Genomic DNA, 115,343 nt, shown 5'->3' with positions numbered 1-115,343 from the left:
GGCGTAGTTTTGCTGTGCATCTGCACCCAGATCGTCAGCGACCACAACACAGCCCGCAGTAGCTGCACAGGCGGCGAGGACGTCTGCACTGCCGTCATTAAACGCCGCATCCAGGTCCGGGCATTCACCTTCAGCATACACATTATTATTGTCGGCATCATTCCACACAAAGTAGACATGACTACTGACATCATCAGTGTCATCATTATCGTATGGGTTATTTAAAGCTGTTGCTAACGTTCTGTCAGAATAAGCCACATCGTCTTCATCCAGCCCGATCCAGGGTGTATAGGTGCGGGATGGGTCGTAGGCCATAACGTTATAGCCTGCGCACAGCTCATAATCATCGATATTGTTGTCAGGTGAGAAGTCGAGATTACCACTGTTCCGAGTTGTTGGGTGATCCACCAGTGCTCCGGCGGACTTTAAAATTTCCCAGTCCATACTGCCGGAGTCGTCCATCACAAACAGAATGTTTGGCTGCACATTCGTGCCGATAAACAGAGGATCCTGCGACAGGGTACCGGGAGCAGCCATTACTGCAACCGGTTGCAAAACCATGGCAACACTGGCTGCAAGTGCTGTTATTTTCTTTGCTTTTTTCATCATGTCATACCTCACAGCAGGTTTATCCATTGCTGTCTGTAATTCGAATTGTCTGATACGTAGTTTGAAGAATGGAGTAGGCATTGGGGTCTACTCCCCAACCAATGGCCGTAATGCGGAACCTGTAGCGAAAATTAACAGGTCGGTTTTGCTGTGATGCCACACGGATTTGGCGTGAATTGCCACTTTCGTTATCACCCAGGGCTGATTCTTCTGACCAGCCGACATACTCGATAACGTAGCGCGGGTCCTGGGAGGTCACATCGTCGGTCAAACCCGGAACGGCAATGCCGCTACCTGTGTTCCACAACGAAACATCTGAAAAGTCCCAAATCGCAGCGGGGTTATCTCTTTGTGTTCCTTCAAGCACCAGCATAAAAAAGTTTCTGCCACGGTTTCCGTCCTGGGAAAAAGTTTGCAGTGCAGGCCGGGATGTAATGGTATCTGCGATATAAGATTCAGCCGCTCGCAAGGCGTGTTCTGCGGCGTTTTCTGCCAATTGCTGTTGCTGTAAATTAAATGCCATTCGTTGTTGTATGGTGGAATTGGAGACTGAGGTAACGCCAATAACCGACATCACCAGCAGCACAACCAGGCAAACAATCAGAGCAGCACCGCCTTGTTTGGTTGGTAAATTCATATCCAGCTCCCGCCTTTAAAGAACACCGTTGCGCAGTGCAACAACATGGGTGACATTTTTGCGAACCAATCCATCACCACCCCCGGCCACACCATCCTGGCGGCTAAACGCCCGGTCGACGGAGTTGATGGTCAAGTTTATCTCGACACTGACCACTTCCTGCCAATCAACCCCTACGCCCGGATCCCGGTATTGCACAGAGTTATCGCTGCGTTCACCAAAACGTACCTGCAGATTCTCTACTCCCTGTAGCAACTCTTGACCGTTGGAGAACAACGCACAGGACTCCGGGTTGGCGTTGCTGCATTCGGTAGTCGCCCCGGCACTGGTCTCAATACTGTAGGCAACACTGGCTCCAGTGGCCGGAAACAGCATTGCCAGACTGTTGCTATTAAATATGTTTTCGTTTTCGATATTGCTGATCCTGCGGCTATCAGGGATGTTGATATTTGAAACATCATTAATCGTGGTAATGGCGTGTTGCAAAACATTGCTACTTTCCGGGTCATTGGTAACCATAAAAACACTGATCCTGGCACAATCGCTAACAATCACCACATCGCCACGTTCTATACCAGAATCTGACAGTTCATCGGCATCTACCGTGACCGAGCTATCATTCGAATTATTTACCCTTACACCTGAGCCTGTGATTGCAGAACGTAAAACCAATACATCACTGCCATTTAATCCATCATTATTGGTACCAAACACAGGCCCATCTTCAAAGTCATACAACCGGCCTGTATTTGTTGAGGTGTCTATAAAATTCTCCAGATTAGGCCGATCGCCACTACCTTGAGGAACAAATTGCGCACACCCCATATACCCCGCCCTTGCTGCCGTCCGGCTAATATGGTCCAGCACATAGCGAATCCCTTCCTGGGTGCGGGCGACACCCTCATTGGCCAGGGAGGTGCGGTGGGAATCTGCGTACAGCCTCACCACGCCAGCCAAAATAATAGCCACCATGCCCACAGAAACCATCAACTCAACCAGTGACAAGCCTTTTGCTGTTTGTGGTGAAAAACGCTGTAAACGGTTCATGGACGCACCTCCATGCGATAACAGGCAAAACCCTGGGGTGGGTCAATAGCGCCACAATCTTCGCGACTGACGTTGATACTGTCGGCACGATCATTACCGTCACCGTCGTTATCTGTGCGCACTTGCCAGATAACAGATACCGTATAAGTTTGCGTGGCGTTATCCCAGGCAATGGCACCCTGCCCTGACGGAATTTGGGTTTCCAGTTCCCGCTCCCATTGAGACTGGTCAAAAACCAATAGAGCAGGGGAGCCACAGGCAGAACTGGCGCAATCGGTACCACCACTGTAGGCAGGTGACGTTGGATTACCTCCGGTATCCGTACCGTCGTAACGACCGCTGCTGGTGCCTGTAGCAGCAACAGGGGCATCGTTAATTCGAATCCGGTCCGCCATGCTTTGCGCCAAAAACGCCGCCTGGGTAGCGAACATACCCCGCTGATTGGCCTTGCTGCCTTCCGCCTGCATACCCAACACCCCCAGCAAGCCGATAGCGAGTACAATCAGGGCAATCAGCGCCTCTATCATGGTGGCGCCGCGACATTGCTGCAGGGTTAACGATCTTTGTTGCATTACGAAGCTCCACCTCTGGTTACGGTCACCCAACCGACGTTATTTACCTGCAAGCGACGAGCGTGCCTGGCGGCACTGGAACCCGTGGGGTCATTGATCTGGAAGGTAACTGACGCATCGGTATCCCCTGTTGAGGAGAAGGTAATAGTGGCACCACCGCTAATGGTGGAAATGGTGGAATTGTCTGACAAGCCATTCCAAACCCGCAGTACGCTGCCGTCGGAATCCTGGCGCACAATCCAGCCCTGATTCCAGTTGCCGGTACAGGCCACCCCATTGGAACTGGCACAAATACTCACATCCTGATTTTTCGACACCGCCTCGCTGCGGGCGTATTGAATGGCTTGTTTCAACGCACTGGTGTGGGCGGTCAGGCGGTTGCTATTGAGGAAGTTGTTCATGGCCGGGACGCCAACGCCCACCAGAATGGCGAGAATCAGCACCGTAATCATCAGCTCAATCAGCGTAAAGCCGGTTTGCCGGGGCGGGTTTTGGGGTAAATTTTTCATGCCGCTACTTTAGTGGATTGACTGTAGAGGCACCCGCACCAACTGACTATTGGTGGCAGTTGCCAGACCGGTAACTCTTGACGATTTGGCAAACAGGATGAGCGGTTGATAAACAGCGACAAGCCATTCAGCAGAAAGTATGAGTTAGGGGCAAATTTAGGCGATTTTGAAGGAAAGCTACGGGCTGCGAGTAGATCCAGCAAGATTGTCATCCTGAGCGCAGCGAAGGATCTCTCTGTTAGCCGCGAACTGTGAGATCCTTCGCTGCGCTCAGGATGAAAGGCCGTATTTACGCTCGGAGCTCTTTGGGGACGGAGAAACGAATATTCTCTGGCTCGCCATTGAGTTCTTCGGGGGCGCTGGCACCCAGTTCGCGCAGGCGGGCGATCACCGCTTCCACCAGCAGCTCTGGCGCACTGGCTCCGGCGGTAATGCCGATACCGGTTTTACCTTGCAGCCAGCCGGGTTGTATATCCTGCTCGCAATCGATCAAGTAGGCGGCGCTGCCACAGCGCTCTGCCAATTCACGCAAACGATTGGAATTGGAGCTGTTTGGCGAGCCCACCACCAGCACCAGGTCGCACTCCAGGGCCAGCTGTTTGACGGCATCCTGGCGGTTTTGGGTGGCGTAGCAAATATCGTCTTTGCGGGGGCCATGAATTTTGGGGAATCTGGCGCGCAGGGCGTCGATCACCTTTGCGGTGTCGTCCATGGACAAGGTGGTCTGGGTGACGTAGGCGAGCATATCCGGGTTGCGCACTTCCAGTGCGGCCACATCTGCCTCATCTTCCACCAGGTAAATATCGCCACCGGCAGAGCGGTCGTACTGGCCAATGGTGCCCTCCACTTCCGGGTGACCGGCGTGGCCAATAAGCACGCATTCACAGCCATCGCGACTGTACTTCATCACCTCCATATGCACTTTGGTGACCAGTGGGCAGGTGGCGTCAAACACTTTCAGGCTGCGACGATCCGCCTCGGTGCGCACCGCTTTGGAGACACCATGGGCGCTGAAAATAACAATCACATCGTCCGGCACCTCATGGAGTTCGTCCACAAACACCACACCGCGTTCGCGCAGGTTATCCACCACGTATTTGTTGTGCACCACTTCGTGACGCACATAGATAGGGGCACCAAATTTGTCCAGGGCGCGCTCGACGATATCAATAGCGCGGTCAACGCCAGCACAAAAACCACGGGGATTGGCTAATTTAATGGCAGCAGTCATGGTGCAGTTACCGACAGAATATGAACATCAAACAGAATGGTACGCCCGGCCAGTGGGTGATTGAAATCCACGGTTACGGTTTTTTCGTCAAAACCCGTGACCACACCGGGCACCTCCACTTTATTGGCGTCCAGAAAGGTCATCACCAGGCCGGTTTCCAGCTGGGTGTCCGCAGCGAAACTGGCGCGACCCACCTGTTGAATATTGTTGGGATTGGGCTGGCCGAAGCCATTTTCCGGCGCCACAGTAAATTGTCTTTTTTCGGCGGCTTTAAGGCCAAACAAGGATTGCTCAAACCCCGGCAACAAACTGCCATCACCCACCGTAAAGGTGGCGGGTTCTGCGTCGAAGTTGGAGTCAACCAGCTGGCCATCGTCCAAACTCAGGGAAAAGTGCAGGGTGACTGTTGTCCCTTCGCCAATGCACTCAGTCATCGGCAGATTCCTTGGTACTTTTGCCAAACAAAGTTTCCCACACCAGCAATACCGCGCCGATGGATATGGCGGAATCGGCGATATTAAATGTGGGGAAGTGGCGGCCCTGCCAGTGAAAATCGAGAAAATCCACCACCTGGCCCAGCACAACCCTGTCGTAAAGGTTGCCCACTGCGCCCCCCAGCACCAGGCCCAGAGCGATGGCCAGCAAACGCTCGGCTCGCTTGAGCTTGCTGATCCAGATAACCAGCGCTACCGATACCGCCGCTGACAAACCGGCAAAAAACCAGCGCTGCCAACCCTCTGCATCGGCGAGAAAGCTGAATGCCGCACCGGGGTTATAGGCCAGGGTGAGATTGAAAAAGAAGGTCACTTCCACCGGGCGATAGAGTTGCAAGTCGGCAACAGCCCAGTGCTTGGTGAGCTGATCGAGAATAACCACCGCCAATGCCAGCAGGTACCAGGGGCGTGCTTGTTTGAAGTTCATTTAACTTCTCTGATTACACGGTGGATTACGCTGCGCTAATCCACCCTACGGTGTGTTGCAAATGGACGTAGGGTGGATTAGCGCAGCGTAATCCACCACCAGAGTCAGGCAAGAGTCAGGCAAATGCTCTGGCCTCACCCTCACCAAAGGCATTTTCCACACAGCGCCCACAAATGGTGGGGTGTTCGCTGTGGCTGCCCACGTCTTCGCGGAAGTGCCAGCAGCGTTCGCATTTTGCGTGGCCGGAGCGGGCCAGCACCACGCCCAAACCGGGCAATTCGCTGGCCGCGATTTCACCGGCTTTTTCCAATGGCTCGACGGTTACCCCGGAGGTAATCAACACAAAACGCAGTTCGTCACCCAGCATTTCCAAAGTGGCCTGCAATCGCGGCTCCGCGTACAAAGTCACCTCGGCTTCCAGGCCGGCTTTGATCACACCGTTATTGCGGCTGGCTTCAATGGCTTTGTTGACGGCTTCTTTTACTGCAATTAACTGCTGCCATTGTTCTGCACTCAGGCGCGCATCTGCCACTTGCGGCAGTTCGTACCACTCTGCCAGCAATACGGATTCATCTCGTTCGCCGGGTAAAAAGCCCCAGATTTCGTCAGCGGTAAAACTCAGAATCGGCGCCACCCAGCGGGTAAAGGCTTCGGCAATATGAAACAGCGCGGTCTGTGCCGAACGCCGCGCCAGGCTGTCGCTTTTGCCGGTGTAAATGCGATCTTTGATGATATCCAGATACACACCGCCCATTTCGTTGACGCAGAAGTTGTGCACTTTCTGGTAAATCAGGTGGAAGTTGTAACTGTCGTAGGCGGCCTTTAGTTCTTCCTGCAATTGCGCAGTCACACTGACCGCCCACTGGTCCAACGCCAGCATATCTTGCGCTTTTACCACATGCTCGGCGGGATCAAAACCGTCGAGATTGGAGAGAAAATAACGGGCAGTGTTGCGAATACGGCGGTAGGAGTCGGAGGTGCGCTTGAGGATTTCGTCGGACACATTCATCTCGGTACTGAAATCCGTGGCCGCCACCCACAGGCGCAGCACATCCGCACCCAGCTCGTTCATCACCTTTTGCGGGGCTACCGTATTGCCCAGAGATTTAGACATTTTGCGGCCGTCCGCATCTACGGTAAAACCGTGGGTCAGTACGGTTTTGTAAGGCGCTACGCCATTCATGGCGATGGAGGTTTTTAAGGATGACTGAAACCAGCCGCGATGTTGGTCAGAGCCTTCCAGATACAAGTCTGCCGGGAATCTCAGGTTGCCCCTGCGGTTAATAACCGCGTTGTGTGTAACACCGGAATCGAACCACACATCCAGGGTATCGGTCACTTTCTGGTAGTTGTCCGCATCGGCACCCAGCAACTCGCTGGCATCCAGGTCGTACCAGGCATCCATACCGTCTTTTTCCACCCGCAGGGCCACTTCTTCAATCAGGCGTGAAGTATCCGGGTGCAAGTCGCCGGTTTCCTTGTGGGCAAAAACGGCGATAGGCACACCCCAGGTGCGCTGGCGGGAAATACACCAGTCCGGGCTGCCATCCAGCATGGAATCGATGCGGGCCTTGCCCCAACCGGGCAGCCACTGAACCTCGTCCGCCGCTTGTTGGCACTGTTCCAACAAGCCTTTTTTATCCATGCTGACAAACCACTGGGGCGTAGCGCGGAAAATCAACGGGGTTTTGGTGCGCCAGCAATGGGGGTAACTGTGCACCAGTTTGCTCTGGGCCAGCAGGCGGCCATTTTCTGCCAGCAAATCCACCACTTTCTGATCAACTTTGTAAACGTGCTCACCGGCAAACAATTCTACTTTGTCGCGAAACAGACCGCTGTCGTCGATGTTGTTGACGGTTTCGATGCCGTATTTTTTCGCCACCACAAAGTCTTCCGCACCGTGGTCCGGGGCGGTGTGTACCGCACCGGTACCGGCATCGGTGGTAACGTGATCGCCGAGAATGACCGGAAGCTGACGCTCATAGAACGGGTGTTGCAGCAATTGGTTCTCCAGGGCTGCACCCTTGCAGCGACCAACAACGGTATGAGCTTCTACGCCCCAGCGAGCCAATACGGATTCCACCAGCGCTTCTGCCAGTAACAGGCGCTGCAGTGTGCCGTTGCGCTCAACCTGCACCAATACGTAGTCGAGTTCGGCGTGCAGAGATACCGCCAGGCTGGAAGGCAATGTCCAGGGGGTGGTGGTCCAGATTACCGCAGCGATTTCGCCTTCACCTTCTGCATTCAGCGCTTTGGCAAACCCCGCCTGATTCACCGCCGGGTAAGCCACATCGATGGAGAACGAGGTCTTGTCCTGATACTCCACCTCTGCTTCCGCCAGGGCAGAGCCACCCACCACACTCCAGTACACCGGCTTGTAGCCTTTGGTGAGGTGGCCATTGGCGATAATCTTGCCCAGGGAGCGAATAATATCCGCCTCGAACGGGTAATCCATGGTCAGGTAGGGGTTGTCCCACTCACCCAGTACGCCGAGGCGGATAAAGTCTTTTTTCTGCCCTTCTACCTGGCGCTGGGCGTATTTGCGGCATTCCTCCCGGAACGCCTTGTGCGGCAGCTTGACCCCGGCCTTGCCTTTTTTGGTTTCCACCTTGTGCTCGATGGGCAGGCCGTGGCAATCCCAGCCGGGGATATAGGGCGCGTCAAAGCCGCTCAGGGTGCGCGACTTGACCACAATGTCCTTGAGAATTTTGTTCACCGCGTGACCGATATGAATATCGCCATTGGCGTAGGGGGGGCCATCGTGAAGGATAAACGGGTCGCGACCGGCGCGGGCTGCGCGGATTTTTTCGTAAATGCCTTTGTGCTGCCACGCCTTCAGCATACCCGGCTCACGCTGGGCCAGGTTTGCCTTCATGGGGAAAGCAGTTTTTGGCAGGTTTAATGTGCTTTTGTAGTCGGTCATAAATCTGAATATATTGTGTTTGTAGGGCGGATTAGGCGCAGCCGTAATCCACCGGATTTTTCATTTATGGTGGATTACGCTGCGCTAATCCACCCTACTTCGAAAATATTCCCTTGCCTGTTCAATATCGTTTGCGATGGCTCCCTGCAATTCCGGCAGCGAGGCAAATTTCATTTCTTCGCGAATTTTGTGGCGGAAGGTTACGATCATTCGCTGGCCGTAAATGTCACCGTTCCAGTTAAACAGGTGCACTTCCAGTATCGGCTTGACGCTTTCTTCCACCGTGGGGCGCACCCCCACATTGGCCACACCGTGCAATTGCAACCCGGCAACCGATACTTCAACGGCAAACACACCACTCAACGGTGCCCGATAGCGGTGCAAGTGCATATTGGCCGTTGGCACCCCCAGTTGGCGGCCCAGCTGCTGGCCGCGAACCACCCGACCGCTGATGCGGTATGGCTTGCCCAACAACGCTGCCACTTCGTCAAAGTTGGCCGCATCCAGTTCCCGACGCACCCGGGTACTGCTGATGCGTTCATTGTTGCGACTGACCGTGCGGGTATCCTGGACCGCAAAGCCCTGTTCACTGCCCACCTGTTGCAACAGGGCAAAATCCCCATCGCGGTCGCAACCAAAGCGAAAATCGTCGCCAATAATCAGGCTGCGTACCTTTAACCCCTGCCACAAAACCTGTTGAACAAATTCCCTGGCCGTGAGGCTGCGGAAGCGAGCGTTAAATTGCAGGCAGCACACCCGGTCAATTCCCTGAGCAAACAGACCGGTGACTTTCTCCCGCAAACGCATCAAGCGCGCCGGCACCTGCTCGCCACCAAACTCACCACCAAAGAACTCCCTCGGCTGGGGCTCAAAAATTACCACCACCGAAGGCAAACCCAGTCGCTTTGATTCTTCCCGCAATTGTTGAAGAATCGCCTGATGCCCCACATGAATACCGTCGAACGAGCCAATAGTCACCACACTGCCATCATCTTTAATTGGCAGGTTGTGAATACCGCGAATAAATTGCTGCGAATGACTAGACACAGGTGGCCTGTCTGACCGTCAAAACCGGCGAGTATAGCAGGCAGAGGACAGGGGACAGAAGACGGAGGACAGAAAAAATCGGCGTTTCAGCCACTTTGCACCTTCAGCTGTTTAAGGCGAACACCACCGGCAAATAAAGCCCCGAGGTAAACAGCCAAACCAGCACCGCAGACAATCAACACATGGTATGCCCGTTGCCACCACAGCCAATCCTGCCAACCGGTAAACCACTGGTTAAAGCCGTACAGGGTAAGCGCCATTACCGCTGTTGCCAGCAACAGCGTAACGGCAAAACGCCCTCGTCCCGGATGGGGTTTGTAAACACCCTGCTTGCGCAGCCCGCGATACAACAAACCGGCATTGAGAATGGCTGACAACGTAGTGGCCAAAGCCAGCCCCACATGGCCTTTGCCACCCTCACCCCAGTAAAATTCCAGGGGGATGGCCAGTGCCAGGTTGAACACCATATTGGTGACCATGGCAATAATGCCAATGCGTACCGGGGTTTTCATGTCTTGCCGTGAGAAGTAACCGGTGGCAAGCACTTTGGTGAGCATGAAAGCCACCAGCCCAAGGGCATAGGCGCGCAGGCTTAACACCGCCATGGCAATATCCCGGGCGTCGAACTTGTCGGATTTGAACAAGGTGGTAATCAGCGGCTCCGCCAGCATAAACAGCGCCACCATAGCGGGAACCGCTATATACAGCACACTGCGCATGGCCCAACCCAGGGTGGCATCAAATTTTTCGCCACTGCCAGCGGTATGCTGCCGCGACAGGCTGGGCAAAATCACCGTGGCAATGGCCACCCCAAACACTCCCAGGGGCAACTCATACAGGCGGTCTGAGTAATACAGCCAGCCCACCGCCCCATCTTGCATAAAGGCCGCCAGCACCTGATCCAGCAGCAGGTTTATCTGGCTGATGGAAACCCCAAAAATAGCCGGGGCCATCAATAGCAGGATTTTCTTGACCCCCGGGTGACGCCAGTCCCACTGTGGTGTCGGCAGCAAATGCAGCCGCATCAGAAACGGCATCTGGAACAGCATTTGCAGCGCCCCCGCCACAAACACCCCCCAGGCCAATGCCAGCTCCGGCACGTCAAAATAAGCCACCCCGATAAAGGCCGCAGCAATCATGCATACATTCAACAGCACCGGCGCAAACGCGGGCACGGCAAAGCGGTCATAGCTGTTGAGAATTCCCCCCAGCATCCCCGCCATGGAGATAAAAAACAGGTAGGGAAAGGTAATGCGCAGCAGTTCGCCCACCAATTCTGCTTTATCGCCATCACCGCTGTACGTAAACCCGTAGGCCAACAGCGACCCCAGCTGCGGCGCAAACACCACCACCAGGATTGTCAGCACCAACACCACTGAACCCAGCGACGCCGCCACCCGGTTCACCAGCTCTTTTACCGCCGCCACACCGCCCTTTTCATGGTATTCGTTCAGCACCGGCACAAACGCCTGGGCAAACGCCCCTTCCGCAAACAGGCGGCGCAGAAAATTGGGAATTTTAAACGCCAGAAAAAAGGAATCTGCACTGCCCCCGGCACCAATAGTCTGGGCAAATACAATATCCCGCACCAACCCCAACACCCGCGACATCATGGTCATGGAGCCGGTAATCAGGCTGGAGCCGAGCAAACTGCGGCGTCTGGTAGTGATTTGTTGTTTTTGTTGTGCAGAATCCATGGAGGGATTGTACGTTGGAGGCGAATATCTACAAGGCGTTTTAACTTGAGTGGCGAGCTGGCATGGGGATTACTTTCTGAAACACGCCGTACTTTCGTTTTCAAAGTAAGCATCCCTGTAGGCTTCTGTGCGACGTCCCTGTCGCACAGAGTTTCAGAAAGCAATCCCCACACCAGCTCTTCATATCTGAATACAGTGCTCCGAAGCTGATGGGCAGAGTGTGGGGGGAATATCCACGACCGTATGCGGCACGGATGCCGTATCCGAGCTTACAGGGACGTATTCACAGCGTGTCGTGGATGTTGCCCCCGCAATCTGCCCCACCACCCAAACCCAAGAAAAGGGCAACAAAACAGAGTTGCACACAACCCGAAAAATCTGTATATTGCCGCGTCCTTGAAACCTGACCCGAATTTTTTAGAGGAGCACACTCAGTGGCTAACTCTCCACAAGCACGCAAGCGCGCACGCCAAAACGACAAGCGTCGCACTCACAATGCAGGCCTGCGCTCCATGGTGCGCACCTACATCAAAAAAGTTTATGCAGCTATTGACGCTGGTGACGCCGCAGCCGCTCAAGAAGCCTACACTGCCGCCGTGCCGGTTATTGACCGCATCGCCGACAAAGGCATCATCCACAAAAACAAGGCCGCTCGTCACAAGAGCCGCCTGAATGCCCAGGTGAAGGCGCTGGCAACTGCCTGAATCTGAGCTTCGCTGAACACAAAAAAAGCGCCTGATCTTGCGATCAGGCGCTTTTTTTGTGTTGACTGGAAGTCGGACGCGAGGTTGACTCACACCATCCATGGTGCCCGGTCCTTCAGACCGCCTTTGGCGCCCAAATTGGCCTTCCTGCCAATTTGTCTTCGCTACGCTCAGGGTGACAGCAGAAACTACCCAATCCGCCGGATATTGGCTCCCAGCTGCTGCATCTTCTCCTCGATGCACTCGTAACCGCGGTCAATGTGGTAAATACGATCCACCAAGGTGGCACCATCCGCCACCAGACCGGCAATCACCAGACTGGCAGAGGCACGCAGGTCAGACGCCATCACCGGCGCGCCTTTCAAACGCTCCACGCCAGTGACCATGGCGGTGTGCCCTTCCAGGGAAATTTTGGCGCCCATACGATTCAATTCGTGGGTTTGAATCAGGCGGTTTTCAAAGATAGTTTCCGTCACCATACCCACCCCTTCGGCCACTGCGTTCATGGCGGTGAACTGGGCCTGCATATCGGTGGGGAAGCCGGGGTATGGCGCGGTTTTCAGGCTTACCGCTTTGGGGCGCTTGCCGTGCATATCCAGCTTGATCCAGTCTTCGCCAGAAGTAACGTCCGCCCCCGCCTCCTCCAGCTTCAGCAATACCGCGTCCAGTGTTGAAGGGTCGGTATCTTTGACGGTGACCGAGCCGCCAGTAGCGGCTGCCGCCACCAGATAAGTGCCGGTTTCAATGCGGTCGGGCATCACGCGAAAGTAGCCGCCGGGCATTTTTTCAACGCCGTTAATGGTAATGGTATCCGTGCCTGCGCCCTGCACATCACCACCCCAGGCGTTGATGCAATTGGCCAGGTCAGTGACTTCCGGCTCGCGGGCGGCGTTTTCTATAATTGTAGTACCGTCCGCCAGGGCCGCAGCCATCATCAGGTTTTCAGTGCCACCCACGGTGACCGTATCCATAAGGATGTGAGCCCCCTTAAGGCGGCCATCGCTGCTGGCCTTGATATAGCCGTCTTCGATTTCCACCTTCGCGCCCATCTGTTCCAGGCCGCGCAGGTGAAGGTCTACCGGACGGCTGCCGATGGCACAACCACCGGGAAAAGACACATTGGCCACCCCGTGACGAGCCAGCATGGGCCCCAGCACCAGAATAGAGGCGCGCATGGTTTTTACCAGTTCATAGGGCGCTGTACGGCTGTGCAGGGAACCGCAGTCAATTTCCAGTTCCAGTTTTTCGTCCACCACCACATTCCCCCCCATACAGCCGAGCAGCTCCACCATGGTGGTGATGTCGTGCAAATGGGGAATATTGCCGATGGTAACGGGGCTTTCGGTCAACAGTGAGGCGGCCAGAATGGGCAGCGCGGAGTTTTTTGCACCGGATATGCGAATGCTGCCTTTCAGCGCCTCGCCACCGGTAATCTGTAGCTTATCCATGGAATGTAAACCTGGGGATGGTTAGGGGGTGTTCTTAGTCCACCGCTTCCGCTTTGGTGAGAGTGGTCATATTAACCGCGTGAACCGTACCATCGGCAATCAGGTCTGCCAGCAAACCGTACACCAATTGCTGACGCTTCAGCGGCCGCAGGCCGTCAAATATATCACCCACAGCGGTAACATTGATATTGCTGCCTTCCCCTTGCACCTGGATTTCACAACCTTCCAGACCGGCCGAGAGCAACTGTTTTATTTGTTCAACGTTCATGTTTTAACTATACCTTGGTAGACCAGTTATCGATGACCTTATCCACATCACCGTCGTGCTTCTGCGCCGCCTGAGTGAACTGGTTGCGGAAGGTTTTACCCAGATTCACACCACCGATCACCACATTGACAATTTTCCACTGGCCCTGCTTGTTGCGGCCCATGCTGTACGCCACCGGATACACTTTATCCTTGCCGTGAATTTCCTGTTTGACGGTCACGCGCTTCTTGCCAGCGCCGCCCGCCGGGGGCAATACCACGATTTTCTCATTGCTGTATGCCAGCAAACCACGGCCATAGGTTTCCACCAGGCCGCGACGGAACACCTGGGCAAAACGGGCGCGCTGCTCGTCGCTGGCGGTTTTGCGATAGCGGCCCATCACATTTCTGGCAATCCACTTGAAGTCGATCACACCGTCGAGGCGATCTTCCAGATAGGTAAAGAATGGCTCGGGGTTCTCGTCCGCCGTATCGCGATACTGCTCCATGCCGGTCAACAGGTCGTCGGTCATGGACTCGATCAAAGAATGGGGCTCGCTGGCCAGCGCAACACCGCTGATCAGCAGGGACAAAACAACCGCTTTCAGTTTAAATACAGACATAACTTATCACTTCCTCAATGGTACAAATCAGCTCTTTGACAGCAAACAAGCCGGTTTTACGCGGCTATTAACCCGGCTGTGCCGCGTTATTAAACGCAACCTGTAAGGTTGCCGGTTTAATAACGGCACTCCAGCACAAAGGCTGACCAAACAACAGCTTATCGCCGACTAACCCGATGCAAAAAAGGCTGACTTAAAAGTGCGCGCACTATACCATTGCAGCCCCTTTTCGCGTAGAGCCTGTTCACACTTATGTCCGAGCTAATTTCATCCACCCCCGCCTGGGTAGCGATTCTATTGGGGCTGGTTGGCCTGGTGTGGGGAGCAGACCGCTTTGTGGCCGGCAGTGCCGCCACCGCCCGCAACATGGGCATGTCACCGCTGGTTATTGGCTTGACCATTGTTTCTATCGGCACCTCGGCACCGGAGATTATCGTCGCCATCAACGCCGCCCTGTCCGGCAGCGGCGAACTGGCGGTGGGCAACGCACTGGGTTCCAACCTCGCCAATATTGGCCTGGTTCTGGGCGTTACCGCCCTGGTAGCCCCACTGCCCACGCAACCGCATCTGATCAAACAGGAAGGGCCAGCGTTGCTGCTGGTCACTCTGGTGGCGGGCATTCTGTTGATGAACAATTACCTGTCGCGGCTGGATGGCATAGTGCTGTTGGGGCTGCTGGTGCCACTGTTGTGGTTCACCCTGAGCAAAAAGCGGGGCGAACTGTCACCGGCTGAAGTAGCGGAGGAACTGGAAGACATTCCCACCCTGAACATGGCTCCGGCCCTGGGTTGGCTATTGCTGGGACTGGCAACACTTTTGCTGGGGTCGGAACTTTTGGTCAACGGCGCCACCCGCACCGCTCAGGCACTGGGGGTAAGTGAGCTGGTGATCGGCCTCACGGTGGTGGCGGTAGGCACCAGTCTGCCAGAACTGGCCACCTCCGTTGTCAGTGCCCTGCGCGGCCACCACGATATTGCCCTGGGCAATATTTTTGGCTCCAACCTGTTCAACCTGCTGGCGGTCATGTCCATGCCGGGCTTGATCGCGCCCCTGGCACTGCAACCGGAGGTGTTCAACCGGGATTTTGCAGCCATGGCGCTGCTCACTGGCCTGCTGTTGGTGGGGGTTATCTGGTCCCTGCGCAAACGCGGCCCAAACCAGGCCAAGCGCAGCGGCCGCCTTGGTCGGCGATTTGGAGCCCTGCTGGTGATACTCTACGGAGCGTACTACACGCTGCTGTAAAGGCGTTATACTAGGGGGCGCTCTCAATTAGTGAGTTATTGCTGTTGTGCCTGAAATGGCGCCAGACAAGGCATGAGGAGAGTAGTTTGGTTACTCCAAATAAACGACGAATAACACAGTATGGCGCCATTTCAGGCGCAACCCGAAGGGCTGGACCCATTTTGTCCCTCAGCGGTGTTGCCATTCGCTCATGTAGAGTGACTACACAGCGCTCATGGCGCCTTGCTGAGAGCCAAAATGGGCTCCAGCAGCAACAGCTCACTAATTGAGAGCGCCCCCTAACCACATTTCACTACCCGCGAAACCTCCATGACTTCAGCATTTATCGACAGCGGCCGCCGTACCATTCATATTGAAGGCGATTCTGTACGCCAGTTGGAAAGCCGCATCGGTGACGAATTCCAGCAAGCCTGTGAGCTAATGATGGCCGTGAAAGGCCGGGTAATTGTTACCGGCATGGGCAAATCCGGCCATATCGGTGGCAAGATCGCCGCGACCCTGGCCAGCACCGGCACCCCATCCTTTTTTGTTCACCCCGGCGAAGCCAGCCACGGCGATCTGGGCATGATTACCGAGCACGACGCGGTACTGGCTATTTCCAACTCCGGCTCCACCGCCGAAGTCATCACCCTGCTGCCACTGATCAAACGTCTTGGCGTACCGCTGATCAGCATGACCGGCAAACCGGCTTCGCCACTGGCGGAAGCCGCCCATGTGCACCTGGACATCAGTGTAGAGAGCGAGGCCTGCCCGCTGGGGCTGGCACCCACTTCCAGCACCACCGTTACCCTGGTGATGGGCGATGCCCTGGCGGTATCCCTGCTGGAAGCCCGTGGTTTTACCGCCGAAGACTTCGCCTTTTCCCACCCCGGCGGCGCCCTGGGTCGCAAGTTGCTGCTGAAGGTGGAAGACGTCATGCACAAGGGCGATGAAGTACCCCGGGTAAGCCGCGACAGCTCGGTGCGCGATGCCCTGGTGGAAATGACCGGCAAAGGCTTTGGCATGACCACCGTAGTGGATGAACAGCAACACTTATTGGGTGTATTTACCGACGGCGACCTGCGCCGCGCAGTGGATCAGCGCACCGACATCAACACCGCCACCGTGGGCGATGTGATGACACTGAATTGCAAAACCATCTCCTGCAATATGCTAGCCGCTGAAGCGCTGGGCATTATGGAAGATTACAAAATCACCGCTCTGGTGGTGGAAAATGACGACAAGCAACCCTGTGGCGTACTGCACATGCACGATGTACTGCGTGCCGGGGTGGTTTAGCAGAGGGCAGTCGACAGATGACAGATGACAGAAAAGTCACCGAAGCGGCGAAAAAAATTCGGTTATTGCTGCTGGATGTGGATGGTGTACTGACCGATGGCAAGCTGTATTACAGCGAGAGTGGCAACGAAGCCAAGGCGTTTAACATTCAGGACGGCCAGGGCATCAAGCTGTTGCAGCGCAACGGCATTGAAGTGGGCATCATCACCGGCCGCAGCTCCAAACTACTGGCCCGCCGCGCTGCTGAGCTAGGCATAGAAAGAGTGGTGCAGGGCCGCGAAGACAAACTCACCGCCCTCAACGAACTGCTGGAAACCTGCGACTATAAACTGGAAGAAATTGCCCACGTAGGCGACGATCTGCCGGATGTAGCGGTGATCCGCCGGGTGGGATTGGGGGTTGCCGTGGCCAACGCCAACCACTTTGTCGCCGAGCATGCCCTGTGGCAAACCCGCACTCCCGGTGGCGCAGGCGCCATCCGTGAAGTGGCGGAATTGATTCTCAGCGCCCAGGGCAAACTGCAGGCAACTCTTGAGGACTATCTATAGTGCTGCGCCCGCTGCTGATATTCGCCGTTATTGCCGCCCTGGGATGGAATTTTCGCCAGTTCTGGATCTCGCCCCCGGAGAGTTTTTTCAAGCCGACTCCAACCACTGCCGACGTTCCCAAAGCCAATGTCTACATGCTGGACACCGACACCCGTCAATTCAGCGAACAGGGCGAACTCACCTACCGGCTCACGTCAAAGCGCAGCGAACACTTTACCGAGGCCCAGCGCTTTGTGCTGGAAATGCCCAACATCACCTCCTACCAGAGCGATTCCCCACCCTGGAATATATCGGCGGAAAACGGCCTGGTAGAGAAAAACGGTGAGAGCATTCAGCTCACCAATAACGTGGTAGGCCAACATTTCCAGGAACAGCGTGTGATTACCCTGAACACCCCGCAGCTGCTTTTTCTGCCCGAGAAACAAGTCGCGGAAAGCGACAAAGACGTTACAATAACCCTGCCCGGTGCCCAGACATCCGGTGTGGGCTTCAAGGCCAACCTGAAAACCGGCGAATATCAACTACACTCTCGCGTAAAAGGACAGCTGGATGCCACTGCTCCACCCGACACCGACAAGTAAATTTCTGCGCAATTGCCTGCTCTTTTTGGCCATTATTGCTCCATTAGGGCAAACCGCTCTGGCGCTGCCGGAAGATCGCCTGCAACCACTGCAAATCAAGTCTGAACGCAACTCCGGTGACACCAACGGCAATCTGGTGTACAGCGGCGATGTGCAGATTACCCAGGGTTCTCTGCAACTGAAGGCCGACAAAGTGGTGGCGCAAATCAATCAGCAAACCATCAACTGCACCGGCAAACCCGCCTCGTTTCGCCTCACCACCGAAGACTACGGTCTGGTCACCGGCCAGGCGCAAGAACTGTATTTCGACCGCAGCAGCGGCAAGCTGAAACTGTCCAAAGACGCCGTCATTACCAAACAGGACGGTTCCTTTACCCAGGGCGACACCATCACCTACAACATTGATACCGAAACCTGGACGGTAGAAGGGGGCACCACCGTACTGCCACCGGCAGTGCCCAGCGAAGCCAAAGAGGAACGCCCCTGATGGCGACCCTTGAAGCTCGCCACCTGGCCAAATCCTACAAGCGCCGCGCCGTCGTCAAAGACGTATCCATGACCGTGAGCAGCGGCCAGATTGTCGGCCTGCTGGGGCCCAACGGGGCGGGCAAAACCACCTGCTTTTACATGATTGTCGGCCTGGTTCCCCTGGGCGGCGGCGAAATACGGATCGATAGCGAAAACGTCACCCACCTGCCCATGCACGGCCGCGCCCGCAAGGGTTTGGGCTACCTGCCTCAGGAAGCGTCCATTTTTCGTCGCCTCAGTGTGCAGAACAATATCATGGGCATTCTGGAAACCCGCCGTGACCTCAACCGCAAACAGCGCCAGGCGAAACTCGAAGAACTGCTGCAGGAATTCCATATCAGCCACATTCGCGACAGCCTGGGAATGAGTCTGTCCGGTGGTGAACGCCGCCGGGTGGAGATTGCCCGGGCACTGGCTACCGAGCCGCAATTTATTCTGCTGGACGAACCCTTTGCCGGGGTAGACCCGATCTCGGTCAACGACATCAAACAGATTATTCGCCACCTGCGCGACAAGGGCATCGGCGTACTGATTACCGACCACAACGTGCGCGAAACCCTGGATATCTGCCACCACGCCTACATCGTTGGCGAAGGCCACGTTATCGCCGAGGGCAGCGCGGATGATGTACTCAAAAACCAACAGGTGCGTGATACTTATCTGGGTGAGAACTTTGAGTTATAAAAAAATGGCGACTGCAACCAATAACACTCTATGAAGCCAAGCCTGCAATTAAAAATTGGTCAGCACCTGACCATGACGCCACAACTGCAACAAGCCATCCGCTTGCTGCAGCTGTCGTCGTTGGACTTGCAACAGGAAATTCAGCAAGCCCTGTACGACAACCCGCTGCTGGAACTGGCGGAAGAAGAAGATCGTAAAAAGCCCGACGAAAGCACCCCCGCCGACAACAGCGAGCCGCAAAGCAGTGCAGACTCCACATCCGAGCCAGCGGATGCAGAAATTAATGGCCCCAACGACGACTGGGACAACAAAATTCCCGATGAACTACCCGTCGACGCCAGTTGGGACGACCTGTACGAAACCGCCTCCATTGCCAGCCCGACAAAGCAGTCCAGCAGCGTTGGTGAAAGCCGTGACTTTGACACCTTTCAGGCCGTAACGGATTCCCTGCAAGACCACCTGCTGTGGCAGCTCAACCTCACCCCCATGTCCGACAGCGACCAGGTAATCGCCTCCGCCATTATCGACGCCATTGGCGACGACGGTTTTCTGAGCCTGCCTGTCGAGGATATTTGGCAAAGTTTGCTTGATGAAAGTCCGGCAGACCCCGACCAGCCGCAAGAAGAACAACTGGAACTGGATGAAGTGATGGCGGTGCTGCGCCGCATCCAGACCTTCGACCCGGTGGGCGTTGCCGCCACCAGCTTGAGCGACTGTCTGCTGATTCAACTGCGCCAGCTGCCGGAAGAAACACCCTTTCTGGCAGAAGCCAAAACCCTGGCAGAATCCCACCTGGAACAACTGGCCAGCCGCGACAGCAAGCAAATACAAAAACTCACCGGCATGACCCCGGAAACCATCGCCGCCGCAACCACTTTGATACAGGCATTATCGCCTCGCCCCGGCGACCTGGTGCGCAGCGGTGATGTGCAGTACACCGCGCCAGACGTCAAAGTGGACAAAAAAGACGACCGCTGGCAAGTCACCCTCAACAACGACATCGCGCCGGCCCTGCGCATTAACCAAAGCTACGCGCAACTGATTCGCCGCGCCGACAGCAGCGAGCAAAACCGTTTTCTGCGTGACAACTTGCAAGAAGCGCGAGTATTCCTGCGCAGCCTGCAAAGCCGCAACGACACCCTGCTGCGAGTAGCCGCCTGTATTGTAGAAATGCAACAGGCCTTTCTCGACCAGGGGCCAGAGGCCATGAAACCCATGGTACTGGCCGATGTCGCCGAGCGACTGGAACTGCACGAATCCACAATCTCACGGGTGACCACGCAAAAATTTATCGACACCCCGCGAGGCATGTACGAACTGAAGTATTTTTTCTCCAGCCATGTCAGCACCGCTGGCGGCGGCCAGTGTTCGTCCACCGCCATACGCGCCATGCTGAAAAAACTGATCGATGAAGAAAACCCCGCCAAGCCTCTGAGCGACAACAAACTGGCGGCCATCCTCGACGAACAGGGCATACAGGTGGCTCGCCGCACCGTGGCCAAATACCGGGAAAGCCTGAACATCCCCTCGTCCAGCGAACGCAAAAAATACCGCATCAAATAATGCCAATTCCCACAACCAAGTAGAGGAGCGCACCATGCAATTGAACATCAGCGGGCACCATGTGGAAGTTACCGAACCCCTGCGCAACTACGTCATCAGCAAACTCGACCGCCTGCAGCGGCACAACGACAAAATCACCAGCACCAACGTCATTCTCTCCGTGGAAAAACTGGTGCAAAAAGCGGAAGCCACCGTACACGTCAGCGGCGGCGAATTTTTTGCCGACAGTGAACACGACGACCTCTACGCCGCCATCGACACCCTGATCGACAAACTCGACCGGCAACTGATCAAACACAAGGAAAAACAACGCGGACGATAACTCTGCCGTTGTACTGTCATAATCGTTATGCAAATTTCTGAGATACTCACCCCGGAACACACCAACTGTTGCGCCCCCGGCAGCAGTAAAAAACGGGTTCTGGAATACCTGGCCAACTTTTTGGCACAGCTCAACCCGGCAGCCGACAGCGCGGCACTGTACGAACAACTGCTGGCCCGCGAGCGCCTTGGCAGCACCGGCATTGGCGAAGGCGTGGCCATCCCCCACTGCCGTATTGAGGGCATTGATAAAGCAGTTGGCGTAATGCTGCGGTTACAAAAAAGCGTCGATTTCGACGCCATAGACGGCCAGCCGGTGGATTTGGTATTCGCCCTGATTGTGCCCAAAGACGATGGCGACAACCAGGCCAACGACGAACACCTCAACACCCTGGCGAGCATCGCTGAATTGATGCAAAACCCGCAGCGGCGGGAGCAGCTGCGCGAGGCAACGGATAATCGGACGCTGTATAACAGCGCCATACGATCATGCTAACCGTCATTGCGAGGAGCCGCAGGCAGCGCGGCAATCTCGGCCAGCAAGGTAGTGACTTGATGGAGATTGCCGCGGTCGCTGCGCTCCCTCGCAATGACTGCAAAGACTTAGGGAAAGATTAATGAGACTGGTAGTGATCAGCGGACGCTCCGGCTCCGGTAAAAGTACCGCGCTGCACGTGCTGGAAGACGTGGGATTTACCTGCATCGACAACTTGCCCGCGGAATTGCTGCCGCCGCTGTTTCAACAATACCAGGCATCGGGAAATCACAGCGACCACAAAATCGCCGTGGGCATAGACGCCCGCAATCTGCTGGGCGACTTTACCCAACTGCCACAGATTCTGGAACAACTGAAAAACAGCGGCGTCAGCCACGAAGTGATTTTTCTCGACGCCCGCACCCCGATATTGCTGCAGCGCTTTAGCGAAACCCGCCGCAAGCACCCGCTCAGCTCCGACAACCTGGCACTGAAAGAAGCCATCAAACTGGAACGCAAACTGCTGGAACCGGTAGCGTCCATCGCCACTCGCTCCGTCGATACCAGTGCCATGACCCTGCACCAGCTGCGTGACCTGATCAAAAAGCAGGTGGTGCCCGACAGCCAGGGCGATATGGCCATCCTGTTCCAGTCGTTTGGCTTCAAACGCGGCGTCCCGGCGGATGTGGATTTTGTGTTTGACGTGCGCTGCCTGCCAAACCCCTACTGGAAGCCGGAACTGAGAGCACTTACCGGCAACGACAGCGACGTGATCGAATTTCTTGAGCGGCAAGTGGACGTGGCTCATATGCTGGCAGACATCATCGGCTACCTGGAACGCTGGCTGCCCAAATTCCAGGCCAACAACCGCAGCTATCTGACCATTGCCATCGGCTGTACCGGCGGCCAGCATCGCTCCGTTTACCTGGCCAACAAACTGTGCGAATACTTTTCCGGCAAGCTCACCAACGTGGTTCAGACTCACCACCGGGAGCAGTCGTGATCACCGCAGAGCTGACTATCATCAACAAACTCGGCCTGCACGCCCGCGCCGCCACCAAACTGGCACAAACCGCCGGCCGCTTTGCCAGCACCGTGCGCTGCGGCCACAGCGGCAAAATGGTGGATTGCAAAAGCGTGATGGCAGTGATGTTGCTGGCAGCCTCCAAAGGCACAACGCTGAGCTTTGAAATCGACGGCAGCGATGAGCAGGAAGCGACGGATACCATCGCTGAGTTAATAGGGGATTATTTTGGGGAGGGGCAGTGACAGCTTCGGGCGGCGAGCTTCTGGCTACGGGCAGACCGAGGACAGCTGTTATTCTGAGCAAGATACCACCGTCATCCTGCTCGCAGCCAGCAGCCCGTAGCTAGTAACTAACTCTTTGAGCTTCAATCACCAAGTGACATTATCCGGATCAAGACAAATCATCTCATTGCTGTGTTTGTCATTGATGACTTCCATATCCCTATCATTAATTTCAAAATCCCATATATCGGCGTTCTCTCTGATGCGCGTTGGGTTAGAGGATTTTGGAACCACCATCAGTCCCTGCTGGATATCCCAGCGCAAAATCAATTGCGCCACCGTTTTTTTGTAGTGTTCTGCCATGGCAAGTAACTCAGGGTCTACCAATAATTTGCCATGGGTCAGTGGTGTATGGGCTTGCGGTTGAATATCGTTTTTATGGCAATAGGCAATTAATTCCTTGCGATGCAGAAAGGGATGATTTTCAAATTGATTCACCATGGGCAAACAATCAAAGCGTTCAGCCAGTGCATCAAGATGATGCGGCATAAAATTGCACACGCCAATGGCTTTTGCTCTGCCACTTTCATAGATGGTGAGCATATCCTCCCAGGCTTGCAGATAATGACCTTCAATGGCCCAGTGCATTAAATACAGGTCGACATAATCCGCTTGTAAATTTTCCAGGCTTTTTTCAAAAGCCCGCAGGCTATCGTCTGTGCGTTGCATGCTGTTAGGAAGTTTGGTGGTAATGAATACGTCTTCTCGCAACACTCCACACTGCGACAGTGAGTTAGTCAAAAAGGATTCATTGCCATAATCAAAGGCGGTATCGAAATTGCGATACCCCGCGCTAACTGCTGCCTCGACAGCATTATCCATTGCTGCCTGGTCTTCGATGCGAAAAACGCCCAACCCCATTTTTGGCATGCAAATGCCATTAGCCAATGACACTGTTTCCATAGCAAACACCGTTATTACATCTATGAATTCAAAATTTCCCGTAGGGCGGATTAGCGAGGCGTAATCCGCCATTACAATGCTACCCAATAATTCCCTTGGTCAACAACACATTGCCATACAACCGGGACTCCCCGGTGCTGACAATGGCATAGGCGCTTTTTACCCGCTCGTAAAAGGCAAACCGCTCCAAAGTGGCCGCTTGCACCGGGTTGCTTTCCCGGTTGGCGACGATGCTGCGAAACTCGCTGACAATCTCGGGCACAGCATCCGGGTCGCCCACCACCTGCATGGTGTGCACCGGGTAGTCCACAAAGGTGTCCAGGGGCAGTACCGCAAGTACCGCATCCAACACATCGGTGGCGCTGCAACCGTCCAGCCGCACCAGGCGGTTAGCGTTGCTGTCGGCGGGGTAGTTGGCGTCGACAATGGCAATCTCATCGCCGTGGCCCATGGCGCGCAACAGTTTGAGCAATTCCGGGCCCAGCAGTGGGGGGATGTTTTTCAGCATGGTTTTTCTCGGTTATCGTATTCTGTCTTATTGCGTGTAGGGTGCTTTCTGTAGGTGGGGTGTGCGTAGCATAATCCACCATGTCAGTGGCAATAGAGTTTTGGTGGATTACGCTACGCTAATCCACCCTACGTTCAACTCCTTCGCGATGACCATATAAGGCACCATATTGAATTTTGAAATTGAGGGAAGCAATGAACAACAAGCGCTGGACACCCTCTCTGAACTGATTAATGATTACTTTGGCGAGGGGCAGTAACCGCTTAGAGCAACCCGAGTTGACTTTGTCGTTCTGAGCAATGCACCACCGTCATCCTGAGCAATGCACCACCGTCATCCTGAGCGCAGCGAAGGATCTTGTATTTCCCCTCTCCCACCAAGGGCACCCTCCATGTCACACACCCTGATCCTGATCTCCCACGGCAGCCCCAGAGCCCAGGCAAACAAGGAATTTCTCGCCCTGGTAGAACAAGTTGCAGACAAGGTACAAGGGCAATACAACCAGGTGAAAGGCGCGTTTCTCGGTTCTACCACGCCGGACATAGCCGCCGCCATAGAAAGCGCGATTGCCGAAGACTCTACCGCCATCACCGTACTGCCTTACTTCCTCAACTCCGGTGTTCACGTAGCCAAAGATATTCCGGCAATTATTGAGCAACAACAGCAAAACAACCCCCACTGCACCATCACCCTGCTGCCCTGCTTTGGGCTCGATCCGGACATCGCCGAACTGATTGCCAGGCAGGTTGGTGATCTGTAATACTCTAGTGGGACTTTTCCAGCCATTCACCTTATTTCAAAATAACTGAGTATATCCACACTCTTGTGGACAACACCGATAACATCTATCTCAGATTCATTAATCAGGTAAAAACGAGATGGGAACCTTGGGGAAAACAATAATAGCCATCGCATATATCCTCTCGGTGTTTACCCATTTTAGGACACTGCGCCAACCATTCAAAACGAGCGTACAGGTGGGCAATGTACAAATCCGCCTGCTGCTCACCCCAGGTTGAAGTGCTGTAGCGCCAAATATCGCGTAAGTCCGCTTTCGCTTGAGGAGTAAGGTTAAATTGCCTGATCACGAAATTCATCCTTGAATTCAGCCAACATCCCTTCCAGGGATTGGTCCACATACTCCCCGGCATCCGCCTGCCGAGCACCTTCAAGCAAATGCGCACGCAACGCTTCCAGCTTGGTTTTTCGCTCTTCCAGATTGCGCAGAGCATCTCGCACAACTTCACTGGCGCTACCGTAGCGGCCGCTGGATACCTCGCTTTTAATAAAGGTTTCCCAGTGAGGACCAAGGCTTAAGCTTGTATTGGCCATTTCAAATACCCACTATTCATAATTATTAGAATTGAATATACGCCTAAGGGTTCTGAGATGCAAAGTCTATCAACTGGCAAGGATATCCGGCGACCAAACAAAGATTGACTCATACTTGCTCGTAGACAGACGCTCGTAGCCCGCAGCCATATAAATCAGTAAACTACCCGCCATCTACTCAGGCCAACCAACGGGGGAATGCGCGATGCCATCGGTTACCAACACCGCCAATCACCTCGAACAGCTGGAGCTGATCAGCGAAGCTCTGGATTCCGGCACCCTGCACCACACCCGCCATATGCTGAACTCCCTGTCAGCGCCGGAAATTGCCGACCTGATCGAATCCTCCCCCCCGAAAGAGCGCCATGTACTCTGGGAATTGGTGGATAAAGAATCCGAAGGCGACGTGTTGCAGGAACTGGACGAGGATGTCCAAAAACTGTTCCTGAAAGATATGGACAGCGAAGAACTGGCCAGCCTTGCCGAAGGCATGGACGTGGACGACCTGGCGGACATTCTGCAACAGCTGCCGGACCGCATTACCGCGGAAGTGCTGCAGGCCATGAGCACCCAGGACCGCCAGCGGGTAGAGAGCGTGCTCACCTACGAAGAAGACACCGCCGGCGGCATGATGGACACCGACACCATCACCGTCAGGCCCGACCTCACCATCGACGTAGTGCTGCGCTTCCTGCGCCGCCACGACGAACTGCCCGACGGCACCGATAACCTGTTCGTGGTGAACCGCAAAGACGTATTTCTCGGTATCCTGCCACTGCGCAAAGTGCTTACCGCCTCCGACAGCATTACCGTGCGGGAACTGATGGATACCGAAGTGGAAGCCATCCCCGCCAACCTGGAAGACACCGAAGTGGCGCACCTGTTCGAACGCCACGACTGGCTATCCGCACCGGTGGTGGACGACAACAGCAAACTGCTGGGCCGTATTACCATCGACGATGTGGTGGACGTGATTATTGAGGAGGCAGATCACTCCCTGCTGGGCCTGGCGGGTCTCAGCGATGAAGAAGACACCTTTGGCTCGGTGCGCCGCACCGCACCGCGCCGCGCCCTGTGGCTGGGTATCAACCTGATTACCGCCATTATTGCCTCGTTGGTGATCAAACAGTTCTCCGATTCCATCGAAACCATCGTCGCCCTGGCGGTGCTGATGCCCATTGTCGCCAGCATGGGCGGCGTGGCCGGCAGCCAAACCCTGACCGTAGTGATTCGCGGCATGGCCCAGGGCCAGATTGGGCGCAGTAACCTGGGCTGGCTGCTCAACAAGGAATTCGGCGTTGGCCTGCTCAACGGCCTGCTGTGGGCAGGGGTAATGGGGCTGGCAGCGGGATATTATTTCGACACTGAAAATATCGGCTGGGTGATCGCCGCCGCCATGGTCATCAACCTGATTACCGCCGCCGTGTTTGGCGCGCTACTGCCCATATTCCTGCGCGCCATCAATATCGATCCGGCCCTGGCGGGCAGCGTAGTGCTGACCACCATTACCGATGTGGTGGGGTTTTTGGCCTTCCTGGGGCTGGCAACCATATACCTGTTACCATAGTTTACGATTTGTCTTGCAGGGTGGATTAGCGCAGCGTAATCCACCAACTCACCAAAGCAAATGGTGGATTACGCTGCGCTAATCCACCCTACTATACTTAAGCACCATGATTGATTTTCCCGACGACTACGGCAAAGACCCGGAAGAAGCAGAAGAAGTGATTCTGGTCAGTAAAACTGAACTGAAGCGGGACATGCAAGAGCTGCAACAACTGGGGGAAACCCTGGTTGAACTGCCGGAAAAACAACTGGAAAAAATCACCCTGCCAGACAATCTCGACGACGCGATCCAACTGGCGCGGCGCTTAAAACACCGGGAAGGCCGCCGCCGTCAGTTGCAATTTATCGGCAAACTGATGCGCGATATCGACGTCACAGAAATCCGTCAGCAACTTGAACAGTTCGACCAACAAAGCCGCGCCTTCCGCCAACAGTTTCACCAACTGGAACAATGGCGCGACCGCCTGGTGGCCGAGGGCGACAGCGCTCTTAACGAGTGGATGGCAGAGCACCCGGAAACCGACCGGCAACAAATCAGGCAACTGATTCGCCAGGCGCAAAAAGAACAGTCCCAGAACAAAGCGCCAACGGCGAGTCGGAAATTATTTAAAGTGTTGCGGGAAAGCAGTGAATAACCGTTTCTTGTCATCCTGAGCACCGCGAAGGATCTCGACGTTAATGCAAGATAGAGATTCTTCGCTTCGCTCAGAATGACACCAAGACATACTCAGAGCGATACAACTCCCACCGCCAGACGCTCCAGCGCCTCCTCCAACCTGTCCATCTGCGCCGTGTAGGTAAAACGCACATACCTGTTGGCATTGTGAACACCAAAGTCGGTGCCCGGTGTAAACGCCACGCCTTGCTCCTTGAGCATGCGCCAGCAAAACGCCTCGCCATCGTCGGTAAAGTTATCCACATTGGCATAAACATAAAATGCCCCTGCGGGAAGATGGTTAATGCCGAAGCCAATTTCCCGCAGGCCCTTGACCAGAAAATCCCGGCGGCGCTGAAATTCTTCACGGCGCTGTTCAAGGATTCCCTCGGTTTCTGGTTGCAGTGCAGCCAGGGCCGCGTATTGGGATATGGCCGGACTGGAGATATAAAAATTCTGCGCCAGTGTATTGATTTTATCTTGCGCTGCTTCCGGCACTACTGCCCAGCCCAGACGCCAGCCAGTCATGCCGAAGTATTTGGAAAAGCTGTTGATCACAAAAGCATCGTTGGTCATTTCCAAAACCGAAGCAACATCCACATCTCCGTAGGTCAAGCCGTGGTAAATCTCGTCCACCACCAAAGCCGCCTGTTTTTCCACGGTTAATTGATGCAGTGCAGCCAGGTTATCGCGGGTGATGATTTCCCCGGTGGGGTTATTCGGTGACGCCACCATGACCCCGCGAGTATTGGCTTGCCAGTATTCGCGAGCCAACTCTGCGGTCAGCTGAAAATGGTTACTCGCATCCACTGGTACCGACTGCGGCTCGGCATCCAGGCGGCGCACGAAGTTGGGATTACAGGGGTAACCGGGGTCGGAAAGCAGTAAGCCATCACCAGGGTTTAACAACAGCTCGCATACCATACCCAGCGCGGCACTGCTGCCGGTGGTAATGATCACCCGTTCAGGCGCTACGGCCACTCCATAACGGCGTTGGTATAACTCCGCCACCGCCTCGCGCAATTGGGGAATACCACAGGCCGCGGTGTACTTGGTATGCCCCGCTGCCATGGCCTGCTGAGCTGCTTCAAGCACCGGCTGCGGTGTAGCAAACGCCGGCTCCCCCACTTCCATACGCACAATGTCCCGCCCCTGAGCTTGCAGCTCCATGGCGGCGGCGAGAATGTCCATGGCTTTAAAGGAAGTAATGCCGCGGCAGCGGTTGGCGAATTGCATAAGGTAAGCCTGATTGCGGGATACAAGCCACGAGACTGCCACGTCACTGAGCGACTCGCAATGACATCACTTGCCAATCAATTGAGCCATATCTGACACAGCGTCCGACTTCTGACATCCGACATCCAGCCACAAAAAACGGGGCCGCAGCCCCGTTTTTTGTCACGCACTGGAGAAAGTTACTCCCCCTGCGGCGCGTCCTCAGCCGGTGCTTCCGCACCTTCCTGCTGAATGTCTTTCATGGTCAGCTTGATGCGGCCGCGGGCGTCCACGTCCAGTACCTTGACAGGAACGGTTTGACCTTCCTGCAGGTAGTCGGTGACTTTCTCAACTCGCTCTTGGGCGATTTGAGAAATGTGCACCAGGCCGTCGGTGCCAGGCATGATGGTGACGAAGGCGCCGAAGTCGACAATGCGGGCCACGGTGCCCTGGTAGATTTTGCCGATTTCCGCTTCGGCGGTGATTTCTTCAATCTTGAAGACTGCCAGGTCCAGGGACTCTTTGTCGGCGGCGTAGATGCGGATGCTGCCGTCGTCTTCGATGTCGATGGAAGCGCCGGTTTCTTCGGTGAGGGCACGAATAGTTGCGCCGCCTTTACCGATGACATCGCGAATCTTGTCCGGGTCGATCTTCAGGGTGGAGAAGCGCGGGGCGCTTTCCGCCACCGCTTCACGGCCGCTGTCGATCACTTTGTTCATCTCGCCGAGGATGTGCAGACGGGCGTGCAGGGCCTGCTCCAGGGCGATTTCCATGATTTCTTCGTTGATGCCTTCGATCTTGATGTCCATTTGCAGGGCGGTAATGCCTTTGGCGGTACCGGCCACTTTAAAGTCCATGTCACCCAAGTGGTCTTCGTCGCCGAGAATATCGGTGAGTACCGCAAATCCGCTCTGCTCTTTCACCAGGCCCATAGCAATACCGGCAACCGGTGCTTTCAGAGGCACGCCAGCGTCCATCAACGCCAGTGAAGCGCCACATACGGAGGCCATGGAGCTGGAGCCGTTGGATTCGGTAATCTCCGATACCACGCGAATGGTGTAGGGAAATTCTTCAACGTTCGGCAGTACCGCAGCAATACCGCGGCGCGCCAGGCGGCCGTGGCCCACTTCACGACGGCCGGTAAAGCCGATGCGACCACACTCGCCCACGGAATAGGGAGGGAAGTTGTAGTGCAGCATGAACGGGTCTTTGCGCTCCCCTTCCAGGGCGTCGATGATCTGCGCATCACGTACCGCCCCCAGGGTAGCGGTGGCAATGGCTTGAGTTTCACCACGGGTGAACAAAGCCGTGCCGTGCACGTTGGGCAGCAGGCCCACTTCCACGTTGATGCCGCGAACGGTTTTGCTGTCGCGGCCATCGATGCGGGGTTCACCGGCAATAATGCGGCCACGAACGATTTCTTTTTCCAGTTTCTTGAAGTAGTCACCCACAGTGTCAGCGGCAACGCCACCTTCTTCGTCGCTTGACAGGGCTTCAACAGCCGCATCGCGCAATTCGTTTACGCGGGTAACGCGCTCTTGCTTGTCGATAATGGTGTAAGCGGCAGCCAGATCTGCGCCCACTTTCTGGTTGAGGGCGGTTTTCAGGTCGGCGTTAACTTCCGCCGCCTGCCAGTCCCAGCGGGGTTTGCCCACTTCGGCAACCAGTTGCTCGATTACCTGAATCACTGCCTGCATTTCCTGGTGAGCGAACAGTACCGCGCCCAGCATCAGGTCTTCCGGCAGTTCTTTGGCTTCGGATTCCACCATCAGCACCGCTTCTTTGGTGCCGGCAACCACCATGTCCAGCACCGAGCCTTGCAGCTCGCTGTAGGTGGGGTTCAGCAGGTAGCCGTCTTGTTGGCTAAAGCCAACCCGGGCGGCACCGATGGGGCCGCTAAAGGGCACACCGGAAATAGCCAGCGCCGCAGACGCACCGATCATGGCGGGAATGTCCGGGTCGATGTTTTTGTTGGCGGAGATTACCGTACAAACCACCTGCACTTCGTTTTTGAAGCCATCGGGAAACAGCGGGCGGATGGGGCGGTCGATCAGGCGGGAGGTCAGAGTTTCTTTTTCAGAAGGGCGACCTTCGCGCTTGAAGAAACCACCGGGGATTTTACCGGCGGCGTAGGCTTTTTCCTGGTAGTTCACGGTCAGCGGGAAAAAGTCCTGGCCGGGCTTGGCTTGCTTGGCGCCAACAACGGTACAAAGTACCGCAGTGTCGTCCATGGAGCAGATTACCGCTCCGCTGGCCTGGCGCGCAACGCGGCCAGTTTCCAGGGTGATGGTGTGGTTTCCGTATTGGAATTTTTTAATGGTAGGAGTCATTACATTTTCCTGTATTTTTTGATCCCGCAGCTGCGGTGTTTTTGCTGCTCGGGTTACCTATGACAACTCCCCCTATTCGTCATTGCGAGCGAAGCGAAGCAATCTCGTGACAGCCAGGAGATTGCCGCGTCGCCTTCGGCTCCTCGCAATGACGGAGGGTGAAAGCAGCCATAGGTAACTCGATCAGCACACTTATTCAGTTTGGGATCGGTTTGGTTTTTATAAAACAACTGCGGCCCCCGAAAGGGAGCCGCAGGTGCCAGTCTTAGCGACGCAAACCGAGCTTTTTGATCAGCGCAGCGTAGCGTTCGACATCTTTGCCCTTTACGTAATCCAGCAACTTGCGACGCTGGTTTACCATGCGAATCAAACCACGACGGGAGTGGTGGTCTTTTTTGTGATCGCCAAAGTGACCTTGCAGCTTGTTGATGTTGGCGGTCAGCAGGGCAACCTGAACCTCGGGGGAACCGGTATCACCTTCGCCTTTGCCGTGTTCAGCAACAATAGCTGCTTTTTCTTGTGCACTTAGTGCCATGATATTTTCCTCTTTAATATGCGGTTAATTGGGGTTCGACGTTTGATGTTGGACGTTCGACGAATCTGGCTCAGTGCCATGCGTCTAACGTCGAACCTCTAACGTCCAACCGTGGATTCAGGCAGTCCGCGCATATTTACAGACTGCCTAATGTTTGACGCTTGATGCGGGACGTTCGACGATTCTGGGCCGGAGCCGCTCGTCCAACGTCTAACATCTAACGTCCAACAACTAAACGGCGCGGGGCCACCATGCCGTCATCAAGAACTTCGCCAACCCCCAAAAAGGGGCCGTCTTCCACAAAGAGGCGCACTATATCGCCTTCTTCTGCGTCGCGATAGGCCTGCGGGCAGATTACCGGCTGGCCTTTTTTCAAATAAAACGCCACATCCTCTGGCAAATCAAAACCGGGCAGATCATCTACCGCTGCCTCGGTGGGCTTGAGCAGGTAATCCATATCCTCGCCGCGCTTGCCTTCTCGCAGGCGCTCCAACTCGTCCAGGGAGGTGGCATCGTCTTCAAAAAACGGCCCCGCCTGGGTGCGGTGCAACATGGATACGTGAGCACCCACACCCAGCGCCTCGCCCAAATCTTCCGCCAGGGTACGGATGTAAGTGCCTTTCGTGCAGTGCACAAAGACATCCGCTTCGGCGATTTCGCCGGCTCGACCTTCCCTTGAACGAAAGTCGAGCAGGTCGTACTGAAAAATAGTACAAGGCCGCGCTTCGCGCTCTACGGTAATGCCCTGCCTGGCCAATTTATACAGCGGCTCGCCATTGTGCTTGAGCGCCGAATACATGGACGGCACTTGCATGATGTCGCCACGAAACGGCTCGATGGCTTTTTCCACCATCTTTTTAGTCAGCCTGGCAGCGCTTTGTTGCGCCACGATATCACCATCGCTGTCGCCGGTTTCCGTCTGGATGCCAAAACGGAATGTGGCGCGATAGCCTTTGTCCGAATCCAGCAAAAAGTGGGAAAACTTGGTGGCCTCTCCCAGGCAAATGGGCAATACACCGGTAGCCAGTGGATCGAGACTGCCGGTATGCCCGGCTTTGTCGGCGAACATCAGATATTTGACCCGCTGCAGGGCATCGTTGGAACTCATGCCCGAGGGCTTGTTCAACAGGAATACACCGCTTACCGGTCGGCCGCGCTGACGTCTACGTCTGCCCAACTGGTCAGTCTCCGTCGCTGTCCGTGGCCTGACGCCTTTTGGCGTCATCAAACACGGTTTTTTCAATCAACGCTTCCAGGTTCTGGCCGTAACGCACGCTCTTGTCGTAGACAAAGCGCAGCTTGGGCGTGGCGCGCAACTCCATACTGCGGGCCACCTGATTGCGCAAAAAGCCGGCAGCACCGTTAAGCACTTCCGCCGCTTTGCGGGAATCCGCTTCGGTTTCATGGCCCACAAAGGTGACAAACACTTTGGCGTGGGACAGGTCGCGGCTGACTTCCGCGCCGGTAACATTGACCATGCCCACCCGGGGATCGCGAATTGCGTCGCGAATCAACACCGCCAGCTCGCGCTGCAGGGCGTCAGAAATGCGTTGAGTGCGGCTGTAGTCAGTCATCTAAAAGCTCGTTTGACGTTCGATGTTGGACGTTCGACGACAAACCAGCTAGTGCGATTCGTCCAACATCGAACGTCCAACGGATTACAGCGATCTCGCCACCTGAACGATATCGAACACTTCGATCTGGTCACCCACTTTGACGTCGTTGTAGTCTTTAACGCCGATGCCACATTCCATACCGTTGCGCACGTCTTGCACATCGTCTTTAAAGCGGCGCAGGGATTCCAGCTCGCCTTCGTAAATCACTACGTTGTCCCGCAATACGCGAATGGGCTTGCTGCGGTACAAAGTGCCTTCCACCACCATGCAACCGGCAATGGCGCCCAGTTTGGGAGAGCGGAATACATCGCGCACTTCGGCGATACCGACAATTTCTTCTTTCTCCTCCGGCGCCAGCATGCCGCTGAGGGCCTGCTTCACTTCGTCCAGCAATTGATAAATGATGCTGTAGTAGCGCAGGTCGATGTTTTCTGCTTCCGCCAGGCGGCGGGCAGAGGCATCGGCGCGCACGTTAAAGCCCATCACTACGGCGCCAGACGTCAGCGCCAGGTTCATGTCGGATTCGGTGATACCACCGACACCGGAAGACACCACTTCCACCGCCACTTCGTCGTTGGCGAAATCTGCCAGCGAGGAGATGATGGCTTCCAGGGAGCCGCGCACGTCGGTTTTCAAAACCACCGGCAGCACTTTCTTCTCGTTGCCTTCAAAGGTGGCGAACATGCTTTCCAGCTTGGCCGCCTGCTGGCGGGCCTGGCGTTCTTCGCGGGCTTTTTGCTGGCGGTGCTCGGCCACATCCCGGGCCTTGCGCTCGTCGGCAACCACCACAAATTCTTCACCGGCATCCGGGGCCACATCCAAGCCGAGAATCTCTACCGGAATGGACGGGCCAGCGTTTTGAATGGGCTTGCCGTTTTCGTCCACCATGGCGCGCACTTTACCGGCGCTCTCGCCAGCCAGTACGTAGTCGCCTTTGTTCAGGGTACCGGCCTGAATGAGCGCCGTGGCCACCACACCGCGGCCTTTATCCAGGCGCGCTTCCACAATCACCCCTTTGGCGGGGCCGTCTACCGGGGCGGTGAGTTCCATCAGCTCCGACTGCAGCAGCACCGCTTCCAACAGTTCGTCGATGCCCTGACCGGTGTGGGCGGATACGTGGATAAACTGCGTATCGCCACCCCAGTCTTCCGGGATTACATCTTTGGCGGACAGTTCGTTGGTCACGCGATCCGGGTCGGCACCTTCTTTGTCCATTTTGTTAATGGCCACCACCAGTGGCACCCCGGCAGCGCGGGCGTGCTGAATGGCTTCTTCCGTTTGCGGCATCACGCCATCGTCGGCAGCCACCACCAGAATCACCACATCGGTAGACTGTGCGCCGCGGGCGCGCATGGCGGTAAAGGCGGCGTGGCCCGGCGTATCCAGGAAGGTCACCATGCCTTTGGGCGTATTTACGTGGTAGGCGCCGATGTGCTGGGTAATGCCACCGGCTTCACCGGAGGCCACGCGGCTTTCGCGAATGTAGTCCAGCAGCGAGGTTTTACCGTGGTCCACGTGGCCCATAACGGTAACGACCGGGGCACGGGATTCTTCCGCCGCCGCTTCGCTCATGCCAGCCAGTACCGCGGCCAGTTCGTCTTCCACCGCGTTGGCGGAAACCGCAATCGGGGTGTGGCCCAGTTCTTCCACTACCAGAGTGGCGGTGTCGCGGTCGATGCTCTGGTTAATGGTGGCCATGGTGCCCATTTTCATCAGTTCTTTGATCACCACACCGGCTTTAACGGCCATCTTCTGGGCCAGCTCGCCCACTTGAATCTCATCCGGCAGTTCCACTTCGTGAACAATTTTTTCCGTGGGGCGTTTGAACTTGTGCTTGTTGTCGCCCTTGAGCTTGATGGGTTTGCTGGCGGCGGCTTTGCGGCTGGTTTTCAGGCGCGGGGTTTTCACAATGCCTTTTACTTCGTCCAGGTCATCGGCCAGCGCCACCGGGTTTTTGTTTTTGTCCACTTTGGGAGCCAGACGGGATTTCTTCTTGGCCGGTTTTTTCTCTTCTTCAGCCGGTGCCGGGGCAGCGGGTTCAGAGAATTGCTTTTTGGTTTTTGCGGCTTCGGCTTTTTCCAGTTCAGCGGCTTTCAACTGCGCTTCTTCTTCCGCCTTGCGCTGCTCTTCTTCCGCTTTCAGGCGCGCCTGTTCCTCGGCTTCCTGCTGAGCCTGGCGGCGGGCTTCCAGTGCGGCTACGCGCTTGGCTTCCGCGTCATCCAGTACGCTGGGGGCCGGTTCCAGTTCGCGGGCTTTTTCTTCCGCTTCCGCCTGGGCTGCGATTTCTTCGTCACTGCGTTTCACGTAAGTGCGCTTTTTACGCACCTCAACTGCCACGGCTTTTTTGCCCGCGCCCGCTTTCAGGGTGCTGACAGTTTTGCGCTTGAGCGTGATTTTTTTCGGCTCGCGGGTGCTCTCCCCGTGCAGACCTTTCAGGTACGCCAGCAGGGTTTGCTTTTCTTCGTCAGCCACCACATCGCTTTCTGCGGTCTGTTTCAGGCCCGCTTCCTGCATTTGCTTGAGCAGACGATCCGCGCTAACGCCAACCACTTTAGCGAGTTCGCTTACAGTCACCTCTGCCATTTGTATTCCTCAGTATTTAGTCGTTGCCCGCTATCGGGCTAGTTGCCCTGTATCGGGCCCAATTCTGCGTATTGCTGCCGCTTTATTCGTCTTCCGCTTCGGCAAACCATGGCGCGCGGGCGGTCATAATCAGGTCGGAGGCCTGTACCGGGTCAATGCCTTCAATTTCCAGCAGTTCGTCGATGGCCTGTTCCGCCAGGTCTTCCATGGTGACGATGCCGTTGGCCGCCAGTTTGCGTGCCAGTTCGTCGGTCATGCCGTCCATGGTGCGCAGGTCTTCCGCGGGTTCGACACCGGCGATTTGCTCTTCGCTGGCCAGCGCCAGGGTCAACAGCGCATTTTTGGCGCGGGCGCGCAGTTCTTCGGCAATGTCTTCGTCGAAGCCTTCAATCTGGGCCATTTCTTCCAGAGGCACGTAAGCCACTTCTTCCAGGCTGGTAAAGCCTTCGTCAACCAGAACAGCGGCAACGTCTTCGTCCACGTCCAACTGTTCCATAAAGGTTTCCATAAAGTTGGAGGATTCCTGTTGTTGTTTTTCCTCCGCCTCATCCAGAGACATGACGTTGATCTTCCAGCCGGTCAGCTCGGAAGCAAGGCGCACGTTCTGACCGCCTTTACCGATGGACTGGGCCAGGTTTTCCTCGTCCACCGCCACGTCCATGGAGCGGGCGTCTTCGTCGACGATAATGGACTCTACTTCCGCCGGGGCCATGGCGTTGATCACCAACTGAGCCGGATTGTCGTCCCACAACACGATGTCCACGCGCTCGCCGTCCAGTTCATTGGAGACCGCCTGCACCCGTGCACCGCGCATGCCCACGCAAGCACCCACCGGATCGATGCGACCATCGTTGGTTTTTACCGCGATCTTGGCGCGTGAGCCGGGGTCGCGGGCGGCACCGCGAATTTCGATCACTTCTTCGGAAATTTCTGGCACTTCAATGCGGAACAGTTCGATCAGCATGTCGTTGCAAGCGCGGCTGAGCAGCAATTGCGGGCCGCGATTCTCTTCGCGAATGGCGATCAACAGGGTACGCACCCGGTCGTTGACGCGGAAAATTTCCCGGCCTACCAGTTCCTCGCGAGGCAACAAACCTTCGGCGTTGTTACCAAGGTCAACAACAATGTGGTCGCGGGTTACTTTCTTTACCGTACCGGCCAGCAGCTCACCAACCCGGTTGCGAAATTCATCCACAATCAACGCGCGCTCGGCATCGCGCACTTTTTGCACGATTACCTGTTTGGCGATTTGCGCGGCGATGCGGCCAAAACCGATGTTTTCCACCTGTTCTTCGTAAACGTCGCCCACTTTCAAAGTCGTGTCTTTTTCAGCAGCTTCTTCGGTGGTGAACTGGGTGCCCAGTTCTGCCATTTCGTCGTCTGGCATCACCTCCCAGGAACGAAATGTTTCGTAGTCGCCGGTTTCGCGGTCGATCACCACACGGATGGTGGCGTCTTCGTCGTAACGCTTTTTAGTGGCGGTGGCCAAGGCTTGCTCCATGGCCTCAAAAATAATATCGCGGGAAACGCCCTTTTCATTGGACACCGCTTCCGCAACCATCAAAATTTCTTTACTCATTTCCGTGCCTCACAAACACTCCGCTTGGTTAAAAACGGGGAATAATATTTGCCTTTTCAACACCGTCGAATGGAAACAGATATTCGTGATTATCCACTTCCACCACTATTTCGTCGCCTTCAATGCCTTTTAACAAGCCCTTGAAATTGCGACGGCCTTCATAGGGAAAGCGCAGTTTGATACTGACGCTTTCACCAATAAATTGTTCACACTGAGCCAGGGTGTACAGCGGACGATCCGCACCCGGCGACGACACCTCCAGGGTATATTCACCGCTGATGGGGTCTTCCACATCCAGCAGGCTGCTCACCTGCCGGCTCACCCGCTCGCAATCATCCACACCGACACCATCGGCCTTGTCGATAAAAATGCGCAACAGCATATGTTTGCCCTGGGGCAGTAAATCCAACCCCCACAGCTGACAACCCAGGGCATCCACCACCGGATCAAAAAGCTGTTTCAGCTGATCACTTTTGGCATTCATCAAAAATCGCAACGTCCAAAGCCAAAAAAAGGGCCAACGGCCCTTACTGCAACATCCTGTAAAACCCATCCCTTTAGCTACGAAAAAGCCCCATAAATGGGGCTTCAACGTTTGCGTTAATGTATAAACACTAACGCTGAATAGTTGGTAGCGGGGGCCAGATTTGAACTGACGACCTTCGGGTTATGAGCCCGACGAGCTACCAGGCTGCTCCACCCCGCACCGGACTTGAGAAACGTACTTGAAACCAACCACGCCCTGCTCAAGAGGCTGCGAATTATAGGGAGCAGCCATTACTCGGTCAAGCACTTTAGCAGGGATTTTTTAGTGATAAATGGAAATATTATGACTGCGGCAAAAACGAAAAAACCGCCCATTATAGAGCGGTTTCAAAATGGTGCCCAAGGCCGGACTTGAACCGGCACGGCTTGCGCCACTACCCCCTCAAGATAGCGTGTCTACCAATTCCACCACTTGGGCATAAACTGTCATTACTTGCTGGACTCTTCTTCCACTTGCGGAATGTCGTCTTCCGCTGCTTCAACAGATTGGTCCACAACAGGGATGTCTGTTTCCACCGGTTGTTCATCTTCCACCACCAGGCCGGGGGTGGGTTGGTCATCAACCTGCAGGTTATTTTTGGCAACCACAGCCAAAGTCAGGCTGGTGACAAAAAATACTGTAGCCAGAATAGCGGTCATTTTGCTGAAGAAATTCCAGCTGCCGGAGCTGCCAAAAATGGTTTGCGAAGCACCGGCACCAAATGAAGCGCCAGCTTCTGCACCCTTGCCCTGCTGCAGCAGGATCAGGCCAATAATGGCCAGGGCCACCAGTACGTGAAAAACAAGTATCAGATTTTCAGTCATGTCTTTATGCCTGTTGGCAAATCTTTAAAAATTCATTTGCATCCAGTGATGCGCCACCCACCAGTGCACCGTCGATGTCTGGCTGGGCAAATATTTCTGTGGCATTGCTGGACTTGACACTACCACCGTACAAAATTCGTGTATCAGCGCCCGCTTCACCCAATTGCTGACGGATAGCCCCGTGCACTTGCTGAGCCTGTTCGGGGGTGGCGGTAACACCGGTTCCTATGGCCCATACCGGTTCGTAGGCAACCACCGCTGCAGCCACTTTATCGGCACCGGCGCGATCCATCACCGCCTGCAATTGTTCACCGACAATTTCCAGGGTTTTTCCCTGCTCTCGCTGCTCCAGCGTCTCGCCCACACAAAGAATAGGCGTCAGGCCAGCGGCCTCGGCAGCAACAAATTTTTCCGCCACAATGCTATTGGTTTCCCCGTACAGCGCTCGGCGCTCAGAGTGGCCGATAATGACGTACTGGCAGCCAATACCCTTGAGCATATCGGCGGCAATTTCGCCGGTATAGGCACCCTGGTTGTGCTCGCTGACAGTCTGGCCACCTACTGCAACCGCTGAGTCAGCTGTCATTTGCAGTACGGACGGAATAAACACCGTCGGTGGGCACACCAGTACCTCTACATCCCCCACACTCCCGACATCGGCAACAATGCCTGCACAGAGCGCTTCAACGGATTGAACACTGCCGTGCATTTTCCAGTTACCAGCCACCAGTGATTTACGCATGGCGTCGTTCTCAAGTTGCTCGGGATAAAGTCGGGGGTGCCGAAAAGGGCGCAAATCTTAGCGGAGTTGCCCCGGTGCCGCAAGCGCTTTACAGCACTTTAATGTTGACCTCAATCCGTGACTGTTCAATCGTCTTCCGGGCAGAGTGTTTTTTCCACCACGGCAGCCACTTGATCCGCCAGACGATCCACCTGCTGCTTGTCTTCCCCTTCCACCATCACGCGGATTAACGGCTCGGTTCCAGAAGGTCGCAGCAGCACCCGGCCACTATCCGCCAGGTCAGCCTCCGCCTGCGCCACCGCCTCGCTGATCACCGGGTAATCCGCCAGGTCAACTTTCTCGTCGATGCGTACGTTCACCATAGTCTGTGGATACTTGCTCATACCCTGTTTGAGCTGATGCAGATTGTCGCCACTGTCGCGCAGGGCATGCAGCACCAGCAGCGCAGAGACAATGCCATCCCCGGTGGTGGTGACATCGGAACAAACGATATGGCCGGAGTTCTCACCGCCCAGTGTCCAGCCGTTCTGCTTCATGGCCTCGATAACGTAGCGGTCGCCCACCTGGGTGCGCTGGAATGGCACGTCCAATTGCTGAAAGGCTTTTTCCAAACCGAAGTTGCTCATCAAGGTGCCGGCAACACCGCTGCAACCGTGTCCATTTTTTTGACGGTGGTTGGCGATGATGTAGAGAATTTCGTCCCCATCCACCAGCTCGCCGCGGTGATCCACAAACACCAGGCGATCGCCGTCACCATCAAAAGCAACACCCAGGTCAGCCCCCTGATCCACAACAGCTTTTTGCAATTCTACCGGTTTGGTGGAACCACAATTGAGGTTGATGTTGACGCCATTGGGCGTCACTGCCCGTTCGATGACTTCAGCACCCAGTTCTTTAAACACATTGGGGGCAATATGGTAGGTGGCGCCGTTGGCGCAATCCACCACCATGCGCAGACCAGTGAGCACAAAATCTCTCGGCAAGACACCCTTGCAAAATTCGATGTAGCGACCAGCGGCATCAGAAATACGCTCAGCCCGGCCCAGCTCGCTGGACTGTTCGGTCACCATGGGTTGATCCAGGTAGCGTTCGATTTCCAACTCAACTTCGTCGGGCAGTTTGCAACCGTCGGCAGCAAAGAACTTGATGCCATTATCCTGGAAAGGGTTGTGGGATGCGCTGATCACAATACCCGCCTGGGCGTGAAAAGTGCGAGTCAGGTAGGCAATGGCGGGGGTTGGCATGGGGCCCAACAACCCCGCATCCACGCCGGCGGCAATCAGGCCCGCTTGCAGGGCAGATTCAAACATGTAGCCAGACACCCGGGTGTCTTTGCCGATCAATATCAGCTTGCGGCCCTCGGCCTGGGCACCAAACACCTTGCCTACAGCCCAGCCCAGGTGCATGACAAAATCCGCTGTTATCGGCCCCTCACCAACCGTACCGCGTATGCCGTCGGTACCAAAATATTTGCGTTTTGCACCCATCAGGGGAACCTCTATTATTCGCTGTTATTTTCTATCGCTGCCCACATTCGCAATGCGTCAGCGGTTTGTTTGACATCGTGAACCCGCAATATCGCAGCACCGCGCTGTGCCGCCAGCAGCGCCAGTGTAACGCTGCCCAGCAAACGTTCGTTTACATTCCGTTCTACACCCTGGTCGCTGAGTATAGTGCCTATCATTCGCTTGCGAGACACCCCCACCAGAACGGGCAAACCGCGGGCAGCCAGTGAAGGCAGCGCGCGAAACAACGCCAGGTTGTGTGCCAGTGTTTTGCCGAAGCCAAAACCCGGGTCCAGCACAATCTTGTTTTGCTCGATCCCCGCTGCCAGGCAATCGGCCACTCTCTGGTCGAGAAAATCCATCACCTCCTGCACCACATCCCCATACTGTGGGTCCGCCTGCATGGAGCCGGGATCACCTTGCATATGCATCAGGCACACGGGCAGCCCGGTAGCCGCCGCCGCTTGCAAGGCACCTTGCCGTTGCAGTGCGCGCACATCGTTTATCAACCCCGCACCGGCTGCCGCCGCTGCTGTTATCACTGGCGGGCTACTGGTATCTACCGACAGCACCACGTCGAGCCGCTGCGCAAGTGCTTCAACCACCGGAATCACTCGGTCCAGCTCCTCATCAACAGACACCGGAGCCGCTCCGGGCCGGGTGGATTCACCGCCAATATCGAGAATACCGGCGCCATCCGCCACCATTTGCTCTGCGGTGCGGAGGACGCGATCCAGATTAACGTGCTGATGATGATAAAGCTGGCCGCCATCGGAAAATGAATCCGGGGTCACATTGAGGATGCCCATAATTTGGGGCGGGTGAGATGTTAATCGCAGCTCTGCCATAATTACTTGCCCCTGACCCTACCCCTGGAAACAAAATCGTCATTGCGAGACAAATAGACTTCGGCTTCCCTGCCGATTTGTCTCGCAATGACGTGAAGTATTTAGGCAAACAGCTTACTTGACCGGATCAGCAGATCCATCATCCAGCGGCTTATCTGCATCGTCATCCAACTTGACTTCAGAGGCGGCTTTTCCACCGGCAGACGAACCACCATCCAGGTCGTTGTCCTGCCAACCACTGGGTTGACGCACTGGCTTGCGGGCCATCAAGTCATCCACTTGCTCCGCATCGATGGTCTCGTATTCCATCAATGCATCTTTCATGGCATGCAGAATGTCCATATTGTCTTTGAGCAGTTTTTCCGCCTGGGAGTAGCAGCGATCAATAAGCTGACGCACTTCTTTATCAATTTCCCGAGAGGTTTCCTCGGAGTAATTGGAATTGCCGCCACCGGGCATTTGAGCATCTTCTTCACCGTAGAGCAGCGGCCCCATGGCATCTGACAAGCCCCAGCGGGCAACCATATTGCGAGCCATTTGGGTGGCGCGCTCGATATCGTTGGAGGCTCCGGTGGTGACACCATCAGCTCCCAGTGTCAGCTCTTCGGCAATACGCCCACCAAACAAGCTGCACAGCTGGCCTTCCAACTGGCGTTTGCTCAGGCTGTACTTGTCTTCTTCTGGCAGGAACTGGGTAACACCAAGAGCCCTGCCGCGAGGAATAATAGTGACTTTATGCACCGGATCGTGATCCGGCATCAGGCGGCCAACAATGGCGTGGCCCGCTTCGTGATAGGCGGTGTTTTCCTTTTCTTTTTCATTCATCACCATAGAGCGGCGTTCGGCACCCATCATGATTTTGTCGCGGGCCTTTTCAAATTCTTCCATGGACACCAGGCGCCTGTCCGCTCGCGCGGCAAACAGGGCGGCCTCGTTCACCAGGTTAGCCAGGTCAGCACCAGAGAAGCCCGGGGTACCGCGGGCAACCACTCGCAGGTCTACGTTGTCGTCCACCGGCACTTTGCGCACATGCACTTGCAGGATTTTCTCGCGGCCACGGATATCCGGCAGGCTGACATACACCTGGCGGTCGAAACGGCCCGGACGCAACAGGGCCTTATCCAACACATCGGCGCGGTTGGTGGCAGCGATCACAATAACGCCTTCGTTGCCTTCAAAACCGTCCATTTCCACCAGTAACTGGTTGAGGGTCTGTTCGCGCTCGTCGTTGCCGCCGCCCCAGCCACCGCCACGGTGACGGCCTACGGCGTCGATTTCATCAATAAAGATAATGCAGGGAGATTGCTTTTTGGCCTGCTCGAACATGTCGCGCACGCGGGATGCGCCCACGCCCACGAACATCTCCACAAAGTCGGAACCGGAAATGGAGAAGAACGGCACTTTGGCCTCGCCAGCAATGGCTTTGGCCAACAGGGTTTTACCGGTACCGGGAGGGCCCACCATCAATACACCACGGGGAATACGGCCTCCCAGTCGTTGGAAGCGGCTTGGGTCGCGCAGGAATTCCACCAGTTCGTGAACGTCCTCTTTGGCTTCGTCCACGCCGGCCACATCAGAGAAATTGGTTTTGATCTGGTCTTCAGACAGCAGTTTGGCCTTGCTCTTGCCGAACGACATGGGGCCGCCCTTGCCGCCGCCAGCACCGCCCTGCATCTGGCGCATAAAGAACATAAAGATAAACAGAATCAGCAAAATGGGGAACGATGCCACCAGCAACTGCGACCAGATGCTCTGCTTTTCGGGTTCTTCGGCACGCACCTTCACATTGTTGTTGTAAAGGTCATCCATGAGCTTCATGTCCAGCACATCCGGGCGCACCACCTTGAAGGCAGTGCCACTGCCGTTGCGACCATCGATAATCTGCCCGCGAATGGTCACTTCGCTCACCTGGCCGCCACGCACCTGGTCGATAAATTCGGAATAATCCAGCTCAGAGACATTACTGGTGGGCGCCAGATTGTTAAATACCGACAGCAGGATAACGGCTATTACCAGCCACAAAATGAGATTTTTTGCCATATCGTTCAACGAACCGACCTCTTTTCCAATTCTTAATCGATGCCTAAAGGGTGCCTATTAACACGGCAGTAAAACATATGAAGTGTTAATAGTTCGGCACATGGATGTGCCAACGCCGACAAAGTCGGCGCGAGGTTAATAAGTACCAGTATAGCCCTGTGCCACAATATATACCTCCCGGGAGCGCGCCCTGGAAGCATCGGGCTTGCGGGTAACCACCCGCTTGTAACGCTGGCGCACGTCCTGCAACCAACTGTCAAAACCTTCGCCCTGGAATACCTTGGCAACAAAGGCGCCACCGGGCTTCAATACCCGGTCTGCCATATCCAGGGCCAACTCCACCAGGTACATGGCCCGCGGCTGATCCACCGCCTTCATACCACTCATATTGGGGGCCATATCGGAGATTACAAGGTCTACGGGCAAATCGTCGACAACCGCCATAATCCGCTCGAAAACTTCGTCTTCGGTGAAATCACCCTGAACGAATTGAACACCCGCCAAACTGTCCATGGGCAATATATCCGAGGCGATTACTGTGCCGCTGTCAGCCACCAATTCCGCAGCCACCTGGGACCAGCCCCCGGGGGCTGCACCCAAATCCACCACCGTCATACCGGGGCTAATCAGTCGGTCTTTGTCACACAATTCCAACAGTTTGTAGCTGGCCCTGGAGCGATAACCATCCGCCCGGGAACGCTGTACATACACATCAGATTCATGCTCGCGCAACCAGCCCGCGCTACTTTTGGAACGGGCTTTACTGGTTTTCGCTGACGCTGACGCAGAACCGGGCTTGTGGGACATAAAACGCAAAAAGGAGTTGAACGGGTTTTCGGAAGCGTTTTCCGTTAGAATGCGCGCCGCACTATACAGGGTCGCACCCTCTTACGCTAATAACGGGGCCACAGTTATGCCACTGTCCAACGACGACAAAAAACACCTGCGCCGCCTGGGGCACAATCTCAATCCGGTAGTCACCGTTGCCGGCAACGGCGTCAGCGAAGGTGTATTAGCGGAAATCGAGCGGGCACTGAGCGACCACGAATTGATCAAAGTGAAATTTGCCATCGGCGACCGCGATGCAAAAAAGCAGGCGATGGATGAGGTGTGCAGCAAAACCGGTGCGGAGTTGGCGCAAACTATCGGCCATATCGGGCTCTTGTATCGCAAGGCGGAAAAACCCAATCCGAAGTTGTCGAATTTGTTGCGTTGATTTAATTGCCTCCATCGCACCCAATGGCACAATCCATTCAATGTCATCCTGAGCGCAGCGAAGAATCTCACCACTAACAGATTCTTCGCTGCGCTCAGAATGACAAAAGTCAGCATCAGGGCTTATTCAAATCCCAGTCGTATTCGTACTTCACCTTGCCTTTGTGGTTGCGCATTTTCTCGCCCAGCTCCGCCGGGGCGTACTGGCTCAGTGCGGCAATCACTTGTTTTTCCGAATCGCCAAAGTCCACCCCGTACCATTCGAAGATTTGCGACAGCACCAGGCGGCCTTTGTTATCGAAGTGTGCTCCGCGCTTATGGGACAGATATTCTTTCGCCCCCAACGCCAACAGCTGTTCCGAGTTTTCGGCGGTAAAAGCGGCGGCTTGTAAGTTGGGGCAGCCGATGCTGGCGCAGTTCACGGCAAAGTGCAGGCGCGGGTCGTTCCAGATAGGGCGCAGAATGCGGTGTTCGATGTCGTTGAGGGTCAGCTCCTCACCAGCCACTTCCGCCAGTGAGTCATCCCAGGGCCCCCAGGTAAACAGGCCACCGCCAACTTTCAGTATGGACTTGACCGGGTAGGCCTCCAGCATGCGCTGAATGGTGAGGGCGTTGTAAAAGTTGATCCAGTACGCTTGTTGTTCTGCCCGGCTGTATTTTCTTGGGTCCAGCTCTTGAAGGTAGTCGAGATAATCCGCCAACAGCTCTTCGCCTTCCTCATTCACCGCACCATAGTCAAAACGGTTAACGCCAGATGGGTGGTCGGCCCGCAAATACTTGTCCAACACCTGTTGCCACAGGCTGTGGTCAATCACCTCTGTACTGGATTCGTCGGAACTGTTCCAGATACCCCAAAGTTCTGCCTTGGGTGCGGCATTGGCCAGCATGGACAGACTCAACAAAAAAGCCATGGAAACGGTTTTTATCAACTTCACTGCATTTTCTCCAGGTTGTGTCAGTGTGATACAGGGCGAGCGTGCAGACTGCTTCTGCGCTGTCGCCACCATAATGAAAAGATGGTGTGCAATATGCCCCGGGCAGCTCCCACTACGCCCTTCAGGGTGCCACTGATTTTTGATTTACCCAGTCGCTTGAGGGTAGTGACTGGCACTTCGGCAACATCAAATCCATGTATCAGCGCTTTGACCTGCATTTCTACCGTCCAGCCAAACGCCATATCTTCCATATTTAGACGCTGTAGCGCCGGGTAGTGAATGGCCCGGAACGGACCGAGGTCAGTGACCGGTGCACCCCAAAACAAGCGAATCAGCACACTGGCCAGCCAATTGCCAAAACGCTGGGGCGTGGTAAGGGCACCTTTTTCACAGCGTCCCAACACTCTGGAACCAATCACCAGCTCGCTGCATTCAAGCTGCTCCAACAGCAAGGCAAGTTCGCTGGCGCGAACGGAGTGGTCTCCATCCACAAACACCACAATATCTGGCCTGTCCAATGCTTTGATGGCCGCCTGACAAGCCACTCCATAGCCGGGACGAGGTTCGTACACCACCCGCGCACCGGCATCGCAGGCAATATCAGCTGTGTTGTCGGTAGAAGCGTTATCGCATACCACGATATCATCCACCAGAGCTTCGCCCTGGTCATTTTTCAGCTGTCGCAACCCGGCCACCACTGCGCCAATGGCTTCTGACTCGTTGTAGGCAGGTATCACAACAGCAACTGTTTTTTGTTCAAACATAATGTACGTCACCCATTAAGTACCTGCGGTTTGACCGTAGTCTTGGCATTTAGTTTTGCGGAACTTTTTTACTCAACATCCATCATGGTCAGGTTATGAAAACCGTACTCGCATCGAAACAATTCCCCCTTCACCTGGCAGGCGCGTTGACCGCTCTGGCTTACAGTTACCTGTCGCTGTCATCACAAACCGAGGGCAGTGTGGCACTGTGGCAATTGTGGGTGGTCAGCGGATGTTGTGCGGCGATCTGTTTTTGGGTGTGGCGGCACTACAGCAGCGAAAAACAGCTGTGCATCAAAGCAGTGATCGCCTGGGCGTTACTGTTTCGGTTAATTGGTGTTACCAGTTTCCCGGTGATGGAAGACGACTTTTATCGCTTCTTGTGGGATGGGCGCATGCTCGTCGAAACAGGCACCCCATACACCCAGGCGCCCTCTGAATTTTTTGGTTCGAATGAGCTGTCTGACACCGACGAGGATCTACTGGACGGCATCAACCACCCGAACATCAAAACCATTTACGGCCCACTCAACCACTACATCTTCGCTCTCAGCCACACCATAGCCCCGGGTGAAATATGGCCACTGCAAGCCATCATTGCACTGTTGGACATGGCGTTAATATTGTTGCTGCTGAAACTGGCGCCCGTGCGCTCAGTGCTGCTATATGCCTGGTGTCCACTGGCGATCAAAGAATTTGCTTTTACCGCCCACCCGGACATTATCGCCATTGTGCCGTTGCTGGCCGCATTGATCACCACCCAAAGGCAGCAGTGGCAACGCACAGCCATTTGCCTGGCACTGGCCGTTGCAGGAAAGCTATTTGCATTAATTCTGGTGCCGCTGTTGTTGCGATTTCAGTGGCGAAGCTGGCTGGTGTTTGGCGCGACCCTGGCAGCTCTGTGGCTGCCCATCAGCGGCGGAGTATTGCCACAGGGCCTAAGCGCCATGGCCGCAGATTGGCAGTTCAACGCACCAATCTATCAACTGCTGGGCCCAACGGTGGGGCCGGGATTATTGAAAATAATTTTGCTGAGCATCTTCTGCCTGCTGTGGGCAATATACGCCTGGCAACACCTGAAAAAACCTGTCTATACATTGCCACGGGGCGACTGGCTGTTTGGCCTGTTACTGCTGTTTAGCCCGGTTTTAAACCCCTGGTATGCATTGTGGGTTTTACCCTTTGCGGTTATCTGGCCAAGTCGCTGGGCCTGGGCTGCCTCTGTTGCTGTATTGCTGGCCTATGCATCGGGAATCAATATGCCCGGCTCCGAGCTGGGCCTGTACCAACAACCGGGCTGGGTAGTGGCCATTGAATTTGGAGTTATTGCCGTTGCCTTGTTTTGGGATTTGACACGGCTGCCCCATAAAAAAGTCACCAATACACGTTAAACCCGCTACCAATTTGACGTCGAGATTAGTGCCGGACATGAACCTCGAGTGGCGTGCCGTGACACGCAGCAAGTACGTCCGTGTAAGCTCGAGGCCAGCACCCCTGCTGGCCACGGTCACGGCACACCACTCCAGATTCACGTCTTCAGATTTTTGGGGACAGCGATGGGGACTATCAGAAAGGTAAAAAAAGGGGTGGATGACAATCCGTCAACCACCCCATTGCTGAGAAGACGCTGTTAATACTTCAGTTTCAGCTTGTAGCGCTTGTTAAAGTAGTGCACCAGTGCCGCCAGATCATTGCGGCCGTACACATCAACGATTTTCTGTTCTGGCACATTGCAATTGTGCAGAGTGTTGGCGAAATCCAGTGCTTTGCCCTGCTTATAGGGTTTCAGCAATTTCTTTTTCACCTTCACAGCCTCGCCGGTTGCACTGTCGTTCATGCACACACGCACATCACCGTAGCTTTTTTCACGGCCCTTAAACAACGCTTTACCGCGCTCGTAAGCCGCATCTACCGGCCTTGGCTGGGAGCGCTGCGGAAATGAACTGCCACCACCGCCATAGCCGCCGGAACCGGAGGCTTCAACCAATTGCAAGGGGGCCACACCCATCACCAGCGCTAACAAGGCAACTTTGCTTTTAAAAAAATTCACTCTCCACTCCTCGTCTTGCAGACAAATTACTGGTCAATACTCAAATCAAAATCTGTGCAACACCAAACAGGCCTTGCGCAGTTATTGAGCCAGCAAGCGCAGTAAAGTTCCTTTGGCAACCAATATTTTGAGGTGCGAATGGCATCTGGGGATTGTTTTTTGCACCAAGGCTGTGCACAGCCGCTCCTTAATCCAAAGCGAAACCTTCATAACACAATGAAAAACAAGTATTTATTTTTTTGGCATGAGATTTGTATTTGGCTACTACGCAATACGTCGGGTAACGAAGCCCGCATATACAGCCCGTATATGCGGGCTTGATGTTTTATACCCAACTTGAGTGATCAAACCATGACTCCCAATACACTGTTAAAGCTAACCACCATCGCTGTTACTTTATCCGCCCTGCCAGCAGCAAATGCCGAGCAAGCCAACAGCGTGGCTGAACTATTCACCCAGGGAGAATTCGATCTCAACTTCCGCTACCGATACGAATATGTAGACCAGCAGGGGATTGAAAATACCGCCAAAGCCTCAACCCTGAAGTCCCGGCTCAGCTACAAAAGCGCCACATACAACAACTTTCGTCTTGTAGGTGAAGTCGACAATGTATCCGCCATAGGCGCAGAGCAATATCGCACCCCCACCAACGGCAATACCCAATTCCCGATAGTCGCCGACCCCACCGGCACTGACCTCAACCAATTGTATGTAGAACACAAAAGCGACCTGGCAACTACTGTGATTGGCAGGCAACGTATTTTGATTGGCAGCCAGCGTTTTGTGGGGGGAGTGGGCTGGCGCCAGAATGAACAAACCTACGATGCGCTGACAGTCAAAGCCGTCGAAGCAGGGCCAGTTTCGCTGCAATACAGCTACATAAACGCGGTTAACCGAATCTTTGGGCCGGACAACAGCGCGGTTCAACCCAGGCGCTGGAACTCAAATTCACACCTGATCGGCGCCACAGTCAAGCCTATCGGCAACCACCAGTTTCAGGCTTTCGCCTATCTGCTGGATTTTGACAATTCTCCCGCCAACTCAAGCAACACCTTCGGCATCGACTACAAAACCAGCCTTGGCAAATTCACCATTGGCGCCACTCTCGCCCGGCAAAGTAACGCTGGCGATAACCCGGTGGATTACTCCGCCAATTACTTCAGCGGGCAGCTCAGCTATCCACTCAGCAACACCACTGTATCCCTTGGCTACGAGCGCCTTGGCAGCGACGACGGCAACGCCGCCTTCAGAACTCCCCTGGCAACGCTGCACAAGTTTCAGGGCTGGAGTGACAAATTTCTGGGCACACCGGCGGGAGGCATCGAAGACGTTTACCTGCAGGCGAGCACCAAACTGGGAAGCCTGAAAGTACTGGCGGCCTACCACCGCTTTGATTCCGAGGAGCAAAATACCGATCTGGGTTCAGAGCTTAATCTGGTGGCCACATACGCGATTAATGACAGCCTGTCTGCGCAATTGAAGTACGCATCTTACGATGCGGATACTTTTGCAACCGACACCGACAAAGTCTGGCTGACGCTCACTGCGACCTACTGATCCATGAATACATCAGCACCGGAAAAGCCAATACGTGTCGTTGTTGTCAGCGATGCGTATTGCGGCAAGCGCCAAAAAAAGACCCGTCAAAAAGCCTTTGATATTGCCGAACTGCTGCCCAACCCCAATGGACTGATGCATCAGCTACAGCAACATCGGCCAGACCTGCTGCTTATAGACATCGAACAACCGGATCCATCAATACTGGAGCACCTGACCGCCATTCAGCGATATGCACCAACGCCGGTTATTGTCTGCTGCCCGGAGGAAAATTCGGCTTTTATACGCAAGGCAACCCAGGCCGGAGTGTGTGCTTATGTTCCCGAGCGATTCAGTGACGACCGCCCTGAATCTGCCATCGTTCACGCCGCCATCGCGCGCTTTGAATCCCGCCAGGCATTGCACCGGGAACTTGAAAAAACCCTGTCAAAACTGGAAAAGATATCTCCTATCGAGCAAGCCAAGCGCCTGTTGATGGCCCACAAAAACATCACCGAGCAGCAAGCTCACGAGCAAATAAGAACCCTGTCGATGAAAACCAATGCAACCATGCCAGACGTAGCCACCGCCATTATCAAGCGCCTTGGCAGAGAGCGGTAGACAGACCGATTAATGCACTATTTTGGTGCCAACTCACCCATGCAGCTTTAAAACAAACGCACCATCTTAATGCAGTCTTCACTTCCTCATTACACCGCTCAATAACCTATTGGTTAAAAAACCGTTTCAAACTGACACAAAAAACGAAAATAGTCATTTAACATCAATAACTTAATCTCAAAAAATATAAAGAAGCCATCAATTGGCACGCTACCTGCAACAACCCGAATAGAGACATTATTACCACTGCTACCCGACCCTGGGCGATGAAGCCTGCCAGAGAGTCCCCCTCTCTCTGGCAGGCTTTTTTTTGCAGTCACGAAATTTCAATTGCAGGAGAAGCACCATGTTGAGCAAACAGATTCGGACAAAGCTGGCACCCCGCCGACTGATACGCTCCGCCCGCCGCTGCGCTGCAGTATTGACGTGCGGCATCAGCATACTCGCCGCCAGCGTTTGCCATGGCGAACTGGGAGAACCCGAAAAAGACGAACTCAAGTTTGGCTTTATCAAATTGACCGATATGGCACCGCTGGCTATCGCTTACGAAAAAGGCTACTTCGAAGACGAGGGATTATTCGTCACCATCGAAGCCCAAGCGAACTGGAAGGTGCTACTGGACGGCGTGATCGACGGCAAACTCGACGGCGCCCACATGTTGGCCGGTCAGCCCTTGGCCGCCACCATTGGCTACGGTACCAAAGCTCACATCATTACCCCGTTCAGTATGGATTTAAACGGCAACGGCATTACCGTTTCCAAAGACATTTGGAAACAAATGAAAGCCAACCTTCCCATGGAAAATGGCAAACCTGTTCACCCCATTAAAGCCGACTACTTGAAGCCGGTTGTCGACAAACTCAATGCCGAAGGCAAGCCCTTTAAAATGGGTATGGTATTCCCGGTATCCACCCACAACTACGAACTGCGATACTGGTTGGCCGCAGGCGATATTCATCCGGGCTTCTATGAACCCCAAAACGGCGACACCAGCGGTACGGTTGATGCGCAAGCATTGCTGTCTGTTACACCGCCACCACAAATGCCAGCCACACTGGAAGCCGGCACCATCTCTGGTTACTGCGTGGGCGAGCCCTGGAACCAGCAAGCGGTATTTAAAGACATTGGTGTACCGGTCATTACCGATTACGAAATCTGGAAAAACAACCCGGAAAAAGTTTTCGGAATCACCAAAGAATTTGCCGAAAAATACCCCAACACCAGTGTTCGAGTTGTGAAAGCACTCATTCGTGCAGCGCAATGGCTGGACGCCAACAACAACGCCAATCGCCCGGAAGCGGTGGAAATTTTGTCCCGCAGTGAATACGTGGGTGCAGACTACGAAGTCATCGCCAACAGCATGACAGGCACCTTCGAATACGAAAAAGGCGACAAGCGCGAAGTGCCCGACTTCAACGTCTTCTTCCGCTACAACGCCACCTACCCCTACTACTCCGATGCCATTTGGTATCTCACGCAAATGCGTCGCTGGGGACAAATTTCCGAAGCGGTGCCCGACAGTTTCTACTTCGACACCGCGAAAACCGTATACCGCCCAGACATTTACCAACAGGCGGCCGAAGAGCTAATTGCCGAAGGCTATGTTGAAGCGAAAGACTTCCCGGATTTTGCCAGCGAAACTGGCTTCCGCGCGCCGCAAAAACACTTTATTGACAACATCGTCTACGACGGTCGCGAGCCCAATGCGTACATCGACAAATTTCCCATTGGTTTGAAAAACAAGTAATCGATATTTGAACCCGTCATCCTGAGTGAAGCGAAGGATCTCAATCTCGAGATTTTTCGCTTCGCTCAGAATGACAGTAACGCAATACAAACAGGAAACAGCATGAGTGACGTAGCCACAAAAACGGCTCTTGGCGAATTTATAGCGAGTGTGGAAAACCTGGCCAGCATGTTCAAAAGAAATGTCAAATTCAGCGCCAGCAGTGTGGCGAAGAACGTGCTGCTTCCGGTTTTAGGCATTATCGTTTTTCTATTTTTTTGGCACGTTGGCGCAGGTTCCATAAAAACGTCACTGGGCCAATTTCCCGGCCCGGTGCAGGTGTGGGAACAGACTCAAAATCTGATCGCCGAACACAACCGAGAACGGGACAAAGAAGCGGCGTTTTACCAGCGCCAGGAAAAACGCAACGCCAAAAAGTTGGCCAAAAATCCAGACGCAAAAATCAAAGTACGCAACTACCCCGGCAAAGCCACCTTTATCGACCAGATTTTTACCAGCTTATACACCGTGGGTTTTGGCTTTTTAATCGCCTCTATTGTCGCCATTCCCCTGGGTATTGCCTGCGGGTTGAACGACACTCTATACCGGGCGTTTAACCCCATCATCCAAACTTTTAAACCGGTTTCGCCATTGGCATGGTTGCCCCTTGTCACCATGGTGGTTTCTGCCCTGTACACCAGCCAGGACCCATGGTTTGAAAAAGCCTTTTTGACATCGGCGTTTACCGTTTCACTGTGCTGCTTGTGGCCCACCGTGATCAACACCATCGTCGGCGTTACCGCCATTGACCGCGACCTGGTAGATGTGAGCCGCGTACTGCGCCTCTCCACCTTCATGCGCATTAAAACCATCGTTATTCCCTCTGCTATCCCGATGATTTTTACCGGTCTGCGCTTGTCGCTGGCGACCGGCTGGATGGTATTGATCGCCGCCGAAATGTTGGCGCAAAACCCCGGCCTTGGGAAATTCATTTGGGACGAGTTCCAAAACGGTTCTTCCAACTCTCTGGGACGCATCATGGTCGCTGTATTGGTTATCGGCATTATTGGCTTCTTCCTGGACCGCCTGATGTTACAAGTACAGAAGAAAGTGTCTTGGGACAAACAAGCCGTACTGCGTTAATTCACACCAACCTGTAAGCACAAACAATGAGATTAAAACAATGAGCAATCGTTATTTGGAAATCAGTCAGGTTGGCATTGAATTCCCAACCGATAGCAAGCCCTTTCGTGCACTGCAAAACGTCAATCTTGCCATTAATAAAGGCGAGTTTATTTCCTTGATCGGACACTCTGGCTGCGGCAAATCCACCGTACTGAATATTGTTGCCGGTCTCTATCAAGCCACCGAAGGCGGCATTATTTTGCAGGGCAAAGAAGTGGACGAACCAGGCCCGGATCGTGCCGTAGTCTTCCAAAACCACGCTCTTTTGCCCTGGCTAAGCGTGTATCAAAACGTCGAGCTTGCGGTGAAATGCGTATTCAAAAAAACCAAATCAAAAATAGAGATTCGCCAATGGGTTGAACACAACCTGCGCCTGGTGCATATGGACCACGCCATGCACAAGCTGCCCGGCGAAATATCCGGGGGTATGAAGCAGCGGGTGGGCATTGCCCGCTGCCTGGCCATGGAACCCAAAGTCTTGCTGATGGACGAGCCTTTCGGAGCGCTGGATGCCCTCACCCGCGCCCACTTGCAAGATTCGCTGATGGAAATTCAACAGCGTTTGGGCAACACCGTGATCATGATTACCCACGACGTAGACGAAGCAGTATTACTGTCTGACCGCATTGTCATGATGACCAACGGCCCCGCTGCCACCATTGGCCAGGTGTTGGATATTAAGCTGGAACGCCCGCGCAACCGGGTAACTCTGGCGGACGACTCTCAATTCAACCACTACCGCCAGGAAGTGCTCAGCTTCTTGTACGAAAAACAGCGCAACCCGGCGCAAACCAGTGAAAAACCGGCGCAGGAAACACCATCTCCCAGCCTGGTAAAAAGCGCAGACACGACCAACAGCAAACAACAACAGCCCGCTTCTGCGTCCAACGCCGCTTGAAGCCAACCAGGAAAACAGACATGAAAAAGATCGTAGTTATCGGCAATGGCATGGTTGGCCACCACTATGTAGAACAACTGTTGCAATCTGACCTTGAACTCAAAGTTACCGTCATCGGCGGCGAACCACGCCCTGCATACGACCGGGTTCACCTGTCCGAGTACTTTTCTGGTCGCACTGCGGAAGACCTGGCTCTGACTTCCCGCGACTATTACAAACAGAACGGTATTGACGGACACTTTGGCGACCCGGTAACTGCCATTGACCGCGACACCAAAATCGTCACCACCAAAGGCGGCCAAACCTTTGCCTACGATACCTTGGTGCTGGCCACAGGCTCTTACCCTTTTGTACCGCCAATTCCCGGTTCTGATGATAAACACTGCTGTGTGTACCGTACGATCGACGACCTGGGCTATATCCATGCCCAGGCCAAAGAATCCAAAGTCGGAGTTGTTGTGGGTGGCGGCTTGTTGGGACTGGAAGCGGCAAATGCATTGAAGAATCTGGGTTTGGAAACCCACGTTGTGGAATTTGCCCCGCACCTGATGGGGGTGCAGCTAGACCCCGGTGGCAGCACCATGTTGCGCCGCAAAGTTGAAGCCCTGGACGTACAGGTACATACCAGTAAAGCCACCGAAAACATCGTTGCAAATAACAGTGGTGCAGACACACACCTGACCATGAAATTTGCCAATGGCAGTGAATTACACACCGATATGATTCTGTTCTCTGCCGGTATACGCCCCAGCGACCAACTGGCTCGGGACGCCGGCCTGGAAGTGGGCGAGCGCGGCGGCATTATCATCGACAGCAACTGCCGCACCAGTGATAAACACATTTACGCCATTGGTGAATGTGCTTTGTTCGATAATAAAATTTTTGGCCTGGTGGCTCCCGGCTACCGCATGGCGGAATCTGCCGCCAGCCAACTGCAAGCTGTAAGCACTCCGTTTACCGGTGCCGATATGAGCACCAAACTGAAATTGCTGGGAGTAGACGTTGGCGCCATTGGCGATGGCCACGGCAAACAACAGGGTGCGATTTCCTACACCTTCAGCGACGAGCGCAGCGAAGTCTACAAACGCATTAACGTCAGCGAAGACGGCAAGACATTGCTCGGTGCTGTACTGGTTGGCGATTGCAGTGACTACGACACCCTATTGCAGTATTACCTGAACGGCATTGAACTGCCCGCCGAACCGGAAGCGCTAATACTGCCGAACACCGAGGGAGGCGCACCGGCACTGGGTGCCGCAGCCTTGCCCGCCAGCGCTACTATTTGCTCCTGCCTGAATGTGAGCAAAGGCGACATCATTAACGCCATCGACGGTGGCTGCGCCTCTCTGGGCGATGTAAAAGCCGAGACTGGAGCCAGTTCTGGCTGCGGTGGTTGTGCGGCGCTATTGAAAGACGTTGTCGATCACGAAATGGCCGCCCGTGGCATGGAAATCAGCACCGCCGTTTGTGAGCACTTCAATTACACCCGCCAGGAACTGTTTCATTTGATTAAAGTGGGCAGCATTAAAACCTTCGACGAACTACTGGAAAAACACGGCACCGGAAAAGGTTGCGATATTTGCAAGCCTCTGGCCGGTTCCATTTTGGCGTCATTGTGGAACGACTACATCCTGCAAGACGACCACGTGCCACTGCAAGACACCAACGATACCTTCCTTGCCAATATGCAAAAAAACGGTACCTATTCTGTAGTGCCACGTATTGCGGGTGGGGAAATTACCCCCGATAAATTAATCGTGCTTGGTCAGGTAGGCAAAAAATACAACCTGTACACCAAGATCACCGGCGGGCAGAGAGTGGATTTATTCGGCGCACGATTAAGCGATTTGCCGGACATATGGAAAGAGCTGATTGACGCCGGTTTTGAAACCGGCCACGCCTACGGCAAAGCCCTGCGCACAGTAAAATCCTGCGTGGGCAGCACATGGTGCCGCTACGGAGTGCAAGACTCCGTAGCCATGGCGCTGTACGTGGAGAACCGCTACAAGGGTTTGCGTTCACCGCACAAACTCAAATCCGCCGTTTCCGGCTGTACCCGCGAATGCGCCGAAGCGCAGTCCAAAGACTTCGGCATTATCGCCACCGAAAAAGGCTGGAACCTCTACGTTGGCGGCAACGGCGGCATGCGACCCCGCCACGCGGATCTGTTCGCTACCGACATCGACGACCAAACTCTCATCAAATACATCGACCGCTACCTGATGTTTTACGTGCGCACCGCCGACCGTTTACAACGCACTTCCGTGTGGCTGGACAATCTGGAAGGCGGCCTGGATTACCTGAAGCAAGTGGTAATCGAAGATTCTCTGGGCATCGCAGAAGAACTGGAAGCGCAAATGGAAAATATTGTTGGCAGCTACCAGTGCGAATGGAAAACCACCATTGAAAATCCGGAAAAACTCAAACGCTTTCGCGAGTTCATCAACAGCGAAGCAGAGGACGAAAGCATTGTATTCGTCGAAGAACGCGGCCAACCCCGCCCCGCCACCGAAGCGGAAATTCTGGAAATGCAAAAAGAAACCGCGTAACCCATTAATTGTCATCCTGAGCGCAGCGAAGGATCTCACAAGCCCGGCACTACGAGATCTTTCACTGCGCTCAGGATGACAAAAAACAAGGAAACCCCATGAACAACATCGTCAACATCACCCCAAACGAAGTCTGTGCTACCGCCGACCTGGTACCCAACTCCGGTGTGTGTGTTCGCCATAACAACGAACAAGTCGCGATTTTCTTTTTGCCCAAAGAAACCCCGCAAGTATTCGCCATCGGCAACTGGGACCCAATTGGTAAAGCCAACGTCATATCGCGCGGCATTGTCGGTGACATCGATGGCCGTTTGGTGGTTGCTTCACCGTTGTACAAACAACACTTCGATCTCACCACTGGCGAATGCCTGGAAGACACTGAACAAAAAGTACCCACCTATCACGTAAGCATTGAAAACGAGAAGGTTGTATTACGTTGAGCGCTGCTAACGCACAAACCGTTTGCACCACCTGCCCCTACTGCGGGGTGGGTTGCGGCATTTCTGCCCGCATAAATAACAGTGACAGCAAAAAAATTATTGCGGTAGAGGGCGACAAAAAACACCCCGCCAACGGCGGGCGTTTGTGTGTGAAAGGCAGCACCGTACACAACACCATGGGCGACCATGGCCGCTTGTTACATCCGGTTGTGGACGGTGAACAAACCGACTGGGACACCGCCATAAACACCGTAGCCCGTCGCTTACAAAGTGTGCGCGATCAATACGGCTCCGGTGCCATTGCATTTTACCTATCTGGCCAATTGCTCACCGAAGACTATTACGTGGCCAACAAATTGGCCAAAGGCTTTATCGGCACACCTCATGTGGACACCAATTCACGGCTGTGTATGTCATCCGCTGTGGCCGCACACAACCGCGCCTTTGGTGCCGATGCGGTACCCGCCAATTATCAGGACCTGGAACAAGCGGATTTACTGGTACTCACTGGCGCCAACACTGCCTGGACACACCCGGTTTTGTATCAACGCATTCAAGCCGCCAAAGCCAGGCGTCCCACCATGAAGGTAGTGGTTATCGACCCTCGGCGTACAGCCACCTGCGATATTGCCGATTTGCACATTGCCGCCGCACCCGGTTCCGACACTTTGTTGTTTAATGGCCTGCTGAATTTTTTGGCCAAAGAAAATGCCACGGATACAGCCTATATTGCCAACCACACCAATGGCTTTGAAGCAGCGTTGGAAAAATCCAAAAAATACAGTTTGAAATTCGTTGCCAAAAAAACCGGCGTCCCTATTGAGGCGTTGCGCCAGTTTTACCAGTGGTTTTCCGACACCCCAAAAACCGTGACTTTTTATTCCCAGGGCATCAACCAGTCTGCCAAGGGCACCGATGCCTGCAACGCCATTATTAACTGCCACCTGGCCACCGGTCGGGTGGGCAAACCCGGTGCCAGCCCGTTTTCCATAACCGGCCAACCCAACGCCATGGGTGGCCGCGAAGTGGGTGGCCTTGCCAATATGCTGGCGGCCCATATGGATTACAGCCCCAAACATTGCGATTTGGTCAGCGAATTCTGGAACGCTCCCAACCTGCCCCGACAGCCGGGACTAAAGGCTGTCGACCTTTACGACAAGGTAGCCAGCGGAGACATTCGTGCCATCTGGATTATGGGCACCAACCCGGTTGTGAGCATGCCCAACGCCAATGCAGTGCAAAAAGCATTGCAAGCCTGCGATACGGTTATTGTGTCTGACTGTATTGCCGAAACCGACACCACAGCCACTGCAAATATTTTGTTGCCAGCAATGGGCTGGGGTGAAAAATCCGGCACCGTTACCAATTCCGAACGCTGTATTTCTCGACAACGCGGCTTGCTACAACCCGCGGGAGACGCCAAGGCCGACTGGTGGATCATGGCACAAGTGGGTAAAGCCATGGGCTATCACGGTTTTGAATTCCAAACCCCGCGCGATGTATTTGTGGAACACGCACGACTCAGCGCCTATAAAAACACTTCTGGCAAAAACACGGTTCACCGTGTCTTTAATATTTCCGGTCTGAGCGACCTCAGTGAACAAGACTACCAACACCTGCCCCCTATTCGCTGGCCCATTACCGAAGACGCCCCCTACGGCAGCAAACATTTATTTGGCGATGGCCAATTTGCCACCGCCAATGGCAAAGCCAACTTTATTGCAGTGGATGCCGCACAACCCCACCGGCCACTGAACAAACAATTTCCGCTGGCCTTAAACAGTGGCCGTATTCGCGACCAGTGGCACACCATGACCCGCACTGGCCGCGCACCAAAACTGCTCAATCACATGCAAGCACCGTTTGTTGCCGTACACCCAAACACCGCCAAACAACACCAACTGCAAGACCAGGCTTTGGCGCGCATTACCAGCGCCCACGGCACCGTGGAATTACAGGTGCAACTGGACAACGACATTGCTGAAGGCCAACTGTTCGTACCCATTCACTGGAACGATCAATTCGCCAGTCGCGCCCGTATCGACAGCCTGGTAGCACCGATTACCGATACGATTTCCGGCCAACCGGAATTCAAATACACCCCCGTCGCCATCAAACCGGTTGCCACTTCCTGTTGGGCCAACGTCGTCTCCCGCCAGCCGTTGCAATTTGACAGTTTCGATTATTGGCACCGCACCCCGGTCACCGATGGCTTAGGCCACAGCTACGTTGCCAGCGGCAGTGCCATTGATTGGCAAGGCTGGATCGAGCAGGCCAACAAAGAATTCAATGGCGAACAGCAGCTTATGCAAATGGAAAACCCCGCCAGCGAGCAACGGCGCTTGTCTTGCTGGGTCAATGGCCAGTTGCAGTGGGCGCTGTTTAGTCACGAAGACGCAAGCGCATTACCCAATACCGAATGGCTACACTCGCTCATGCTTGGCAGCACCGTAGCAACACCCGGTGCTTTATTAAGTGGCCACTTTGACTCCTCTACCGGCAAAACCGTTTGCGCTTGTTTCAGCGTCTGCGAAAACAAAATTATTCACAGCATTCAAAACGGTGCAGTCAGTCGCCAGGAATTGGGCACACAACTCAAATGTGGCACTAACTGCGGTTCGTGCATTCCCGAACTTAATCAACTTATCCGTCAACACAAAGTGACGCAACATACAGGCTCTGTCAGTCTGAAGGTGAATTAAAATGGCACTTTCATTAGTTAAAAAAACCGGACAAGTTTCGCTGGTCGGTGCAGGCCCCGGCGACCCGGATTTAATCACCGTAAAAGCACTGCGTTTACTGCAACAGGCCGATGCTATTGTCTATGACCGCCTCGCCAACCCCGCGTTACTGGAATACGCTCCTGCCCATTGCAAAATGATTAATGTAGGCAAGAAAAAACACCGCCACACCCTGCCCCAGGACGACATCAACCAGGTTCTGGTAACTCTGGCGCAGCAGGGCAAGCAAGTGGTGCGTTTGAAAGGCGGCGACCCCTTTGTATTTGGTCGCGGTGGTGAAGAACTGGACGAACTGCACAAACACAACATACGCTGCCAGGTGGTGCCTGGCGTAACCGCCGCCACCGGCTGCGCTGCCGCATTGCAAATACCCCTCACCCACCGCGACCACGCCCATGCGCTAACCTTTATTACCGCACACCGTAAAAACGACCAACTGGAACTGAACTGGGATTTGGTGATGCACAACGATGGCACCGTGGTGTTTTATATGGGCCTTTCCAACCTGAGCAATATTTGCAGCGAATTATTAGAGCGCGGCTGCACCCCCAGCAAACCCATTGCCGTTATTGCCAACGGCACCACCAAAAATCAACAGCTTGTGATCGGCAACCTGAGCAATATCGCTGCAAAACTCACTGAAAACCCACTGCCGTCTCCGGCGCTGATTGTTTTGGGGGATGTGGTAAATGCCAATCAATATGCGGCGATACAGGCGCAGATGGTGGAACAGAAACAGAATGTGTTACAGGCGATGCGGTAGGCACTCTCAACGTGAATCTGGAATAATAGCCTGTGCTTGATCCAGATGACCGCAGGCTTTATTGTTTTGCTCTTTCCGCTACCAGGAAACAACTTTTAAAAGGAGCTTTACAATGACCAAATTAGTCCTCGCTATTGTTCTGCTGATTATCGGCATCGCAATCCTCAAATCCAAATCTGGCCCGATCAAACAGAAAACAAACATTTTAGGCTACATCAGCGTTGCGGCAGCGGCGGTGTTCTTTTTGATGTCTGTCATCATTACCGTGCCTGCCGGTCACGTAAAAGTGGCAACCCTGTTCGGCAAGGTTCAGGACAACACCTACCGGGAAGGTCTTCATCTCGTCAATCCGTTACTGGCGTTTACAGCATTTGACCTGCGCCAGAAAACCCACAAGGAAACCGCCGGCATTCCTGCAGAAGACAAGTTGATCACCAAAATGGATGTGTCGGTGCAATACCGCACTGTGGGAGAGATGGCGCCGGATATTCTGCGCAACACTGGCACCACACAGGCGTTGATTCAGGTGCATATGATTCCCAAGCTGCGTTCTATCTTGCGGGAACAAGGCAAAGGGGTAGCCGTATCTCAGGATTTCTTCCGGGAATCCGTACAACGTCAGCTGCAGGAAACACTGCAAATTGGTCTGGCGGAATTTCTCGCCCCCAAGGGCATTCAGGTGGAGACCATCTTAATTCGCGATGTGCAGCTGCCAGATGTGATCCGCACCGCCATTACGGAAACCAAGAAGCGCGAGCAGGAAGTATTGAAGCAGCAAGCAGAACTGGAGCGCTTTGCCACTGAACAAGACCAGAAGGTAAAACAGGCCGAATCTGAATTGCGCGCTGCCCGGCTGGAAGCACAACGCATTAAAGAACTGGCGGATGCAGAGGCCTATAAAATTGATGTGATCAATAAAACACTGGCCAAATCGCCGAACTACATTGAGCTGAAGAAGGTGGAACAGTGGAATGGCGTGTTGCCGGTGTATACCGGTGGCGACAATATTCCGATGATTGATTTGCGTAAATAAGCTGCGGATATCTATACGTCATTGCGAGCGCAGTGAAGCAATCTCCAGATAGTCTCTGCCAGTTTGATGGAGATTGCTTCGCTACGCTCGCAATGACCGAGGGTATTAGAACAGCCGTCTGAAATTACACTCGGTATGACGGAGGCGACAAAAGTGCCTATAGATGCGCCACGCTATCAATCTCGTATTCCACTTCGCCGGAGGGCGTATTTACCACCACCACTTCGCCCACTTCTTTGCCAATCAAAGCGCGGGCAATGGGTGACTGGTAAGAGATTTTGCCCTCTTTTACCGTGGCTTCGTCGTCGCCGACGATTTGGTATTTGACAGTTTCATCGGTATCGCAGTTGATGATTTCCACCGTGGCGCCAAAGATGACTTTGTCGCTTTCCGGGATGGTGGTGACGTCAATCACCTGAGCGTGGGACAGCTTGCCTTCAATTTCCTGAATGCGCCCTTCCGCAAAACCCTGCTGCTCCCGGGCCGCGTGGTATTCGGCGTTTTCTTTCAGGTCACCGTGCTCGCGGGCTTCGGCAATGGCCTCGACAATGCGCGGGCGCTCGACTTTTTTCAGGTGTTCAAGCTCGGCGCGCAATTTTGCTTCACCGGCAGCAGTCATGGGAATCTTGTTCATCTGTTTTCTGTCCTCTGTCACCGGTCCTGTGAATGCAAATCCTGCAGGCGACGCACGTTAATGCCACCTTCGTATTGCAAAGCCATCACCACAGCACGGCCACCGGCCAAAGTGGTGGTGTAGTACACACCGTGTTGCTCTGCGCTGGCGCGAATGGCGGCGGAATCCGCAATGGCCTGACGGCCTTCGGTGGTGTTGATAATCAGGTCGATGTCGTCCGACTTCAGGCGGTCGACAATGTGTGGCCTGCCCTCTTGCACTTTGTTTACCTGCTCTACCGCAAGCCCGGCATCGCGAATCACCGCTGCAGTGCCCTCGGTGGCAACAACGGTAAAGCCCAGATCAATCAGGTCTTTTGCCACTGCAACAATGCCCGCTTTGTCCGGGTTGCGCACACTCAGGAAGGCATTGCCGCTGGTGGGGATAGGGTCGTTGGCACCCAGTTGGGCCTTGCCGTAGGCCTCCGCAAAGGTTTCACCCACACCCATGACCTCGCCGGTGGATTTCATTTCCGGCCCGAGAATCGGGTCGATACCGGGGAATTTGTTGAAGGGGAATACCGCTTCTTTCACATTGAACTGTTGCGGCACGACTTCGCTGGTGAACTGCTGGCTTTCCAGGCTTTGATCCACCATGCAACGGGCGGCGACTTTCGCCAGCGATGTGCCAATGCACTTGGACACGAACGGCACCGTGCGCGAAGCACGAGGGTTGACTTCAATCACGTAAATTTCGCCATCCTGCCAGGCCAGTTGAACGTTCATCAACCCTTTCACGTCCAGCTCGCGAGCCATGGCTTTTACCATGTCGCGCATGTTCGCCTGCACATCTTCCGGCAGGCTGTAGGGGGGCAGTGAACAGGCGGAGTCACCGGAGTGAATACCCGCCTGTTCGATGTGCTCCATAATGGCGCCAATCACTACTCTGTTACCGTCGCACACCGCATCGATATCCACTTCGATGGCGGACGACAAGAAGTGGTCCAGCAGCACCGGGGCTTCGTTGGACACTTTAACCGCCTCTTTCATATAGCGGTTAAGCTCCTCCTCCTTGTAAACAATTTCCATGGCGCGACCGCCCAGTACGTAGGAGGGACGCACCACCAGCGGGTAACCGATTTCTGCCGCTTTTTGTATGGCTTCTTCTTCGGAGCGAACAATGGCGTTGGGGGGCTGACGCAGGCCCAGCTTGTTGATCATTTGCTGGAAGCGTTCGCGATCTTCGGCGCGGTCGATCGCATCCGGGGTGGTGCCAACAATGGGCACCCCTTCCGCTTCCAGGGCGCGGGCCAGTTTCAGCGGCGTCTGGCCACCAAACTGCACAATTACACCCTTGGGCTTTTCAACGCGAACAATTTCCAGCACGTCTTCCAGGGTCACCGGTTCAAAATAAAGCCGGTCGGAGGTGTCGTAGTCGGTGGAAACCGTTTCCGGATTGCAGTTCACCATAATGGTTTCGTAGCCGTCTTCGCGCATGGCCAGTGCCGCATGTACGCAGCAGTAATCGAATTCGATACCCTGGCCAATGCGGTTGGGACCGCCTCCCAAAACCATGATTTTGTCTTTGTCCGACGGCTCGGATTCGCACTCCTCCTCGTAGGTGGAGTACATGTACGCGGTGGAGGAGGCAAATTCCGCCGCACAGGTATCCACCCGCTTGTACACCGGGAACAGTTCCAGCGCTTCCCGGTGGCGGCGCACATCACTTTCACCAACCGCCAGAATATCCGCCAAACGCCCGTCAGAAAAACCTTTGCGCTTGAGGCGAAACAGTTCATCCCGTTGAATGTCTATCAGAGTGCGGCCCGCCAGGGCCAGTTCTTCGTGGATCAAATCCTGAATCTGCACCAGGTACCAGCGGTCGATGGCAGAAATGTCAAACACTTCATCCACCGTCAAACCGGCGCGGAAAGCATCGCCCACGTACCAAATGCGTTGCGAACCCGGTTCCAGCAGTTCCTGGCGAATGGTGCTTATGGCCTGGTCGTCGCTTAAATCCACAATGGGGTCAAAACCGGCCTTGCCTTCTTCCAGGCCGCGCAGGGCTTTCTGCACTGATTCCTGGAAAGTGCGGCCAATGGCCATTACCTCACCCACGGATTTCATCTGGGTGGTGAGTTTGGCGTTGGCTTTGGTGAACTTCTCGAAGGTAAAGCGGGGAACCTTGGTCACCACGTAGTCAATGGACGGCTCGAAGGATGCCGGGGTAGCGCCGCCGGTAATTTCGTTTTGCAGTTCGTCCAGGGTGTAGCCCACCGCCAGCTTTGCCGCCACTTTGGCAATGGGGAAACCAGTGGCTTTGGAGGCCAACGCCGAGGAGCGGGACACCCGGGGGTTCATTTCAATAATCACCATGCGGCCGGTGTCCGGGTGAATACCGAACTGCACGTTGGAGCCACCGGTTTCCACACCAATTTCACGCAACACCGCACAGGAGGCGTCGCGCATAATCTGGTATTCCTTGTCCGTCAGGGTCTGGGCCGGAGCTACGGTAATGGAGTCGCCGGTGTGCACCCCCATGGCGTCGAAATTTTCGATAGAGCAGATAATGATGCAGTTGTCGTTCTTATCGCGAACCACCTCCATCTCGTACTCTTTCCAGCCCAACAGGGATTCGTCAATCAACAGCTCGTTGGTGGGCGACAGGTCGAGGCCGCGAGTACAGATTTCAATGAGCTCCTGGCGGTTGTAGGCAATACCGCCGCCGGAGCCACCCATGGTGAAAGACGGGCGGATAATCAATGGGTAGCCAAACTGCTTCTGAATCTCCAGGGCTTCTTCTACCGAGTGAGCAATACCGGAACGGGGTGTTTCCAGGCCGATGGACTTCATAGCCACATCAAAGCGGGAGCGATCCTCGGCTTTGTCAATGGCGTCTTCTTTGGCGCCAATCAGTTCTACGCCGTATTGGTCCAGCACGCCATGTTTCGACAGGTCCAGGGCACAGTTCAGTGCCGTCTGACCGCCCATGGTGGGCAGCACCGCATCCGGGCGCTCGGTTTCAATAATTTTTGCCACGGTCTGCCATTCAATAGGCTCGATGTATGTGGCATCGGCCATGGCCGGGTCGGTCATAATAGTGGCCGGGTTGGAGTTCACCAGAATCACCCGGTAGCCTTCTTCCCGCAGAGCCTTGCAAGCCTGGGCACCGGAGTAGTCGAACTCACAGGCCTGGCCAATAACAATGGGGCCAGCACCGAGGATGAGAATGGATTGTATGTCGGTTCTTTTCGGCATAGTCGGTAAATATCCGCTTAAACGTACTAAATTAACTTTGTTTGGTCGCACGTCTGACGTCGCACGTCGCACGCTAAAACCAGTTCAGTTTCGTCATTCCCGCACAGGCAGGAATCCAATTGTCTACTTCGTAGCACCATAGATCCCCGCCTTCGCGGGGATGGCGCATTTCTTTCTGACGACGTGCTTGCTTTCCTTGATTAAAGAGTAGCGTGCGACGTCAGACGTGCGACGTGCAACCCAAACAACTCAACACGGGCCGCGATATAACAGGTTACTCCGCTTCAGCGCGAGCCACCATTAGTTCAAAAAAGTGATCAAACAACGGCGCTGCATCGTGGGGCCCTGGGCTGGCTTCCGGGTGGCCCTGGAAGCTGAACGCCGGTTTGTCGGTGCGGTGAATGCCCTGCAGTGAGCCATCGAACAGCGACTTGTGGGTGGCGCGCAGGTTGGCGGGCAGGCTGGCCTCGTCCACCGCAAAACCGTGGTTCTGACTGGTGATCAATACGGTATTGTCGTCCAGGTTCTGCACCGGATGGTTGGCACCGTGATGGCCAAACTTCATCTTTACGGTTTGCGCGCCGGAGGCCAGGGCCAGCAATTGATGGCCCAGGCAAATGCCAAACACCGGAATCTCGGTTTGCAGAATTTCCTGAATGGCGGCAATGGCGTAATCGCAGGGCTCCGGGTCACCGGGGCCGTTGGAAAGGAAAATGCCATCCGGGTTCATGGCCAGCACCTCGGCCGCCGGCGTTTGCGCAGGCACTACGGTCAACTCGGCACCGCGATCCACCAGCATACGCAAAATATTGCGCTTTACACCGAAGTCGTAGGCAACCACCTTAAAGGGCTTGTCGACCGTTTTTTCTGCGTGCCCAGCTCCCAGCTCCCAGCTGCCTTGCTGCCAGGAATAACGTTCGGTGGTGCACACCTCTTTGGCCAAGTCCATTCCTTTGAGGCCGGCAAAGGCTTGCGCCGCCGCCAGCGCCTGGTCTTCATCAATGCTGTCGCCCGCCATCAGGCAGCCGTTTTGAGCGCCCTTCTCTCGAAGCAGGCGGGTCAGTTTGCGGGTGTCGATATCGGCGATGCCAAGAATATTGCGTTCGCGAAGGTAATCATCCAACGCCTGTTCACTGCGAAAGTTGCTCACCAAAAGCGGCAAATCGCGAATCACCAGGCCTGCGGCCCAGATTTGGCTGGATTCTTCATCCTCCGGGTTCACACCCACATTGCCGATATGGGGGTAAGTAAGGGTGACGATTTGCTTGGCGTAGGACGGGTCGGTAAGAATTTCCTGGTAACCGGTAAGAGCGGTATTAAACACCACCTCACCACTGGAAATACCATCGGCACCAATGGCGGTACCACGGAAAACAGTGCCATCTTGCAGCACCAGAATGGCGGGCTTGCGGGGTTTTTGCAGAGTTTGTTCAGGAGCGGTCACTCGGTATCCTCTGTGCATTTTCAGGCGATAAATGTAAACAGAGTTCGCCGACCAAATAAGGGTAAATCCTTGATTTCAGGCTGTAAAAAAGCGAGATGCCGCTATTTGCTTCATCTCGCTTTTACTTGTCTGTACCCGAAGGATAAACCGCCCTCTGGCCGGTGGAAATCTAACAGGGCATTTTAGGCAAGTGGCCGGGAGTTGTCCATTCAAATCTCAGTGAATAACCAAATTCTTCAGGGTCAGTTGTTGTTCCTCATCCGCCATGCGTTCGTCCTCGTCCACATCGATGTGCGTGGGATACCCCTTGTCAGGGTCAAACTCAAGGTCGAGTCGGGCAAAGGGTCGCTGCTGGCCTTTTTGGATATAGGCAAACCACTGGTCGATGGTATTGACGGATTTTAAAACCTCGGCCAATACCGCCGTACCATCGTCGGTATAAACAGCACTTTTTACTGCGCCACTGCGAACGCTGACCCGCATGGGGCGGGTGTATTCCGGGGTGCAAAAACAACTGCGTTGCACATCGAAATCGTAATTGCTGGCATTGAGCGCCTGCCAGGTAATTTGCGGCGTTGGCTGCTGCGCGGTATCAACCGCACCACAGCCAGTAACAGCCAGAGCAAGGATAACGGGGAGCAGATGCTTCACCCTTGCAACCTTCTTCTGAATACCGCGAGCACCCCCATAAATATCAGCAGCCAACCAGTGGAACCGCCACCACCACTATCGGGTTCCGGAGCAGGCGCCGGAGGTGGTGGCACCGGGGTGGTAACAGTTGCCAGGTTACTGGCCGCGGAATCTCCCGAGCCGTTGATGGCAAACACCCGATAGCCGTATTCGGTATCCGAGGCGGTGTTGGTATCGGTAAAACTGGTGACACCGGCATTGACGGTGGTCAGGGTGGAAAAGCTGCCACTGCCAATGCGACGTTCGATGCGGAAGTTATCTTCGTTGTCGCTGTTGTCGGTCCAGCTCAGGGACACATCATTACCGCTGCCCTGAGTGGCGGACAAATCACCGGGGGCCGCCGGAGCGGGATCTGTTGGCGTGATGTCCACTGTATTGCTGGCCGCCGAGTCGCCCGCACTGTTTACCGCAAACACTCTGTAGCTGTAACTGGTGCCGGCAGCACTGGTGTTATCGGTATAGCGGGTGGCGTTGGCAGCCACGGTAGCCAGGGTCGCGAAGTCGCCATTATCAACGCGGCGCTCGATACGGAAGTTGTCTTCGTCGCTGCTGTTATCGGTCCAGCTCAGGGTGACATCGGTGGTGCCACTGTCCTGGCTGGCCGACAGGCGACTGGGCGCATCCGGCTCAACCGGCACCACCGGCGGGGGTGTGGCCAGGGTAATGGTGGCCTCGTTACTGGCCGCCGAATCACCACCGCTGTTGCGGGCAATCACCCGGTAAGTGTAGGTGGTGCCAGCACTGGTGGTGTTGTCGGTAAAGCGGGTGGCATTGGCCGGCTGGTCGCTAAAGGTGGCAAAGTTGCCATTGCCCACACGCCGCTCAATACGGAAGCTGGTTTCGTTATCGCTGTTATCCGTCCAGGTCAAGTTGACGCTATTGTTATTGCCTTCACTGGCGGACAGATTGCTGGGCACTGCGGGTACTGATGGTGATACCACAATGGTCACTGTGTCGCTGGCCACCGCATCGCCATTGCCATTGAGGGCAACAACCCGGTACCCGTAATTGACGCCCACCTGGGTGGTGGTGTCGGTAAAGCTGGTGGCGTTGGCCGCCACCGTGGTGAGCACGTTAAAGTTACCACCATTTTCCCGGCGTTCAATGCGGAAGTTATCTTCGTTGTCGCTGTTGTCGTTCCAGGTCAGCTCCACATCGCTGACGTTGGCCTGGGATGCCACCAGATTGCTGGCTCCCGCCGGAACCGACAGGGACGAATCCGTTGCCAGGTTGCTGACCACTTCGTCGTTACTGCTGTTGATATCGACAATTTCGTCGTCGTTGGAAACCGCCACACGCTGAGTAAAGGAGGCGCTGGCAACGGTGGCCTGGACGTTGGTAATCAGCGTCATGGAGTCCGGCGGGGTATTCAGTACACAGTTGTAACTGAGACCATCTCCGGCCACCGTACAGGCCTGGCCATTGAGGGTGACGGTATTAAAGCGACCCTGAGAGTTGGGTACGGAGCCGGTAACGGTAATTTGCGACACATCCCGGGAGGCATCTGCGGAGGTCACCGTATACTGTAAAGCAGCATCGGCACCGGAAGTCGCAAAGGTGGGGTTGCCGGCATCGGCAACAATGGCAATATCAGCGGGGAAGTTAAAGCAGCTCAACGGGTCGTTGCGGCGGCGGCTTCTGGGCTCCTGAAAAATATCGGAGAGACGATCCTGAATCGTGTCCTTTGAGCAGGAAGAAAATTCAGTGATATTAAAGCCCACCGACGGCGCCATCACAAAACTGCTGCCATCACAGGAATTGCTGCCTTGACCATCGTGGCCGGCACCAAAATTGTGGCCCAGTTCATGGGCCACCACCAAGGCCGTTGACGCCAGGTTCGGACCTCTAAAACCCAACAAACGGGAGGTGCCCGTACCGCTGCCAAAGCTGCTGCAAACCACATCAACAAAGGCAACACCGGCGGTACTGCCGGCAAAATCCTTGCCGGTCACTACATGAGTCAAAGCATTGCGGTTTTGCAGAAAGGTAAACCGGTTGTTATCCCGTTTGAGGCTGCTGATATGGTTGAGAAAGTCCGATGCGTTCAGTGGGTCAGAGTTGATCACATCGGAATCAAACACAGAGTTATCCGCCAGCTCCAGGGTCAAGGTGTCGAAAATAATGCCAAAGTCGTTGCGGTAAAAACCCTCTACCATGCTGATAAGCGCTTCCGCCTGGCCGCGGGCATTGGCGCCAAATTCGTCCCGGAAAGCCTCGTCAAAAATAAACTCGATTTCCGCCAGCAGACAAATCTGACCACCGGAGCCGTCGTCCACGGTGGTGGCGCACAGCTCGTTGAACTGCACTTCCTGGGGAATCTGCAGCGCCGAGTGCACGTTGGGATTGACCAGAGCCGGGCTGCTCTCGGGTTCGTTTTGGTGGTTGTGACCGGGGTGCCCACAGGCAACCGGCGGCAAATCAGCGGCGGGGGTGGCACTCATCACCCGGCTGTGGGCTATTTGCTCGCTTTTGCTCTGCTCCGTCGGGTCTGGCGCAGGCACATCCACCAGATACACCTGGCCAGACAGTGAAATCACGCCCTGCCAGGAGCCATCAATACTGGACAGCCGTACCCAGCTATCCCGATGGCCCACAAGGTGACCACTGTAATGATGGGCAGTGACCTTTCCTGACAGCTGCTGCTCAAAGGTCTTGTTTTCCAGCAGATGCATGGCGTACACATGCCCGTGCAGTGAAATAACACTGGGGGGCTTGATATCATCGGCACCAAAGGCTGCTGCCTGCATAAAAACCATCGTCAGCAACCCGTAAAATATTGTTCGCAACATCGTAACTACCTGCCCGCCTTTGAGTTATTGTGTGATATGACCACGATAAGGACTACTCTGCTCAAACTACCAATTGATTCTAAGATGTTGATTTGACTGGAAACGAAAAACAGTTCACGTTTTATCTGCCCACCAGATTCCATAACACGAGAAAAACCATGAAAACTGCCAACAGTCACTACGTTATACCCCTGCTGTGCTGTGCTTTATTTGTGGTGGCGCAACTGCTGCCCGTTCAATACCAACAGTTACTTCCCCTGAATCGGATGGCGGTTGGGCAGGGGGAGTGGTGGCGGCTGATAAGCGGCCACTTTGTTCATATCAACTGGACACACCTGGTGTTTAACGCCCTGGTGGTGATTCTGTTCCAGGGGCTTTACCGGGGCTTTTTCGGGTGGAGACAGTGGCTGGTTGTGTTGCCACTGCTGTGCGCAGGTGTGGGGGCAAGCCTTTTGTGGCTGACACCGTTGAAGTGGTATATGGGCTTTTCCGGCGTACTCACCGGCTTGCTGGTGGCCGCCGCCATTATGCAGTTTCGTCAAATGCCGCTGATTAATGGCGTGGTGCTGGCGGCCATTGGCATTAAAGTGTTTATGGAACAGCTGTCCGGCAAGGCGGTAATTATCTCCACCATCAGCCACGTGCCCACGGCAGTGGATGCGCACCTGTATGGAGCGATTTGCGGGTTGGTGCTGGGAGTGATTGGGGTCGTACTGCGGCGGTAAAACACCGCCATGCCGAGTGCGTTTCCAGATGCCTCAAACCTGAATCCGTAACTTCAGAGCGGCGTACAGCACAAGCTCTTGATTCCACAGCGGTTTGACTTTCTTGGTTAAGAAAATACCCACTTAACCGACGGGTGAAGCTAAGATTTTTCAATTCCACTGTGAAACCAATATCTTACGCTCTGCATCCACTCTGAAGTCACGGATTCAGGTCAAAGTCTTGTCATCGCGAGCGCAGCGCGGCGATCCCCATCCGACAACCACCACTCTCAACCAATTCTTCCACCACCCTTTTTGCTAATCACCACCACCGATGGCCTGGGCGGATTGGCCTGATCAAAATCCGGCCAGCGGGTAGCCGGGTTGCTGTAGTCACTGCCGGGAACATCGCCAGGGTGTTGCACGGAAACAAAAAACGTTTCCCCATCCGGAGTAAAACAGGGACCGCACAGCTCTGCCCCAATGGGGCAGCCAAAGAAGTGCCGTGTTAGTGCGCGGTTTTCCCCGGTGGTTTCACAGGCCCAGACGCCATCGTGTATGGGGGCGTCCAACCCTTCCGGAGTTTTGTTCTTTGGAAAACCATCTGTGCTGATCCACATGCGGCCTTGAGGGTCAAAGGCGACATTATCCGGGTTGGCAAACCAGCCGTCTTTAGTCACGTCTTTGTGGTAGCGACCACGCTTGCCGCCGTCCGGGTGGTTGGGGTCGCCCGCCAGCAAAAACATGTCCCATTGGAAGTGGTCGGCCAGGTGATCGCGACTACCGTCTATACCCGGCGGCAGAATCTCTACAATTTGGCCCCAGCGATTGTCAGCCCTCGGATTTGTCGGGTCCGTGGTTTCGGGAGTACGCTCGTTATTGTTGGTCAACATCACATAGGTACGCCCGGTCACTGGATTGGTTTCGATATCTTCAGGCCGATCCATTGCTGTTGCACCCAACAGGCGAGCGACCAGTCTTGTTTCTATCAAGGCCTCCTCAGGGTTTTGCAAATTGGTAAATGTCGGGGTCGCCCAACCTGTTTCTTTCAATTCCACTTTTAACCACTCTCCAACACCCGTTGGATGAAATTTGGCTACATAAAGGTCACCTTCCGCCAGCAGTTCCATATTGGCTGTTCGGTTGTTTTTGTCGTACTTGTCCTTGGACACAAACTTGTAGATAAACTGGTTTTTGCCATCGTCACCGGAGTAAGCAACTACCTGCTTGCCATGCTCGGCAACGATGGTGGCGCCTTCGTGGGCAAAGCGGCCCAGGGCTGTGCGTTTTTTGGGAGTTGACTGCGGGTCGTAGGGATCCAGCTCCACCATCCAGCCAAAGCGGTTGAACTCTCTGGGTTCTTTTTCGATATGGAAGCGATCGTGGTAGTCCGCCCAGCGGTAGAACGCCCGTTTGCCTTTGAGCTCTGGAGGTTGGTTGGCCTGTTCTTGCTCGGTTAAATCCGGGTCTTTGTCCCGATATTGGTAGTAGCCAGCGTTAAACAGGCCGTAGTTGCGGCGTTCCCCCGGTGCTTTTTTGTCGGCCTCGATCTGGTCGCCGTCAAAATACACCTGAAAGTTTTCCTCGGCGATCAGGATGGTTCCCCAGGGGGTTACCCCTCCAGCGCAATTGCCCAGCGTGCCATACACTTTGCGGCCGGTTGGGTCGGTGCTGGTTTGCAAACGGCGATGTCCGGCTACGGGGCCAGTAATCTCTATTTCTGTATGGGCGCTAAGGCGGCGATTGTATTTACTGTCTTTCACCACCTGCCATTGACCATCCACTTTTTTGATTTCGATCACCGAATGGCCGTGGGCGGCCATCTCGATATCTACCTGTTCGCGGCTGGATTCCAGCAGATAACCCACGTCTTTTACGCCGGGGAACATTAAGCGGGATGTGGTGAATTCGTGATTGACGCACAACAGGCCGTGGTCGGAATTGTTGGAGCCCAGTGGCAGCGACTGAAAGCCGATAAAGTCGTTGTTGTAGCCAAACTGTACTTTCTGGGATTCCGCATCTTTGATCCCGCCGCTGAAATTATCCGGGGCATCCTCAAACAAAGGGTCGCCCCAGCGAATCAACACATCGGCGTTGTAGCCAGGAGCCACGTGGTGGGTAGTGTCATAACCGTGGGGGAGTTCATCAAAGGTCAGCGCGGGAGAGGTTTTTTCAGTGTGATCGATAGAACACCCTGCCAGGCCAGCAACACTGGTTGCACCGGCGACAAAGGCCGTTGTTCCAGCCATGCCTTTTAAGGCGCTGCGGCGGGACAGCCGGCGATTCAATACGTCGTTAAACGTGTCTGTTTTTGGTTGTTTTTTCATGGGCTGGACCTTATAGATACTGCACAAAAAAATCGGCCACCCAAACAGGCGACCGATTTTTTAGGCTGTTTCAACGTTAGAAACTTGCTCTTAAACCAACAGCGACTCGACGTTCAAAGAACTGATTGCCGTTGTCAATTTCAACCGCGTCAGGGCCGAAACGGAAAGTACCGGTACGGTTTTCTTCAGTCAGGTTAAGCACATCAAAGGTTACCTGCAGCGTATCATTGATGTCATAACGGGCCGCAAAATCGATCTGCTTGTACGGGTCCATAAATGCTGCCCCGCCATTGGCGATTTCATTTACGTACTCACTGCGTCGAGTATAGGCAATCCGGGCACTGAGAGAGCCGTACTCATAATACAAAACGCCGTTGATGGTTTCATCGGAGAATCCTGGCAGGGGAGCGTTAAAGCCCGAACCGGTCAGGTTATCTGCCTGCGAGCTGAGTGTGGTGTAATTGAACACCGTACCAAAGCCGGGGATAGGCACAAAATTATCGAAAGGCAAGTCAAGGACAAATTCCAGACCTTGTACTCTCGCTCCCTCGCCGTTTCTGGGCCGGGTGACGTCGAAAATCCCATCCCCCTCACCAGCAACCCCTGCTGCCCCCACCAGCTCAGGAATAAATTCTTCCTCGGTAACTGACTGGATAAAAGACTGAACGTTATACACAAAGCCCGTTACTGCAACCAAACCACCGTCAAAATACCATTCAACTCCAGCGTCAAAGCGATCGGCACGGAACGGATCAAGGTCAGGGTTACCGCCACTTGCTGATACGCCATCTCGACCCACTTGCAGGCTGGAAGGCAAAAGAGCAATGGTCGGCCGGTTCAGCACCCGGGCGAAGGAGGCCCGCGCAATCAGCTCTTCAGAAATATCCAGCCGGGCGTTAATAGCCGGCAGCCAATCTTTGTAACTGCGTTCACGGGTTATCTGCAAGCCACCTTCTTCTGATGTGGAGGACTGATTGGTATCGACATACCTCAACCCAAAGTCGGCACGGAATGGCAGGCCGCCTACTTCTACATCAATATCCGCTTTAACGAACAATCCCAGAACTTCTTCCCCAACGTCATAAGAGTTTGACGTCAACAGAGTCGGGAAAGCACCGGGGTTCGGATTGACCCGTTCAAATTCTTCATTGACACGATCGAAATCCAGTACGAAGTGGTCTCTTGAGAAAAACCCATCGGGCAAGCTCTCACCTTCAAGGAAAACACCACCGGGAACACTTTCAGAAAGTGTCACAATCACATCGTCAATACTGGTATCAATACCCGCTGCCTCAAAATCGGCCAGGTTGAACTGGTCCTGAAAGCGCCGAAATTCCAGTTCTTTGTCCTCGAACGAAGCACCGAATTTAAATCCACCGTTTTCAAACCGGTGCTCAAAGTCAAACTTGACAGTAAACAGACTGTCGTCCGATTGACTGGATTGATTGCGCTGGCGCTGAAAAACAAAATCGGTGGGATCAGTGAAGTCAATAACGTCATTGGTTACCGGATCGCGAGCGATAAAAAATGGCAGGTTATCGTTTTCCAGGCTGACAAAAACATTGGCAACTCTGGCCGCAAACGGACTGCCATTGATTGGCGTGGTAACACCAGAATTACTGTAACCGGCCAATCCCGAAAAGACCCAACTGTCGTTTAAATTCCACTCCACATTGGTAGTCAAGTGTTGAAAATCAATATCGCGATCAAGACGGGTATCATCCGTCCAGACAACGGTATTGTTAAAGGTACCAGACACCAACGCTCCATCGCTGATCACCGGATCCACCACATCTTGAGCATCATCCGATAAAAAGTTACCACGTAGCCAGGCACCTATACTGTGGCGCTGGAAATCACGATCCAGCTCCGCATACAGATAGTTGGTATCAATCTTCAGATCTTCCGAGGGATGAAACTGAACAACTGCACCAAAACCCGTACGTTCATTTTGCTGGGAAAATATCAGGTTTCTCGGTAGTTGAGGCACAAGCACATTGGCCCTTGGGTCATCTTCAGAAATACTTGGGAATCGTGACAACAGGTTGCCACGGGAATTATTGACCTCATCGGTTCTGGAGGTGCGCTCACTGTAAGAACCGGCCAGCAGAATACCCAGTTTTCCATCAAAGAACTGATCGCTCAACAAAACGGAGGCATTGAGATCAGTTTCTTCGGAACGGCTGTTGTCAATGCCCTTAATGGTTGTAGTGACGGTTTTCTCTCTGAGCTCCAGCGGCTTGGCCGTCTCCAGAGCAACCGTACCTGCCAGCCCACCCTCAATCAGATCGGAAGAGTAAGTCTTGTAAACTTTTGCGGCCTGAAATAAGTCCGCCGAAAACAACTGAACATCCAGACCACGGGCACCAGTGCCACCGCCGCCAACACCAGTCACAATACCCGTAGACGTTGTGGACATACCATTAACAATGGTTTTGGTAAAGTCTGGCCCTAGCCCACGAACAGAATAGGCCGCGCCTTCCTGCTCGTTATTTCTTTCCAAGGTAATACCAGGCAGCCTTTGCAAGGCTTCGCCCAGATTGCTGTCGGGGAATTTACCAATGTCTGTCGCAACAATTGCGTCGACAATACCCGAAGCGTTTCGTTTGATATTGCGTGATGCCTGTAAACTTCCCCGAAATCCTTTTACAACCACTTCTTCGCTAATGTCATTTTCGCTTTTACTTTCACTCTCGTCTTCAGCCATAACACTATTGCTGGCAACAATGGCAGCGATGGATGCTGATAGAGCCAACCGCCGACAGTATTTTGTTTTGCTACCCAAACATGAGTACATTTTGTTCATGTTCCTCTCCGATTAATGGTAAGTCTTGTTTTCTGTTGCAAAGAATCAGTATCGATAGGCCAGTCGGTCATTAACCTTGAGCATATAGATACTCCCCCCTTCCGATGGCGCATATCGCTAACTTACGGAAAGTCATTTGATGCTACTGCCGCAGCAAACAGAGTTCTAATAGCAATCAGGCATGACTCAATCGAAAATTTGCAAACATGAAATATCTGTGTAACCAGGAATAGATACAGCATTGCTCACAGGGCGAGCAGAAACAGAAACTATTTTTGCATATGAGTTTTTTTGAATTTTATCAACAAGATAGAAGCCAAAGCTCCACCCAGAACAGGCATACCCAGTATCACCGAAATCACCGTGTAGTCGTATCTCAGGTTGATAAGATTTATTAAAGGAGATGCATCCGGCTGCAACAAGTAGCCAAATATAATAGCGCCGATACCGATGGACATTTTATTGACTGCGGTAAATACCCCGAAGACAGTTCCTTCATATTTTTGTGAGCCTTCGGACACATCCATTCCGGAAAGAACGATAGGCACATTCGTCCAAATCATCATAAATAATCCGCAAATGCACACGCCCGCCACAGGCGCCAAAAAGAATATCAATCTCGGATGAGCAAAGATGGCAATCATGGCGCCTAAAAATACACTCGCAATCAGAACGTTTATGTTTAAAGACAGCTTTTCCACACTGTATTTCTTCGCAATTCGAACCCACAAAAATGCTGAAATAGCGGCTGCTACAGCGTAAGACATCTGCAAGGATCCTGCCTTTTGTTCGTCACCAAGCACATACTTGGCGTAATAGGGCAGCCCCTTGACAAAAGCTGTGACAAAAACATGGCCCACAATTGTCCACGCAAAAACCACAAGAAGTGGCCTGTAATTGCAAATTGTTACTATGAGATTTTTTACCCCTCCCTTACTGATACTCTCACGAGTCGTTGTATAGCAACTTCGCACAGCTCGGAAACAGACAAAGATCGAAAAACAGCAAATAAAAAATGCAATAGCACCAAATAACAGAAATCGGGATTCTTCCACATTGAATATATCTTCAAATACTACCAGCGCTATGAGCACAGAAGCAGATACGCCGCCCAAAGAGCCAAAAAATGTTCGATATCCCGCAATATTAACCCGCACATTTTCACTACTGGAAAGGCTATAGAACATCGCATTATGCGGAACATCAATTGCCGAAAATATAACACGCAAGAAAATGCAATTGATCATTATTATAAATGTCAGATGGTCGTCATAAAGATATGGCGAGAGAAAGACATGCGCAAACAGAAGCCCGGTTATCGGCGCTCCAACAAGCATTAATTCTGAATAAATATTAAAGCGGACCTTTAAATAATCGGTCAAGATTCCCATTACCGGGTCTGCAATGCCACTGGCTATTAAAGAAACCAGTATGATTACCCCCGCCTGTAAAGGTGAAATTTCGGCGTATTCTGTCAGAAAGAAAAAGAGCAGCAAATCCATAGACTGCCAGATAAGGCTTTTTCCAAGGCAGCCTGAGCCATATCCAACCTGGCGAGCACTACTAAGCTCTTGTTGTTTACTCAAAGTTTTGACATTTTAAACGGTGGAGTTCGGTCAGAAAGGTGTGAATCTGCGTATCGAAAAAGAACATCAATCAATCTCACTGTACGGTCTTCTTTCCTGCATGCCAGATGCACTGGCAGAACATCCTTGCACTCTTTCACCAGTGAAACATGCTCCATATTTTTTTCAGTAATTCCATTGTAGCCAATAATGCCTACACCAAGACCAATTCGGACGAACTGACCGATCATTTCCAGGGAATTTACTTCCTGAGCGATATTAAATTCAACACCACACTCCATGGCTGAAATATCGAATTGCTGCCTGGTCTGACCGCCTTTGGTGCCGATAATAATATCTTCATCAACCAAATCAAATATCGAAATTTCGTCTTTACCAGCCAGAGGGTGCTCATCGTGAAACAAGGCGAGAATAGGATAGCGACCAACTTCAATAGCATCCAGATCCGGGTGATCCGCAGATAGGGTCAGGATACCAAAGTCACACTTGCGTGCCAGCAGTTTATCGAGAACTTCCGAGCTTGTTCCCATGGAAATATTGGTATTGAGGGAATCACTGACCGAGTTGACAGCTCCCAGAAATGCGGGCAGTACATCCGTCATTACCGCTGACACAGAAATTTCTGTGCGACTGTAACGTTTCAGGTACCGTTCAGCATGCTCTAAAGAATCCATCACTTCAGTGGCAATTTTAAAAAACTCTTCACCTTCTCTTGTCAAGGTGATTTTTCTTCCCGCATGCCGCTCAATAAGTCTTATTCCATAGCCTTCTTCCAGTTCTTTAATTTGGCGTGTCAGTGTAGGCTGCGAAATATTCAGAGCATCTGCACCGGCAATAAAGCCCATATTATTGGCAACTGCCCAAAATGATCGAATCTGATAAAAATTGATGCTCATGGCAGGGCCTGTTTGCTAACCTCTACATCTGTCTCACTTCATATTTTCCGGCACAGAGAGATGAACCTCAAGAGGAAAGTGATCTGAAGGATAAAATCTGGACTTCCCTATAGGCGACTTGATCAGCTTGTAGGTACTTACCGTGACATAGTCAGGAACAAAAACATAATCAATGCGACGAGGGTTAAACCCCTCTACAGAAGAATCTTTTCCAGTGGAGACCAATTCCCCAAAGCCGATCAGTGTATGCTCTTGTCCTTCCACTTTGTCTGCGACCTCACGAGCATCCAAGAATCCCAGACCTTTTTCGCCAGTGAGCTTTTTGTATGCCTTCTTGTCCGGCTCAAAATTGAAGTCCCCCGCCAAAATTACAGGAACATCTTCTCCGACATAGTCGCCAAGTTTTTTGGATACCAGCTCAACGGCCCTGTCTGACTGTTTCCCATGCATATGTACATTGCCCACCGCTACACGCATTCCATCACTTTTGCGCTTGAGAAGAATCCATGTAAACACCCGGCCATGCCACTTGCTGTCTATTAGTGTATCACCTGGCTTATAGGGTTCTTCCCCTATCCAAAAAGAACCAGAAGATATACGTTCAAATCTATCAGCATGGAAGAAGATTGGCAGATACTCATACCATTTTTGATCACCGCGATGACCATCGCTTCGCTCACCCACTACATAGTGATATGAATCAAGTGCTTTTTGATAATCGGAAATCATCATTTCAGACGCTTCCTGAATGGCGATTATGTCGTATCCACCAGAGGTAAGCGTGTTCAATGCACCCTCTTTTCTTTTGTGCCAACTATCACCTTGCGTGTCCACCAAAATATTATATGAAAGGAGCTTGATTTCACTATTTTGCTCATCCGCCACAACACTTTGACCAGCCATTACCAGCCACACAGCTAAAATCATAAAAGCCTTGTACATAATATTTCCTGTAATTTGGGTACACATAACTTGAAGGCCCAATCTCACGAAAAGGCGTTCGTTTACAGGATAGAATGCTATAGATATTTAAAGACCGTCTAATAGCTATCAGGCATGGCTTGATTGATGAGTAGTTCTCTAATTTAATTTTTTCGTAACTATTCAGTACGTTCTGAAAAGCTTGAAAACGTGAATCTGGGGTGATTTGCTGTGACCGTGGCCAGCAGGGATGCTGGCCTCGAGCTTACATGGAAGTACTTGCAGCGGGTCACAGCAAATCACACCAGGTTTACGTCTCGCGACACAACCCCACCAATAGCACCCGCGTCATTGTGACTTCAAAAGGCGCTGAATAGTTACATTTTATCGAGCTCAATGGAGCAGTGCCCGGCAAAATTAACCTGTAAATCAATCGCACTGTCAGGGGTGTGAACAAACCTTACCATTCTAAGCACAGCTATTGACTGCGAAAGCCGTCATTTCGGCCCCATGCGAATCCCGCCATCCAGCCGAATGGTCTCACCGTTCAAATAGGCATTTTCAGCAATATGCACCACCAACCCGGCAAAATCTTCTGCGGGTAGCCCCAGGCGCTTGGGGAATTGGATATTGGCTACTAAAGAAGTCTGCACATTTTCCGGCATGGCTTTGATCATGGGCGTGCCCATAATGCCGGGGGCGATTGCCATTGCCCGAATACCCTGGGGTGCCAGGTCGCGGGCCAGAGGCAGTGTAAGGCCGACGATGCCGCCCTTGCTGGCGGCGTAGGCGGTTTGACCGATTTGGCCTTCGTAGGCGGCCACGGAAGCGGTGTTGATAATCACACCGCGTTCGCCAGCTTCTCCAACGGGTTCATTTTTCGCCATGGCTGCGGCGGCCACCCGTGCCACATTAAAGCTGCCCACCAGGTTGATATTGATGGCCGTTGAAAAGCCGGAGAGTGGCATGGGCTCGCCATCGCGATTGAGCGTGCGTGCCGCCGGGCAAATACCAGCGCAGTTAACGCACAAATGCAGCGCGCCAAAACGGGATACCACTTGATCCACCGCCTGCTGCACCGAGGTTTCACTGGTGACATCCACCGCAAAAAAAGCGACCTTGTCGGCACCAAGTTCTGCCACTGCCTGTTGGCCCTGTGAATCGTTCAGGTCAAAAATGGCAACCTTGGCACCTTGCCGTGCCAGCACTTCTGCCGTGGCTCTGCCCAGGCCCGAGGCTCCACCGGTAACAATGGCAACTTTGTCTTTAATATCCATTAACTCGACTCCCCAGGTTCAATTCGTAAGTGTAATTTTCAATGTGATTTTGCGGCTTTTTGCAGGGTAGCTTGCGGTGGATTACGCTACGCTAATCCACCCTACGCAGTTTTGCACTAACTTATCTCTCTGGCTTCTTTTATCAGTTCACGGGCAATCACCAGGCGTTGAATTTCACTGGTGCCCTCGTAAATGGTGGTGATACGGTTATCCCGAGCCATGCGCTCCAGTGGGTATTCCTTTACGTAACCGCCACCACCCAGCATTTGCAACGCGGTGTAACAGGCGTCGTTGCCCTTTTCGCTGGCGAACAGTTTGGCCATGGACGCCTGTTTGGAAAATGGCAGCCCCCGCTGTTTGAATTCCGCCGCCTGCATCAGCAACAGGCGCGCCGCCTCCAGTTCGGTGTAACGGTCTGCCAGCATCCACTGCAAACCCTGAAAGTTCGACAGCGCCTGACCAAACTGGTGGCGCTGCAACAAGTGCTGACGGGCGTAGTCCAGAGCCGCCTGCCCCACCCCCAACGCCAGGGAGCCAATGCCGATACGACCACCGGCCAGTTCAGCCACAGCAATGCGGAATCCATCATTTTCCGCGCCCATCAATGCAGAAGCCGGAATACGGCAATCTTCAAACTGCACCTCATTGGTGACCGATGCTTTCTGGCCCATTTTTTCTTCGGCGCGGCCAATTTTCAGCCCCGGCGCCCCCTGTTCCACCAGAAAACAGGAAATGCCCTTGCCCTTGGGTGCGTTGTTGTCGGTCACTGCCCACACCACAAACACCCCGGCGTACTCGGCACTGGTGATGTAAATTTTGCTGCCGTTAAGCACCCAGTCATCGCCATCGCGCACCGCGCGGGTGCGCATGCCGGCAGGGTCTGAACCCGCGCCGGATTCTGTCAGACAAAAAGCCCCGGCACGGTATTCACCGCTGCACAGCTTGGGCAGGTAATGTTGCTTTTGTGCCTCATTGCCTATGGTTTGAATCACCTCCGCCACCATATTGGTAACGGATACTGTAACAGCGGTGGAGGCGCACCCCCTGGCCAACTCGGTAACGGCAACACTGAACGCCACCGCACCGGCGTCCACACCGCCGTATTCCGGGCGGATATTCAAGCCCATAAAACCCAATTCCGAAAGCTGCTTGAGGCCGTTTAAAAACAACTCGCAGTCGCCGCTTTCATCCAAACGAGCGGCGACTGGCGCCAGCTCATTGTCAGCAAACTGGCGCGCCATATCGCGAATCATCTGCTGCTCATCAGTCAGGGCAAAATCCACCGAGCTTTCCTCAAGTCATCTCAACGCACTGTAGTATCCCGGCCAATCCCATCTTACGGAATGGCAAAACAGAAATGAAAAATTGTCATTTTTTACCACAAATATTATATTTACCGACGAAAGCAGCAATAAATAACGAAATTTCGATTATTTTTCGCCACCAGGAATAACAATTCAATGGCCACAATTGGTATCCACTACGTCAACGCCGCGTTGCAAGGGGCACAGAGGCACGGCCTGGTGCCGGAAGAATTACTGCTGGAAGCAGATATACAACCGGCACTTGTTCGAGAGCCGGACGCCAGAGTGCACGCCGACCAGATGACTCGCCTGGTGCAATTGATCTGGCAGCGAATGGGGGACGAGTTTATGGGCTTTGTGCAGCCCCCCTGCAAAAATGGCGTATTCGCACTGATGGCTGAAACCGTCAGCCATTGCAGCAATCTGGAAGGGCTATTGAAACAGGGCATTCACTTTTACAACCTGTTCACAGACGGCATTGCCATGGAACTGAGTTACCGGGGCGAGTTGGCAGAGGTGAATATCGACTTTACTCACCGGGAGCTGGACGCACAGCAGTTTTACCGGGAATTCTGGTTGGTAATCTGGCACCGCTTTCCCAGCTGGTACATCGGTGAAAGCATTCATCTCAGCGAGGTGGAGCTGGATTATCCCGCCCCCGAATACGAAACAGAGTTGCGCCATCTGTTCCCCTGCCAGCTGCATTTTTGCCGCCCCAGCTGCAAACTGGTGTTTCAGCGCAGCTACCTGGATAAGCCACTGATTCGTTCGCCGCTGGAATTGGAGCAGTTCCTCACCAACTCCCCCGCCGACCTGATGACCATTCCCGGTGAAGACCACAGCCTGTCGGCGCAGATTCACCGCATGATCGTCAAAGATTCACTGGACGCACTGCAATTCCCGAAGATAGAAGTGCTGGCGCAAATGCTGAAAATCAGCCCGCAGACCTTGCACCGACGCCTGATTGCCGACGGTACCAGTTACCAGCAGATCAAAAACCATATCCGCCGCGACCTGGCCATCAGCAAACTGGTCAAGGAACAGTGCTCGGTGGAAGAAGTGTCGCGCATTGCCGGATTTTCCGAGCCCAGCTCTTTTACCCGTGCCTTTAAACAATGGACGGGGATGTCGCCACGGGATTATCGGAGGAAGGATTAAGGAAACTGCGTCACGTCATCCTGAGCGCAGCGAAGGATCTCTTACTCCGCATCAGTAGTGAGATCCTTCGCTGCGCTCAGGATGACAGTGGCATGTTTATGGTGGATTACGCTTCGCTAATGCACCCTACGCACCTATAATTATTAGCCCAACAAGCAGTGGCGGCTTCTATGAACAATCAACCCGGCGTTATTTTGATCGGCATGCCCGGCGCGGGCAAAAGCACCCTTGGCATTCAGCTGGCGAAGGAGCTTGGCTTTGACTTTGTCGATACCGATGTTTCCATCCAGGTGCACACCGGGCAGACCTTGCAGGAAATTATCGATTCCAGCGACTACCTGAACCTGCGCCGCATAGAAGAAGCGGTGTTACTAAAAACCGACTGTCGCAATATGGTCGTCGCCACTGGCGGCAGCGCCGTATACAGCGACCCGGGCATGAACCATTTGAGAGAACAGGGAACAGTGGTATTTCTGGACACACCACTTGAAGAACTGCGCCGCCGCATTCACAACTACGACTCGCGAGGCATCGCCCGCCGCCCGGAACAAACCCTGGAAGACGTGTTCGCCGAACGCCAGGCGCTGTATGAAAAATACGCGGATATTACTGTATTGTGCGACGGCCTCGACCAACACCAGGCACTGGAAAATATCACCGAACAGCTCGCAGGCCGCTGTTTGTCATCCTGAGCGCAGCGAAGGATCCCGTACTATTCAGCAACCAATGAGATCCTTCGCTGCACTCAGGATGACGTTTGAGGCACAAGTGTGCCTGCCTCAATAGTCATTTCAACCCCAACACATCCTGCATATCAAACAGGCCGCTATCTTTGCTGGCCATCCAGGTTGCCGCCCTTACCGCACCGCGGGCAAAGGCCTGGCGGCTCTGGGCTTTGTGGGTTATTTCCACCCGTTCACCGTCGGCACAAAACATCACCGTGTGGTCCCCCACAATATCGCCGGCGCGCACAGTGGCAAAGCCGATGGTGTCGCGGCTGCGGGCACCGGTCTGCCCCTCGCGGCCGTAGACGGCCACCTGTTTTAAATCCCGACCCAGAGTATCGGCCACCACCTCGCCCATGCTCAGGGCGGTGCCGGATGGTGCATCGACTTTGTGACGATGGTGGGCTTCCACGATTTCAATATCGGCATCCTCACCCATCACCTGCGCCGCCATTTGCAACAGCTTGAAACAGAGATTGACACCGGTACTGAAGTTGGACGCAATGCACAGGCCGGTTTTTGCAGACGCACCGGCAAGCTCGGCTTTTTGCCCATCACTAAAACCGGTGGTGCCAATCACCATTGGCTTGCCTTCATCGGCACACAGGCGAGCGTTGGCAAGAGTAAGGTCAATAGTGGTGAAGTCAATCAGCACATCAAATTGATCCAGCACAGTTGCAAGGTCGCCCGCCAGCGCCACCCCCAGCTTGCCAACCCCGGCCAGTTCACCGGCATCGGCACCCAGCAAACTGCTGTCCGGGCGAACCACGGCAGCACCCAGGGTTACATCCGGCATGGCAGTCACTGCTTCAATCAGTGCTTTTCCCATACGCCCGACGGCACCGGTTATTGCAATTCTTACCATGGTTCAACCTCTGCTTCAGGGGGTATTAGCGGTTCATTTGCCGTATGTGCTGCTCGCATTAGCACACCAACCAACAAACAATTATTCAATGCGCAAAGTGTAGAGGTTAGCAGGAAAACAGCAAGCCATTCGCAACCTTAGCCGCCAAATTTGCTCTCGTAGCTATCACCGGTTTTGGTGCCCTCAAATTCGATATTAAAGCTCACCTCTTTGCCCACCATCGGCGCATAGGCACTGACGCCCCAATCGGTGCGATCCAATTTACCAGTGGCCGAAAAGCCAATGGCGTCAGATTGGTAAATGGGATGTTTGCCAATTTTATTGATGGTCACCTGCAAGGTAACCGGTTTGCTGACACCCAATATGGTCAGATCACCGGTAATTTGCAGCTGATTGTCCGCTACGGCTTTCACCTCGGTGCTGGCGAAAGTGATGTTGGGGAACTGGGCTGCATTCAAAAAATCCGACGCTTTGATATGGTCAGTTTTGGGGCCATGGCCAAGATCCACGCTGTCGGTGTAAATGATGGCAGACACCTTGGAGTTGGCCGGGTTTTCAGCGTCGTACAGCAACTCGCTGTCCACATTGGTAAAGCGGCCATAGGTAGTGGAAAAACCCAGGTGATTTATTTTAAAAATAACTTCGGTGTGAGAATTATCGCCAACGTATCTTTCCCCAACATGGCTGTCGGCGGCCAAAATCGTGCTGGAAAAACATGCGACTAATACAAACAGCAGGTACTTCATGGTGTGATCTCCGAATGTTTGAAGGTAGATACTAACCAGCCGCCACTGCGCGCAGAAATAAATCAAGCCAACAAGCCGTAAATTCTGGTTTACAACTCTGGTTTACAACTCTGAACGTCGATACTCGCCGGGGCTGATGCCCAATATGCGCTTAAAGGCTTTGCTGAAAGACGCCACGGTTTCGTAACCCACCAGATTGGCGATGTGCTCCAGACTGTGACTGGACTCCAACAATAGCCGCTGAGCATTCTGCATGCGCCAATGGGCAACGTATTGCATGGGCGAAATATTCAAAAAACGCTTGAACTTGTCGGAAAATAACGACTTGGACATACCCGCCTGCTGAGCCATGCGGTCAATACTCCAGTCGCCGCAATAATGGCTGTGAAAAGCGGTGAGGGACTTGGACAGCTGTTTGTCGTTCAGCGCTGCCACAAACCCGTTGTCTATTTGATGGGTGGCGCTCCAGTGTTTGATGGACTGGATAAAAACAATTTCTGACAAGCGTTTGAGAATGGCCTCGCTGCCCAGCTGACCTTCGGTGGCCACATGCTCCATAAACCGCAGCGAGTCTTTTAACCAACTGTATTCGCTGCTGTTGTTCTCGTTGATGACAATATAGGTCGGCAGATTTTGAATAAGCGGGTGACTGTACACCTGGCTAAATTCAAAATGGCCACACACCAGCCGGGTGGCCGCCGCAGGGTTGGGCTCCCCCAGCGTCAATTTACCCCCGCCATCGTACTGCGCTGCCGCCAGCACATCGTCCAGCGGCACAGGTTCTGAATCCGCCTCAGAACTCATAATGTGGGTACAACCGTGGGGCACAATAATGATGTCACCGTCCCGCAATAGCATGGGCTTTTCCACCCCCTCAATACGCACCCAACAGCTGCCCTGAGTCACATAGTGGAACCTGGCGACATTTTTGTAAGTAGGTACCTCGATGCTCCATGGCGGGGTATACACCGTGGAAAAGTAGAACGCCGAGCCAAAATGCAGGGTGTCGAGCACATTCGTCAATGTATCCATAAATCTCAAACCTCTGGACGATTGGACAAAAATCATGGATTTAAAGGCATTGTTAGCCAGCAGAGGCCACCATATATTAGCCCCCAGCAAATTGCTACTCCCTTTAACCATGACAAGGAAAACACCATGAAATCTTTGAAAAACTTTTTGGCTGCCGCTCTGGGCGCTGCTGCACTGGTATTTGGCTCTGTGGCTTCCGCAGACTCTGTGGCTTACAACACCGTTGGCGCTGGCGGCTACGACCTGGTGTCTTACCAGAATGGCAAAAAGCCCATTCCGGGTAACGGCCACTTCAGCACAACTGTGGACGGCGTCACCTACCTGTTCGACAACAAGCGTAACCTGAACCTGTTCAACAAAAACCCGGACAAGTACCTGCCCCAGTACGGCGGCTTCTGTGCCTTTGGTGCCGCTGTTGGTAAAAAATTCGCCGGCGACCCAACTGTATGGGAAGTGGTTGACGGCAAGTTGTACCTGAACCTGGACAACAACATCAAAGCAGACTGGTCAAAAGACATTCCAGGCTACATCAAGAAAGCTGACAAGCGCTGGAAGAAAATCAAGAACGTCCCCGCTTCTGAGCTGTAAGACGCGGAGCGTACAAAAAAGCCCCGTTACTGATTCAGTAGCGGGGCTTTTTTTGTTGGACGTTTGACGTTGGGTGTTTGACGAGGAAACCAAGCGCGCTGTCTGTCATCCTGAGCGCAGCGAAGGATCTCACATTTCGAATCGAGAGAGAGGTTCTTCGCTGCGCTCAGAATGACGGACACAAGAGACGTGCGACTACTATCAGTTACCAAAAAACTGCTTTACCCCATCAAACCAGGAGGTTTTACGCGGTGAGTGTTTGCCGTCGGCGCAGCTTTCCTGAAGCTGGCGCAGCAGTTCTTTTTGTTCTTCGCTGAGATTCACAGGAGTCTCTACCACTACCCGGCACAACAGGTCGCCAGTACCACCACCACGCACCGGGGTGACGCCTTTGCCGCGCACGCGAAACAGTTTTCCGGTCTGGGTTTCCGTGGGCACTTTCAGTTTTACCCGGCCATCCAGGGTTGGGACTTCCAGCTCGCCGCCCAGGGCTGCATCGGTAAAGCTGATGGGTACTTCGCAGTACAGGTTGCGGCCATCGCGATGAAAAATATCGTGCTCGCGTACAGACATTTCCACATAAAGGTCACCGCTTGGGCCGCCTTCCGGCCCGGCTTCACCTTCACCGCTGAGGCGAATGCGGTCGCCATTATCGACACCGGCGGGAATGTTCACCGACAGGGTTTTCTGTTCTTCGATACGGCCCTGACCGTGACAACTGGTGCAGGGATCTTTGATGATCGTACCGCGACCGCGACATTTTGGGCAGGGTTGCTGCACGGCAAAAAAGCCTTGCTGCATACGCACCTGACCGCTGCCGCTGCAGGTATCACAGGTGACTGGCGAAGTGCCTTTTTTGGCGCCGCTGCCATCGCAGGTTTTGCAGGAAACCAGGGTGGGAATGCGGATTTTTTTGGCAACGCCTTTCACCGCTTCTTCCAGGTCCAGCTCCATGGTGTAGCTGAGGTCGGCGCCACGGCGGGGGCCGCCGCGACTGCGGCCACCACCACCGCCAAAAATATCACCGAATACATCGCCAAAAATATCGCTGAAGTTGCCGCCACCAAAGCCGCCACCGCCAAAACCACCCTGGCTGTCTACCCCGGCGTGGCCGTACTGGTCGTAAGCGGCACGTTTCTCGCTGTTGGACAGCACTTCGTAGGCTTCACTGGCTTCCTTGAACTTTTCTTCCGATTCCTTGCTGTCCGGGTTGCGGTCCGGGTGATGCTTCATCGCCACCCGGCGGTAGGCCTTTTTCAGCTCCGCTTCGCTGGCGTTTTTGGCAACACCCAGCACTTCGTAGTAATCGCGTTTTGACATATTTTTAGTTCAGCGTTTAATCGGTTTGACGTTGGATGTTCGACGTTTGACGACAGCTCGTGCCTTGTTTTAAAGCATGCAAGTTAGAACGCACAAGCGCGGGCATAGCCCGCGCCTCGTCTAACGTCCAACTTCAAACGTCTAACGAAAAATAAGGCTCAGCCTTATTTTTGCTCGTCCTTAACTTCTTCAAACTCCGCATCCACCACATCGTCACCGGCAGGCTGTTCGGCACCGCCGGCCGCTTGCGCTTGCTCTCCCCCGGCCTGGGCTTGCTCGGCGTACATTTTCTGCGCCAGGGAAGCAGAGGCCTCGGAGAGTTTTTTGGCGGCTTCGTCCATTTTTTCCTTGTCGTCGCCTTTTACCGCTTCTTCCACTTCGGCAATGGCGGCTTCAATAGCGGCTTTTTCTTCGTCAGTGGCTTTGTCACCGGCCTCTTCCAACGTCTTGCGCGCGGCGTGAGCCAGGCCATCGGCGTTGTTGCGCGCCTGCACCAGTTCTTCGAACTTGGCATCGTCGGCGGCATTGGCTTCCGCGTCCCGTACCATTTGTTCCACTTCGTCGTCAGACAAGCCGGAGTTGGCTTTGATGACGATGGACTGTTCCTTGCCGGTGGCTTTGTCCGCTGCGTGTACGTTCAAAATACCGTTGGCGTCGATATCGAAAGTCACTTCAATTTGCGGCATACCGCGCGGTGCCGGCGGAATGTCTGCCAGGTCAAAACGGCCCAGTGATTTGTTGCCAGACGCCTGCTTGCGCTCGCCCTGTACCACGTGAATGGTTACCGCGGTCTGGTTGTCGTCGGCGGTGGAGAAGATTTGCGATTTCTTGGTGGGAATCGTGGTGTTCTTCTCGATCAGTGGCGTGGCCACGCCACCCATGGTTTCAATGCCCAGGCTCAGTGGGGTAACGTCCAGCAGCAGCACGTCTTTCACGTCACCGGCCAAAACCGCGCCCTGAATGGCAGCGCCCATGGCCACCGCTTCGTCCGGGTTGACGTCTTTGCGTGGCTCTTTGCCGAAGAATTCAGCCACTTTTTCCTGCACCTGTGGCATACGGGTTTGGCCACCCACCAGGATGACGTCATCGATCTCGGAGGCGGATTTGCCAGCGTCTTGCAGGGCAATGCGGCAGGGCTCCAGAGAGCGGGTAACCAGTTCCTCAACCAGAGACTCCAGCTTGGCGCGAGTCAGCTTGACCACCAGGTGCTTGGGGCCGGTGGCGTCAGCAGTGATGTAAGGCAGGTTCACCTCAGTCTGCTGGCTGGAAGACAGCTCGATCTTGGCTTTTTCAGCGGCTTCTTTGAGGCGCTGCAGAGCCAGCGGATCGTTGTGCAGGTCGATGCTGTTTTCTTTTTTGAACTCGTCCGCCAGGTATTCGATCAGGCGCAGGTCGAAGTCTTCACCACCCAGGAAGGTGTCACCGTTGGTGGCCAGCACTTCAAATTGGTGCTCGCCGTCTACGTCGGCAATCTCGATGATGGAGACGTCAAACGTACCGCCACCCAGGTCGTATACCGCAATCACGCGGTCGCCCGGAGTCTTGTCCATGCCGTAGGCCAGGGCCGCTGCGGTGGGCTCGTTGATGATGCGTTTCACATCCAGGCCGGCGATGCGGCCGGCGTCTTTGGTGGCCTGACGCTGGGAGTCGTTGAAGTACGCGGGAACGGTAATTACTGCTTCAGTAACCGCTTCGCCCAGATAGTCCTCGGCGGTTTTCTTCATTTTTTTCAGCACTTCGGCGGAAATCTGCGGCGCGGCTTTTTTGTCGCCCTTGATTTCAACCCAGGCATCGCCGTTGTCGGCTTTGACAATTTTGTAAGGCACCATTTTGATGTCTTTCTGAACCACATCGTCGTCGAAGCGGCGGCCGATCAAACGCTTTACCGCAAACAGGGTGTTGTCCGGGTTGGTCACTGCCTGGCGCTTGGCGGACTGGCCCACCAGCACTTCGCCCTCGTCGTTGTAGGCAACCACAGACGGTGTGGTGCGCGCGCCTTCGGCGTTTTCAATCACTTTGGCCTTGTCGCCTTCCAGTACCGCCACACAGGAGTTGGTTGTACCCAGGTCAATACCGATAATCTTTCCCATTGTTGTTTCTCCGCTTTCTTTACTGTGGGACGCTGGCCCCGTAATCAATTTTGTTGGTTTCTATATGGGGCCGGTGAAGTGGCTTTCAACCCCGTTTTGTACTTGTCATTCTGAGCGCAGCGAAGAATCCCGGTGTTTATGCCGCCAACAGATCCTTCGCTGCGCTCAGGATGACGACAGGGCGAGTCCTGTCGTCAGTTTTTAACCACCACCACCATGGCCGGGCGCACCAGGCGGCCGTTGAGGGTGTAGCCTTTCTGGAACACGTCCATCACCGTGTTGTTCTCCATATCCGGGTTGGGCACCATGCTCATGGCCTGGTGCAACTCCGGATCGAAGGGCTCGCCGTTCGGGGCCACCTGTTCCACCTGGAAGCGCGCCAGTACGTCCATAAAACTTTTCAGGGTCAGCTGGATACCTTCATCGCCTTCGTCAAAGGCTTCCAGGGCACGCTCCAGGTTGTCCACCACCGGCAGCAATTCGGCGACAAACTTTTCCAGGGCAAACTTGTGGGCGTTGGCCACATCCCGCTCGGTGCGGCGACGCAGGTTCTGCATCTCTGCCTGGGCGCGCAACACGTCTTCTTTGGCCCTGTCCAGCTGCTCTTGCAGAGGATTGCTGTCCTCAAGCTCAACGTCGTTGTCGGTGCAATCAACGGTTTCTGTTTGCTGTTCTTCGATAGTAGTTTCTTCGGCGGCTTCAGCGGGTTGCTCTTTTTGTTGGCCGGGCTTTTGTTCGCTGGACACGTAAAATCTCCATGCTCTGATTGTTGATTTGCTGCTCTATATGGGGGTGGGTTTTGGGGATTCAACCCCTGAATCAGTCGACAGATCGCAGGCTGCGCCTGCTGACAGATAACAGGTGACAGGGGTTTCCCGTTAGCGCGCAGCGCGCCCTGTTACCTGTACCCTGTGCCCTCGTTTCGGTTTATGATGCAGCCGAAACGTAACCATAAAGGTACGCCGTGCTGCTTTCCCTGAACATCAATAACTTCACCCTGGTGGACTCTCTGGAAGTGGATTTTCACGCCGGTATGACCGCCATTACCGGGGAAACCGGAGCGGGTAAATCCCTGACGTTGGACGCCCTGGCCATGGCTATTGGTGATCGCGCCGACAGCGACCGCATTCGCCACGGCGCCGAACGTGCTGAAGTCGCCGCGCTGTTCGACCTCAGTGCCATTCCCGGTGCACAGCAATGGCTGGCGGAAAATGATTTTGACAACCCCGACAACCATTGCCTGCTGCGCCGGCTCTTTACCCGCGAAGGGCGCTCCAGGGGCTACATCAACGGTCAGCCCGCCACCATGCAACAACTGCAACAACTGGGTGAACAGCTGATTGATATTCACAGCCAACACCAGCACCAGTCACTGCTGCGCCGGGACACTTACCGGGTACTGGTGGACGACCACGGCGGACACCAGGAGTTAGCAGCCGCGGTGTCACACAGTTACCGCCAGTGGCGCGACCTGCAGGATCGTCTCGATCTGCTGTCGCAGCAAAGTGGCGAACTGGATGCCCGCCGCGAGCTGCTGGGCTTTCAGGTAGACGAACTCAACCAGCTCAATCTGGCGGAAGGGGAGCTGGAACAGCTGGAGCAAAAGCAAACTCAGCTGGCCAACGCCGATGCCATTCTCAGCCAGAGCCACCAACTGCTGAACCTGTGCAGCGACGATGACTCGTTCAACCTGCTCAGTGGCTTAAACCAGGCCTGCTCTTTGACGGCGGAACTGCCCGGGCAATCCGCTGCCACGGAAGAAATTGCCGATATGCTGGCCAGCGCCCGCATTCAGGTGGAAGAAGCCAGCGCCAGTTTGCGCCAGCATATAGACAGCGTAGAGCTTGACCCACAGCAGTTGGCGGATGTGGAACAACGGCTCAGCGACATTTACCAGATGGCCCGCAAGCACCGCACTCAGCCGGAGCTGCTGCGCGACCTGCACCAGGATCTGCAAGGGCAATTGAACGAACTCTGCGGTGGCGAACAAGACCTGGAGCAATTGGCACAGCAGGCTCAGGAGCTGCGCCAACAATACCTGCAACAGGCACGCAAGCTCAGCACCCAGCGCCAACGGGCGGCGAAAACGCTGGCGCAGGCGGTCAACCAACACCTTCCGGAGCTGGCCATGCCCGGCGCACAACTCACTATAGAGCTGGTTGCATTGGAGGAAGCCAAATACAGCCCTCAGGGGCTGGAAAGTATCGACTTCCTGATCGCCAGCAACCCGGGCCAGCCCGCCAAGCCACTGGCAAAGGTGGCTTCCGGCGGCGAGCTGTCGCGCATCAGTCTGGCCATCCAGGTGGTAGCGGCTCAGCACAGCACCACGCCCACATTGGTATTCGATGAAGTGGATGTGGGCATTGGCGGCACCACCGCCGATGTGGTGGGCAAACTGTTGCGTCAGTTAGGGGGCAACGGGCAAGTCATTTGCGTCACCCACCAACCACAAGTGGCCAGCCGCGCCCACCACCATTTGCAGGTGAGCAAATCCAGCGACGGCGAATCGACCCAGACCGCTTTGACGTCACTGGTATCCAATGAGCGCATCGAAGAAGTGGCACGCATGTTGGGCGGCGCCAAAATCACCCGACAAACCCGCACTCACGCACGGGAAATGCTGGAACTGGCAGCGGAATAACGATTGCGTCAAAGCCAACAGTACGGAGACATCAACCGATGAAACAGACCGCCTTGAACATCTCCCGCTGCAATAGCCTGCCGGTTTCCCTGCGCCGCAAAATTGCCAGCTGGTTTATCAAACGGGATGGATCGGCATTTACCTTTGACTGCAATGGCATCGCCTACGAAGGTCACCTGGACAACTACGTGGAATGGGTGGCCTATGTCACCGGTCAGTTTTACGAATACACCTACATCAACCTGATCAAAAAACGGGTTAATGGCGGTATCGCGCTGGATGTGGGCGCCAATATCGGCAATCACTCGCTGGCGTTTTCACAGTTCTTTGAACAGGTCTACGCTGTAGAACCCTACCCGCCGGTCTATGAACGGTTGGCTGCAAAAACCCGGGTGGCGAGCAATATAAAGCCCTTTGCTATTGGTTTGAGCGATATCAGTGGTCAGCTGCAATTTGATACGCCGAAAAATCTTAATTGGGGAGCCGGGAAAATCTCGGATTGCGGTGATATCACCGTGGACGTACTGGTGGGCGACCAGTTTGTTCGAGACAACATCGAAGGCACCATCAATTTCATCAAAATCGACGTTGAGGGCCACGAACCCAAGGTGCTGGCGGGGTTGCAGCAAACCATAGGGCAACACCGGCCCGTGGTGATGTTCGAGGTGAACCGTGACTACCTGAAAAATGGCCGCAAAGGTCTCAATGAGTTATTCAGGCTTTTTCCGCAGGATTATCAATTCGCCTCACTGAGCGGGCAGAGCTCATTCCCGGTGCAACGCACGGTGGCAAAAGCAAAGCCGCTGCAACGGGGCAGCGGCTTTGGCAGAATAACCTATGTGATTGCTTACGGCCCGGAGCGGGGCCTGAGTTTTTAATCCAGCGGTTTCACATACAGCACCAGGCTGTGGTCCACCAGTTCGTAACCCTTTTCCCGGGCGATTTTTTCCTGCAGGGCTTCAATTTCGTCGTTGTGAAACTCGATTACTTTGCCGGTTTCCGTACACACCATATGATCGTGGTGCTCGCCGGAGTCCATTTCGTACACCGCCGGGCCGTTGTCGAAATTGTGGCGAATCACCAGACCGGCGGTTTCAAACTGGGTAAGAACCCGGTAAACCGTGGCAATGCCCACATCGTCCCCGGCCTCTGACAGCGCCCGGTAGACATCCTCGGCGCTCATATGGCGGGTTTCGGCATTTTCCAGAATCTGCATGATTTTCAGCCGCGGCAGAGTCACCTTTAGGCCAACTTTGCGCAGTTCCTGATTTTCGTTCGGCATGGGTTACCCCTTCTCAGCGATTTCGCGAACGGGTATTATCCCCGCTCGCTTTCAATTCTGGAACCCCGAAATGGCCCATTGCGCAAAACTTTCCCTGATCGCCCTGCTTTTGTCCGTTGCAGCAGGCTGCAAAAACTTTGCTTTCCCCGGGGTTCACAAGATCGAAATTGAACAGGGCAACATCATTACCCAGGAGATGGTGGACCAGTTGCAACCGGGCATGACCCGCGAGCAAGTGCGCTTTGTGCTCGGCACCCCGTTGATTGCCGACACCTTTAACAGCAACCGCTGGGACTATCTGTACAGCTTGGACAGACGCAAGGGCAGCAAGGAAACCAGCCGTCTGAGCGTATTCTTTGACGGCGACTCCCTGGTGCGCTTTAGCGGTGATTTTACCCCCACCCCAAAAACCCTGGATGACGCTTCGTCGCAGACAGAAACGCCCACAAGCGACACCCCGTAGGGTGGATTAGCCGCAGGCGTAATCCACCGAAAGTCCTCTGCCACACTGGTCGAGATTGCCACGGGCCTGCGGCCCTCGCAATGACGGGATAAAAGCAGCCTGTCATCGCGAGCGCAGCGCGGCGATCTCATGCAAAGTGGCAGAGGGCTCGGAGAAGGGGCTGTACGTTACGCAATAACAGATTAACCCTGCTGTTTTGCCTTCTCCGCCCGGCGGCGGCGCACTTCTTTGGGGTCGGCTGTCAATGGCCGGTAAATTTCCACTCTGTCCCGCGCCTGCAATTCATACTCCGCCGGCGGCTTCAAACCCTTGGTGCCTAACGCCTGGCCGAAAATGCCCATTTTGGCGCTGTCCGGCTCAATTTCCGGGAACATTGCCACAATTCCAGACGCTTTTACCGCCTCAATAGCCGTGGTGCCTTCAGCCACCTGCAGCTCGATTATTTGCTGTCGTTGTGGCAGTGCATAGGCGACTTCTACAGTGATCATGGGTATATCTCGTCGGCGCGCTTGCACAGGGAGGCCACCAGGTTATTGGCCACTTGAGAAAACAGCTTTCCCGCCGCAAACGCCAGGGCGGTATTTTTAAATGCAAAGGTCAGCTTCAAACTCACTTTGCAGGCCTCGTCATTCAGGGCCTCAAACTGCCACACCCCATTCAACGCGGTAAATGGCCCCTCCTCCAGGGCCAGGGCGATGCGCTTTGGCCGCTGCAACTGGTTGCGCGTGGTAAAGCGCTGCTCCACACCCGCTTTGCGCAACACCAGCTGGGCGACCATTTCCCTGTCGTCGCTGGCCACGATGGTGGCACCGACACAACCATCCATAAATTGCGGATAGGCAGCGACATCGTTGACCAGATCGAACATTTTTTCCGCCGGGTGCATCACCAGGGCACTGCGTTCAATGGTGGTCGTCATTGGGTTGTGATCGTCTGGTAAATATTGAAGGCGAAGATAATAACCATGGCAACCGGCAAAATATAGCGCAGCAGGCCGTAGCAGATGGAAAACCACAGGCGGGGCTCGTCATAAAGTGTTTCCCGCAGTAAATCCCGCCGCAGGCACCAGCCGGCAAACAGCACCACCATCAGAGCGACCAGTGGAACCAGGCAGTAGCGACAAAACCATTCAATAGCGCCGTAATCCCCTTTATCCAGGGTAAAGAAGGTGGTTGGCATCACCCCCAGACAAACCACAACCACAACCAGGGAGGCAAAAAACCGGTTACAGCGGGTGGATTCCGTCAACCAGGCCACCGCCGGTTCCAGCAGGGCAATGGCCGCCCCCCAACAGGCCAGGGCAATAAACAGGTAAAACAGCCCACCCAGAAACAAACCGTAACTGGTGTTGGAAAAACTCACCGGCAGCGACACAAACAGCAGCTGCAAACCACTGCCCACCTGCCCCTCCAGAACCGCCTGGGCTGCGCCCGCCCGCAAGGTGGCATGAATACTCAGGGCCACCGCAAAGGCGATCAAGCCCGCCACCAACACCACCAGCAGCGAGCCTTTAAGCAACTGAGGGCGTTGCGGCAAATACGCCCCCAGGGTAACGGCGGCCCCCACCCCCAGTGGCACACACACAAATGCCATGGTCAGAGCCGTGGCCGCCGCCTGCCACCACTGGCTGCGATCCACATCCACCAGGGCAACGGCAAACAAGTGCTGATAGCCGGACTCCCAGTTGCCGTTCACCACACTCAAGGCCACCGCCAACACCAGCAGCACAAGTAACACCGCCACCAAATGACGCAGCATGCGGCCAATACGTGCCACACCACCCGCCAGCACCGCCGCTGCCAACAGCAAAAACAAACCACAGCGAAGCAATGCCTGCTGAGGGCGCGATTCGATAACGGCGAAATGTTCAATGGCAAAACGCAGGCTCTGACCTTGCAGCACACCACTGGTCATATCCCAAAAATAATCCCCCGCCCACACCGCCAACAGGGAAAACCAGGACACCATCAGCAAACCCGCCAGCGTCCCCAGCCAGCCAATGGCACGCCAATAACCGTGCTGTCGGGATTCACGCACCAGATAGCGCAGGCTATTGGTCGCGCTCTGTCGACCACGGCGGCCAAGGGTCACTTCCGTTACCAGCAGGGGCCAGGAAAACAACACCAGAAACACCGCGAACAACAGCGACACCAGCCCCACATTCTCTGCCGAGGCCGCAGAGGGGAAATACCACAGCGCCCCCAGACCGGTACTGGTGCAGATCATTGCACCAACAAAGTACCAGGGGCCTTTCCATACGCCGTGAAGATATTTGTTGCTCTCGACCATCAGTGGGTGATCGTCTTATTACAAAATAGAAACTGATTGTAACGGGTATGTGTGCTAATTATTAACTCAGCACGCCCTTTACCACATGATTAAACGTAATTTTACTGCTGTCCCACGAAATTTGAAGACATGAATCTGGAGTGGCGTGCTGTGACCGTGGCCAGCAGGGATGCTGGCCTCGAGCTTACACGGATGTACTTGCAGCGTGTCACTCCAGATTCATGTCCGGCACCAACCTGTAACTCGACGTCAAACCCGCATTGAACTCAAGGTGCATTGGCTGCTTGTTAATAGTGGGACAGTAGTGGCGCAATCTATAAAATCGCCGATTTAATAAATAGCATCCTTTGGCCCAGTCCGTATAATCCCGCCATGGCAAACAAAGCGAACAAAAAACCACAAAACAGCGGCGGTACCATTGCGCTCAACAAACGCGCCCGCCACGACTACCACCTCACCGACAAGTTTGAGGCGGGGGTGTCTCTGCTGGGCTGGGAAGTAAAAAGCATGCGCGCCGGCAAGGTGCAACTCACCGACACCTATGTGCTGCTGCAAAACGGCGAAGCCTGGCTGATCGGTGCCAATGTCACGCCGTTGCAGTCGGCTTCCACCCATTACGTAACAGAACCGGATCGCACCCGCAAACTGCTGCTCAACCGCCGCGAGCTGGCAAAAATTTTTCAGGCGGTACAACAAAAAGGCTACACCTGCGTTGCCACCGCCCTGTACTGGAAACAACACCTGGTGAAATGCGAGATTGCCCTCGCCAAAGGCAAGGCAGATCACGACAAACGGGAAACCGAAAAACGCCGGGACTGGGATAGACAAAAGCAACGCATTTTGCGCGAAAGGTAATGCCATGAAATACGCAATTCACAAGATTCTGCCACTGGCCCTGGCAATCGCATCGGTGGCGACTCAGGCAGAACAACACTCTCTGGACCACCACGGCCACGGCCATCATGCCCACGTACACGGCCTGGCCCATATGACCCTGGCCCGGAATGACAAGCATGTATGGGTGGGCCTGCAGGTGCCGGCCTACGATATGATCGGCTTTGAGCGGGAACCCCGGGACGACGGCGAACGCGCCCTGATCAACGCCACCGCGCACCAGTTGCGACAGCCACAAACTCTGGTAAAACTGCCCGCCGGGGCACAGTGCCAACTGCAACAGGCGGATGTGGATTCAGCGCTGCTGGAAACCGATCACAGCGGCCACGACCACAGTCACCAGGGCCACGCTGATTTTGTGGTAAGCCAGCAATTTGAATGCAAACACCCGCAAGCCCTTGGGGAAGTCACCGTTAGCTTGTTTGACCACTATTCGCGTATTGAGAGGGTAGACCTGGAATGGACTCTGGAAGGCAAGCAGGGCAGCGCCAAGGTGACGGCGGCGGATAATCGCATAAAGATCAAATAATTCCTCAGTCCGCAGGGTGGGTTAGCGCAGCGTAACCCACCATTCAACTGCATCACTGGTGGATTACGCCTTCGGCTAATCCATTACCCTACTCACTGTAATCATCCACCCTGTCCGCAGCCATGGAATAGGCCGCAAAACCGGTGTCATTCATTTTGCCTTCCGTGGTTAACCTGCCGGACACCCAGAACGGATCGTAAATGGCCTCCAGCTCAATACCCTTGTCCATGGTGACGTACACCAATTGGTTGGGCGGCGGTGGCGGCACATGGATACAGGCACCAAAGTACGGCACCAGAAAAAATTCCGTCACCACCATATTGTCGTCAAACTCCAGCGGCACAATAAAACCGGCGATGCGCACTTGCTGATTGTTCAACGCCGCCACGGTGGTCGTGGCCGTCAGCACTTCCCGCCATTGTTGTTGTGCATCCGGCTTCGAGCCAAAGCCCGACATGGCATCGCCCATATCCAAAGGGTTGTCTGAAGGCTGCCCTAGAAATTGGGACAAATCCAGACTCATCTGCCCCGGTTCCAACAGGATTTCCTCACCCAAATGCTCGACTTCCGGCAGCGCCGCCATTTTTTGGCGGTCTTCCAGAGTCATCAAATCCGTCCACTCCAGTGTGCGGTATTCCGCTGCCCAAGCAGCAGTGCTGAACACGCTGATAACGATAAAAAATAAACGCGTAAACATATGAAAACTGTGTCCGATCGCTACAGGGAAAGCTGTTATATTAACGCAGTTTTTTATGCTGGACCCACAATGAACTCACCTGCGAAAAATACCCCAGCCATCGCCATAGAGCGCATGGCATTTGCCTGGCCAGGCCAGCAAAGCCTGCTGGACATTGATTCATTTGAACTGCAGGCCGGTGAGCGGTTATTCCTCTACGGTCCTTCCGGCTCGGGCAAAACCACCCTGCTCAATTTGCTCGCCGGAGTCACGCTGCCCCAACAGGGGCAAGTACGCATTCTCGGCCAGGATTTGGCACAACTCAGCGGCCACCGCCGCGACCGCTTTCGCGCCCGCCACATCGGTGTGATCTTTCAGCAATTCAACCTGATCCCTTACCTGAGTGTGCTGGACAATGTATTGCTGGCCGCCCACTTTGCCCGGCTGAAAAATATGGCGCAGAGCGCGCGGGATTTACTGGCGGCCCTCAACCTGCCGGACTCCACATTTCAACGCCGCGCCGCGCAGTTAAGTGTTGGCCAACAACAACGGGTGGCGGTGGCCCGCGCCCTGCTGTGTGAGCCTCAACTGGTGATCGCCGACGAACCCACCTCCGCCCTCGACAGCGACAGCCGCGAACGCTTTCTGGAGTTGCTGTTCGACGCCGTAAAACAGTGCAACAGCAGCCTGGTGTTTGTCAGTCACGACCGCAGCCTGCAAGGGCAGTTCAGCCACAGCGCAGATATTCGCACTCTCTGTGCCGGAGGCGCCCATCATGCTGCTTAAACTGGCCCGCCACAGCCTTTGGAACCGCCGCGGCACGGCCCTGCTGACCGTGGTATCTCTTACCGTGAGCATCGCCCTGTTGTTGGCCATCGACCACATTCGCCGCGAGGCCAAGACCAGCTTTACCAACACCCTGTCCGGCACCGACCTGGTGGTGGGGGCGCGCTCCAGCAACATTAACCTGCTGCTCTACTCGGTATTTCATATCGGCGACGCTACCGCCAATATCAGCTGGAACAGCTACCAGATCATCGACACTCATTCTTCCGTCGCCTGGACGGTGCCCATCTCCCTGGGGGATTCCCACAAGGGCTACCGCGTCATCGGCACCAGCAACTCGTTTTTTCAGCACTACCGATACGGCCGGAAACAACCACTGCAACTGGCCAGTGGAACCCCGTTCAGCGACCACCACGGCGTAGTACTGGGCGCTCAGGTAGCACGCAAGCTGGGTTACCAACTGGGTGACAACGTGGTGCTGGCCCACGGCACCAGTGGTATCAGCTTTACCCACCACGACAACCACCCGTTTTCCGTAGTGGGCATACTCAAACCCACCGGCACCCCGGTGGACCGCAGTCTGCTGGTGAGCCTGGAAGGTATCGAAGCCATTCATCTGGACTGGCAGCCACAACCGGGTGAGCCCCGGAACGACTCCCTGCAACCCAAAGCCATTACCGCCTGCCTGGTTGGGCTGACATCCAAGGCCCAAACCTTCAATCTGCAACGCAAAATCAACCGCTACAAGGGCGAGCCACTGCTGGCCATACTGCCCGGCGCTACCCTGGCGGAGCTGTGGCGCATGCTCGCTGTGGTGGAAAACCTGCTCTATCTGATCTCTGCCCTGGTACTGCTGGCCACCCTGACAGGCATGATTACCACCCTGCTGGCAGCCATGAATGAACGGCAACGGGAAATTGCCATCCTGCGCGCCATTGGCGCACACCCGGCATTTTTGTTTCTGTTGATTGAGCTGGAAGTGCTGCTGCTGGCGGGGCTGTCCATTGCAGCAGCTTTTGGTCTGCTGGGTGCTGTTTTGACATTTGTCGGCCCCTGGCTGGCAGCGCAGTACGGGCTGTTTTTATCCGCCGACATCCTCAACCCACACAACCTGCTGCTGGCAGCAGCCGCTCTGGGGCTCACCGCACTGTTGGGCACCATTCCCGCCTGGCGCGCCTACCGAAAGGCACTGCAAAACGGGTTGGTCATCAATAGCTGATTTCATTGCTATCTCGTAAACTTTGAGTCTTTATCCATGAATCGCGGGAAAAATAAGACCGTCAAAGAGTTTAGCCCCGCAGTAGACATGAATTGGGGATTGCTTGCTGTGACGCGCCGTAAACCCGTCCATGGGGGCTCGAGGTCAGCATCCATGCTGACCACGGTCACATCAAGCAATCCCCAATTCATGTTGTTCGAGTTTATGGGACGCAGTGAGCTGATTTACAATTTTCGTAGGGCGGGTTAGCGCAGCGTAATCCGCCGCTGAGCGACTAATCCACCCTACCCAGTTGCCACCAATAAAAAGTACCAGGAACTTTTTCTTTCTCTTTTCGTCCTATGTGCACCTTTTATCAGAACACAAGTACGGAGCACTAACCATGAAACGCATCATTGCTATACTGGCCCTGCTGACTTTTTCCTTTGGCGCACTGGCCAAAGACCCTGACGTTTACTCCCACAAGAAAAAAGGTGCTATCAAAGGCGCTGACCCGGTGGCTTACTTCACCCTTGAAGAAGGTGCCGACGCGGTATTCGGCTCCAAAGACATCAGCGCCCAGTGGAATGGCGCCACCTGGCACTTTGCCAGCGAAGCCAACAAGCAGGCCTTTATCGCCGAGCCCGAAAAGTACGCCCCCCAATACGGCGGCTACTGCGCCTTTGCGGTATCACACAACTTCACCAAGCCCACCAACCCCCATGCCTGGAAAATTGTCGATGGCAAGTTGTACCTGAATCTGAGCAAAGGCGTTCAGAAAAAGTGGAAGAAAGATATTCCCGGGAATATTAAAAAGGCAGATGCCAACTGGCCGAATGTGCTGGGCAATTAATCCAGCGAAAAACCAGCCTACCCCGAAAAGCCACTTCCTTGCGAAGTGGCTTTTTATTGCCCGGCAATCTCTCCATCCCCCAACCCCAACAGATACAACACCCCATCCAGCCCCATATGGGAAATGGCGTGTTTGGCGGTAGCACGCACCAGCGGTTTGGCGTGGAAGGCCACCCCCAATCCGGCGATACCCAGCATGGGCAGGTCGTTTGCGCCATCGCCAACGGCGATCACCTGGTCCAGCTCCAGCCCCTCTTTGGCAGCTAACTCGCGCAGCAACTCTGCCTTGCGGTTGCCATCTACCACATCACCTTTTACCTGACCGGTAACCTTGCCAGCCACCACATCCAGTTCATTGGCAAACACGTAGTTAAAGCCCAGCTTGCGTTGCAGGTAGCGGCCAAAGTAGTTGAAACCGCCAGAAACGATGGCGGTTTTGATGCCCTGTTTATGGAGAGCGCGTATAAGGCGTTCGCAACCGGGGGACAGGCGCAGGGAGTCGGCGATGCTGTCCAGTACCGATATATCCAGGCCGTTGAGCAAGCCCAGGCGCTTGGCAAAGCTCTGCTTGAAATCCAGTTCGCCACGCATGGCCGCTTCGGTAATCCCGGATACCTGATCGCCCACACCGGCGCGTTTGGCCAGTTCGTCAATCACTTCTGCCTGAATCAGCGTGGAGTCCATATCAAACACCGCCAGCCCGTAGTGGCTACTGTGCGGCGCGTTTATTTGCAGTGCCACATCCGCACCTCGCTGCTCTGCCTCACTGCGCAGGGACACCAACAATTCCGGCTGCATGTGCTCCGGGCCATCCAACAACCATTGCAGGCAACTGTGGTTGTCCCGCCGGGCCAGCCACTGATGCTCCACCACGGAAAAGTCGTGGGCCACGAACAGGGTTTCGATTTGCTGGCTTAAGGACTGGTCAATCACAGGGGATTGCAGAGTAACCCGGGCATTCGGCATGGTGTGTATCCATCAACGGCGAACAAAGGCGCGTATTCTATGGCTGTTGGCACAGGCCGTTCAACGTTGCGCCCCGCAAAAACGTAAAATTTGACCGAATCAATTTTCGCCAACCGGTTCAGCGGTTATCATTGCGCTTTTCCCGACCTGTCATATACGGACATCCATGGCCACCAAACGCTCTTTCGCCGTTCGCCTGCCTTTATTTACGCTGGCACTGTGCCTGCTTGCCGGGCTGTTGGTTGTATCGCTGGGCCAATGGCAAACCCGTTTGCTGGCAGAAGCGGAGAGTGACCGTTTGGGCAATGCGCTGGCGGCTCAGTCGGCGGAAATTATCCGCCCCTACATCCTGCACAACGACCTGGTCAGTCTGCAGGTGCACGTAGATCATTTGGTGCGGCAAACCGAAGCCTCTACCGCCAGTGTTTTTAACGGCCAGCAACGCCAGCTGGCCCACAGCGGTGGCAGCGTTGCCAACATTGAGAGTGCGGTGCTGAAAACCTACCGCCAGGCGGTGGTGATTGAAGGGCGCACCGCCGCCACCGCCAGTGTGAGCCTGAGCATTGATACCTTGCTAACGCGCTATCGCACACCGCTGGACTGGGTGATGGTCATTTGGGCGGGCTTTTCCCTGTTACTGGTAACCGCAGCATTGCTGACAGGTCGCCGCCTGTCGAAGCGATTGGCGGCTGTCACAGAGCGTTTGCCCGGCGATTTCGATGGAGAGCAGAAAAGCGATGAGCTGGAGCTGCTTGAGCAACGCCTGCAACCACTGCTAACAGCCAGCAACGAACAAAAGCAGCCGGAAGAAGAAAACGCCCTGCAAATGGCGACTATGGCACTGCACTGCAAGAATCTGAAAAAGCTTGAAGGGCAACTGAGTAAAGACAAATTCCAGAGCCTGCTGAACAAACTGGACGACGACCTGGATCATCTGGCCACCCTGTACGAAGGCCAGCGCCGGGCCGGGCGCGACCAGACCCTGTTTATCGAATTTGGCGGCGATACCGAAACCGGCGACCACCCGGCACGGGCGCTGTTTTGTGCCCGAATATTACTGCAGCTGGCGGAACACTACGCCCGCGCGCAGGGAGTGGCCATGGAACTGTCGGCGGCGGTCAAACTCAGCCCTGCCACCGCTGGCACCGCACTGCTCAACGATTTCGAGCGCGAAAAGCGCGAGCTGGAAGTGGCGCGTCTGGCCCAGCAAAGCCACGCCAGACAAATACTGGTGGACAGCGCCACCAGCCTGCACCACTCGCTCAACGACGCCATCACCAGCGACGAACTGTCAGAAAGTGCGGATTTGCACCAAGTCACCGGGTTTAGCAAAGATCAACAGGAGCTGCTGGATAAGCAGCTGCGCTATTTGGTAGAGCAATAAACCCACAGGCTGCGCGCTTCTGGCTGCGGGCAGATAAGAAGTAACAGCTATTAAACCGGCAACCTTATAGGTTGCGTTTAATAGCGCGGCACAGGGATGTGCCGCCGCTGGCGTAGCCAGCGCGAGCTCAATAAAATCAAGCACTTCCGCGCAAGTGCGTTAGGTTTTATTGAGCTCGCAATACAAAAGGCAGGACGCCTTTTGTATTGCCGGGTTAATAGCCCGCGTTTTTCATCAACACTTCTTGTTTCTTGTCATCCTGAGCGTAGCGAAGGATCTCAAACGTCAGATCACCAGTGAGATCCTTCGCTTGTGCTCAGGATGACACGCTTGCTCGATCTGCCCGTAACCCGCAACACGGAACTCGCAACAATTATTCTTGCCATATAGTTTACGTTAACGTAAACTTCCTCCATGCCCAATCCACACACCTACACCATCTCCCAACTGGCCCAGGAGTTCGACATCACCACGCGAACCATCCGCCACTACGAGGACATTGGCCTGTTAACCCCAAGCCGCAAGGGGCAAACGCGCATATACAGCCCCGGTGACCGCACCAAGTTAAAGCTGATTTTGCGCGGCAAGCGGCTGGGGTTCAGCCTGGAACAGAGCCGCAACATTATCGATATGTACGATCCCGCCAGCGGCAACAAAGAACAGTTACAAAGCCTGCTGCAAGGTATCGGGCAACAGCGCCAACACCTGCAACACCAACTGCAAGAAATCAACCTGCTGATGACCGACCTCGACGAAGCCGAGCGCATCTGCCGGGAGCAACTGAACGGAAACCAATCATGAGCATTTACTACCCCACCCTGAACTTCGACCTGGGCGAAGACATCGATATGTTGCGCGATGCGGTGACCCAGTTTGCCCAAGCGGAAATCGCCCCTATCGCCGAAGAAACCGACCTGAAAAACGAGTTTCCCAACCATTTATGGCAAAAGCTGGGAGAAATGGGCTTACTTGGCATGACCGTGGCCGAAGAGTACGGCGGCACCAATATGGGCTACCTGGCCCACGTAGTGGCCATGGAGGAAATCTCCCGCGCCTCCGCCTCTATCGGCCTGTCCTACGGCGCCCACTCCAACCTGTGCGTCAACCAGATTCACAAAAACGGCAGCCACGAACAAAAACTCAAATACCTGCCCAAGCTGTGCTCCGGTGAACATATTGGCGCCCTGGCCATGTCGGAACCCAACGCCGGTTCCGACGTCGTAAGTCTGAAACTGCGAGCGGTTAAAGACGGCGACCACTATGTACTCAATGGCAACAAAATGTGGATAACCAACGGCCCGGATGCTCACACTTACGTCATTTACGCCAAAACCGCTCCCGGCGAAGGCTCCCGCGGTATCACCGCTTTTATTGTGGAGCGCGACACGCCGGGATTTACCCAGGCGCAAAAACTCGACAAGCTGGGCATGCGCGGCTCCAACACCTGCGAACTGGTGTTTGCAGACGCCCGTGTGCCCGCGGAAAATATTCTCGGTAAAGAAGGCCAAGGCGTGAAGGTATTAATGAGCGGTCTGGACTACGAGCGCACCGTACTGTCCGGCGGGCCCACCGGCATTATGCAGGCCTGCATGGATATCGTGGTGCCCTACATCCACGACCGCAAACAGTTTGGCCGCGCCATCGGCGAGTTTCAGCTGATGCAGGGCAAGATTGCCGACATGTACACCACCCTCAACGCCTGCCGTGCCTATTTATACACGGTGGCCAAGGCCTGTGATCGCGGCGAAGAATCCCGCAAAGACGCCGCCGGGGTAATACTGTACTGCGCGGAAAAAGCCACTCAGGTAGCCCTGGAAGCGATTCAGACACTGGGGGGCAACGGTTACATCAACGAATTCCCCACCGGCCGCTTGCTGCGCGATGCCAAGCTGTACGAAATTGGTGCCGGCACCAGCGAGATTCGCCGCATGCTGATTGGCCGGGAATTGTTTAAAGAGACTGAGTAATTATTTTGGTCGCACGTCGCACGTCTGACGTCGCACGCTAAAGGCACCTTCGATCCAGAACGGAGCTCAATCCGACAGAAAGGTGGCCACTGGCAAGTACTTGACGGGCTAAAGCCTGACCTACAGAGTGCTTGGTTTTAGCGTGCGACGTGCGACGTCAGACGTGCGACCCGAACCAACGGAGTGCGCACTTTGGCCACTATAAAAACCAAGATCAATACTCGTTCCACCGACTTCGCCGCCAACGCCGAAGCCATGCAACAGCAGGTTGACGACTTGCACAACAAGCTGGCGCAAATCAAATTGGGCGGTGGCGAGAAGTACCGGGACAAGCACATCGCCCGTGGCAAGCTGCTGCCCCGGGACCGCATCAACGCCCTGCTGGACCCCGGCTCGCCGTTTCTGGAACTGTCGCAACTGGCCGCCTGGGATGTGTACGAAGATTATGTGCCAGCGGCGGGCATTATCACCGGTATCGGCCGGGTGCAGGGCCAGGAATGCATTATCGTCGCCAACGACGCCACCGTAAAAGGCGGTTCCTATTATCCGCTCACCGTCAAAAAGCACCTGCGCGCCCAGGCCATTGCCGAACAGAACAATCTGCCTTGCATCTACCTGGTGGACTCCGGCGGTGCCAACCTGCCCCGCCAGGACGAGGTATTCCCGGACCGGGAACACTTTGGCCGTATCTTTTTTAACCAGGCCAATCTGTCCGCCAACAATATCCCGCAAATTGCCTCAGTAATGGGCTCCTGTACCGCCGGTGGCGCTTATGTGCCGGCAATGGCGGACGAATCCATTATCGTCAAACAGCAGGGCACTATCTTCCTGGGCGGGCCGCCACTGGTCAAAGCCGCCACCGGCGAAGTGGTTTCTGCCGAAGATTTGGGCGGTGCCGATGTGCACTGCCGCACCTCCGGGGTAGCAGACCACTACGCGCAAAACGATCACCACGCCCTGCAGCTGGCGCGCCGGGCAGTGTCGCGACTCAACCGCAGCAAACCGGCGCAACTGGATATCGCCGAACCCAAAGCTCCGCTCTACGATCCGCAGGAAATCTACGGTGTTATCCCGCAAGATTCCCGCCAGCAATACGATGTGCGCGAAGTGATCGCCCGGGTGGTAGACGGCTCCGAACTTGACGAATTTAAAGCCCTGTACGGCACCACCCTGGTATGCGGGTTTGCCCGCATTCACGGCTACCCGGTGGGCATCGTAGCCAATAACGGCATTTTGTTTGGCGAATCCGCCGAGAAAGGTGCGCATTTTGTGGAGCTGTGCGCCCAGCGCAAAATCCCGCTGGTGTTTCTGCAAAACATCACCGGCTTTATGGTGGGCCAGCAATACGAAGCGGGCGGCATTGCCAAACACGGCGCCAAAATGGTGACCGCCGTGGCCTGCGCCCAGGTGCCAAAATTTACCGTATTGATCGGCGGCTCCTTCGGCGCGGGCAACTACGGCATGTGTGGCCGCGCCTACGATCCGCGCTTCCTGTTTATGTGGCCCAATTCCCGCATCTCGGTCATGGGCGGCCCCCAGGCCGCCGGCGTGCTGGCACAGGTAAAACGGGACCAGAAAGAAGCCCGTGGCGAAGACTGGAGCGAGGAATCAGAAGCACAATTCAAGCAACCCATCATCGACGACTACGAGCATCAGGGGCACCCCTACTACGCCTCCGCCCGCCTGTGGGACGACGGCGTCATTGACCCGGCGGAAACGCGCACTGTGCTGGGGCTGGCGATTTCGGCGGCGTTGAATAAGGAAATTGGTGAGACGAAGTTTGGTGTTTTTCGGATGTGATGTTTGGTCGCACGTCGCACGTCGCACGTCGCACGTCGCACGTCGCACGTCGCACGTCGCACGTCGCACGCTAAAATCAAGCACCCTGTAGAGAACAAATGCCAAACAGAAACATTATGCAAATAATTACCGAAAGCTATTGCTCGCTACGATGCAAAAAGAATGGCGCCTTTAGCGTGCGACGTCAGACGTGCGGCGTGCGACCAATACCAACGGAGTGCAAACCATGAATACGGTAGAACTAAAGCTGGAGCGCCAGGTAGCAACAGTTACTCTCAACAACCCCGCCAAACACAACGCCTTCGACGACACCATGATCGCCGAGCTGGACGGTTTGTTCGCGCAGCTGGCGCAGCGGGACGATGTACGGGTGGTGGTACTGGCCGCCGAGGGGCGCAGTTTTTCCGCCGGCGCTGACCTGGGCTGGATGCAACGCATGGCCGGTTACAACTACCAGCAAAACAAGCTGGATGCTCAGGCTCTGGCGGAGATGTTGCGAAAACTCAACAACCTGCCGCAGCCCACCATTGCCCGGGTACAGGGCGCCGCCTTTGGCGGTGCCGTGGGTTTGGTCAGCTGCTGCGATATGGCCATTGCCGCCAGCCGCGCCAGCTTTTGTTTAAGCGAAGTAAAAATTGGCCTGCTCCCGGCCACCATTTCCCCCTACGTGATCGACGCCATCGGCTCGCGAGCCGCGCGGCGTCTGTTCACCACGGCGGAGCGCTTTAGCGCCAAAAGCGCTCGGCGTTTGGGTCTGGTGAGCAAAGTGGTGGATGAAGAAGACCTGGAAACCTCACTGCATCAAATGATCGACAGTATTCTGGCCAACAGTCCGCAAGCAGTTCGCGCCGCCAAGCAGTTGGTGTTTGATGTGGCGGGCAAACCATTGACGCCGGAATTGATCGAACACACCTGCGAGCAGATTGCCAGCATTCGGGTGTCGGAAGAAGGGCAGGAAGGATTGCGGGCGTTTTTGGAGAAACGGACTCCGGGGTGGCAGGCGGTTTCAGAGTAATATTTTGGGTTTGCCTGGTCGCACGTCGCACGCTAAAACCAGGCACGCTGCTTGTCATCCTGAGCGCAGCGAAGGATCTTGTGCTTCGAATTAGAGATTCTTCGCTGCGCTCAGAATGACAGCTACAGGGGTTTTAGCGTGCGACGTCAAATTTAAGAACTCAACAGCGAGTTAATTAGCACCATGTTCAAAAAAATACTCATCGCCAACCGCGGCGAAATCGCTTGCCGGGTTATCAAAACCGCTCGCTTGATGGGCATTAAAACCGTTGCCGTCTACTCCGATGCCGACCGCCATGCCCTGCATGTAACCATGGCAGATGAAGCGGTACATATTGGCCCGTCAGCACCGAGGGAATCTTATTTGCGCGGTGATAAAGTGATCGAAGCGGCCCTGAAAACCGGCGCCCAGGCCATCCATCCCGGCTACGGTTTTCTGTCGGAAAACGCCGAATTCTGCCAACGCTGCGCCGACAACCAACTGGTTTTTATCGGCCCGCCCATTGGTGCCATCGAAGCCATGGGTTCCAAATCCGCCGCCAAAACCATTATGGAAAACGCCCAGGTACCGCTGGTGCCAGGCTACCACGGTGACGACCAGAACCCGGAAATCCTCCGCAAAACCTCAGACGACATGGGCTACCCGGTACTGCTGAAAGCCGCCGCTGGCGGTGGCGGCAAAGGCATGCGCCAGGTATGGAGTGGCGACGAGTTTGACGAGGCACTGGCCGCCGCCAAACGGGAATCCATAAATGCCTTTGGCGACGACAAAATGCTGGTGGAAAAATACCTCACCCAGCCTCGCCATGTGGAACTGCAAGTGTTTTGCGACAGCCACGGCAACGGGGTGTACCTGTTTGAGCGGGATTGTTCCGTCCAACGCCGCCACCAAAAAGTGATTGAAGAAGCCCCCGCCCCCGGCATGACCGACAAGCTGCGCGCCGAAATGGGCGAAGCCGCCGTGCGCGCTGCCCAGGCCATTAACTACCAGGGCGCAGGCACGGTGGAATTTCTGCTGGATGAAGACGGTGCGTTCTACTTTATGGAAATGAATACCCGTTTGCAGGTAGAGCACCCGGTCACTGAAAAAATTACCGGCCAGGACCTGGTGGAATGGCAACTGCGGGTGGCTGCGGGGGAAACGCTACCACTACAACAAGATGAACTGCGCATCAACGGCCACGCTTTTGAAGCGCGCATTTATGCGGAAGACCCGGACAACGATTTTCTGCCGGTCACTGGCACCCTGAATTATCTGCGACCGCCCCCTGAGAGCGAGCATGTGCGTGTAGATACCGGCGTACTGCAAGGGGATGACGTCAGCGTTTTCTACGACCCCATGATCGCCAAGCTGATTGTCTGGGATGAAAACCGCGACCGCGCCCTCAACCGCTTAACCGCTGCGCTGGCGGAATACCACATCAGCGGCATGACCACCAATACGGAATTTCTCTACAACCTGGCCAGCTGCCAGCCGTTTCGCGATGCGGAACTGGATACCGGATTTATCGAAAAACACAAGCAATTGATTTTTCATGGCGGTACGGATGATACCAACAAGCACCTGCCCCTGGCGGCGCTCTATCTGGTACTCAAGCAAGAGCAGCAGGCAGAGTGTACATTCCACCGCAACAGCGACCCCTATTCACCGTGGAATACAGCCAGTGCCTGGCGTCTGAATGAAACCCATTGCCACAGGTTAACCGTTGAATTGAACGGCCAGACACACCCGGTGAGCGTGGAAAATGGCAAAGGCGGCCACTACCAGATACGCTGTGGAAATACCGCTGTTTTGGCCAGCGGCGAACTGAACGGCAACGAGCTCTACGCCGATATCGACGGCGAGCGCCAGCGCATTGCCGCCAGCGAGCACAACGGTCAGCACACCCTGTTTACCACCGGGCAAGCGCTGCAGGTTTCGCTGCTACAAGCGGATATGGGTGATGCGGACAGCAACCCCGCCGCAAGCGGATTAACCGCCCCCATGAACGGCACCATCGTTACCCTGCTGGCGGAAATCGGCACCGAAGTGGAGGCAGACACACCACTGCTGGTGATGGAAGCCATGAAAATGGAACACACCATTCGCGCGCCGGCGGCTGGCAAAGTGACGGAGTTTTATTTTTCGCCGGGTGATCTTGTCGATGGTGGCAGTGAACTCGTTGCTTTTGAAGTACTTGGTTAGTGGTCGCACGTCAGACGTGCGACCTCTCAAACAGAGCAAACGAACATGACACACCTAACAACCAATTTACGCAGCTCCGAACTCCCAAAGCGGGTAAAAATCGTCGAAGTCGGCCCCCGCGATGGCCTGCAAAACGAAAAGCAACCCATCGATGCCGCCACCAAAATTGAGCTGATTGATCGCCTCTCCGAAGCCGGGCTCAGTTATATCGAAGCCGGCGCCTTTGTGAACCCCAAATGGGTGCCGCAAATGGCGGGCAGTGAGGAGGTGTTTCAGGGGTTTAAACGCAAACAAGGCGTTACTTACGCTGCTTTAGCACCGAACATGAAAGGCTTTGAGCGGGCATTGGAGGTGAACGCCAGCGAAGTGGCGATTTTTGCCGCCGCCTCCGAAACCTTTAGCCAGAAAAACATCAACTGCTCCATCGCCGACAGCCTGGAGCGCTTCCAGCCGATGATGGCCGCGGCCAAACAAAAAGGCCTGCCGGTGCGCGGTTATGTATCCTGCGTGGTGGGCTGCCCTTACGAGGGAGACGTGGCTGCGGAAAAGGTGCGCGAAGTGTCAACCGCTCTTTACAGCATGGGCTGCTACGAAGTCTCCCTGGGTGATACCACTGGCGTGGGCACCCCCGCTAAAATTCAGCAGGTTATTGCAGCCTGCACCCGGGATGTGCCCGTAGAAAAGCTCGCTGTGCACCTGCACGACACCTATGGCCAGGCCATTGCCAATATCTACGCAGCCCTGCAAATGGGCGTCAGTGTGGTAGACAGTTCCGTGGCTGGCTTGGGTGGCTGCCCCTACGCCAAAGGCGCTTCCGGCAATGTGGCCACTGAGGATGTGGTGTATTTACTGGATGGGCTGGGCATTGAGCACAGTATTGATTTGGGCAAATTGATCGACGCCGGTAATTTTATTACTGGCAAATTGAATCGTGAAAATGGTTCCAAAGTAGCGCAGGCGAAGACAGCGGCCTGTAACAACAAGTAACTAGGCGTCATCCTGAGCGCAGCGAAGACAAGTTGGCAGGAAAGCCAATTTGGGCGTCGAAGACGGCTCGTAGAGCCGAGCACCAAGGATGGTGCGAGTCAATCTCATCTTCGCCCCTTCGCTGCGCTCAGGATGACAAAAACAACAGGAGCACTCATGTCAGGTTTTGACAAAGTCGTCACCAGTTACGCCGAAGCGATGGCTGGCCTTGAAGACAATATGACCATTATCGCCGGTGGTTTTGGCCTCTGCGGTATTCCCGAAGGGCTGATCGCTCAGATCAAAAAAATGGGCACCACCGGCTTGACCGTGGTTTCCAACAACGCCGGTGTGGACGGTTTTGGTCTGGGCATTTTGCTGGAAGACCGCCAAATCAAAAAAATGATTTCCTCTTACGTGGGCGAGAACGCACTGTTTGAAAAACAACTGTTGTCCGGCGAACTGGAAGTGGAGCTGACGCCACAGGGTACATTGGCGGAAAAAATGCGCGCTGGCGGCGCGGGCATCCCCGCCTTTTTTACCCGCACCGGCTACGGCACCCCCGTTGGTGAAGGCAAAGAAGTGCGCGAGTACAACGGCCACCCGCACATTCTGGAAGAGTCCATCACCGGCGAATTCGCCATTGTCAAAGGCTGGAAAGCCGACCGCTATGGCAACGTGGTATACCGCCACACCGCCCAGAATTTTAATCCCATGGCCGCTACCGCCGGTAACATTACAGTTGTGGAAGTGGAAGAAATTGTAGAGCCCGGCGAGCTGGACCCGACACAAATTCACACACCGGGGATTTATGTAAACCGGGTTATTCAGGGCACATTCGAGAAGCGTATTGAACAGAGAACTGTGCGCAAGGCATAAAATTCCGTCATTGCGAGGGAGCGCAGCGACCGCGGCAATCTCATCCAGTATGGCAGTAACCTGACCGAGATTGCCACGGCTTTCGGCCTCGCAATGACGCAAACCAATGATTTTTAGAGGGCAAAAACATGGCACTCTCTCGCGAACAACTGGCCATGCGAGTGGCACAAGAATTACAGGACGGTTACTACGTCAATCTGGGCATCGGCATTCCCACCCTGGTTGCCAACTACGTGCCGGACGGCATGGAAGTGATGTTGCAATCGGAAAACGGCCTGCTGGGGATGGGGCCGTTCCCCACGGAAGAAACTGTGGATGCGGATATGATCAACGCCGGCAAGCAAACGGTGACTGCGGTAACCGGCGCCTCCATTTTCTCCTCCGCCGAATCCTTTGCCATGATTCGCGGCGGCCACGTGGACCTGACGGTGCTGGGTGCATTCGAGGTAGATGTAGAAGGCAATATCGCCAGCTGGATGATTCCCGGCAAACTGATAAAAGGCATGGGCGGAGCCATGGATCTGGTGGCTGGGGCCGACAATATTATTGTCACCATGACCCACGCAGACAAACACGGCAATTCAAAGCTGCTGCCCAAATGTACTCTGCCTTTGACCGGTGCTGGCTGTATTAAAAAGGTGGTTACCGACCTGGCCTATATGGAAATTGAAGGCGGCAAATTTCACCTGAAAGAACGTGCACCGGGAATATCTGTCGAGGAGATCGTTGCCAAAACTGCCGGTGAATTGGTGGTGCCGGACGATGTGCCGGAGATGAGGTTTTAACAAAAAGCAACGGGGCAATTTCCTGATAACGTCGAGGCATTCTGGAGGTCGCCGCAGTCGCTTCGCCCCTTCGCGATGACGAGAGCAGAAACAAAAAAGCCCCTCTGCCAAATGAGTGGCAGCGAAACTTAAAAAATTGTCATC

108 protein-coding genes and 2 tRNA genes (1 of these 110 only partly in view) are annotated in these 115,343 nt (G+C 54.6%); 49 read left to right on the top strand and 61 right to left on the bottom strand.

The annotated features are described in order from the left end of the window. The 11 genes from ACVBEJ_RS08480 to murJ form a co-directional block, all read right to left on the bottom strand. A protein-coding gene (locus ACVBEJ_RS08480; protein WP_447129188.1) for a pilus assembly protein crosses the window boundary here: on the bottom strand, window positions 1-606 show its start. The gene continues 2,811 nt to the left of window position 1, outside the view; only the first 606 of its 3,417 coding nucleotides appear in the window; its start codon is at window positions 604-606; its stop codon lies beyond the left edge, outside the window. A gap of 22 nt (window positions 607-628) precedes the next feature. Continuing rightward, window positions 629-1,246, bottom strand: a complete 618-nt coding sequence (locus ACVBEJ_RS08475) for a pilus assembly PilX family protein (RefSeq protein ID WP_447129187.1) — start codon at window positions 1,244-1,246, stop codon at window positions 629-631. A 15-nt stretch (window positions 1,247-1,261) separates the two neighbouring features. Continuing rightward, the gene (locus ACVBEJ_RS08470; RefSeq protein WP_447129186.1) at window positions 1,262-2,293 is read right to left on the bottom strand and encodes a PilW family protein; all 1,032 of its coding nucleotides are present in this window, start codon (window positions 2,291-2,293) and stop codon (window positions 1,262-1,264) included. Beyond that, window positions 2,290-2,865 carry a type IV pilus modification protein PilV gene (gene pilV, locus ACVBEJ_RS08465; RefSeq protein WP_447129185.1) on the bottom strand — a complete coding sequence of 192 codons (576 nt, stop codon included), beginning with the start codon at window positions 2,863-2,865 and terminating at the stop codon, window positions 2,290-2,292. Before pilV ends, ACVBEJ_RS08470 begins: the two co-directional genes overlap by 4 nt. Next, on the bottom strand, window positions 2,865-3,374 hold the full coding sequence (locus ACVBEJ_RS08460) for a GspH/FimT family pseudopilin (protein WP_447129184.1): 510 nt from the start codon (window positions 3,372-3,374) through the stop codon (window positions 2,865-2,867). The genes pilV and ACVBEJ_RS08460 overlap by 1 nt, the downstream gene beginning before the upstream one ends. A gap of 289 nt (window positions 3,375-3,663) precedes the next feature. After that, window positions 3,664-4,605 carry a 4-hydroxy-3-methylbut-2-enyl diphosphate reductase gene (gene ispH, locus ACVBEJ_RS08455; protein WP_447129183.1) on the bottom strand — a complete coding sequence of 314 codons (942 nt, stop codon included), beginning with the start codon at window positions 4,603-4,605 and terminating at the stop codon, window positions 3,664-3,666. Further along, complete coding sequence (fkpB, locus tag ACVBEJ_RS08450; RefSeq protein WP_447129182.1) at window positions 4,602-5,039, bottom strand: FKBP-type peptidyl-prolyl cis-trans isomerase; 438 nt, start codon at window positions 5,037-5,039, stop codon at window positions 4,602-4,604. The genes ispH and fkpB overlap by 4 nt, the downstream gene beginning before the upstream one ends. Further along, complete coding sequence (gene lspA, locus ACVBEJ_RS08445) at window positions 5,032-5,526, bottom strand: signal peptidase II (protein ID WP_447129181.1); 495 nt, start codon at window positions 5,524-5,526, stop codon at window positions 5,032-5,034. The genes fkpB and lspA overlap by 8 nt, the downstream gene beginning before the upstream one ends. Window positions 5,527-5,641: 115 nt before the next feature. After that, the gene (gene ileS / locus ACVBEJ_RS08440) at window positions 5,642-8,449 is read right to left on the bottom strand and encodes an isoleucine--tRNA ligase (protein ID WP_447129180.1); all 2,808 of its coding nucleotides are present in this window, start codon (window positions 8,447-8,449) and stop codon (window positions 5,642-5,644) included. Window positions 8,450-8,533: 84 nt separating this feature from the next. Beyond that, complete coding sequence (gene ribF / locus ACVBEJ_RS08435; protein ID WP_447129179.1) at window positions 8,534-9,496, bottom strand: bifunctional riboflavin kinase/FAD synthetase; 963 nt, start codon at window positions 9,494-9,496, stop codon at window positions 8,534-8,536. An 86-nt stretch (window positions 9,497-9,582) separates the two neighbouring features. Further along, a complete protein-coding gene (gene murJ / locus ACVBEJ_RS08430; protein WP_447129178.1) occupies window positions 9,583-11,193 on the bottom strand; it encodes a murein biosynthesis integral membrane protein MurJ in 1,611 nt (536 codons plus the stop codon). A 434-nt stretch (window positions 11,194-11,627) separates the two neighbouring features. Here murJ and rpsT point away from each other — a divergent pair, with 434 nt between their 5' ends. Beyond that, window positions 11,628-11,897: a 30S ribosomal protein S20 gene (gene rpsT, locus ACVBEJ_RS08425; protein ID WP_447129177.1), complete on the top strand. Its 270-nt coding sequence runs from the start codon at window positions 11,628-11,630 to the stop codon at window positions 11,895-11,897. 188 nt (window positions 11,898-12,085) lie between these two features. On the opposite strand, the gene murA is transcribed toward rpsT, so the two are convergent. The 3 genes from murA to ACVBEJ_RS08410 are packed head-to-tail and all read right to left on the bottom strand — an operon-like array spanning window position 12,086 to window position 14,214. After that, window positions 12,086-13,345: a UDP-N-acetylglucosamine 1-carboxyvinyltransferase gene (gene murA / locus ACVBEJ_RS08420; protein ID WP_447129176.1), complete on the bottom strand. Its 1,260-nt coding sequence runs from the start codon at window positions 13,343-13,345 to the stop codon at window positions 12,086-12,088. Between the two features lie 34 nt (window positions 13,346-13,379). Next, window positions 13,380-13,613, bottom strand: a complete 234-nt coding sequence (locus ACVBEJ_RS08415) for a BolA family protein (protein ID WP_447129175.1) — start codon at window positions 13,611-13,613, stop codon at window positions 13,380-13,382. A gap of 7 nt (window positions 13,614-13,620) precedes the next feature. Next, on the bottom strand, window positions 13,621-14,214 hold the full coding sequence (locus tag ACVBEJ_RS08410) for an MlaC/ttg2D family ABC transporter substrate-binding protein (protein WP_447129174.1): 594 nt from the start codon (window positions 14,212-14,214) through the stop codon (window positions 13,621-13,623). Window positions 14,215-14,466: 252 nt separating this feature from the next. On the opposite strand from ACVBEJ_RS08410, the gene ACVBEJ_RS08405 reads away from it, so the two are divergent. The 11 genes from ACVBEJ_RS08405 (at window position 14,467) to ACVBEJ_RS08355 (ending at window position 22,703) form a co-directional block, all read left to right on the top strand. Next, a complete protein-coding gene (locus tag ACVBEJ_RS08405) occupies window positions 14,467-15,456 on the top strand; it encodes a calcium/sodium antiporter (protein ID WP_447129173.1) in 990 nt (329 codons plus the stop codon). A gap of 309 nt (window positions 15,457-15,765) precedes the next feature. Continuing rightward, complete coding sequence (locus ACVBEJ_RS08400; protein WP_447129172.1) at window positions 15,766-16,734, top strand: KpsF/GutQ family sugar-phosphate isomerase; 969 nt, start codon at window positions 15,766-15,768, stop codon at window positions 16,732-16,734. A 17-nt stretch (window positions 16,735-16,751) separates the two neighbouring features. Continuing rightward, entirely contained in the window at window positions 16,752-17,282 is a 531-nt protein-coding gene (locus tag ACVBEJ_RS08395; RefSeq protein ID WP_447129171.1) for a KdsC family phosphatase, read from the top strand. Beyond that, complete coding sequence (gene lptC / locus ACVBEJ_RS08390) at window positions 17,282-17,863, top strand: LPS export ABC transporter periplasmic protein LptC (protein ID WP_447129170.1); 582 nt, start codon at window positions 17,282-17,284, stop codon at window positions 17,861-17,863. Before ACVBEJ_RS08395 ends, lptC begins: the two co-directional genes overlap by 1 nt. Continuing rightward, window positions 17,832-18,350 (top strand): lipopolysaccharide transport periplasmic protein LptA, encoded by a 519-nt coding sequence (gene lptA, locus ACVBEJ_RS08385; protein ID WP_447129169.1) that lies wholly within the window; start codon window positions 17,832-17,834, stop codon window positions 18,348-18,350. The genes lptC and lptA overlap by 32 nt, the downstream gene beginning before the upstream one ends. Beyond that, the gene (gene lptB / locus ACVBEJ_RS08380; RefSeq protein WP_447129168.1) at window positions 18,350-19,075 is read left to right on the top strand and encodes an LPS export ABC transporter ATP-binding protein; all 726 of its coding nucleotides are present in this window, start codon (window positions 18,350-18,352) and stop codon (window positions 19,073-19,075) included. The genes lptA and lptB overlap by 1 nt, the downstream gene beginning before the upstream one ends. 30 nt (window positions 19,076-19,105) lie before the next feature. Continuing rightward, on the top strand, window positions 19,106-20,638 hold the full coding sequence (locus tag ACVBEJ_RS08375; RefSeq protein WP_447129167.1) for an RNA polymerase factor sigma-54: 1,533 nt from the start codon (window positions 19,106-19,108) through the stop codon (window positions 20,636-20,638). Between the two features lie 34 nt (window positions 20,639-20,672). After that, window positions 20,673-20,960, top strand: coding sequence for a ribosome hibernation-promoting factor, HPF/YfiA family (gene hpf, locus ACVBEJ_RS08370; protein WP_289153522.1), 288 nt, complete (start codon window positions 20,673-20,675; stop codon window positions 20,958-20,960). A 27-nt stretch (window positions 20,961-20,987) separates the two neighbouring features. After that, window positions 20,988-21,455 carry a PTS sugar transporter subunit IIA gene (locus ACVBEJ_RS08365; RefSeq protein ID WP_447129166.1) on the top strand — a complete coding sequence of 156 codons (468 nt, stop codon included), beginning with the start codon at window positions 20,988-20,990 and terminating at the stop codon, window positions 21,453-21,455. A 121-nt stretch (window positions 21,456-21,576) separates the two neighbouring features. Further along, on the top strand, window positions 21,577-22,437 hold the full coding sequence (gene rapZ, locus ACVBEJ_RS08360) for an RNase adapter RapZ (protein ID WP_447129165.1): 861 nt from the start codon (window positions 21,577-21,579) through the stop codon (window positions 22,435-22,437). Next, window positions 22,434-22,703 (top strand): HPr family phosphocarrier protein, encoded by a 270-nt coding sequence (locus tag ACVBEJ_RS08355; protein ID WP_447129164.1) that lies wholly within the window; start codon window positions 22,434-22,436, stop codon window positions 22,701-22,703. The genes rapZ and ACVBEJ_RS08355 overlap by 4 nt, the downstream gene beginning before the upstream one ends. Window positions 22,704-22,829: 126 nt before the next feature. Here the strand turns inward: ACVBEJ_RS08355 and ACVBEJ_RS08350 are convergent, their stop codons facing one another. Together ACVBEJ_RS08350 and ACVBEJ_RS08345 are read right to left on the bottom strand one after the other, a co-directional pair. After that, window positions 22,830-23,717, bottom strand: coding sequence for an aldo/keto reductase (locus tag ACVBEJ_RS08350; protein WP_447129163.1), 888 nt, complete (start codon window positions 23,715-23,717; stop codon window positions 22,830-22,832). A gap of 7 nt (window positions 23,718-23,724) precedes the next feature. Beyond that, entirely contained in the window at window positions 23,725-24,153 is a 429-nt protein-coding gene (locus tag ACVBEJ_RS08345) for an RbsD/FucU family protein (RefSeq protein WP_447129162.1), read from the bottom strand. A gap of 169 nt (window positions 24,154-24,322) precedes the next feature. Here ACVBEJ_RS08345 and ACVBEJ_RS08340 point away from each other — a divergent pair, with 169 nt between their 5' ends. Continuing rightward, window positions 24,323-24,412, top strand: a complete 90-nt coding sequence (locus ACVBEJ_RS08340; protein ID WP_447129161.1) for an HPr family phosphocarrier protein — start codon at window positions 24,323-24,325, stop codon at window positions 24,410-24,412. Between the two features lie 132 nt (window positions 24,413-24,544). Next, window positions 24,545-24,913, top strand: a complete 369-nt coding sequence (locus tag ACVBEJ_RS08335; protein WP_447129160.1) for a sirohydrochlorin chelatase — start codon at window positions 24,545-24,547, stop codon at window positions 24,911-24,913. A 103-nt stretch (window positions 24,914-25,016) separates the two neighbouring features. Here ACVBEJ_RS08335 and ACVBEJ_RS08330 read toward each other — a convergent pair whose 3' ends face one another. Then, window positions 25,017-25,250: a type II toxin-antitoxin system RelE/ParE family toxin gene (locus tag ACVBEJ_RS08330; RefSeq protein ID WP_447129159.1), complete on the bottom strand. Its 234-nt coding sequence runs from the start codon at window positions 25,248-25,250 to the stop codon at window positions 25,017-25,019. Further along, window positions 25,225-25,485, bottom strand: a complete 261-nt coding sequence (locus ACVBEJ_RS08325) for a type II toxin-antitoxin system ParD family antitoxin (RefSeq protein ID WP_447129158.1) — start codon at window positions 25,483-25,485, stop codon at window positions 25,225-25,227. The genes ACVBEJ_RS08330 and ACVBEJ_RS08325 overlap by 26 nt, the downstream gene beginning before the upstream one ends. 205 nt (window positions 25,486-25,690) lie before the next feature. On the opposite strand from ACVBEJ_RS08325, the gene mgtE reads away from it, so the two are divergent. Next, a complete protein-coding gene (gene mgtE, locus ACVBEJ_RS08320) occupies window positions 25,691-27,052 on the top strand; it encodes a magnesium transporter (RefSeq protein WP_447129157.1) in 1,362 nt (453 codons plus the stop codon). Between the two features lie 106 nt (window positions 27,053-27,158). Then, entirely contained in the window at window positions 27,159-27,686 is a 528-nt protein-coding gene (gene yjgA / locus ACVBEJ_RS08315) for a ribosome biogenesis factor YjgA (protein WP_447129156.1), read from the top strand. 92 nt (window positions 27,687-27,778) lie between these two features. Here yjgA and ACVBEJ_RS08310 read toward each other — a convergent pair whose 3' ends face one another. From ACVBEJ_RS08310 to rlmE, 16 genes are all read right to left on the bottom strand, one after another. Next, on the bottom strand, window positions 27,779-28,942 hold the full coding sequence (locus ACVBEJ_RS08310; protein WP_447129155.1) for an aminotransferase class I/II-fold pyridoxal phosphate-dependent enzyme: 1,164 nt from the start codon (window positions 28,940-28,942) through the stop codon (window positions 27,779-27,781). Between the two features lie 179 nt (window positions 28,943-29,121). Then, window positions 29,122-31,251 (bottom strand): polyribonucleotide nucleotidyltransferase, encoded by a 2,130-nt coding sequence (gene pnp / locus ACVBEJ_RS08305; protein WP_447129154.1) that lies wholly within the window; start codon window positions 31,249-31,251, stop codon window positions 29,122-29,124. Between the two features lie 265 nt (window positions 31,252-31,516). Next, window positions 31,517-31,786, bottom strand: a complete 270-nt coding sequence (gene rpsO / locus ACVBEJ_RS08300; protein ID WP_289153540.1) for a 30S ribosomal protein S15 — start codon at window positions 31,784-31,786, stop codon at window positions 31,517-31,519. A 217-nt stretch (window positions 31,787-32,003) separates the two neighbouring features. Next, window positions 32,004-32,963: a tRNA pseudouridine(55) synthase TruB gene (gene truB, locus ACVBEJ_RS08295; RefSeq protein WP_447129153.1), complete on the bottom strand. Its 960-nt coding sequence runs from the start codon at window positions 32,961-32,963 to the stop codon at window positions 32,004-32,006. Between the two features lie 4 nt (window positions 32,964-32,967). After that, window positions 32,968-33,360, bottom strand: a complete 393-nt coding sequence (gene rbfA / locus ACVBEJ_RS08290; protein ID WP_447129152.1) for a 30S ribosome-binding factor RbfA — start codon at window positions 33,358-33,360, stop codon at window positions 32,968-32,970. A gap of 84 nt (window positions 33,361-33,444) precedes the next feature. After that, complete coding sequence (gene infB / locus ACVBEJ_RS08285) at window positions 33,445-35,985, bottom strand: translation initiation factor IF-2 (RefSeq protein WP_447129151.1); 2,541 nt, start codon at window positions 35,983-35,985, stop codon at window positions 33,445-33,447. 82 nt (window positions 35,986-36,067) lie between these two features. Further along, window positions 36,068-37,564 (bottom strand): transcription termination factor NusA, encoded by a 1,497-nt coding sequence (gene nusA / locus ACVBEJ_RS08280; protein WP_447129150.1) that lies wholly within the window; start codon window positions 37,562-37,564, stop codon window positions 36,068-36,070. A gap of 28 nt (window positions 37,565-37,592) precedes the next feature. Next, window positions 37,593-38,048: a ribosome maturation factor RimP gene (gene rimP, locus ACVBEJ_RS08275; RefSeq protein ID WP_447129149.1), complete on the bottom strand. Its 456-nt coding sequence runs from the start codon at window positions 38,046-38,048 to the stop codon at window positions 37,593-37,595. A gap of 145 nt (window positions 38,049-38,193) precedes the next feature. Continuing rightward, window positions 38,194-38,270 (bottom strand) — tRNA-Met (locus ACVBEJ_RS08270). A 173-nt stretch (window positions 38,271-38,443) separates the two neighbouring features. Continuing rightward, window positions 38,444-38,528: transfer RNA gene (locus ACVBEJ_RS08265), tRNA-Leu, on the bottom strand. A gap of 11 nt (window positions 38,529-38,539) precedes the next feature. Next, window positions 38,540-38,914, bottom strand: a complete 375-nt coding sequence (secG, locus tag ACVBEJ_RS08260) for a preprotein translocase subunit SecG (RefSeq protein WP_447129148.1) — start codon at window positions 38,912-38,914, stop codon at window positions 38,540-38,542. Window positions 38,915-38,918: 4 nt separating this feature from the next. After that, entirely contained in the window at window positions 38,919-39,656 is a 738-nt protein-coding gene (tpiA, locus tag ACVBEJ_RS08255) for a triose-phosphate isomerase (protein WP_447129147.1), read from the bottom strand. 125 nt (window positions 39,657-39,781) lie between these two features. Next, complete coding sequence (gene glmM / locus ACVBEJ_RS08250; protein ID WP_447129146.1) at window positions 39,782-41,143, bottom strand: phosphoglucosamine mutase; 1,362 nt, start codon at window positions 41,141-41,143, stop codon at window positions 39,782-39,784. A gap of 14 nt (window positions 41,144-41,157) precedes the next feature. Then, window positions 41,158-42,009 carry a dihydropteroate synthase gene (folP, locus tag ACVBEJ_RS08245; protein ID WP_447129145.1) on the bottom strand — a complete coding sequence of 284 codons (852 nt, stop codon included), beginning with the start codon at window positions 42,007-42,009 and terminating at the stop codon, window positions 41,158-41,160. 114 nt (window positions 42,010-42,123) lie between these two features. Then, window positions 42,124-44,049 carry an ATP-dependent zinc metalloprotease FtsH gene (ftsH, locus tag ACVBEJ_RS08240; RefSeq protein ID WP_447129144.1) on the bottom strand — a complete coding sequence of 642 codons (1,926 nt, stop codon included), beginning with the start codon at window positions 44,047-44,049 and terminating at the stop codon, window positions 42,124-42,126. Window positions 44,050-44,184: 135 nt separating this feature from the next. Next, window positions 44,185-44,856, bottom strand: a complete 672-nt coding sequence (gene rlmE, locus ACVBEJ_RS08235) for a 23S rRNA (uridine(2552)-2'-O)-methyltransferase RlmE (protein ID WP_447129143.1) — start codon at window positions 44,854-44,856, stop codon at window positions 44,185-44,187. A 106-nt stretch (window positions 44,857-44,962) separates the two neighbouring features. Here rlmE and ACVBEJ_RS08230 point away from each other — a divergent pair, with 106 nt between their 5' ends. Further along, entirely contained in the window at window positions 44,963-45,265 is a 303-nt protein-coding gene (locus tag ACVBEJ_RS08230; protein WP_447129142.1) for a YhbY family RNA-binding protein, read from the top strand. Window positions 45,266-45,380: 115 nt separating this feature from the next. Here the strand turns inward: ACVBEJ_RS08230 and ACVBEJ_RS08225 are convergent, their stop codons facing one another. Continuing rightward, complete coding sequence (locus ACVBEJ_RS08225; protein WP_447129141.1) at window positions 45,381-46,199, bottom strand: DUF547 domain-containing protein; 819 nt, start codon at window positions 46,197-46,199, stop codon at window positions 45,381-45,383. 20 nt (window positions 46,200-46,219) lie between these two features. Then, window positions 46,220-46,963, bottom strand: coding sequence for a glycosyltransferase family 2 protein (locus tag ACVBEJ_RS08220; RefSeq protein ID WP_447129140.1), 744 nt, complete (start codon window positions 46,961-46,963; stop codon window positions 46,220-46,222). Window positions 46,964-47,058: 95 nt separating this feature from the next. Here ACVBEJ_RS08220 and ACVBEJ_RS08215 point away from each other — a divergent pair, with 95 nt between their 5' ends. After that, the gene (locus tag ACVBEJ_RS08215; RefSeq protein ID WP_447129139.1) at window positions 47,059-48,354 is read left to right on the top strand and encodes a hypothetical protein; all 1,296 of its coding nucleotides are present in this window, start codon (window positions 47,059-47,061) and stop codon (window positions 48,352-48,354) included. A 239-nt stretch (window positions 48,355-48,593) separates the two neighbouring features. Here ACVBEJ_RS08215 and ACVBEJ_RS08210 read toward each other — a convergent pair whose 3' ends face one another. Further along, on the bottom strand, window positions 48,594-49,013 hold the full coding sequence (locus ACVBEJ_RS08210; protein ID WP_447129138.1) for a hypothetical protein: 420 nt from the start codon (window positions 49,011-49,013) through the stop codon (window positions 48,594-48,596). 351 nt (window positions 49,014-49,364) lie between these two features. Between ACVBEJ_RS08210 and ACVBEJ_RS08205 the strand changes: the two genes are divergently transcribed. The 10 genes from ACVBEJ_RS08205 (at window position 49,365) to ACVBEJ_RS08160 (ending at window position 62,505) form a co-directional block, all read left to right on the top strand. After that, the gene (locus tag ACVBEJ_RS08205) at window positions 49,365-50,570 is read left to right on the top strand and encodes a porin (protein ID WP_447129137.1); all 1,206 of its coding nucleotides are present in this window, start codon (window positions 49,365-49,367) and stop codon (window positions 50,568-50,570) included. Window positions 50,571-50,573: 3 nt separating this feature from the next. Then, window positions 50,574-51,170, top strand: coding sequence for an ANTAR domain-containing response regulator (locus ACVBEJ_RS08200; protein ID WP_447129136.1), 597 nt, complete (start codon window positions 50,574-50,576; stop codon window positions 51,168-51,170). A 346-nt stretch (window positions 51,171-51,516) separates the two neighbouring features. Continuing rightward, complete coding sequence (locus tag ACVBEJ_RS08195; protein ID WP_447129135.1) at window positions 51,517-52,917, top strand: CmpA/NrtA family ABC transporter substrate-binding protein; 1,401 nt, start codon at window positions 51,517-51,519, stop codon at window positions 52,915-52,917. 168 nt (window positions 52,918-53,085) lie between these two features. Continuing rightward, complete coding sequence (locus tag ACVBEJ_RS08190) at window positions 53,086-54,039, top strand: ABC transporter permease (RefSeq protein WP_447129222.1); 954 nt, start codon at window positions 53,086-53,088, stop codon at window positions 54,037-54,039. A gap of 40 nt (window positions 54,040-54,079) precedes the next feature. Further along, the gene (locus ACVBEJ_RS08185) at window positions 54,080-54,979 is read left to right on the top strand and encodes an ABC transporter ATP-binding protein (protein ID WP_447129134.1); all 900 of its coding nucleotides are present in this window, start codon (window positions 54,080-54,082) and stop codon (window positions 54,977-54,979) included. 20 nt (window positions 54,980-54,999) lie between these two features. Next, on the top strand, window positions 55,000-57,528 hold the full coding sequence (gene nirB / locus ACVBEJ_RS08180; RefSeq protein ID WP_447129133.1) for a nitrite reductase large subunit NirB: 2,529 nt from the start codon (window positions 55,000-55,002) through the stop codon (window positions 57,526-57,528). Window positions 57,529-57,626: 98 nt separating this feature from the next. After that, on the top strand, window positions 57,627-57,968 hold the full coding sequence (gene nirD / locus ACVBEJ_RS08175) for a nitrite reductase small subunit NirD (RefSeq protein WP_447129132.1): 342 nt from the start codon (window positions 57,627-57,629) through the stop codon (window positions 57,966-57,968). Then, window positions 57,965-60,670 (top strand): nitrate reductase, encoded by a 2,706-nt coding sequence (locus tag ACVBEJ_RS08170; RefSeq protein ID WP_447129131.1) that lies wholly within the window; start codon window positions 57,965-57,967, stop codon window positions 60,668-60,670. Before nirD ends, ACVBEJ_RS08170 begins: the two co-directional genes overlap by 4 nt. 1 nt (window position 60,671) lies before the next feature. After that, window positions 60,672-61,472, top strand: a complete 801-nt coding sequence (gene cobA, locus ACVBEJ_RS08165; protein ID WP_447129130.1) for a uroporphyrinogen-III C-methyltransferase — start codon at window positions 60,672-60,674, stop codon at window positions 61,470-61,472. 112 nt (window positions 61,473-61,584) lie between these two features. Beyond that, window positions 61,585-62,505, top strand: a complete 921-nt coding sequence (locus tag ACVBEJ_RS08160; protein ID WP_447129129.1) for an SPFH domain-containing protein — start codon at window positions 61,585-61,587, stop codon at window positions 62,503-62,505. A gap of 157 nt (window positions 62,506-62,662) precedes the next feature. Here the strand turns inward: ACVBEJ_RS08160 and greA are convergent, their stop codons facing one another. The 5 genes from greA to ACVBEJ_RS08135 all read right to left on the bottom strand — a co-directional run bounded on the left by greA (window position 62,663) and on the right by ACVBEJ_RS08135 (window position 71,298). Beyond that, window positions 62,663-63,139, bottom strand: a complete 477-nt coding sequence (gene greA / locus ACVBEJ_RS08155; protein WP_447129128.1) for a transcription elongation factor GreA — start codon at window positions 63,137-63,139, stop codon at window positions 62,663-62,665. 17 nt (window positions 63,140-63,156) lie between these two features. Next, the gene (gene carB, locus ACVBEJ_RS08150; protein WP_447129127.1) at window positions 63,157-66,375 is read right to left on the bottom strand and encodes a carbamoyl-phosphate synthase large subunit; all 3,219 of its coding nucleotides are present in this window, start codon (window positions 66,373-66,375) and stop codon (window positions 63,157-63,159) included. A gap of 274 nt (window positions 66,376-66,649) precedes the next feature. After that, the gene (gene carA, locus ACVBEJ_RS08145; protein ID WP_447129126.1) at window positions 66,650-67,819 is read right to left on the bottom strand and encodes a glutamine-hydrolyzing carbamoyl-phosphate synthase small subunit; all 1,170 of its coding nucleotides are present in this window, start codon (window positions 67,817-67,819) and stop codon (window positions 66,650-66,652) included. Between the two features lie 216 nt (window positions 67,820-68,035). Then, complete coding sequence (locus tag ACVBEJ_RS08140) at window positions 68,036-68,470, bottom strand: DUF6174 domain-containing protein (RefSeq protein WP_447129125.1); 435 nt, start codon at window positions 68,468-68,470, stop codon at window positions 68,036-68,038. Next, window positions 68,467-71,298, bottom strand: coding sequence for a fibronectin type III domain-containing protein (locus ACVBEJ_RS08135; protein WP_447129124.1), 2,832 nt, complete (start codon window positions 71,296-71,298; stop codon window positions 68,467-68,469). The genes ACVBEJ_RS08140 and ACVBEJ_RS08135 overlap by 4 nt, the downstream gene beginning before the upstream one ends. 158 nt (window positions 71,299-71,456) lie before the next feature. On the opposite strand from ACVBEJ_RS08135, the gene rrtA reads away from it, so the two are divergent. Beyond that, window positions 71,457-72,023 (top strand): rhombosortase, encoded by a 567-nt coding sequence (gene rrtA, locus ACVBEJ_RS08130; protein WP_447129123.1) that lies wholly within the window; start codon window positions 71,457-71,459, stop codon window positions 72,021-72,023. Between the two features lie 269 nt (window positions 72,024-72,292). Here rrtA and ACVBEJ_RS08125 read toward each other — a convergent pair whose 3' ends face one another. The 7 genes from ACVBEJ_RS08125 to ACVBEJ_RS08095 form a co-directional block, all read right to left on the bottom strand. After that, on the bottom strand, window positions 72,293-74,329 hold the full coding sequence (locus ACVBEJ_RS08125; protein ID WP_447129122.1) for a PhoX family protein: 2,037 nt from the start codon (window positions 74,327-74,329) through the stop codon (window positions 72,293-72,295). A 76-nt stretch (window positions 74,330-74,405) separates the two neighbouring features. Next, window positions 74,406-77,135: a TonB-dependent receptor gene (locus ACVBEJ_RS08120; RefSeq protein WP_447129121.1), complete on the bottom strand. Its 2,730-nt coding sequence runs from the start codon at window positions 77,133-77,135 to the stop codon at window positions 74,406-74,408. A gap of 269 nt (window positions 77,136-77,404) precedes the next feature. After that, window positions 77,405-78,721, bottom strand: a complete 1,317-nt coding sequence (locus tag ACVBEJ_RS08115; protein WP_447129120.1) for an MFS transporter — start codon at window positions 78,719-78,721, stop codon at window positions 77,405-77,407. Next, window positions 78,718-79,617, bottom strand: coding sequence for a LysR substrate-binding domain-containing protein (locus ACVBEJ_RS08110; protein ID WP_447129119.1), 900 nt, complete (start codon window positions 79,615-79,617; stop codon window positions 78,718-78,720). The genes ACVBEJ_RS08115 and ACVBEJ_RS08110 overlap by 4 nt, the downstream gene beginning before the upstream one ends. Window positions 79,618-79,650: 33 nt before the next feature. After that, the gene (locus ACVBEJ_RS08105; RefSeq protein ID WP_447129118.1) at window positions 79,651-80,559 is read right to left on the bottom strand and encodes an endonuclease/exonuclease/phosphatase family protein; all 909 of its coding nucleotides are present in this window, start codon (window positions 80,557-80,559) and stop codon (window positions 79,651-79,653) included. A gap of 476 nt (window positions 80,560-81,035) precedes the next feature. Next, on the bottom strand, window positions 81,036-81,815 hold the full coding sequence (locus ACVBEJ_RS08100; protein WP_447129117.1) for an SDR family NAD(P)-dependent oxidoreductase: 780 nt from the start codon (window positions 81,813-81,815) through the stop codon (window positions 81,036-81,038). A gap of 116 nt (window positions 81,816-81,931) precedes the next feature. Next, the gene (locus ACVBEJ_RS08095) at window positions 81,932-83,098 is read right to left on the bottom strand and encodes an acyl-CoA dehydrogenase family protein (protein WP_447129116.1); all 1,167 of its coding nucleotides are present in this window, start codon (window positions 83,096-83,098) and stop codon (window positions 81,932-81,934) included. A 177-nt stretch (window positions 83,099-83,275) separates the two neighbouring features. Here ACVBEJ_RS08095 and ACVBEJ_RS08090 point away from each other — a divergent pair, with 177 nt between their 5' ends. Together ACVBEJ_RS08090 and ACVBEJ_RS08085 are read left to right on the top strand one after the other, a co-directional pair. Beyond that, window positions 83,276-84,277 carry an AraC family transcriptional regulator gene (locus ACVBEJ_RS08090; protein ID WP_447129115.1) on the top strand — a complete coding sequence of 334 codons (1,002 nt, stop codon included), beginning with the start codon at window positions 83,276-83,278 and terminating at the stop codon, window positions 84,275-84,277. 170 nt (window positions 84,278-84,447) lie between these two features. Continuing rightward, window positions 84,448-84,969, top strand: coding sequence for a shikimate kinase (locus ACVBEJ_RS08085; RefSeq protein WP_447129114.1), 522 nt, complete (start codon window positions 84,448-84,450; stop codon window positions 84,967-84,969). Between the two features lie 94 nt (window positions 84,970-85,063). Here ACVBEJ_RS08085 and dapB read toward each other — a convergent pair whose 3' ends face one another. The 3 genes from dapB to ACVBEJ_RS08070 form a co-directional block, all read right to left on the bottom strand. Continuing rightward, a complete protein-coding gene (gene dapB / locus ACVBEJ_RS08080) occupies window positions 85,064-85,867 on the bottom strand; it encodes a 4-hydroxy-tetrahydrodipicolinate reductase (protein ID WP_447129113.1) in 804 nt (267 codons plus the stop codon). Window positions 85,868-86,004: 137 nt separating this feature from the next. Next, a complete protein-coding gene (locus ACVBEJ_RS08075) occupies window positions 86,005-86,613 on the bottom strand; it encodes a YceI family protein (RefSeq protein ID WP_447129112.1) in 609 nt (202 codons plus the stop codon). Between the two features lie 102 nt (window positions 86,614-86,715). Further along, window positions 86,716-87,645, bottom strand: coding sequence for an AraC family transcriptional regulator (locus ACVBEJ_RS08070; RefSeq protein WP_447129111.1), 930 nt, complete (start codon window positions 87,643-87,645; stop codon window positions 86,716-86,718). A gap of 126 nt (window positions 87,646-87,771) precedes the next feature. Between ACVBEJ_RS08070 and ACVBEJ_RS08065 the strand changes: the two genes are divergently transcribed. Further along, window positions 87,772-88,233: a YHS domain-containing (seleno)protein gene (locus tag ACVBEJ_RS08065; RefSeq protein ID WP_447129110.1), complete on the top strand. Its 462-nt coding sequence runs from the start codon at window positions 87,772-87,774 to the stop codon at window positions 88,231-88,233. Between the two features lie 201 nt (window positions 88,234-88,434). Here the strand turns inward: ACVBEJ_RS08065 and dnaJ are convergent, their stop codons facing one another. The 3 genes from dnaJ to grpE form a co-directional block, all read right to left on the bottom strand. Then, window positions 88,435-89,553: a molecular chaperone DnaJ gene (dnaJ, locus tag ACVBEJ_RS08060; protein WP_447129109.1), complete on the bottom strand. Its 1,119-nt coding sequence runs from the start codon at window positions 89,551-89,553 to the stop codon at window positions 88,435-88,437. 164 nt (window positions 89,554-89,717) lie between these two features. Beyond that, complete coding sequence (gene dnaK, locus ACVBEJ_RS08055) at window positions 89,718-91,643, bottom strand: molecular chaperone DnaK (RefSeq protein WP_447129108.1); 1,926 nt, start codon at window positions 91,641-91,643, stop codon at window positions 89,718-89,720. Between the two features lie 194 nt (window positions 91,644-91,837). Then, window positions 91,838-92,389, bottom strand: a complete 552-nt coding sequence (gene grpE, locus ACVBEJ_RS08050) for a nucleotide exchange factor GrpE (RefSeq protein WP_447129107.1) — start codon at window positions 92,387-92,389, stop codon at window positions 91,838-91,840. Window positions 92,390-92,607: 218 nt separating this feature from the next. Here grpE and recN point away from each other — a divergent pair, with 218 nt between their 5' ends. Beyond that, window positions 92,608-94,284, top strand: coding sequence for a DNA repair protein RecN (recN, locus tag ACVBEJ_RS08045; protein WP_447129106.1), 1,677 nt, complete (start codon window positions 92,608-92,610; stop codon window positions 94,282-94,284). 38 nt (window positions 94,285-94,322) lie between these two features. Then, complete coding sequence (locus ACVBEJ_RS08040) at window positions 94,323-95,162, top strand: FkbM family methyltransferase (RefSeq protein ID WP_447129105.1); 840 nt, start codon at window positions 94,323-94,325, stop codon at window positions 95,160-95,162. On the opposite strand, the gene fur is transcribed toward ACVBEJ_RS08040, so the two are convergent. Continuing rightward, entirely contained in the window at window positions 95,159-95,566 is a 408-nt protein-coding gene (gene fur, locus ACVBEJ_RS08035; protein WP_447129104.1) for a ferric iron uptake transcriptional regulator, read from the bottom strand. The two genes, ACVBEJ_RS08040 and fur, sit on opposite strands and share 4 nt — an antisense overlap. Window positions 95,567-95,636: 70 nt before the next feature. Here fur and ACVBEJ_RS08030 point away from each other — a divergent pair, with 70 nt between their 5' ends. Continuing rightward, window positions 95,637-96,029, top strand: coding sequence for an outer membrane protein assembly factor BamE (locus ACVBEJ_RS08030; RefSeq protein ID WP_447129103.1), 393 nt, complete (start codon window positions 95,637-95,639; stop codon window positions 96,027-96,029). 182 nt (window positions 96,030-96,211) lie between these two features. Here the strand turns inward: ACVBEJ_RS08030 and ACVBEJ_RS08025 are convergent, their stop codons facing one another. From ACVBEJ_RS08025 to ACVBEJ_RS08015, 3 genes are read right to left on the bottom strand one after another with little or no spacing between them, the layout of a single operon-like run. Then, on the bottom strand, window positions 96,212-96,517 hold the full coding sequence (locus ACVBEJ_RS08025; RefSeq protein ID WP_447129102.1) for an RnfH family protein: 306 nt from the start codon (window positions 96,515-96,517) through the stop codon (window positions 96,212-96,214). Then, window positions 96,514-96,948 (bottom strand): type II toxin-antitoxin system RatA family toxin, encoded by a 435-nt coding sequence (locus tag ACVBEJ_RS08020; protein WP_447129101.1) that lies wholly within the window; start codon window positions 96,946-96,948, stop codon window positions 96,514-96,516. The genes ACVBEJ_RS08025 and ACVBEJ_RS08020 overlap by 4 nt, the downstream gene beginning before the upstream one ends. Then, entirely contained in the window at window positions 96,945-98,318 is a 1,374-nt protein-coding gene (locus ACVBEJ_RS08015) for a hypothetical protein (protein WP_447129100.1), read from the bottom strand. The genes ACVBEJ_RS08020 and ACVBEJ_RS08015 overlap by 4 nt, the downstream gene beginning before the upstream one ends. Before the next feature lie 372 nt (window positions 98,319-98,690). Here ACVBEJ_RS08015 and smpB point away from each other — a divergent pair, with 372 nt between their 5' ends. Both smpB and ACVBEJ_RS08005 read left to right on the top strand, forming a co-directional pair. After that, a complete protein-coding gene (gene smpB / locus ACVBEJ_RS08010; protein ID WP_447129099.1) occupies window positions 98,691-99,173 on the top strand; it encodes an SsrA-binding protein SmpB in 483 nt (160 codons plus the stop codon). A gap of 4 nt (window positions 99,174-99,177) precedes the next feature. Beyond that, window positions 99,178-99,741, top strand: a complete 564-nt coding sequence (locus ACVBEJ_RS08005; RefSeq protein WP_447129098.1) for a ZrgA family zinc uptake protein — start codon at window positions 99,178-99,180, stop codon at window positions 99,739-99,741. An 88-nt stretch (window positions 99,742-99,829) separates the two neighbouring features. Here the strand turns inward: ACVBEJ_RS08005 and ACVBEJ_RS08000 are convergent, their stop codons facing one another. Beyond that, window positions 99,830-100,438 carry a DUF3299 domain-containing protein gene (locus tag ACVBEJ_RS08000; protein WP_447129097.1) on the bottom strand — a complete coding sequence of 203 codons (609 nt, stop codon included), beginning with the start codon at window positions 100,436-100,438 and terminating at the stop codon, window positions 99,830-99,832. A gap of 69 nt (window positions 100,439-100,507) precedes the next feature. On the opposite strand from ACVBEJ_RS08000, the gene ACVBEJ_RS07995 reads away from it, so the two are divergent. The 3 genes from ACVBEJ_RS07995 (at window position 100,508) to ACVBEJ_RS07985 (ending at window position 103,254) form a co-directional block, all read left to right on the top strand. Further along, window positions 100,508-101,203: an ABC transporter ATP-binding protein gene (locus ACVBEJ_RS07995; protein WP_447129096.1), complete on the top strand. Its 696-nt coding sequence runs from the start codon at window positions 100,508-100,510 to the stop codon at window positions 101,201-101,203. Further along, a complete protein-coding gene (locus ACVBEJ_RS07990) occupies window positions 101,193-102,422 on the top strand; it encodes an ABC transporter permease (RefSeq protein WP_447129095.1) in 1,230 nt (409 codons plus the stop codon). The genes ACVBEJ_RS07995 and ACVBEJ_RS07990 overlap by 11 nt, the downstream gene beginning before the upstream one ends. A 382-nt stretch (window positions 102,423-102,804) precedes the next feature. After that, window positions 102,805-103,254 (top strand): YHS domain-containing (seleno)protein, encoded by a 450-nt coding sequence (locus tag ACVBEJ_RS07985; protein ID WP_447129094.1) that lies wholly within the window; start codon window positions 102,805-102,807, stop codon window positions 103,252-103,254. A gap of 53 nt (window positions 103,255-103,307) precedes the next feature. On the opposite strand, the gene serB is transcribed toward ACVBEJ_RS07985, so the two are convergent. Beyond that, window positions 103,308-104,219, bottom strand: a complete 912-nt coding sequence (gene serB / locus ACVBEJ_RS07980) for a phosphoserine phosphatase SerB (protein WP_447129093.1) — start codon at window positions 104,217-104,219, stop codon at window positions 103,308-103,310. 166 nt (window positions 104,220-104,385) lie between these two features. Between serB and ACVBEJ_RS07975 the strand changes: the two genes are divergently transcribed. From ACVBEJ_RS07975 to ACVBEJ_RS07935, 9 genes are all read left to right on the top strand, one after another. After that, window positions 104,386-105,603 (top strand): hypothetical protein, encoded by a 1,218-nt coding sequence (locus tag ACVBEJ_RS07975; protein WP_447129092.1) that lies wholly within the window; start codon window positions 104,386-104,388, stop codon window positions 105,601-105,603. A 414-nt stretch (window positions 105,604-106,017) separates the two neighbouring features. After that, window positions 106,018-106,404: a MerR family transcriptional regulator gene (locus tag ACVBEJ_RS07970; protein WP_447129091.1), complete on the top strand. Its 387-nt coding sequence runs from the start codon at window positions 106,018-106,020 to the stop codon at window positions 106,402-106,404. Then, on the top strand, window positions 106,401-107,570 hold the full coding sequence (locus ACVBEJ_RS07965) for an isovaleryl-CoA dehydrogenase (protein WP_447129090.1): 1,170 nt from the start codon (window positions 106,401-106,403) through the stop codon (window positions 107,568-107,570). The genes ACVBEJ_RS07970 and ACVBEJ_RS07965 overlap by 4 nt, the downstream gene beginning before the upstream one ends. 192 nt (window positions 107,571-107,762) lie before the next feature. Further along, on the top strand, window positions 107,763-109,370 hold the full coding sequence (locus ACVBEJ_RS07960) for a carboxyl transferase domain-containing protein (RefSeq protein WP_447129089.1): 1,608 nt from the start codon (window positions 107,763-107,765) through the stop codon (window positions 109,368-109,370). A gap of 226 nt (window positions 109,371-109,596) precedes the next feature. Beyond that, a complete protein-coding gene (locus ACVBEJ_RS07955) occupies window positions 109,597-110,385 on the top strand; it encodes an enoyl-CoA hydratase/isomerase family protein (RefSeq protein ID WP_447129088.1) in 789 nt (262 codons plus the stop codon). A 183-nt stretch (window positions 110,386-110,568) separates the two neighbouring features. Beyond that, a complete protein-coding gene (locus tag ACVBEJ_RS07950; RefSeq protein ID WP_447129087.1) occupies window positions 110,569-112,569 on the top strand; it encodes an acetyl-CoA carboxylase biotin carboxylase subunit in 2,001 nt (666 codons plus the stop codon). Between the two features lie 45 nt (window positions 112,570-112,614). Next, on the top strand, window positions 112,615-113,556 hold the full coding sequence (locus ACVBEJ_RS07945) for a hydroxymethylglutaryl-CoA lyase (protein ID WP_447129086.1): 942 nt from the start codon (window positions 112,615-112,617) through the stop codon (window positions 113,554-113,556). Between the two features lie 156 nt (window positions 113,557-113,712). Further along, window positions 113,713-114,414 carry a CoA transferase subunit A gene (locus tag ACVBEJ_RS07940; RefSeq protein WP_447129085.1) on the top strand — a complete coding sequence of 234 codons (702 nt, stop codon included), beginning with the start codon at window positions 113,713-113,715 and terminating at the stop codon, window positions 114,412-114,414. A 128-nt stretch (window positions 114,415-114,542) separates the two neighbouring features. Further along, window positions 114,543-115,199 carry a CoA transferase subunit B gene (locus tag ACVBEJ_RS07935; protein WP_447129084.1) on the top strand — a complete coding sequence of 219 codons (657 nt, stop codon included), beginning with the start codon at window positions 114,543-114,545 and terminating at the stop codon, window positions 115,197-115,199. Window positions 115,200-115,343 lie beyond the last annotated feature (144 nt).

The organism is Porticoccus sp. GXU_MW_L64 (assembly GCF_052983295.1).
This window is presented reverse-complemented; position numbering and strand designations above follow the sequence as displayed.

Coding starts and splice junctions, on each gene's coding strand:
- ACVBEJ_RS08310 (WP_447129155.1), bottom strand. CDS start 28,942: ATGCAATTCGCCAACCGCTGCCGCGGCATTACTTCCTTTAAAGCCATG.
- ACVBEJ_RS08325 (WP_447129158.1), bottom strand. CDS start 25,485: ATGGCCAATACAAGCTTAAGCCTTGGTCCTCACTGGGAAACCTTTATT.
- ACVBEJ_RS08105 (WP_447129118.1), bottom strand. CDS start 80,559: ATGTACAAGGCTTTTATGATTTTAGCTGTGTGGCTGGTAATGGCTGGT.
- ACVBEJ_RS07940 (WP_447129085.1), top strand. CDS start 113,713: ATGTCAGGTTTTGACAAAGTCGTCACCAGTTACGCCGAAGCGATGGCT.
- ACVBEJ_RS07935 (WP_447129084.1), top strand. CDS start 114,543: ATGGCACTCTCTCGCGAACAACTGGCCATGCGAGTGGCACAAGAATTA.
- ACVBEJ_RS08405 (WP_447129173.1), top strand. CDS start 14,467: ATGTCCGAGCTAATTTCATCCACCCCCGCCTGGGTAGCGATTCTATTG.
- ACVBEJ_RS08475 (WP_447129187.1), bottom strand. CDS start 1,246: ATGAATTTACCAACCAAACAAGGCGGTGCTGCTCTGATTGTTTGCCTG.
- dnaK (WP_447129108.1), bottom strand. CDS start 91,643: ATGGGAAAGATTATCGGTATTGACCTGGGTACAACCAACTCCTGTGTG.
- ileS (WP_447129180.1), bottom strand. CDS start 8,449: ATGACCGACTACAAAAGCACATTAAACCTGCCAAAAACTGCTTTCCCC.
- pnp (WP_447129154.1), bottom strand. CDS start 31,251: ATGACTCCTACCATTAAAAAATTCCAATACGGAAACCACACCATCACC.
- rbfA (WP_447129152.1), bottom strand. CDS start 33,360: ATGACTGACTACAGCCGCACTCAACGCATTTCTGACGCCCTGCAGCGC.
- carB (WP_447129127.1), bottom strand. CDS start 66,375: ATGCCGAAAAGAACCGACATACAATCCATTCTCATCCTCGGTGCTGGC.
- ACVBEJ_RS08070 (WP_447129111.1), bottom strand. CDS start 87,645: ATGGATACATTGACGAATGTGCTCGACACCCTGCATTTTGGCTCGGCG.
- serB (WP_447129093.1), bottom strand. CDS start 104,219: ATGCCGAATGCCCGGGTTACTCTGCAATCCCCTGTGATTGACCAGTCC.
- secG (WP_447129148.1), bottom strand. CDS start 38,914: ATGACTGAAAATCTGATACTTGTTTTTCACGTACTGGTGGCCCTGGCC.
- ACVBEJ_RS08110 (WP_447129119.1), bottom strand. CDS start 79,617: ATGAGCATCAATTTTTATCAGATTCGATCATTTTGGGCAGTTGCCAAT.
- nusA (WP_447129150.1), bottom strand. CDS start 37,564: ATGAGTAAAGAAATTTTGATGGTTGCGGAAGCGGTGTCCAATGAAAAG.
- ACVBEJ_RS07970 (WP_447129091.1), top strand. CDS start 106,018: ATGCCCAATCCACACACCTACACCATCTCCCAACTGGCCCAGGAGTTC.
- ACVBEJ_RS08460 (WP_447129184.1), bottom strand. CDS start 3,374: ATGAAAAATTTACCCCAAAACCCGCCCCGGCAAACCGGCTTTACGCTG.
- nirB (WP_447129133.1), top strand. CDS start 55,000: ATGAAAAAGATCGTAGTTATCGGCAATGGCATGGTTGGCCACCACTAT.
- dapB (WP_447129113.1), bottom strand. CDS start 85,867: ATGGTAAGAATTGCAATAACCGGTGCCGTCGGGCGTATGGGAAAAGCA.
- rlmE (WP_447129143.1), bottom strand. CDS start 44,856: ATGTCCCACAAGCCCGGTTCTGCGTCAGCGTCAGCGAAAACCAGTAAA.
- murJ (WP_447129178.1), bottom strand. CDS start 11,193: ATGGATTCTGCACAACAAAAACAACAAATCACTACCAGACGCCGCAGT.
- lptA (WP_447129169.1), top strand. CDS start 17,832: ATGCCACTGCTCCACCCGACACCGACAAGTAAATTTCTGCGCAATTGC.
- ACVBEJ_RS08125 (WP_447129122.1), bottom strand. CDS start 74,329: ATGAAAAAACAACCAAAAACAGACACGTTTAACGACGTATTGAATCGC.
- ACVBEJ_RS08400 (WP_447129172.1), top strand. CDS start 15,766: ATGACTTCAGCATTTATCGACAGCGGCCGCCGTACCATTCATATTGAA.
- ACVBEJ_RS07990 (WP_447129095.1), top strand. CDS start 101,193: ATGCTGCTTAAACTGGCCCGCCACAGCCTTTGGAACCGCCGCGGCACG.
- ACVBEJ_RS08415 (WP_447129175.1), bottom strand. CDS start 13,613: ATGAACGTTGAACAAATAAAACAGTTGCTCTCGGCCGGTCTGGAAGGT.
- folP (WP_447129145.1), bottom strand. CDS start 42,009: ATGGCAGAGCTGCGATTAACATCTCACCCGCCCCAAATTATGGGCATC.
- ACVBEJ_RS08215 (WP_447129139.1), top strand. CDS start 47,059: ATGAAAACCGTACTCGCATCGAAACAATTCCCCCTTCACCTGGCAGGC.
- ACVBEJ_RS08005 (WP_447129098.1), top strand. CDS start 99,178: ATGAAATACGCAATTCACAAGATTCTGCCACTGGCCCTGGCAATCGCA.
- ftsH (WP_447129144.1), bottom strand. CDS start 44,049: ATGGCAAAAAATCTCATTTTGTGGCTGGTAATAGCCGTTATCCTGCTG.
- hpf (WP_289153522.1), top strand. CDS start 20,673: ATGCAATTGAACATCAGCGGGCACCATGTGGAAGTTACCGAACCCCTG.
- ACVBEJ_RS08365 (WP_447129166.1), top strand. CDS start 20,988: ATGCAAATTTCTGAGATACTCACCCCGGAACACACCAACTGTTGCGCC.
- ACVBEJ_RS08220 (WP_447129140.1), bottom strand. CDS start 46,963: ATGTTTGAACAAAAAACAGTTGCTGTTGTGATACCTGCCTACAACGAG.
- ACVBEJ_RS08230 (WP_447129142.1), top strand. CDS start 44,963: ATGCCACTGTCCAACGACGACAAAAAACACCTGCGCCGCCTGGGGCAC.
- ACVBEJ_RS08200 (WP_447129136.1), top strand. CDS start 50,574: ATGAATACATCAGCACCGGAAAAGCCAATACGTGTCGTTGTTGTCAGC.
- rrtA (WP_447129123.1), top strand. CDS start 71,457: ATGAAAACTGCCAACAGTCACTACGTTATACCCCTGCTGTGCTGTGCT.
- ACVBEJ_RS08135 (WP_447129124.1), bottom strand. CDS start 71,298: ATGTTGCGAACAATATTTTACGGGTTGCTGACGATGGTTTTTATGCAG.
- ACVBEJ_RS08025 (WP_447129102.1), bottom strand. CDS start 96,517: ATGATCACTGTAGAAGTCGCCTATGCACTGCCACAACGACAGCAAATA.
- murA (WP_447129176.1), bottom strand. CDS start 13,345: ATGGATAAGCTACAGATTACCGGTGGCGAGGCGCTGAAAGGCAGCATT.
- ACVBEJ_RS08065 (WP_447129110.1), top strand. CDS start 87,772: ATGAAATCTTTGAAAAACTTTTTGGCTGCCGCTCTGGGCGCTGCTGCA.
- ACVBEJ_RS07985 (WP_447129094.1), top strand. CDS start 102,805: ATGAAACGCATCATTGCTATACTGGCCCTGCTGACTTTTTCCTTTGGC.
- ACVBEJ_RS08395 (WP_447129171.1), top strand. CDS start 16,752: ATGACAGATGACAGAAAAGTCACCGAAGCGGCGAAAAAAATTCGGTTA.
- dnaJ (WP_447129109.1), bottom strand. CDS start 89,553: ATGTCAAAACGCGATTACTACGAAGTGCTGGGTGTTGCCAAAAACGCC.
- pilV (WP_447129185.1), bottom strand. CDS start 2,865: ATGCAACAAAGATCGTTAACCCTGCAGCAATGTCGCGGCGCCACCATG.
- tpiA (WP_447129147.1), bottom strand. CDS start 39,656: ATGCGTAAATCACTGGTGGCTGGTAACTGGAAAATGCACGGCAGTGTT.
- rimP (WP_447129149.1), bottom strand. CDS start 38,048: ATGAATGCCAAAAGTGATCAGCTGAAACAGCTTTTTGATCCGGTGGTG.
- ACVBEJ_RS08195 (WP_447129135.1), top strand. CDS start 51,517: ATGTTGAGCAAACAGATTCGGACAAAGCTGGCACCCCGCCGACTGATA.
- nirD (WP_447129132.1), top strand. CDS start 57,627: ATGAACAACATCGTCAACATCACCCCAAACGAAGTCTGTGCTACCGCC.
- cobA (WP_447129130.1), top strand. CDS start 60,672: ATGGCACTTTCATTAGTTAAAAAAACCGGACAAGTTTCGCTGGTCGGT.
- yjgA (WP_447129156.1), top strand. CDS start 27,159: ATGATTGATTTTCCCGACGACTACGGCAAAGACCCGGAAGAAGCAGAA.
- ACVBEJ_RS07995 (WP_447129096.1), top strand. CDS start 100,508: ATGAACTCACCTGCGAAAAATACCCCAGCCATCGCCATAGAGCGCATG.
- glmM (WP_447129146.1), bottom strand. CDS start 41,143: ATGGGTGCAAAACGCAAATATTTTGGTACCGACGGCATACGCGGTACG.
- fkpB (WP_447129182.1), bottom strand. CDS start 5,039: ATGACTGAGTGCATTGGCGAAGGGACAACAGTCACCCTGCACTTTTCC.
- ACVBEJ_RS07950 (WP_447129087.1), top strand. CDS start 110,569: ATGTTCAAAAAAATACTCATCGCCAACCGCGGCGAAATCGCTTGCCGG.
- ACVBEJ_RS08030 (WP_447129103.1), top strand. CDS start 95,637: ATGGCCCATTGCGCAAAACTTTCCCTGATCGCCCTGCTTTTGTCCGTT.
- smpB (WP_447129099.1), top strand. CDS start 98,691: ATGGCAAACAAAGCGAACAAAAAACCACAAAACAGCGGCGGTACCATT.
- ACVBEJ_RS08375 (WP_447129167.1), top strand. CDS start 19,106: ATGAAGCCAAGCCTGCAATTAAAAATTGGTCAGCACCTGACCATGACG.
- ACVBEJ_RS08330 (WP_447129159.1), bottom strand. CDS start 25,250: ATGAATTTCGTGATCAGGCAATTTAACCTTACTCCTCAAGCGAAAGCG.
- ACVBEJ_RS07975 (WP_447129092.1), top strand. CDS start 104,386: ATGGCCACCAAACGCTCTTTCGCCGTTCGCCTGCCTTTATTTACGCTG.
- ACVBEJ_RS08090 (WP_447129115.1), top strand. CDS start 83,276: ATGGCCACAATTGGTATCCACTACGTCAACGCCGCGTTGCAAGGGGCA.
- ACVBEJ_RS08350 (WP_447129163.1), bottom strand. CDS start 23,717: ATGGCGGATTACGCCTCGCTAATCCGCCCTACGGGAAATTTTGAATTC.
- ACVBEJ_RS08205 (WP_447129137.1), top strand. CDS start 49,365: ATGACTCCCAATACACTGTTAAAGCTAACCACCATCGCTGTTACTTTA.
- ACVBEJ_RS08100 (WP_447129117.1), bottom strand. CDS start 81,815: ATGGATATTAAAGACAAAGTTGCCATTGTTACCGGTGGAGCCTCGGGC.
- rapZ (WP_447129165.1), top strand. CDS start 21,577: ATGAGACTGGTAGTGATCAGCGGACGCTCCGGCTCCGGTAAAAGTACC.
- ACVBEJ_RS08190 (WP_447129222.1), top strand. CDS start 53,086: ATGTTCAAAAGAAATGTCAAATTCAGCGCCAGCAGTGTGGCGAAGAAC.
- ACVBEJ_RS08085 (WP_447129114.1), top strand. CDS start 84,448: ATGAACAATCAACCCGGCGTTATTTTGATCGGCATGCCCGGCGCGGGC.
- ACVBEJ_RS08000 (WP_447129097.1), bottom strand. CDS start 100,438: ATGTTTACGCGTTTATTTTTTATCGTTATCAGCGTGTTCAGCACTGCT.
- ACVBEJ_RS08185 (WP_447129134.1), top strand. CDS start 54,080: ATGAGCAATCGTTATTTGGAAATCAGTCAGGTTGGCATTGAATTCCCA.
- ACVBEJ_RS08470 (WP_447129186.1), bottom strand. CDS start 2,293: ATGAACCGTTTACAGCGTTTTTCACCACAAACAGCAAAAGGCTTGTCA.
- ACVBEJ_RS08015 (WP_447129100.1), bottom strand. CDS start 98,318: ATGGTCGAGAGCAACAAATATCTTCACGGCGTATGGAAAGGCCCCTGG.
- infB (WP_447129151.1), bottom strand. CDS start 35,985: ATGGCAGAGGTGACTGTAAGCGAACTCGCTAAAGTGGTTGGCGTTAGC.
- ACVBEJ_RS07965 (WP_447129090.1), top strand. CDS start 106,401: ATGAGCATTTACTACCCCACCCTGAACTTCGACCTGGGCGAAGACATC.
- ACVBEJ_RS08335 (WP_447129160.1), top strand. CDS start 24,545: ATGTCACACACCCTGATCCTGATCTCCCACGGCAGCCCCAGAGCCCAG.
- ispH (WP_447129183.1), bottom strand. CDS start 4,605: ATGACTGCTGCCATTAAATTAGCCAATCCCCGTGGTTTTTGTGCTGGC.
- ACVBEJ_RS08120 (WP_447129121.1), bottom strand. CDS start 77,135: ATGAACAAAATGTACTCATGTTTGGGTAGCAAAACAAAATACTGTCGG.
- ACVBEJ_RS08345 (WP_447129162.1), bottom strand. CDS start 24,153: ATGCTGAAAAACATCCCCCCACTGCTGGGCCCGGAATTGCTCAAACTG.
- ACVBEJ_RS07955 (WP_447129088.1), top strand. CDS start 109,597: ATGAATACGGTAGAACTAAAGCTGGAGCGCCAGGTAGCAACAGTTACT.
- lspA (WP_447129181.1), bottom strand. CDS start 5,526: ATGAACTTCAAACAAGCACGCCCCTGGTACCTGCTGGCATTGGCGGTG.
- lptB (WP_447129168.1), top strand. CDS start 18,350: ATGGCGACCCTTGAAGCTCGCCACCTGGCCAAATCCTACAAGCGCCGC.
- mgtE (WP_447129157.1), top strand. CDS start 25,691: ATGCCATCGGTTACCAACACCGCCAATCACCTCGAACAGCTGGAGCTG.
- ACVBEJ_RS08040 (WP_447129105.1), top strand. CDS start 94,323: ATGAAACAGACCGCCTTGAACATCTCCCGCTGCAATAGCCTGCCGGTT.
- greA (WP_447129128.1), bottom strand. CDS start 63,139: ATGAACAAGATTCCCATGACTGCTGCCGGTGAAGCAAAATTGCGCGCC.
- ACVBEJ_RS08075 (WP_447129112.1), bottom strand. CDS start 86,613: ATGAAGTACCTGCTGTTTGTATTAGTCGCATGTTTTTCCAGCACGATT.
- fur (WP_447129104.1), bottom strand. CDS start 95,566: ATGCCGAACGAAAATCAGGAACTGCGCAAAGTTGGCCTAAAGGTGACT.
- rpsO (WP_289153540.1), bottom strand. CDS start 31,786: ATGGCACTAAGTGCACAAGAAAAAGCAGCTATTGTTGCTGAACACGGC.
- ACVBEJ_RS07945 (WP_447129086.1), top strand. CDS start 112,615: ATGACACACCTAACAACCAATTTACGCAGCTCCGAACTCCCAAAGCGG.
- ACVBEJ_RS08020 (WP_447129101.1), bottom strand. CDS start 96,948: ATGACGACCACCATTGAACGCAGTGCCCTGGTGATGCACCCGGCGGAA.
- ACVBEJ_RS08410 (WP_447129174.1), bottom strand. CDS start 14,214: ATGTCTGTATTTAAACTGAAAGCGGTTGTTTTGTCCCTGCTGATCAGC.
- ACVBEJ_RS08160 (WP_447129129.1), top strand. CDS start 61,585: ATGACCAAATTAGTCCTCGCTATTGTTCTGCTGATTATCGGCATCGCA.